The following is a 115,343-nucleotide window of genomic DNA, read 5'->3' as shown; positions in this document are numbered from 1 at the left end:
GGGTTGATTCACAGGGTAGAGAAGTTGCTGATCTTACAGCAGACGATTTCGTAGCTGGTATGCAGCACATGATGGACGCTATGGGTGGACTTGAGTACCTTGTACAGGGCGTTATCAAGGGCGCTGATGCTTATATCAACGGTGAGACAGCTGATTTCTCAACAGTTGGTGTTAAGGCGGTTGATGACTACACACTTGAGTACACACTTGAGCAGGACACACCTTACTTCATGTCAATGCTTAGCTACGGTGTATTTGCTCCTCTTTCAAGATCATACTATGAAGGACAGGGCGGACAGTTTGGTCAGGGAACAGGTTCAGGTAACTACGGAACTGATCAGGACCACATTGCATACTGCGGACCATTCATCATCACAAGCTTCACAGAGAAGAACTCAATCGTATTCAAGGCTAATCCTTCATACTGGAACAAGGATAACCAGAATATCAAGACTCTTACATATGTATATGAAGATGGTACAGATGTAACAAAGACATACAACGATACACTTGCTGGTACCGTTGACGGATGTGGTCTTAACACATCAACTATCGAGTCTGCAAAGGCTGATGGTAACTTCGACAAGTATAACTACACAACAGACACAGATGCTACATCATTCATGGGATTCCTTAACATCAACCGTAAGGGATTTGCAAACTTCAATGATGCATCTGTAGCTATTTCTGATAAGACTGTATTCGAGGCACAGAGAACAACAATCGCTATGCAGAATCAGGACTTCAGACTTGCAGTTGTTCAGTCACTTGACAGAGCAGCATACAATGCTCAGACACAGGGTGAGGATCTTAAGCTCAACTCACTTAGAAACTCATATGTTCCTGGAACATTTGTAACACTTCCAGAGGACGCTACTGTAGATATTAACGGAACAGCTACAACATTTGCAGCTGGTACATACTATGGTGAGATCGTTCAGGCTCAGGTTGACGCTGATGGCGTTAAGCTTAAGGTTTGGGATGCTGATAAGCTTTCATCTGATGGTTTCGATGGATGGTACAACCCAACAGCAGCAAAAGAGAGTCTTGCTAAGGCAGCTGAGCAGCTTGCTAAGCAGGGTGTAGAAGTTACAGCTGAGAATCCTATCCAGATCGATCTTCCATACTTCGCTGGAAGTGAGACATACACAAACAGAGCAAACGCATTCAAGCAGTCTCTTGAGGCAGCTCTTGACAAGCAGGTTGTTATCAACCTTGTAGCTTGCGAGTCATCTGATGACTGGTACTATGCAGCTTACTATCCAGATTATGGATATGAGTTTAACTGCGATCTTTGCGATGTTTCTGGATGGGGCCCTGACTATGGTGATCCTCAGACATACCTCGATACAATGCTTCCAGACTATGCTGGATACATGGTTAAGAGTTTAGGTATCTTCTAATTTAAGGCTTTACATTAGTAAAGATTTATGGTAGATTATATATCTACGTGATAATGAGAGATATCTTAGATTTCTACTTCAAGGAGAGAGTGGGAACTACTTCCCACTTTCTCCATATTTATGTAAATTTGATAGCTTGCATTATATCGTAAAAAAATATTCCAAATAAGGAAAAAGTTATGGGTAAGTATGTATTAAGAAGACTATTTCATGGATTAATTTCTGCTTTCGTTGTTGTAGCAATTGTAATGATCATGATTTACACATTGCTGGATAAGCAGCTTATTTTTGCTGCAGATAATGTTTACAAAAACTATGGAAACAACGAGAAAGTTGCCTACCAGTACCGTAAATGGGAAGAGTATGGCTATCTCGATTATTTGACATATACAGATTATCTTTCTCTTTTAGTAGAAAAAGGTGAAATTGACGAAGAGACTAAGACAAGCGTAGCATCTATCGGCAAGAAGCCTGAGAATGATAAGAAAGAGACAGCAGAGTACGTTGAGAAATTCAATGAATATTGTGCTGCTAATAATTATACAGTAGTAAGACTTAATGCGATCATGGTTTCACCCAAGAAGTATGCTAACGGTGGAGCTCAGCAGCTTTTCGCTTACAAGGCACTTCCAATAACACATAGATTAGTTTCTTATGTTACAGGTCTTATCAAGGTTGATAACATTCACTATGTAGAGAAGAACACTGGTGATGTTCTTGAGAACCCAGGTATCACATTTACACTTCATGATCCTATATACGGTGGAGAGAAGTTTGCTCCAGCTATTATAGGTAATGGTACTAAACATAAGTATTTATTATATTTTGATGGTAAGTTCCCATTCATCCATCAGAACCTTGTAACACTTAATCTTGGTCAGTCTTATGCAGTTAACCAGGGTGTTGATGTATTTGAGACTATGACTAAGCCTCAGGGATCTTATGTAATGACAACAACAACATTCCCTACAGGTCTTACAGAGGAATCAGCTGATGATCTTCATTCAGCAGTTTATGTATCTGGATCAATGCTTGCTAATAAGGTTAATTCAGACAGATTTACAGATGACTATACTAGCGTGACAACTGTTAAGGCTGGTAAGTCCAAGATGGGTTACTCATTCTCAATTGGTATCATTTCAGTACTTCTTATGTATCTGATCGGTATTCCTCTTGGAATTTTGATGTCAAGACATAAAGATAAGTTTGTAGATAAGCTTGGTACAGCATACATCATGTTTATCACAGCGGTTCCTTCACTGGCTTATATCTTCCTGTTCAAAGCCATTGGTGGTAAGCTTGGCTTCCCTACAACATTTGATATTGAATCTACTAGCAAGATGATTTATGTGCTTCCTATCGTTTCACTTGCACTTAGACCTATTGCTGATACTATGAAGTGGCTCCGTAGATACATGATCGATCAGATGAATTCAGACTATGTTAAGTTTGCTAGATCTGGTGGTCTTACAGAGAGCGAGATATTTAGAAAGCATATCCTTAAGAATGCTTCAATCCCGATTGTACATGGTATTCCAGCAGGTGTTCTTGGAGCATTGGTTGGTGCTATCATAACAGAGCGTGTATACGTAGTTCCTGGTGCTGGTAACCTTCTTACAATTGCTATTAACCAGTACGACAACGGTGTAATCGTTGGTGTAGTTCTTTTCTACGCAATACTTTCTGTTGTAAGTATTATTGCCGGTGACGTTCTTATTTCACTTGTTGATCCTAGAATCAACTACTCAGGTAAGGCAAGATAAGGTTTGAATAGATATCATTTATAATTGATTGGAGAGTGTATTTAAAATGGAAAACAAGGATTCTCTTTTTACAGTAGAGGGAATGACAGACGAGGAATTATTTGCTCGTGTTGATCATAACAGTCTCGATTCTGAGAAGATTACTGCTCCCAGATATTCATACTGGCGTTCAGTATTTCGCGTATTCTTTAAGAAGAAGATTAATTTAGTATTCCTTGGCATACTTGCTTTTGTAATACTGTTTGCTTATATTTATCCAACAGTAGTTGAGTATGACAAGTTTGGTAACCTTATGGATTCTACAGCCAAGCATCTTAAGCCTATGGCTGCCATGAAGAAGTTTGGTTACAACATCCACTGGATTCTGGGTGCTGGAGCAGCTGGTCAGTCAACATTTGACGCTATCTGGAATGGCTCCAGAATTTCAATTTCACTTGCATTTATCTGTGCTGCTATCAACATGACCATCGGTGTTTTGGTAGGTGCGATTTGGGGATTCTCCAAGAAAATAGATATGTTCATGATGGAGGTTTACAACATTGTTGGTAACGTTCCTTCAATCCTTCTTATCTCTGTTCTTGTGCTTATCCTTTCACCTAGCTTCTGGTCAATGGTATTTGCACTTACAATTACAGGTTGGCTCTTTATTGCTTACTTCATCAGAACACAGGTTATCATCATCAGAGATAGAGAGTACAATTTGGCCAGCAGATGTCTTGGAACACCAATTACAAGAATTGCAACCAAGAACATCCTGCCATTTATGACATCAGTTATTGTTACATTACTTGCTGTTGAGATTCCATCATATATCTCATACGAGGTATTCCTTGCTTATATCGGTATGGGTATGTCAGATATGTCTCTTGGTAGACTTATTTATGAAGCTGAGAGTGCGATGGTTACTCCAGGTTGGCAGTTTGAGTTCTGGAGCCCTGTAGTAATTGCTTCAATCATTACAGTTGCACTTTATGTAACAGGACAGAATTTGGGTGATGCATCAGACCCTAGAACACATATGTAAGGAATGGCAGAAATGGAAGATAAGAAAGTATTATTATCAGTTAAAGATTTGGAAGTTAAATTCCGCGTTAGAGGTCGTATACTGACTGCTATTCGTGGTATTTCACTTGACATTTATGAAAATGAATCAATCGCCATCGTTGGTGAGTCTGGTTCAGGTAAGTCAGTTTTCACCAAGACTTTTGCAGGTATGCTTGAGACAAACGGCTTTATCAGCAAGGGTGACATTATCTTCAACGATGAAGAGTTATCTAATACTATTGTTACTCTCAATGCTGCTGGTAAGAGAGAGCTTGCTAAGATCATTGACAAGCTTAATACATATTCAAGTCTTGAGTTCGGAGCAGATACTTACAAGAAGATTCTTGATCTTGAATCTGAGAAGAGATCTAAAGAAACTCTTACTGATGAACAGGATGAAGAGTTTACCAAGAAGATAAATGATCTCAAGTTCAAGAAGACTGAGGAGTTCAACCTCAAACAGACCTTCGATACCAAGAAGGAAAAGGATAAGATCAAGGCTTCAGAGAATAAGATTAAGGCTTTTGAGGAAGAAATTGCCAAGATTCAGAAGGAAAGAAATGATCTGATTCAGAAGCACAAAGAGGAAGTTTCTTCTGATGCTACATATCTCAATGAATATGAGAAGAAGCTCGCTGCTCTTAAAGCTCAGTATAAGCTTGATATTTCCAAGCCTATTACTAAGGAGCAGATGGATAGAAACTCAGTACTCGGTAAGGAAATCTACCTTTCTGTAGGAAGATTCAAATATACAACAAGAAGAAAATATGTTACTCGTATTCTCAATGATTTCAAAAAAGCTCTTAAGCTTGGCGAAAACATTGCAGATGAGGAAACAAAGATCAAGATCTTTGATAACGTTATGTACTGCAAGCTTGTAGATGAAGCAGAGACTAAGCTTTCTGGTAAGATTTTCATCAATCTTGCAAGAGTAACAGATCCAAGTGACTGGGGACAGACACGTGGTAAGAAGAGAGCTACAGTATTCCAGGATCCTATGACATCTCTTAACCCAATTATTACAATTGGTAAGCAGATTTCATCAATCATCATGAAGCATCAGAATGTTTCTGAGGTTGAGGCTAGAGCTAGAGCAATCGAGATCATGAAGAAGGTTGGTATTCCTAATGCTGAGAAGCGTTATGATGACTACCCATTCCAGTATTCAGGTGGTATGAGACAGCGTATCGTTATCGCTATTGCACTTTCATGTCAGCCTAAGATTCTTATCTGTGATGAGCCTACAACAGCCCTTGACGTTACAATTCAGGCTCAGATCCTTCAGCTTCTTAAGGATCTTCAGAAGGAATATAACTACACAATCGTATTCATCACACATGACCTTGGTGTAGTTGCTAATATCGCAGACAGAGTTGCAGTTCTTTACGGCGGACAGATCGTAGAGCTTGGTACAGTAGAGGATGTATTCTATGATTCAAGACACCCATATACATGGGCTCTTCTTTCATCACTTCCTCAGCTTGCACAGAGAGATACAGAGCTGTACTCAATTACAGGAACACCACCATCACTTTACAACAAGATTACAGGTGATGCGTTTGCTCCTCGTAACCCATATTGCCTTAAGATTGATACAATTGAGGAACCACCTATGTTCAAGGTGAGCGATACTCATTATGCTAAGACTTGGCTTCTCGATCCAAGGGCACCTAAGATTGAAAAGCCGGAAATTATCCGGAATATTCATGAGAAGTTTTTGAAGATTTACGATATTACGGAGGTTTCAGAAAATGCCTAATAATCAGTTCCCTGAGCATGGACCAATAGATCCAGAAACAGGCAAAGAAGTTCTCCTTTCTGTTAAGAATATTGATATTACATTTGGAAAGGGAGAGAACGCTTTCAAAGCTGTTAAGGATGCAAGCTTTGATATTTATAAGGGCGAGACATTCTCACTTGTTGGTGAGTCTGGTTCAGGTAAGACAACTATCGGTCGTGCTGTAATCAGAGTTAACCCTTGTTCTGCTGGTGAGATCCAGTATAAAGGCGTTAAGATTTCTGGTAATATTTCCAAGTCTCTTGATAGAGAAGTTATCAGAAACATTCAGATGGTATTCCAGGATCCTGCTGCATCTCTTAACGAGAGAGCAACAGTAGACTATATCATTTCAGAGGGTCTGTACAACTTCCATCTCTTTGAGAACGAAGCTGACAGAGTACAAAAGGTTGAGAAGATGATCGAAGAAGTTGGTCTTCTTCCTGAGCACCTTACACGTTACCCTCACGAGTTCTCTGGTGGTCAGAGACAGCGTATCGGTCTTGCGAGAGCTATGGTTATGGAACCAGAACTTGTAGTAGCTGATGAGCCTATTTCAGCTCTTGATGTATCAATCAGAGCTCAGGTTCTGAATCTTCTCAAGAAGTTCCAGAAGGAGAGAGGCGTATCATATCTCTTCATTGCACATGACCTTTCAATCGTAAGATTTATTTCAGATCGTATCGGCGTTATCTACAAGGGTAATATCGTTGAGATTGCTGATACAGAGGAATTGTTCCAGTTCCCTCTTCATCCATATACCAAGTCTCTTATTTCTGCGGTTCCTATCCCAGATCCAAGGCTTGAGAAGAACAAGGTTCTCTTTACTTATGATCCAACTGTTCATGATTACTCAGAGGATAAGCCTGAGCTCGTAGATATTGGACATAACCACCTTGTATATGGTAACAAGAAGGAAATCGAAGAGTACAAGAAGCTTCGTGAAGAGAATAAGCCAATTCAGGCTGTTAAGATTGATCCTGAAGAGGCTAAGAAGCAGATGGCTAAGAATACAGAGTTCATGGGAGCTGAAGAGGTTGACAGCAGTGAGATCCTCAGCACTCCTATTCATGACACTGGTAGTCTGTGGCTTTCTATCCTGTCATTCTTCCTTCCAGTACTCGGAATTGTTGCTGCATTTATCTTCAGAAAGATGAACTACATCAGAAACTATAAGAGATGTAAGAAGGGTGCAATCATTGGATTCATCGTTCTCGCTGTAATTATATTGTTGTTCTTGTTCTTCTTGTTGTTGGCAACACTTTAATATCTGAATTCTATATGAATTATTTAGGCCGATGTCAAAGGCGCATTTAATGGGGCTTTATTGACATTGGCCTTAATTTTGAGCTATATTATGTTATGTAGAATTGCTAAGAAAACGAGTGTTATAATGCAATTCTAATAATTTGATTAGGAGATAAATTAATATGGTTTGCAGTATGACTGGCTTTGGTAGATGCGAAGTCACCGAGGGACAGCGTAAGTACACTGTCGAGCTTAAATCTGTTAACAACAGATATTTGGATTTAGGCCTTAAGATGCCTAAAAAATTCAATGCTTTTGAAGCTGCTATTCGTTCTGAACTTAAGAACTACATGAAGCGTGGTAAGGTAGACGTTTTCATTAGTTATGAAGATTTTTCTGAATCAGATTCCAGGGTTAAATATAATAAGGCAATTGCGGAGGAGTATTTCAAGTATTTAAATGAAATGGCTTCTGATTTTGGCTTGGATAATGATATCAGGATTTCAGTTCTTTCTAAATTCCCAGAGGTATTTACTATGGAAGAGGAAGAGCTTGATGAAGAGGAAGTTTGGAGCGGTCTTCAGAAGGCAATTAACGGTGCTGGCAAGCAGTTCATGGAGTCCAGAGCAAAGGAAGGAGAATTTCTTTGCAAGGATTTAACAGAAAAGCTTGACGGAATGCTTGAAAATGTGGAATATATTACAGAGCGTTCTCCAGAAATCATCCAGGAATACAAGACCAAACTTCGCGAGAAGATTGCTGATCTTCTTGAGGATAAACAGGTTGATGAGAATCGTCTTGCAATGGAAGTTACTATTTATGCAGATAAGGTTTGCGTAGATGAGGAACTTACAAGACTTCGTAGTCATATTAAGGCTACTAAGGAGACTCTTTTAAATGGCGATGATAAGGATGGAATTGGCCGTAAGCTTGATTTCCTTGCACAGGAAATGAACAGAGAGGCTAATACAATTCTTTCCAAGTCTACAGACCTTAAGATATCAGATAGAGGAATCGCTCTTAAGACTGATATTGAGAAGGTTAGGGAGCAGATACAGAACATTGAGTAAACTAATCCATATAGGTTTTGGCAATATAGTTAACGCAGATAAGATTATCAGCATTGTCAGCCCTGATGCGGCCCCTGTTAAGAGAATGGTCCAAAAGGCCAAGGAAGATGGCACTAGTGTAGATGCTACACAGGGACGTAAGACCAAGGCTGTTATTGTCATGGAAAATGGTATGGTTGTTTTATCAGCTCTTTTGCCAGAAACTATCAGCGCCAGAACACAAATAGAGAATGAGAGTATTATAGATGAATCGTAAGGGTATTATTATTGTTGTTTCAGGGTTTTCAGGTGCAGGTAAGGGCACCATTATGAAGGCTCTTATTTCCAAGTATGATCAGTATGCACTTTCTATTTCAGCTACTACAAGAGATCCAAGACCAGGTGAAGAAAACGGAAGAGAGTATTTCTTTGTAAGCAATGAGGAATTTGAGAAGCTTATTGCTGAGAATGGCCTTATAGAGCATGCTGGATATGTTAACCATTATTATGGTACACCTAGAAAGTTTGTAGAAGATAAACTTAATGCAGGAATTGATGTTATACTAGAAATAGAGATTCAGGGTGCACTTCAGATCAAGGAGCAGTATCCAGATGCAGTTCTTTTGTTTGTAATGCCTCCATCAGCAGAGGTTCTCGAGCAGAGACTTCGCGGTAGAGGAACAGAATCAGACGAAGTTATCAGGCAGCGCCTTAAGAGAGCCAATGAAGAGGCTGTTGGAATTGAGAACTATGATTATATTGTAATTAATGATAAACTAGAGGATGCTGTCGAAAGAGTCCATGGTATAATCACAGCAGCACATGGCACTCCAGACAGAAATAAAGAGTTTATCGCTGAGGTAAGAGAGCAGCTTAGCAGGCTCTGATAATAGGTTAGTTATACACTTGATTTAATCCAAGTTGTTTTATACTATATTTCACATTGAATGTTTTATGCGTAAGACGCAGGAAAGGATTTTATATGATACACCCATCTTATGTTGATCTTATGAAGGTTGTTAACAAGGGAGTTGAAGAGGGCGAGGAGCCAGTAATCAGCTCAAGATATTCAGTAGTTATGGCTACTGCTAAGAGAGCTAGACAGATTATTGCTGGTGATGAGCCAATGGTTAAGGTTAAGGATAAGCAGAAGCCTCTTTCAATCGCTGTTGACGAGATGAACCAGGAGACTCTTCGCATTCTCACAGATGAAGAGAAGGAAGAAATGCAGACTGAGGCTACAGAGAACGAGTAATATATGAAGATTTTATTTGTGTCACTTGGTTGTGACAAGAATAGAGTTGATACTGAGGTTATGCTGGGAATGCTGGCTAGCCACGGGCACAACTTTACTGATGATGAACTAGAAGCAGAAGCAGCAGTTGTTAACACCTGCTGCTTTATCAATGATGCCAAGGAAGAGAGCATTAATACTATTTTGGAATTAGCTGAGCGGAGAAAATCCGGTCAGCTTAAAGCGCTTATTGTAACAGGTTGTCTTGCACAGCGCTATAAAGAAGAAATTCAGACTGAGATTCCTGAGGTGGATGAGATTCTTGGCGTTTCTTCAACTGATAAGATCATTGAAGCAATTGATGAGACAGTTAAGCGGAATAAGCTCTGTACACACAAGAATTATTTCGACGACATCAATAGAAAGCCTATTGGAGGCCAAAAAAGAGTTATTACAACAGGAGGCCTTTACAATTACCTAAAAATTGCAGAAGGATGTGATAAGTGCTGTACCTATTGTATTATTCCTAAGGTTAGAGGCTCTTATAGAAGTGTTCCTATGGAACAGCTCCTTGCAGATGCAAGAAATCTTGCTGATGCTGGTGTAACTGAGCTGTTACTTGTTGCTCAGGAGACAACATTATATGGAACAGACCTCTATGGAGAAAAGAAGCTTCCAGAGCTATTACATAAGCTTTGTGAGATAGAAGGTTTTAAGTGGATCAGAGTTCTCTACTGTTATCCTGAGGAGATTACTGAGGAACTTATTCAGACAATCAAGTCTGAGCCCAAGATATGTCACTACCTGGATATTCCTATTCAGTCTGGTTCTGACAGGATACTTAAGAGAATGGGCAGACGCACCAACAATGCTGAGATCAGAGCTCTTGTAGAACATCTAAGATCAGAAATTCCAGATATCTGTATCAGAACAACTCTGATCAGTGGTTTCCCTGGGGAGACAGCTGCTGACCACAACGAGACCTATAAGCTTGTAGAAGATCTCAGATTTGACAGACTTGGTGTATTTACTTATTCACAGGAAGAGGATACTCCTGCAGCTACAATGCCTGATCAGGTTACTGAGAGGGTCAAGAATACAAGACGTAACAAACTTATGCGTCTTCAGCAGGAAATAGCTTTTGAGAATGCCGAAGATATGATTGGCAAGACTGTGGAGGCTGTAATCGAGGGTAGAATTACAGATACTGACGACGAGGATGGACTTTCCTATGTTGCCAGAACCTATAAGGATGCTCCGGATATTGATGGGTATGTATTTGTCACTGGTGTTAAGCGCGAGCTTATGACTGGTGATTATATAAAAGTATTGATAACAGGATCTAATGAATATGATCTGATTGGGGAGGAAACAACATGAATTTACCTAACAAGCTGACCGTTTTAAGAGTAATTTTGATTCCTTTTTTTGTAGCATTTTTGCTGCTTAGTCCTGGAAATGACACTTTTAAGTGGATCGCACTTGCAATCTTTATTGTTGCCAGTCTGACTGATATGTTGGATGGAAAGATTGCCAGAAAATATAATCTTATTACGGATTTTGGTAAGTTTATGGATCCTTTGGCTGATAAGCTCCTTGTGTGCAGTGCTATGATATGCCTTATAGAGCTTGACCGTATTCCTTCATGGATTGTGGTTATTATCATTGCCAGAGAGTTTGTGATCAGTGGCTTCAGACTTATAGCTGCTGATAATGGAAGAGTTATTGCTGCCAGCTATTGGGGCAAGTTCAAGACAACCTTCCAGATGATCATGGTTATTCTGATGATCGCAGATCTGCCTATTGATGCAGTTCAGCTCCTGACTCAGATTATCATGTGGGTTGCACTAGCGTTAACAATAATTTCGCTCGTAGATTACCTTGTTAAGAACAAGGACGTTATGAGCGGTGAGATGTGAGCGATATAAGGAATGAGTAAACACAGTTTTATGCTTGCATAAAAAACTGTGTTTATGAAATGACTGAACGGACATGAGAAAAAAAGACAGGCGAATGAAGAGAGCCTGTTGATTTTCGAATGGACGTAGCATGTCGAGAACGAAGTGGAGACATGCGTAATATCGCTGTAAGTAGTAAAAAAGATAGAAAGAAATATATGAGTAAAGATTTAGAAAAAGAAATTATTAAGGAAAACGAGGTTGCTGAAGAGAAGGTTCGCTACGACGAATCAGGACTTGATGAGAGAATAATAAGAGCTGTTACAGAGATGGGATTTGAATACATGTCACCTATCCAGAAGGCAGCTATTCCTGTAATGATACAGGGTAAGGATATAATAGGACAGGCGCAGACAGGAACAGGTAAGACTGCAGCTTTTGGTATTCCACTTCTTCAGCAGGTGGATCCAACTAATAAGCATCTGCAGGCAGTTGTTCTGTGCCCTACAAGAGAGCTTGCTATGCAGGCTGCAGATGATATTAGAGATTTTGCCAAGTTCATGTTTGGAATCAAGGTTCTTGCTGTATATGGCGGACAGGATATTTCCAGACAGATCAAGGCTCTTTCAAATGGTGTTCAGATCGTGGTTGGTACTCCTGGACGAGTAATGGATCACATGCGCAGACACACCATGAAGATGAAAGATGTTAAGGTCCTTGTTCTCGATGAAGCTGATGAGATGCTTGATATGGGCTTTAGAGAGGATATTGAGACTATTCTTCAGGGGATGCCAGAGGAGAGACAGACAGCTCTTTTCTCAGCTACAATGCCTGATGCCATCCTCAAGATTACCAAGACATACCAGAAGCCTGACGCTGAGTACATCAAAATGACTCCCAAGGAGATCACTGTAGCAGCTATTGAGCAGGCTTATTATAGAGTTCCACAGAAAATGAAGGAAGAAGTCCTCGTGAGACTTATGGACTACTATAGCCCAGCAAGATCACTTATCTTCTGTAACACCAAGAGAATGGTAGACCAGCTGGCAGAGAGCCTTAAGGGCAAGGGATATCTTGCTGATGGCCTTCACGGAGACCTTTCTCAGAATCAGAGAGATACAGTAATGAATCTCTTTAGAAGCGGCAGGATCAATATTCTTATCGCTACTGATGTTGCAGCGAGAGGTATTGATGTAAGTGGTGTAGAAGCTGTATTTAACTTCGATATTCCTGAAGATATTGAGTACTACGTTCATAGAATCGGACGTACAGGAAGAGCCGGCAGAAGTGGTAAGAGCTTTACCCTTGTTGGTGGCAGGGAGATGTACAAGCTCAGAGAAATCGAGAAGGTATGTCACACCAAGATTGAGGAAAGACACGTTCCTAAGGCAAAAGAGATCACAAGAGTTAAGTCACAGAAGGTATTTGCCGAGGTTATCGATATTATCGAAAATGGCGATATCACTTCTGTTCTTGAGTTTGTTAACCAGAAGGTTGAAGAGGGCGAGTACACTGCGGAGCAGCTTGCAGCCGGCTTCATGAAGCTCAAGATGGGCGCAGACCTCGAGGACCTTGTACTCTTCGAAAAGAGCGACAGAAACCGCAGAGACTTTAAGACTCGCGGTGAGAGAGGACGTGGCGACAGAGATAGAAGTGACAGAGGCCGCGGTGATAGAAAACGTGGCGATAGAAATCGCGACGACAGAAGAAACAAAGACGGTCGTAGCAAAGATGGCAGACGTTCTGATAAGGACGGTCGCAAATCTTACGACAAGGACAATAGACGTTCTTCTAGCCGCAGAGATAATAAGGACGGTGAAGCTTTCCCTAAGCCAAAGAGAAAGAATAAGCCACTTAATGATAACGATGGCTTCACAAAGAGCACAGGTCTTGATGAGAGCCTGATCGCAAGCATCAAGGCTGATAGAGATAAGTCTTCTAATAAGTCAAGCGATTCATCCAAGGCTGGTTCTGATACCAAGAAGTATGAGAGAAAGCCAAAGAAAAATGGCGACGGATTCGAAAATGTAGGACGTATCAATATTAAAGGGGAAGGTTCTACAAAGTCATGGTATATGGAGGATACTCCAAGGAAAAAGAAGGCTGACAAGCCAGATACTGATACTATGAATGTTTCCAAGTCTGACAAGAAGGCTATAAAAGCTGAGAATAAAAAGAGAAGCCTTGATTACCTTGCTGATGTTAGCAGCCTTGTAATGGAGAGCTTTGGTAAGCGTAAGAAATAATTAAGTAATCTGGATACGGGGGATAATATGACTGATTTAAAAGGTGGTAGAGCAAGATTAAACAGACTTAGAGCCAAAACCTTTAATATGGTCAGTACAGGGGTTATTGATGAGCCCTTAAACCGTTTCTATGATGTGCTGAGCATTGTAGCTCTTGCACTTAATCTTTTTGCGGCATTTGCTATTACATTTGATTATATGGAGGAGCACTATAAAGGGCTCCTCCTTGCTATTGAAGCAATTACTACATTCTTTTTTGCAATTGACTATTGTCTTAGGGTATTTACAGCTAATGAGCTGTATCCCAAGTTATCGGAATCCAAATCTATAGTTAAATATGTTTTGTCTTTTACCGGAATAGTTGACCTGCTTTCATTCCTGCCATATTATCTGCCGATATTCTTTCCTGCAGGCTATGCAGTGTTCAGAATGTTCAGAGTGGCCAGGATACTTAGGCTCTTTAGAATTAATTCCTATTATGATCAGCTAAATGTTATTACAGAGGTCCTTTCCAGCAAGAAGCAGCAGCTGATGGCGTCGGTGTTTATTATTCTGATACTTATGATGGGCTCCAGCCTATGTATGTATAGTGTAGAGCATGATGCTCAGCCAGATGTTTTCCAAAATGCATTTTCTGGTGTATGGTGGTCTGTTTCAACTCTTTTGACAGTTGGATACGGCGATATTTATCCCAAAACGGTAATGGGTAAGATATTAGGAATAATCATAAGCTTTTTAGGTGTTGGTATGGTTGCTATTCCAACTGGTATCATAAGCGCCGGATTCGTTGAACAGTACCAGAAACTGAAGACTGTCGGTGACTATACTGAAGAGGAAAATATCCATTTCATCAGAATCAGGCTTTCTGACAAGGATAGCTGGACAGGCAAGAAGATAATTGACCTTCAGATTCCCAAGGATATCATGATCGTAGCTATTCAGAGAAAGAAAGACACCATTATTCCAAGGGGTCAGACTGTTCTTGAGAGTGGCGATATCATTGTAATGTGCGCTGAAAAGATAAAAGAGATTCAGCCTATTGACCTTAAAGAGATAACGATAAATGATGGACATTCCTGGAACGGCGTAGCTATCAAGGATATCGATATTTCCAGACAGAGCTATATCTTTATGATCAGGCGTAAAGGAAAGGCCATTATCCCTAGAGGAAACCTTGTTATAAAATCTGGTGATGTTGTTCTTTTATACGAGAAACATAACAAGAATCAGTTGGCATAATATTATGCAAGTAGCAGTTATAAGCTTTTTATTTGGAGTGTAATAGAAAATGTTTGATATAGAAACTAAGAAAAAAGTACTTCAGGATACAGATTTATTTGTTCTTGATATGGATGGGACCTTCTATCTGGATAACGATATCCTGGATGGAGCATTGGACTTCCTTGATGCTGTAAAAAAAGCTGACAAGGACTATTTGTTTTTTACCAATAATTCATCCACGTCACCAGCTCTTTATATTGAGAAATTAGCCAGAATGAACTGCCATATCACAAGGGACCAGATCATGACTTCAGGGGATGTTATGATAAGGTATTTAAAGAGCAATTATCCTGGTAAGAGTGTGTATCTGCTTGGTACTCAGCCTTTGATCGATGATTTCAGAGATGGTGGTATTAACCTCTTTGAACCGGAAGTGCTTGTGACAGAGGGCTTTGTTCCTGCTGATACTACTAATATTCCAGATATCGTTGTTATCGGCTTTGATAAGACTCTTACCTATGAGAAACTTACAAATGCCTGCACATACATTAGAAATGGAGCGCTTTTTCTTGCAACACACCTTGACATCAATTGTCCTGTTAAGGGAGGCTTTATTCCTGACTGTGGTATGATGTGCGCAGCTATAACTCTTTCTACAGGCAAAGAGCCTAAATATGTTGGTAAACCATTTGCTGAGACTGTAGATATGGTTGTTGATAAAACTGGATATTCCAAAGAGAGAATAACCTTTGTTGGAGACAGACTCTATACCGATGTTGCTACAGGTGTTAAAAATGGCGCCAAGGGAGTACTGGTTCTGACTGGAGAAGCTGGAGTAGATGATATTCCTAAGTCGGATGTTAAGCCGGATGCTGTATATGAAGGCATTGGTGAAATGGGCAGACTTCTTGCAGATTAATACATATGTTAATATGTGATACAAATCTTGAAAAACTTACACAATCATAGCTATTCCATAGACGAAAGATAGATAAATTCACTATAATTATATCAGTCGTTAATCGATGAAATTAGCATTTGATCTTAATCGGAGGGTTGATATGAAAATCGCACTTATCAATGAGAACAGCCAGGCTGCCAAGAATGAGATGATCTATGGAGCACTCAAGAAGGTTGCTGACAAGCATGGCTTTGAAGTATTTAACTATGGAATGTATTCTGGTGAGGACAAGGCACAGCTTACTTATGTACAGAATGGTATTCTTGCATGCGTGCTCCTTAACTCAGGCGCTGTAGATTATGTTATTACAGGTTGCGGAACAGGTGAGGGCGCTATGCTTGCATGCAACAGCTTCCCTGGAGTTATCTGCGGACATGTAACAGATCCACTTGATGCTTACACATTTGCTCAGATCAATGATGGTAATGCAATCTCTATGAATTTTGCTCTTAAGTCAGGATGGGGCGCTGAGCTCAATCTTGAGTACACATTCGAGAAACTTTTCTCTGAGGAGTCAGGACAGGGCTATCCAAGAGAGAGAGCAGTGCCTGAGCAGCGTAACAAGAAGATTCTTGATGAAGTTAAGAAGGTAACCTACAACACAGATGTTGTTGATATTCTTAACAAGCTCGACAGAGAACTCGTTAAGGGAGCTCTTTCAGGAGAACATTTCCTTGAGTATTTCGATGCTAATGCCAAGGATGAGAGAATCAAAGCAGCTGTACACGAGATTCTTGCATAAGTCAGACCTATTAGGAGCAGCCTTTTCTGTAAAAAGAAGAGGCTGCTTTTTTAATCTAGAATTAAGAAAAATTTTATGATATAATACGCGATAGTGTTGAAATGGGGTACTAGGGTTTTGATACTTTTTGTTTGAGGATTTATAAGGAGTTAGAACGTTGCAGACGGCTATGGGTTATAGAGGAAAGGATAATTCTCTTAATACAATTAAAAGAAAAAATAAGCGCAATATCAGACGCAAACGCGCTAATAGAATAGATTTTAGAAAACTTGCAATAATAGGTATAGCTACAGTTGTTGCTGTTGTATGTGGATATGCAGTATACAGCCATTTACCTTTTGTTAAGGTTAATAAGGCTATTGCAGCAGGCAATAAATATTCACAGAAGGCTGAATATGATGCAGCGATCAGTTCCTATTCAGAAGCTATCGAGATTGATTCAGGATCTGTAGCAGCTTATTCTAACATGGCAAGTGCATACCTTAGCATTGACGATTCAGAATCAGCCAAAAAGGTTTTGTATGATGGCTGGCAGAACACAGAGAGCCAGGCTCTTTTATCTAATTACCTTACAGTTATCATGAATGATGCTGTTAATACAATCAATAAGGGAGAGGGCAACATTGATACAATCCTTAGCGTTGTTAATGTACTTGAGCAGGATGCGACTAACACAGACGCTGTAGAGCTTTTAAATGCGGCTTATGACAGATGCTTTAGTGTTTATGCAGATGATGTAAATGCACTGTTTAGAAATACAGATCCTGAAGGTTGCAACTATAGCAAATATTCTGATATGCTCGTAAGACTTACTTCTGTATATGAAGCTAATCCATCTGAGGAACTTAAGGCACTTCTTCTTAAGTACGCAGTTCCTGCATCTGATTCTTTTACTATGAATTATGAGGATGCTATAGCTTATGAGACAGTACTTGCTAATATTGAGAACAGCGTTGGATCAAGTAATGAAATCTCATCTATGAGAGCCTGCATTTCTGATGCACAGAATGTTCAGGGAGTATTTGCCGGGATTTTTGCTCAGCTTGATGTTGGTAATGTTGATGAACTTAGAGATTTTGTGGTTTCTGAGGAATATGTTAATCTCAGGAATATCTTCCTTAACAACGAAGAAACTCCTCAGGAGAACACAACTTATGTAGCTATCAGCAGAGAAGCTATTATTCTTAACAGAAACGATGGACAGTTTAGCTATAGATTCCTTGATTTTGAAGAGAATCCAGAGACTGCTGGTGTTATCACACTTTGGGCTAATTATTTTGAGGATGACGGTGTTCAGAGAAATTCAATCTCTTACGAGCCGGGTGCTATTGATGGTAATCTATATCCTCATACCAAATATACTGTAACTTATCTTAAGAGTTACACTAATTCAGGCAGCAATACCAAGGTTGCCAAGATGAATTACAGATTATCTACTGCAATAACTGATGAGAATGGCAAGACAACTGAGACTATAGTAGGTGACTGGGGCGGAACTGATGAGTATGAGATGGATATTAAGACCATCGAGTCCAGAATCCGTGCATAATAGGAAATATATAGTATAATTAACTAGTACATCTGATAGTGTGTCAGGTGTACTAGTTTTTTATTTGGAGAAGAAATGGTAAATAAAGTATCAGAACCAAAGTGCATAATAATATCAGCTGGTAAGTTCACACCGCTTGATATCAAGAAAAATGAGGACGACTTCGTTATTGCCTGCGATGCAGGATTTATGTATGCTCAGCAGCTTGGAATTTTGCCAGATCTTATAGTTGGAGATTTTGACTCAGCAGCCGAAGCTGATCCTGCAGTACTTAGAGGAATCAGAGAAATAGCTGAGCATGATCCAGACAGGATTGTTAAGCTGGATGTGAGAAAAGATGATACGGATACAATTAAGGCAGTTAAGATTGGTTTATCCAAGGGGTATCAGAAGTTTTATCTATACGGAGCCCTTGGAGGCAGGAGATTTGATCATTCTTTTGCTAATATTCAGACACTTACATTCATTAAGCATAACGGCGGAAGAGGATATATCTTTGACCAGGACAGAATGATCATGATAGCCGAGAATGAAACTATCAGGTTCAACAGGGGAAATACCGGATATTTATCTGTTTTTTCCCTTACTGAGATGTCCAGGGGTGTTACATTAAAGGGACTTATGTATACCCTTGAAGATGGAGAGCTGACAAGTGATTTTCCTCTTGGAGTCAGCAATGAATTCATTATCGATGAAGAGGCGGAAGTTACTGTCACAGATGGAACTCTTTTGATTATTACTGAGTTTGTGTGAGACATATGATAACAGATACAAATAGATGACAGGAGGTTAGATGTAATGATCTGTTTCCTTGCACGTTTTTTTATCAAAGATTATGAACAGGTTAAGAGGCCAAGGGTAAGGCAGGGCTATGGACTGCTTAGTGGAATTGTTGGCATAGGTCTTAATATTTTCTTATTTCTTACCAAGTTTATGGCGGGCCTTATAAGTGGCTCTATATCTATATTTGGTGATGCGTTTAATAACTTGTCAGATGCTGCATCATCAATCGTTACACTGATTGGATTTAAGCTTGCAGGGGAGGAGGCTGATGAACAGCATCCCTTTGGACATGGCAGACTTGAATACATCGCAGGTCTCATTGTTTCTCTTTTTATCATACTTACAGGCTGTGAGGTTGTCAGAACCTCAGTAAATAAAATAATCAAGCCAGAACAGACTGAGTTTAATCTCACTGTAGCTGTTATTCTGATAGTTTCCATTATCATCAAGCTTCTTATGTTCCAGGGGAACCTTCAGGCTGCCAAAAAGATTGAAAGTAAGACCTTAAGGTCTGTTGCAATGGACAGTATTTCTGATGTATTCACTACATCTGTGGTGCTTGCATCCAGTATCTTTGCTTACAAAACAGGAATTATAGTAGATGGATTTTTTGGCGTATTCGTTGGATTTTTTATCATTAAAACAGGCTATGAGGCAGCCAAGGACACTATAAATCCACTTCTTGGAGAACCACCCAGCAAGGAATTTATTCAGGACGTTAAAAATAAAGTAATGGCTCATGAGGGAATTCTTGGAGTTCATGACATTCTCGTGCACAACTATGGACCTAGCAGAATTATCATGTCTCTTCACGTTGAAGTTCCTGGTGATCAGAATATTGTGACGGTTCATGATTTGATCGATGATATTGAGAAAGAAATTACGCAACAATATCACTGCACGGTTGTTATACATATGGATCCAGTTATTTCAGGAGACATAGAAACTGAGTATTTAAAGAGTAAGGTCAGATTGTTTCTTAGCCAGCTCGGGCCTGAACTTACATTTCATGATTTCAGACTGGTGCATCATGATAGCGGAGAAAAGAGAGTTTCTTTTGATGTTCAGGTGCCATATAAATACGATTTAAAAGATGATTTGATCATCGATTATCTTACAGAGCATCTTAAAGGCGTTGTGCCTGATCTGACCCTTGATATTGATGTTGATAAGACATTGGATGAAGAAGAATGAGAGATGGGGATTTATCATTCTTTAGATATGAATAATTTCATGGTGGAGGAAAGTTATGTTGGTGGTAAAAAAGCTTAAGGAGAGCTATGAGGGCGCGATCAAGGAACACCTTATCTCTGTGCTGTTATTCTTTTTGTCGATGGTATGCTGGTCCGTTACTGTAGGTGATCAGCTTTACAAAAACCATGTTCAGCTGGATGAAGTCTTTACAATTGGAACGGAGCTTCTGGCAGGCTTAGCGGTTGGAGTCCTTTTGTGCGAAGCTATTCATAACTATAAAAAGCAGGAATGCGAAGGCTATGTTGTAACAAGCGCTAAGAGCGTACTGATCAATGCTTTGATCATGGCTGTCTCTGTAGCCACTACAGTTTCGTGCATTGTTATGACTGAGTTTTTATGCGACGATTATAAATACAAAGATATATGGGATGCTTTCGAAGAAATATCCCGAAATCTTATTATCTGTTATGTAGTGACATATCTTGGACTTACAATTTTCTTTTTTTACAAAAGAAGCAAAGAAAATACTGAAGTCTATGTGGCCAAGGCGTTTTGCGGTCTTATGAAAGCGGAACTTGTTTATGGCATAATTGCTCTTGGCGTTGTTCTCATTATTGCTGTATTTAATACGCTTATCTACGATACTTACAAGCTCGATCTGATGGAGAGAATAGAGATTATTCTACTGGGACTGGTGGAATATCCATGTATTCTCATTGGGCTTAGTAAGACAGAGGCACAGATAACCAAGTTTGGAAAAGCTGTTTTGAGTTATGTATTTACAGCTCTTTTGGCTATTGCCTTTGTAATTATCTACATCTATATTTTCAAGATCATTGCTACTATGAAACTCCCGTCTAATGAGGTTTTCTCGATACTGACATGGCTCTTTGCGTTTGGAGTATTCATATGGACAATGGCTCAGGGAGCTTGCGATGAGAATTTGCAAAAGCTTTTTAAGGCATTTCCATTTTTCTTTTTGCCATTTATAGTACTTCAGTTCTTGTGCCTTTACATAAGAATAGATAACTATGGATTTACGCAGAGTAGATATCTTGGAGTGGTGCTTATTTTATTTGAAGTTGTGTACTTTGGTTTATATTCCAACAGGATCATCAACAATAAAGATATTATGGCAGGAGTAATCTTTATTCTGATTGCGGCTTCTGTTTTAATTCTTTTCTTCCCCGGTACGAATATGTACAGCGTGGTTACAAGATCACAGAAAAAGAGCATAGAGAAGGTACTTGCTCTTGGCAGGGATTCATCTTCACAGGATCTTGCGAAGGCTTATATAGCTTATGATGCTATTGTTGATGAGGGCGGAATTGCTGGAGCCAGATACATAAAGAATAATTTATCAGATGACCTTATTGATAGAATGAAAAAAGCTTCAGGAAATGCCAATAAAGATACTCATAAGGATGTGTATTTACGGAGAAGTATTGATCATTTGGATGTATATGGTTACACAGATGTCTACTATGTGGATATTAGCTTTGAGGGAAATGAGCTTCAGACGATGGCTGATATACATGCTTTTCCGATTTATCCCTTGTCAGAAGATGTGGACCTTGGAACTGCCAATATAGCAAGTCTGTTGACGACTCTGGCTGTTAATGACGAAAGCGGCGCAGATAGTGCTAATCAGGATATTTTATCCCAAAAGATCGCAATAACCGGAGGCGGTGTTCTTTATATAACTGAGATTCATTTTGGTTATGATTCAGAAGTTCAGGATTCTTATAAATATATAAGGATTGAAGGATATGTTTTAAAGTGATAATTGTAATATTAAGTTTTTGTTAATTACTTGTCAGAGTGGCCACTATTGAGCTATACTATGCAAGGATGAATAATCATCTGCATTTCAATATTGTTGACTGTGCTAAGAGCTTATTCTTGGCATGTAGAATGGAGGATATATAAATGAGAGGTTCTAAACCTACAGTTCTTTTGATCCTTGATGGATACGGACTTAATGAAAACCCAGAGGGAAATGCAATTGCAATGGCTAAGACTCCTGTAATGGATGGTCTTATGAAGGATTATCCTTTTGTTAAGGGATATGCATCAGGTCTTGCAGTAGGTCTTCCTGATGGACAGATGGGTAACTCAGAGGTTGGTCACATGAATATGGGTGCTGGCCGTATCGTATATCAGGAGCTTACCAGAATTACCAAGTCAATCGAGGATGGTGATTTCTTTACAAATGAGGGCCTTATGGCTGCTATTAACAACTGTAAGGAGAAAGGTTCAGCTCTTCATTTATATGGCCTTGTATCAGATGGTGGTGTACACAGCCACATTACACATATTTATGGTCTTTTAGAGCTTGCCAAGAAGAACGGCCTTGATAAGGTATTCGTTCACTGCTTCCTTGATGGTAGAGATACTCCACCAGAGAGCGGAATTGATTTCGTACAGCAGCTTGAAGATAAGATGAAAGAGCTCGGCGTTGGTGCTGTAGCTTCTATTTCTGGACGTTACTATGCTATGGATAGAGATAACAACTATGACCGTGTAGAGATCGCTTACAATGCTCTTACAAAGGGTGAGGGCAACAAGGCTGATTCAGCTCACGAGTGCATGGTTAACTCATACAAGGATGGCAAGACAGACGAATTCGTTATCCCTACAGTTATCATGAAGAATGGTGCTCCTGTAGCTACTATCAAGGATGGCGATTCAGTTATTTTCTATAACTTCCGTCCTGACAGAGCAAGAGAGATCACACATTGCTTCTGTGATGATGAGTTTGATAAGTTTAACAGAGGTAAGAGACCAGAGGTTACTTACGTTTGCTTTACAGATTACGATCCACTTATTCCTAACAAGGAAGTTGCATTCAAGAAGGTTCTTCTCAACAACACATTTGGTGAGTGGCTTGCAGCTAAGGGAATGAAGCAGGCTCGTATCGCTGAGACAGAGAAGTATGCTCATGTAACATTCTTCTTTAACGGTGGCGTTGAACAGCCTAACGAGGGTGAGGACAGAGTACTTGTTAACAGCCCTAAGGATGTAGCAACATACGACCTCAAGCCTCAGATGAGCGCTCCAGAGGTATGTGAGAAGATCGTTAACGCAATCAACTCTCAGGAGTACGATGTTGTTATCGCTAACTTCGCTAATCCAGACATGGTTGGACATACAGGTGTTATTCCTGCAGCTGTTCAGGCTATCGAGGTTGTTGATGAGTGCGTTGGCAAGGTAGTAGATGCTGTTAAGGCTCAGAACGGAACAATGTTCATCTGCGCTGACCACGGTAACGCTGATATGATGATCGATTATGAGACAGGAGAGCCATGGACAGCTCATACAACAAATCCTGTTCCATTTATCCTTGTTAACTATGATCCAGCTTATACACTTAAAGAGGGCGGATGTCTTGCAGACATCATTCCTACACTTATCGAGTGTATGGGTGAAGAGCAGCCAGCTGAGATGACTGGTAAGTCTCTTCTTATCAAGAAATAATGTTGGATTAAGCTAAGCCAATCAAAAGAGTTGATAATTGACGATACTACGCAAATGTGGTAGAGTATTATTTGCTTGTAATTTATAAAAAATATGAGCTTAATGCGATTTATTGACTTCGGGAGGTTATTTTAAGTGAGCGTTTTAAGTTATGTTGTTGGTGTAATTTTTATGCTGGTTTGTGCCGCTTTAGTAGTTCTTGTACTTGCTCAGGAAGGCAAGAATCAGGGACTTGGAGCAATTCAGGGAACAGTTGAGAATACATATTGGGGCAAGAACAAGGGTCGTTCAAGAGAAGGCGTACTTAAGAAGGTAACAATCATTCTTTCTGTATTATTCGTTGTTATTGCAATTGTTCTTAATATGAACATTCTTTAATTTGTTTATTTGAATTTATTAGGTTTTTGAGGCACTCCATTGTGAGTGCCTTTCTTTTTATTAAATGGTTTGAGTATTGATTATTTTTTAGCGAGGTATTATGATTAAAGGTAAAAGTCTCAAGAGAATGAATGAGAGCTTTTTAGGCAAAAAGAATAAAGAAATGGTAGTAGGAACCTTTATTGCTAATGCAAGGGGCTTTGGTTTTGTGGAAGTCGAGGGAAGAGATGAAGATATCTTTATTCCTGAGGAATATGTTCACGGAGCTTTTCATTCTGATACAGTCGAGGTTGAACTGTTACCTGAATCTACTGGTAAAAGACAGGAAGGTCGTGTCAGGAATGTTCTCGTCAGAGGAATGGATGAGGTAGTTGGAACTTATCAGGGTGAGAAGAATTTTGGCTTTGTTATTCCTGATAATGGCAGAATCCAGAGTGATATCTTTATTCCTATTGAGCATCATGGCAAGGCTGTTACTGGAGATAAGGTAGTAGTCAAGATCACAGACTATGGCAATGCTCTTGAACGCAAGAAGCCAGAAGGCAAGGTTAAAGAGGTTATTGGCAATATCAATGATCCCGGAGTAGATATTATGTCTATTGTAAAGGGCTATGATATTCCAAGTGAATTCCCTGAAAAGGTAATCAACCAGGCTAACAGGTGTCCTGACCAGATAAGTGAAGCAGATATGTTTGGCAGAACAGATCTTAGGGATGTTCAGATGGTTACTATTGATGGCGAGGATGCCAAGGATCTTGATGATGCAGTAAGTCTTTCTATTGATGAGAAGGGATTATATCATCTTGGTGTTCACATTGCAGATGTAACCAACTATGTTCAGGAGAATTCAGCACTTGATAGAGAAGCTCATAAACGAGGAACCAGTGTATATCTGGTAGACAGAGTTATACCTATGCTTCCTCACAGACTTTCCAACGGAATCTGTTCACTCAACCACGGGGAGGATAGGCTTGCACTTAGCTGTCTTATGACAATTGATAAGAGCGGCGTAATTGTTGACCATGATATTGTCGAGTCAGTAATTAACGTCAATGAGCGTATGTCTTATACGTCAGTAGCCAAGATTCTTGAGGATGAGGATCCTGAGGAAATAGAGAAGTATGAAGAGCTTGTCCCTATGTTCAAGGATATGGCACAGCTTTCAGCTCTTTTACGCAAGAAAAGAGAAGATAAGGGTGCAATAGACTTTGATTTCCCTGAGACCAAGATTATACTTGACCCAGCTGGTAATCCTATAGAGATTCTTCCTCGCCAGAGGAACACTGCAACCAAGCTTATTGAGGACTTTATGCTGGCAGCTAATGAGACAGTGGCTGAGCACTTTTATTATCTTCAGAGTCCTTTTGTATATCGTATTCATGAACAGCCTGATCCTGAGAAGATCAGCACACTATCTGCTTTTGTTTCTAACTTTGGCCATCACATCAAGTCAAGGAAGGATGTTGGTGTTAAGCCAAAAGAATTACAGAAGCTACTTAAGCAGATTGAGGGTAGCAAGGAAGAAGCAGTTATCTGCAGAATGACACTTCGCAGTATGATGCAGGCCAAGTACAGTACAGAATGTACAGGGCACTTTGGACTTGCTTTTGACTATTACTGTCACTTTACTTCTCCTATCAGAAGATATCCTGACCTTCAGATCCACAGGATTATCAAGGATCACCTGAGGGGCAGAATGAATGCGGAGAAGGCTTCTCACTACGAGGAAATTCTTGATGAAGTAGCCAAGCACTCTTCAGAAACAGAGAGACGTGCTGAAGAAGCAGAGAGAGAAACAGATAAGCTCAAAAAGGCTCAGTACATGGAGCAGCACATTGGAGAGAGATTTGAAGGAATCGTATCAGGCGTTACAGCCTGGGGACTCTTCGTTGAACTTGATAATTCCTGTGAGGGAATGATCAGAGCGGCTTCTATGAACGACGACTTCTATGTTTATGATGAAGATCATATGAAGCTAGTGGGCGAGAGTACTCATAAAGAATATGTTCTTGGACAGAAAGTAATGATCAAGGTTCTGGGAGCTGACAGGATCACAAGAACAATCGATTTCAGAATTGTAGATGAGAATGATTATGACGAAGATTATGAGTATGGCTATGATCCAGATGATTTTGTAGTTTATTCAGATGCAAGAAAAGTTGCAGAGAATAGAGCTAACAAAGTCAGAAAGATTATAGAAAGAGCTGAAAAAGAGCCTGAAAGAAAATCAGAAGAAAAGCTTACTGAATACAAGGGCAAGAAGATTGATCTAAAGAAGATCGATATTGACCCAAGAACTGGCGAACCCAAGCCTAAAAAGAAAAAATCTGACCGTAAGGTGTACAAGGTTCATAAGTACAAGAAGTCAGCTACAAGTAAGGCGGCCAGAAGCGCTCAGGGTAAGAAAAAGAAGCGCAAATAATAAATGAATTCGACCTGAATATAAAAATATATTACAGACATAAGGAAGTACATAAGAAATGGCAGAAGATAAGGCAAGAAAATTAGTAGCAAATAATAAAAAGGCATACCATGACTATTTCATTGAAGAGAAATATGAAGCAGGTATTGAGCTTTTTGGAACAGAAGTTAAATCAATCAGACAGGGTAAGTGTAGCATTAAAGAGGCCTGGATCAGTATTGATAAGGGTGAAGCTTTTATCATGGGAATGAATGTTAGTCCATATGAGAAAGGCAATATTTTTAACAAAGATCCTCTTAGAGTTAAAAAGCTCCTTCTACACAAGGCTGAGATCAGAAAGCTTGAACAGCAGAAGATGGTTCAGGGTTATACACTTGTTCCGCTTGAAGTATATTTCAAGAATGGTAAGGTTAAAGTTGAAGTAGGTCTTGCAAGAGGTAAAAAGCTTTATGACAAGCGTGCTGATATGGCTAAAAAGGATCAGCAGAGAGAAGCTCTTAGAGACTATAAAATAAGCCTTAGATAAAACTTAAAAGATTATTAAATCGAGTTTTAAACAAAGAAAAAAGCCTTCATGGACATTATAATAATAAGTGTATATGTGTTCATTATAGCGATAACTATATCACTTTTATTATTGTCTTATGGAGGCTTTAATTATGGCAAAGGAAAAGAAACAAAAGAGCACAGGTTCGGGAACAGTAGGTTTTAAAGACAGTATAAAAACAAAACTTATATCACTGATGATACTTGTTGCAGCGGTCCCTCTTATTATTGCGATTGTTGTTAATTATATTACGTCGACTAATAAAGCACTTGAGAATGCTCAGGATTCTTTGGAATGGCAGGCTTGGTATATTGAAGATATTTTTTTGAGAACTTTTGACACAAATATGAATATGTGCAGAAGTATTGCTGATAATCCTACTATTATCCAGTTTGTTCTCGGAGAAGCAGGAATTCCTTATGATGCAGTACAGTCTACACTTCTTGAATGTGATGCTGTTTTAGGTGATGGTGAAAATACATCAATTACAGATGCAACAGGTATGCAGATTGCACGAGGAACAGGCGATTTTATTGATGTATCTGATAAAGAGTATTTCCAGAAGGCTATAGCTGGATCTATATATATTTCAAATATTACCATTAGTAAGAAGAATGGTAGAAGAATGGTTACTTTCGCGTGCCCTATAAAAAACGGAGATCAGGTTATTGGTATAGTTCATAGAAATTATGATCTTGGAAATATTCATACTCAGCTTGCTGCTGAATCTGATAATGCATTTATTATAGATAGAAACGGCGATGTTATGGCACATTCCAAGTATGAAATTGGTGATGGGGCACATGAAGAGATGAGTTTTGCTGATCACGAATTTTTTACTTCAGGAAAAGAAGAAGGCTTTTATCTGGACAATGTTGAAGGATCTGCGGAATATGTTGCATATGTAAAGGAAACACAGTCAAATTTCGTAGTTGTTGCTGCTAAAACACAAGCTGAGGTTATGGGATCTGCAAGAAAATCAGCTATGATAAATGTTGTTATTGGCCTTGTCCTTCTTGCTGTTGCCGTAGTTATTTCTATAATTCTTGCCAGAAGCTTTACAGATCCAATATTAGCGATTAATGAATCGTTTTCTGCACTTTCCGATGGACGATTTGCTAAAGTTGATAAGTATGATAAACGAAAAGATGAGCTGGGACTTATGTCCAAGGCTACAAACAGTGTAATAGATAAACTATCAGACATAGTTGGAAATATAAAAGCTTCTGCTACGCAGGTTGGAACTTCTTCCGAGGAACTGTCTGATATGGCTAACCAGATTTCTCAGACGGCGGAAGATGTATCTAATGCAGTTCAGGAGATTGCATCAGGCGCTACTCAGCAGGCAGATGAAATTCAGAGTGCTTCAGAAAATGTAGGAAGAATTGGAGATGCGGTAGCTAATGTGCAGAATTCTACTGATGACCTTTCGGGCATTGCTCAGAAGATGAAAGAAGCATCTGAGATATCCAGTAGTTCACTTGCTTCTCTCCAGGATTCAAGTGCTGAGATGACTGCCAAGATTGACGATATTTCCAGGACAATTGGCGCTACGCAGGATGCTGTCAATAATATCAGCGAAAAAGTTGAAGGCATTACTTCAATTGCTACGCAGACTAACCTGTTGTCACTTAATGCTAGTATCGAGGCAGCAAGAGCTGGAGAGGCTGGTAAGGGCTTTGCAGTTGTTGCTGAAGAAATTGGTAAGCTTGCAGAAGATTCCAAGGCAATGGCAGATGACATCAAGAAAGAGATGGAATCTCTTCTTGAACAGAGTAAAGCAGCTGTTCAGGCTGCTGAGGATGTTAAGCAGGGTAACAATGATCAGCAGATCGCACTTGGCGAAACACTTGATGCTGTTAACGGAATGCTTACAGATATCAGCAGTACTGTTGGAGGAGTTCAGCTTATCTCCGAAGGTGCTGAGAACTGTGATTCTTCCAAGAATGCCGTTGTAGATACAATGAGCGCACTTTCTGCTATTTCAGAAGAAAATGCTGCTTCCTCAGAGGAAACTGGTGCTTCTATGCAGGAGCTTTCAGCTACTGTTACAACACTTGCCGGATCGGCTAACTCTCTTAAGGATATTGCAGAAAAGCTTAATGAGGATATGAAGTTCTTTAAGGATTAATTGAATTTAGCTTGTGATATGATGAGCTGCATCTTTTGGTGAGGCAGCTCATCATTTTTGTCCAAAGAATGGACCAGGGGGACCAGGGGGACGGGGTTAGTGGTCCATTATTTTGTGATTTTAAACTGCCAGGTTATTGTTTTTTGTAAAAGCCTGCGATATACTAAGTGAGCAGCTTTAAGCTGAAGTAACAATTTAATATGGGTTAGTAAAGGTTTCGACAGGGATTTTGAAGCTGGAGAAGCTATCCGTAGGACGGTGCGTTAAACCTCAAATTAAAATTAAACGCTAACGATAATTTAGCATTCGCTGCCTAAGTGCAGCCCGTCAGCCTAAGTGCACCTACACATTTAGTAACTGGCGTCAAAATTTGTAGGAAACGACATGGCTTAAGCTTTGCGGTCATGGTCGTATCATGAAGCTACCAATTAGTCTTGGTTGTCAATTTCCGGGGCTATGAGGGAACAGGGATGCAGAATCCCGGAATAATTGACTATGATAGTAGAAGGACAGGGGATGAATTTTTGGACGCGGGTTCGACTCCCGCCTAATCCACTCGGGGGACATATGAGCGTCAGTAAGAAGAGAATTGTAGTTAAGGTTGGTACATCAACAATTACAAATGAGTCAGGAAATATAGATATCAGGGCGATTGACCATCTCTGCAGAGCTATTGCTGGTGTTGAGAATCTTGGATATGATCTGGTGCTTGTTTCTTCAGGTGCTATTGCTGTAGGCGCCAACAAGATGAGACTTGCTCAGAAGCCTCAGGAGATCAAGCTCAAGCAGGCTGCAGCTGCTGTAGGTCAGACTGAGCTCATGCATCTCTATGACAAGCTCTTTGGCGAGTATAACAGGATGGTAGGTCAGATTCTTCTCGATAATGAGGATATTGCTGATCCTGTCAGAAGCCAGAACCTCAAGAATACTTTCGATGCTCTTTTAGAGAATCATATTATTCCTATTGTTAACGAAAACGACTCTGTCAGCCACGCTGAGATTGAGTCTGAGAAGAAGCTCTTTTCCGATAACGATATGTTATCCGCACTTGTGGCTGTGTTCTGCAATGCAAGTAAGCTCATTATCTTTTCTGATATCGAAGGCTTATATGATGGCAATCCTAAGACTGATCCTGATGCCAAGCTTATCAGCAGGGTAGAGGATATAACAGATGAGCTTAAGTCTGTTGCATCAGGTTCTGGTTCTAACAGAGGAACTGGAGGAATGATCACCAAACTTGAGGCTGCAGAACTTGCAACTTCTCATGGTATTGATGTTCTCATAACTAACGGTAAGAATCCGGAGAGACTTTACGATATCATCGACAAGAAAAAGGTTGGAACCTTATTTGTAGCAAGAGAAAATAAGTAAATAAAAAACACAGATAAACTCATTTGAAGAGTATATCTGTGTTATTTTTTGCTCTTTTATCAAATATGAGAAATCAAGGGTTCTCGTGGAACTTGTCATAAATCTCAGTAAGATATGTCTTAACGATCTGGATGTTAGCCATCTTGCGAAGATCAGCGTTGCCCATAAGTACAGCAATCTCATCTGCGAGAAGAAGCATATCATAAATCTTGAGCTTGAATTCTTCTCTTGTGAGCTCATCGATGTTGATCTCCATAAGTGGAGCACCGAGCTTGAGAGTTACGTTCTCATCAGCAATACCTGTGAGCATAAGACGTGTCTCAGGATCAAAACCTACATAGAGAATGAGTTTTTCTTTCTCGTGCTTCTTGAGTGTAGTAGGAGTCTGGTGTGACTGCTCCATCCATACGAAGAGATCAGATTCATCTGGGTTCATGAGGAACTTGGTAAGCTCTTCTTTGTGCTTCTCAACATACTGCATATATTTGCTGGCATTAGGGCCTGTGTAAGCAAGCTCAACCTTAACACCATTATCTGACTTAACAAGTCTGCACTTCTCTGCAACTTCCCTGATCTTGAGAGAAGATTCTGTATTGCCAACAACTTTTAAGCTGCCAGTTTCTAATTCCTGTTTGAATTCCATTATTTTCTCCTTTTTATGCGAAACCTAAAATCCGTAGTTAGTATAGCACAAAGACTCTAAAAATGGTATACTTATTAGAGTTTTGCAATCTGTATTAAATAGTTTTGGTGGGTAAAAAATGGCAACAGCTAATAAGAGGGGAAATACTAATAGAAAGTCTACCAGGGGTAATGGGAGGAGCAATTCCAGCGCCAGAAGTCCCAAGAGAAGACCTGTACAGGAAGAGGAGATAGATTATTCTCTTAAGAGTGAGATTGTTGTAATTGCGGCGATTGCGCTGGCAATCTTTCTTTTCTTGTGCAATTTTGGAATCTGTGGCAGCTTTGGCAGCGCTGTAAGTGGAGTTCAGTTTGGACTCTTTGGCTTTACTGCTTATATTGCGCCTATAGTGGCCGCTGTATCTGTACTTATCGGTATAGCTAATTTTGGTTCTAATGCTTCCGTTCGGAAGATTATTTCAGGTATAGTTTTGTTTTTGATAATCGGCATGCTTGCTGAGCTTATCACTGGAAGACCTCAGGGTGCTGAGGCTTATGATCTTGTGACTATTTACAAGGAAGCCAGCATGGGCCACAACGGCGGCGGATTCTTTGCTGGTTCACTGGCTTATTTGTGTTATAAATATTTATCCCTTGTTGGAACAGCTCTTTTGCTTCTGGTATTGGGAATTGCCAGCCTTGTAGTCTTTACACAGCATTCTTTTGTTGGTGGACTTAAAAAGGGCGGCAAAAAGCTCATTGAGAAGACCAGACAGGAGACAGAGAACTATAGAGACTACGCTGAGAAGCGCCGTGAGAAGATGGAAGAGAGAAGAGCCAGAATCGAGGAAGAAAAGAGACTGGCTATTGAGCAGAAAGAGGATGAGAAAATCCTTCGCATGGAGAAAAAAGTCAGCGGAGTCATGCTTGATACTTCTCTTGATAAGGCTGAGGAAGAAGATGAAGCACCAGTTGTACGTTCAGAGCTTGATCCTTCCAATAGCAAAAACGTATTTATTCCAGAGGATGAGATCCGAGATGATATTCACGAGATCATTCTCAATAAGGGCATAGAAACAGATATCGAACCTGATGGACAGCATGTACTCAGAACAGGCCCAGTCATTCATGGAATGGGCTATGATGATGTGGATGAAGACGAGGATGATGATATTACAGACGAATATAATGATGTTCACGAGGTATCCTCAGGCGGCAATATAATCCCTATCAGTAGTCATGCCATGCCTAATCCGGTTAATGCTGATATGGATAACAGTTCAGAGCCTACTCCATCAAAAGGCAGCAAGCTTGTAGCCAGAGCAGGATCTTACGAATTTGAAGATGATATCCTGCCAGATGTGCCTATCCACGCTGAGAATATTGGTAATGGTATGAACGGCGATTATGTGATCCATGCTCAGGATCATTTATCAAGAAGCGCCGGTGCAGAATCCAGGATCAATAATGCAGCTCCTTCAAGCGTATCTTCTGTAGGACCTGGACCGCATACCACAAGTCCTGGAATGGAAAAAGAAATAGAGGCCCACAAAAAGGCTATTCCTAAGGCCTATAAATTTCCTCCAATAAATCTTTTGGAGAAAGGAAGCAGAAATAAAAACGCTGACTCAGCAAGAACTCTTAAAGAGACAGCACTTAAGCTTCAGGAAATACTTAAGACCTTTGGTGTTAACGTAACAGTAACAGATATCAGCCAGGGCCCTGCGGTTACCAGATTTGAGCTTCAGCCGGAAGCAGGCGTACGAGTTAATAAGATCGTTAACCTTGCAGATGATATCAAGATGAATCTTGCAGCCAAGGATATTCGTATAGAAGCGCCTATCCCTGGTAAAGCTGCCGTTGGTATCGAGGTTCCTAATAAAGAGAATCAGGCTGTTGCACTTAGAGACCTTTTTGAGTCCTCTGAGTACAAGGAATTTGAGAGTAAGCTTGCTTTTGCTGTAGGTAAGGACATTGCAGGTAAGACAGTAGTAACTGATATTGCCAAGATGCCACACCTTCTTATTGCCGGTGCTACAGGTTCAGGTAAGTCAGTATGTATTAATACAATCATCATGAGCCTTATTTACAAGGCCAAGCCTGAGGAGGTTCAGATGATCATGATAGACCCTAAGATCGTTGAGCTTAGCGTCTACAACGGAATTCCACATCTGATGATTCCTGTTGTTACAGATCCCAAGAAGGCTGCAGCTGCGCTCAATTGGGCAGTTGCTGAGATGACCAACAGATACAAGAAGTTTGCCGATAAGGGAGTTCGTGATCTCAAGGGCTATAATAAGCTTGCCAAGGATAGTGATGATCCTGAAATGCAGGTACTTCCACAGATTGTTGTTATCGTAGATGAGCTTGCAGATCTTATGATGGTTTCTGCTAACGAAGTAGAGGATGCAATCTGCAGACTTACTCAGCTTGCTCGTGCTGCGGGTATTCATCTTATTATTGCTACCCAGAGACCTTCTGTTGATGTCATCACAGGTCTTATTAAGGCCAATATGCCAAGTAGAGTTGCATTTGCTGTATCAAGTGGTGTTGACTCCAGAACAATTTTGGATATTAATGGTGCTGAGAAGCTTCTCGGTAAAGGAGATATGTTATTCTATCCTCAGGGTTATACCAAGCCAGCCAGAGTTCAGGGAGCTTTCGTATCAGACAAGGAAGTACAGGCAGTTACAGATTTCCTTAGGGGACAGAACATTGAATCATCCTACGGTGAGGATGTGGAGAGCCAGATCAATAGCATGCAGAGCATGGGCTCAGGTGGAAGTGCTGGTTTTGGCGGTGGCTCTGATTCGGACAGAGACGAGTTCTTTGTTCAGGCAGGAAATATCATCATAGAAAAAGAGAAGGCATCCATCGGTATGCTACAGCGTGCCTTCAAGATTGGCTTTAACAGAGCAGCCAGAATTATGGATCAGCTCTGCGAGGCTGGAGTTGTAGGTGATGAGGAAGGCACTAAGCCTAGAAAGGTTCTCATGACCAAATCACAGTTTGAGGAATATCTTAACTCACAGGCTGGATAATATTTTTGCTATATGATTCCCAAGGGGATTTTATAGATATAAGTAACAGGGAAAGAGTTTTATGCGTTATTCGCAGAAAGGGAGATTTCATGGCTGTAAAGAGTGATATCGAAATTGCACAGGAAGCTACACTGCTTCACATCAGGGACGTTGCTGCTAAACTGGGAATCGAAGAGGACGACCTTGAATACTACGGAAAATATAAGGCTAAACTTTCAGAGGATTATATTAAAAAGGTTCAGTCAGGCAAGCGCGGTAAGCTTGTCCTTGTAACTGCCATTAACCCTACTCCTGCAGGAGAAGGTAAGACAACTACAAGCGTAGGTCTTGGTGATGCACTTAACAGACTTGGCCACAAGACAGTTATCGCTCTTAGAGAGCCTTCACTTGGCCCTTGCTTTGGTATTAAGGGCGGAGCAGCTGGCGGCGGATATGCTCAGGTTGTTCCTATGGAGGATATTAACCTTCATTTCACAGGTGATTTCCATGCGATCACATCAGCCAACAACCTTCTGGCTGCAATAATTGATAATCATATTCAGCAGGGTAATGAACTTGGCATAGATACCAGACAGATCATTTGGAAAAGAGCTGTAGATATGAACGACAGAGCTCTTAGAAATATAGTTGTTGGCCTTGGCGCCAAGGCAGATGGTGTTCCAAGAGAGGATCACTTTGTAATCACAGTTGCTTCTGAGATCATGGCAATCCTTTGCCTTGCAGATGATATGGACGATCTCAAGAAGAGACTTTCAAGAATCATTGTTGCTTATACTAGAGATGGTGAGCCTGTAACTGCAGGTCAGCTCAATGCTGTAGGTGCTATGGCAGCTCTTTTGAAGGATGCCATCAAGCCTAACCTTGTACAGACTCTTGAGCATAACCCGGTTATCATTCATGGCGGACCATTTGCTAATATCGCTCATGGCTGTAATTCAGTAAGAGCTACCAAGACAGCTCTTGGCTTATCGGATATCACTGTAACAGAGGCTGGTTTCGGCGCTGACCTTGGAGCTGAGAAGTTCCTTGATATCAAATGCAGAATGGCTGGACTTAAGCCTGATGCTGTAGTTCTTGTTGCTACAATCAGAGCTCTTAAGTACAACGGTGGTGTTGATAAGAAGAACCTTGGAGAAGAGAACCTCGATGCTCTTAAGAAGGGTATTGTTAACCTTGAGAAGCACATTGAGAACATTCAGAAATATGGCGTGCCTGTAGTAGTTACACTTAACTCATTCCTTACAGATACACAAGCAGAGACAGAATTCGTCAGACAGTTCTGCGAAGAGAGAGACTGCAGATTTGCTCTTTCAGAAGTTTGGGCAAAAGGCGGCGAAGGTGGTGAGGCTCTTGCAAAAGAGGTTATCAATACTCTCGAGAATAAGCCAAGCAACTTTGCTCCTATCTATTCAGATGACCTTAGCCTTATGGATAAGATCACAACAGTTGCCAAGGAGATCTATGGCGCTGATGGCGTACAGTTCTCAGGTCCTGCAGCAAGACAGCTTGCTAAGATCGAGGAGATGGGCTTTGGTAAGCTTCCTGTATGTATGGCTAAGACACAGTATTCACTGTCAGATGATCCTAATCTTCTTGGTAGACCTAAGGATTACATGATCCAGGTTCGTGAAGTTTATGTATCTGCTGGAGCTGGTTTTGTAGTAGCCCTTACTGGTGCTATCGTAACTATGCCTGGACTTCCTAAACATCCAGCTGCTTATGACATTGATGTTAATGAGGATGGCAAGATCACGGGACTTTTCTAAGTGATTTAGATTAAACATATATTTACATGGAGGAATTTTATGAGCGCCCAGATTATTGATGGTAAGGCTATATCCGCTCAGATCAAGGATGAGCTAAAAGCTAAGACAGCAGCTCTTTTAGAAAAAGGAGTTAAGGTAACTCTTGCAGTTGTTCTTGTAGGAGAAGATCCTGCATCTCAAGTTTATGTCAGAAACAAGAAAAGAGCCTGCGAATATATTGGCTATAATTCATTATCCTACGAGCTTCCTGAGGATACTTCTGAAGAAGAACTCCTTAAGCTTATTGATGAATTAAATGGTAGAGAAGATGTCGATGGTATTCTTGTACAGATGCCTCTGCCTAAGCATATAAACGAGAAAAAAGTTATCGATGCTATTAGCCCTGACAAGGACGTTGATGGCTTCCATCCTATGAATGTTGGTGCTCTTTGCATTGGCGAGGAAGGCTTTGTATCCTGTACACCTGCAGGTGTTATCCAGCTTCTTAAAAGAGGTTGTGATGGCAAGATAGATATTGCAGGTAAAGAGTGTGTTATTGTTGGCAGATCCAATATTGTTGGCAAGCCAATGGCGCTTCTGATGCTCAGGGAAAATGCTACTGTAACAGTTGCTCATTCCAAGACAAAAGATCTTGCTGAAGTATGCAAGAGAGCAGACATTCTTATTGCAGCAGTTGGTAAGGCTGGTGTGATCACTAAGGACTATGTCAAGGAGGGCGCTGTTGTCATTGATGTTGGAATCAACAGAAATGCTGATGGCAAGCTTTGCGGAGATGTTGCATATGATGAGGTTAGTGAGATTGCTGGCGCCATTACACCTGTTCCCGGTGGTGTAGGCCCTATGACAATTGCTATGCTCATGAATAACTGCTATGAAGCAGCTGTAAGAAAACTTAAGTAAGCTATATGAGGAGAATTAAGGCTGAATGAAATGCCCTAATTGTGGTTTCGAAATTCCGGAAGGACATATGTACTGTGACCATTGTGGCACAGAGATAAACTTCGTTCCGGAATTCGAACCGGAAGTAGAGAACGAAATAAATGAGACTCTTTCTTCTGTTGCAGACGAGCTCAATAAAGAAGAGCGTATGAGAGAAGAAAGACTTCGTAAACGCAGGGAGTTTTTGGAGATGTTACATCAAAGGCGCCTTGTGTTTCTTGCTGCTTTCGGAACAGTTTTGGTTATTCTTTTAGCAGTAACTCTATTTACTTTGTTTAGTGATAAATCATCTTACTATTACATTAGAAGAGCTGATAAGGCCAGAAGCTCAGGTAATACCAATAAAGCTATTGAATATCTGATAGAAGGCAATACTAATCTTCCTGAAAACACAGATCTGATATATAGGTTATCTGATTATTACCTGGAAATGGGCGATTCCGACAAGGCAGTGGAAGCGCTCAGGAAAATTACCGATTCAGGTCTTTTTACAGATGATAAGGTTATTGCAGCTTATGAGAGCATGATATCTATTTATGAGCAGGAACAGGCTTACGACAAGATTTCAGAGCTTTTATCCGGAACAGATGATTCACTTGCGCAGGAGCTTAGGAATAAATATATTCCTAAAGCGCCGCAGATGGGCATGGCTGGCGGAGAGTACGATGATATTGTTGTTGTAGCTCTTTTGCCACAGTCTCAGAATGAGGGTGATATCACATACTACACAGTTAATGATGGAGATCCCAATGAATCAAGTATTCTCTATGAAAATGAGATAGTTCTTGATGAAGAGGGCGAGTATCTGATCAAGGCTGCTACCTTTAACAGATATGGTATTTCCAGTGCTGTTACAGAAGAAAAGTACGTGATAAATAAAGGCATACCATCACCTCCTGAGATCATGGAACCAAGTGGCGACTACGCTCAGAATACTATGATAGTTGCTGTTGCTGATGCCGGATGTACTATTTTTTATACTACTGATGGTTCGGATCCAACTATAGATTCCAAGCAGTATATTTCACCTATTACAATGCCTGTTGGAACCTCTCATTACAAGTTTGTGGCTATAAACGAGGAAGGCATGACGAGTGAGATAGTCGAAAGGGATTATCACCTTGTATTTACAAGGCTTATTTCCAAGGAACAGGCTGTTAATAGTCTTGTGTCCACTCTTGTAAGACTGGATATCCTTTTGGATAACACAGGTAAGGTCAGAGGCATAGAGGGACATAACGAATATATTTACAATTCAGAGATAGAAATTGAAGGCGCCGGCGAATATTACGTTGTTGTAGAGAACCATGTTTCCAATGATGGCGTTTCTAATCCGACAGGTCTTTTGTATGCTGTTAATACCCATGATGGTTCTGTTAACAGATTGGGCTATGATTCCAGTGGCAAGTACACGCTTATCAAGATATCAAACAGATAAAAACGGCGTACTAATTACTTTAACGATTTAAAGAAATAAAGATTGAAATATTAGGCGCATTCATATATTATTGTTTCATTGAGGTCAATTTAAATTACTATATTTTGTTGGTAGGAGGACAGTTATGTTCAAGATTTTGGAAGCAAATGAGCTGGCTACGAACATATTTCAGATGATAGTAGAAGCTCCACGAGTAGCGCAGGCGTGTTTACCCGGACAGTTTCTTATTATCCGTGTAGACGAGGAGGGCGAGAGAATCCCTCTTACTATTTGCGATTACGACAGAGAAAAGGGAACTGTTGAAATCGTAGTTCAGGCTATTGGTGCTGAGACATTTAAGCTTGGTAAGCTTAAGGCTGGTGATAGTCTTGCTGATGTTGTAGGACCTCTTGGTAAGCCTTCAGATCTCTGCGAGGAGAGCATTGACGAGCTTAAGAAAAAGAAAATCGTATTTATTGCAGGTGGTGTAGGAACTGCTCCTGTATATCCACAGGCTAAGTGGCTCAAGGAACAGGGCGTAGACTGCGACGTTATTATCGGTGCTAAGACCAAGGATCTCGTTATCCTTGAGGATAGATTCAAAAAAGTATGTAACCTTCACATCACAACAGATGATGGTTCTTATGGCAGAAGTGGTATGGTTACCAAGGCTCTTCAGGACCTTTGGGATGAAGGTAACAAGTATGATCACTGCGTAGCAATCGGACCAATGATCATGATGAAATTTGTATGCAAACTTACACAGGAACTTGGAATTCCTACTATTGTCAGCATGAACCCTATTATGGTTGACGGTACTGGAATGTGCGGTGCTTGTCGTCTTACAGTAGGCGGAGAAGTTAAATTTGCCTGCGTAGATGGTCCAGAGTTTGACGGACATAAGGTAGACTTTGATCAGGCTATGAACAGAATGAAGCTGTACAAAACTGAAGAAGGAAGACTTATGCTCAAGGCTCAGGAAGGTGATACTCACCACGGCGGCTGCGGCAACTGCAACTAATAGCATAATATAGAATAGTAAGGAGAATTCAGATGGATGGATTTGTAAGAGTTCCTGTTCGTGAGCAGGATGCCAAGGTTCGTGCTACAAATTTCCAGGAAGTATGCCTTGGATATAATAAAGAAGAAGCTGAAAGCGAGGCACAGCGCTGCCTCAACTGTAAGAACCCTAAATGCGTTCAGGGTTGTCCTGTATCAATTGATATTCCTGCATTTATCCAGCAGGTTAAGGAAGGCGATGTAGAGGGCGCTTACCAGACAATTAGTAAGTCAAGTGCACTTCCAGCTGTATGCGGACGTGTATGTCCTCAGGAGAGCCAGTGTGAAGGTCAGTGCGTAAGAGGAATCAAGGGCGATGCTGTTTCAATCGGTAAGCTTGAGAGATACGTTGCTGATACAGCAAGAGAGCTCGGAATCAAGCCAGAAGGCGCTAAAGAGAAGAAAGGCAAGAAGGTAGCTATCATCGGATCAGGCCCTTCAGGACTTACATGTGCTGGAGACCTTGCTAAGATGGGCTATGATGTAACAATTTTCGAGGCTCTTCATGAGGCAGGTGGAGTTCTTGTTTATGGTATTCCTGAGTTCCGTCTTCCTAAGGATGCTGTAGTTAAGAAGGAAATCGAGAACGTTAAGTCACTTGGCGTTAAGCTTGAGACAGACGTTGTTATCGGTAAGTCAGTTACAATAGATGAGCTTATGGAAAAAGAGGGCTTTGAGGCAGTATTTATTGGCTCAGGTGCCGGACTTCCAAGATTCATGAACATTCCTGGTGAGCAGGCAATGGGGGTATTCTCAGCTAACGAGTTCCTTACAAGAAGCAATCTTATGAAGGCTTTTGATGAGAATTCAAGAACACCTATCATGAGACCTAAGAAGTGCGTTGTAGTTGGTGGTGGTAACGTTGCTATGGACGCTGCCAGAACAGCTCTTCGTCTTGGCTCAGAAGTTCACGTTGTATATCGTCGTGGTGAGGAAGAGCTTCCTGCACGTAAGGAAGAAGTTGGACATGCTAAGGAAGAGGGAATCATCTTTGATCTTCTCACAAACCCTGTTGAGATCCATGCTGATGAGAACGGCTGGGTAACAGGTATCACATGTATCAGAATGGAGCTTGGTGAGCCTGATGAGTCAGGAAGAAGAAGCCCTGTAGAGGTTCCTGGTTCTGAGTTTGAGATTGAGTGTGATGCAGTAATCATGTCCCTTGGAACATCACCTAACCCACTTATTTCTTCTACAACAGATGGACTTGAAGTTAACCGCAGAAAGTGTATCGTTGCTCAGGAAGAAAACGGACAGACATCTAAGCCTGGCGTATTTGCTGGTGGAGATGCTGTTACAGGCGCTGCAACAGTTATCCTTGCTATGGGTGCTGGTAAGGCAGCTGCTAAGGGTATTGATGAGTACCTCTCCAACAAATAATCAGACAGTTTAAACACTTTTTATTATGATAAGATGTCTAGAAATAGGCATCTTATTTTTGTGTGTGAATAAAAGTGCGTATATAAACGTAAATACGACATACATAAAATCTTAAGAAATTTCGACGGTAAATCTTAAGAATTCTCATGTAGTATGAGAAATAGAGGAATAAATATGATACAATAAAAAATGTTTGGAGAGTGGAAATGGACAGAGAAGAAAAAATTAAAATTGCTATTACTGCAGGGATTGCAGGACTTATACTATTGATACTGATATTGTTCCTTGCATTATCAGGAACAGGCTCTAAGGATGATGAGCAGAAATTAAATGACAATATAGCTGAATATGCATCTAACCTTGCAGAAGGCACAGAGGCATCAAGTATAGCATCTACAGATGTAAGCGTAGACGATGCAGCAACTGAGAGTACATCATTTGTGCCTTATTCAGAATATGTTAATTCCAAGAAGGGAACAGTTTCAGGTAACAGCTTCTATGAGACAAAGGGGGCAGTACTTAAGGATGTATACAAGACTCTTAAGTATGACAGGGATGCTCAGCTTCAGGAGATGTTTACATACTTTGAAGCCGGTAATGAGGATGCTGTAAGAGATCTTGCACATCTCGAGAGATTTGAAGCGATGTCTTTTTCACTAGATGGAACCAAGGATTTCTATTATCACGGTGAAGTTAATGGAAATGGACAGCCTGATGGAATAGGGCTTGCAGTATATGCTAATGATCAGTATTACTACGGACATTGGAAGGATGGAGTCAGATCAGGAGACGGCAAGTGGATATCTTTTTATCCTTCATACAGTGAGTATGTAGTTAAAGAGCATATGTATTTCGGAGAGTGGCTTGACGACATGCCCAACGGACGTGGACAGGAGCACTATGACTATAATCAGGAATACATGAACAGTGCTGATCTTTATCTTCAGAATGCTATTGGATACTTCGCTAACGGCTATTATAACGGCGAGATGTACATTATTACTGTAGATAATAACTATGATACCAAGGAATGGCTTGGAACCTGCGATATGGGTAACTGGGTACAGGTTCTTAATACTTCTGAGGATTCCAAGGGCAGAATCGCTACACTTAGCGAGAGAGAAAACATTGATAATCATATCTGGATGGTTAAAAACAAGGCTGTTGATAACGGTGTTTCTGGAATTATTACAGGTGGTACTATAGCTAAATGAGTACAATAAGTATTATTTGCGTAGGCAAGATCAAGGAAAAATATTGGAATGATGCTATAGCAGAGTATTCCAAAAGATTGTCCAGGTATTGTAAAATAAATATCATAGAGGTACCGGACGAGAAAACTCCTGATAATGCGCCACCAGCCATTGAAGAGCAGATCAAGAAAAAAGAAGGCGACAGGATTCTGCAGAATATCGACCCTTCAGCCTATGTCTGTGCTCTTGCTATTGGTGGTAAGAAATATTCATCAGAAGGTTTTGCTGAGTTTATTGCGGATAAGGGAGTATCTGGTGTGAGCCACATACAGTTTATTATAGGTGGATCCCTTGGAATACACGAATCAGTGCTTAAACAGGCAAACAGTCAGATCAGTTTTTCAGATATGACTTTTCCGCACCAGATGATGCGCGTGATTCTGCTGGAGCAGATTTACAGGGGATATCGTATCAATCGTGGTGAACCTTATCATAAATAATTGGGGAATGTTGGATGAGTGAGATTACAGAGTTATCATTAGCTCTTACAGCTGATGATGAGAGGAATATATTTGGGGGCAATGACAGCTATATTCGCAAGATTGAGAAGAGCCTCCACGTGGAGATCATTGATAGAAATGGTGAGCTACATATAATTGGTGACAAGGAGGGAGCAGCTAAAGCTTCCAGTATCATAAGAGAACTGGTTCAGCTCTCCAGACGTGGCACCAGCATAGAGGAGCAGAGCGTAGATTACGCCATTTCTCTTAAGGAAGATTCAGTCAAAACAAAAGAAAGTCAAAATGATAACGTGCTTGTAGATATAGACAGGGACGTTATTTGTCATACCATTTCTGGTAAGCCTATCAAACCCAAGACTCTAGGACAAAAGAAATACATTGATGCTATCAGAAATAAGATGATTGTATTTGGTCTGGGACCAGCAGGAACTGGTAAGACGTATCTTGCTATGGCCATGGCTATAACAGCTTTTCAGAGAGAAGAAGTCAGCAGGATCATTCTGACAAGACCAGCTATAGAGGCTGGTGAGAAGCTTGGCTTTTTGCCAGGTGACCTTCAGAGCAAGGTTGATCCTTATCTTAGACCGTTGTACGATGCTCTGTACCAGATTATGGGCACAGAGAACTTTATCAAGAACATGGAAAAGGGCCTTATAGAGGTTGCTCCTCTTGCGTACATGAGAGGTAGAACACTAGATAATGCATTTATTATTCTGGATGAGGCTCAGAATACAACTCCTGCACAGATGAAAATGTTCCTTACCAGAATTGGTTTTGGTTCCAAGGTTATCATCACTGGTGATGCTACTCAGAAGGACCTTTCTCCAGATGTGAAGTCTGGACTTGACGTGGCAGAAAGTGTCCTCAAGGGAATAGATGATATAGCCTTCTGCACACTGACAAGTAGTGACGTAGTAAGACATCCACTTGTTCAGAAGATTGTTAAGGCCTACGAGGATTATGAGAAGAAGGCTGCTAACAAGCAGAAAAAGAAATCAATTCAGAAATTGGAGAGAAAACCTAGAGATGGAAAGTGAGAACAAAATTAGTTTAAAGCTTAGACTTTGCTATGGCGGAATGTTCTTGCTCACAGGACTGTGTGTTTTTGCGTTTTCTTTTCTGACAGGGAAGAGTTACGAAGCCATTTTGAGAAACACCATAGTTTCTCTTATCATTACCGGTACAGTTTTGTTTATGTTAATGGACGCCATCAGCAGAGGCGAAGAGGGCTTTTCATATGACAATTACAAACACAAGGACAGATTTATAGTTGTTTATTCCAGCTTCCTTTTGCTGGCTTGTCTTTTCGGTCTTGTGCCTAATCAGTTCTGGCCATATATGTCAATGTTTGTGATTCTGGGGCTTTTTTCCAACATGGAGATTGGGCTTGTTTCCGGAGTAGGGCTTGTAACTATTTCTGTTATGCTGGAAGAAAATGGTCACTTTGGCGAGCTGTTCATGTATGTGCTTGCTGGAACCGTTGCACTTTCTATGTTCAGAGACCTTAAAGAGAATACTTCAATAGGAATCCCTGTTGCCATTTCTCTTATGATGCAGGCAGTTCTTTTGATAGCGTTTAACGTTTTGTTCCAGAACAGAACCTTATCATTTAATATTCTGATCCTGCCTATTCTGAACCTGATGCTGAATCTTATCATATTGCTGATTTTCCTGAATATATTTGGTGTTTATATCATCAGGAAGTCCAATGATATGTATATGGATATCAATGATACAGAGTATCCACTTCTTGTTGAACTTAAGAATTACAACAAGGATGATTATTTCAAAGCTATTCACACAGCGTATCTTGCCGAGAGAATAGCCAATGGCCTTGGTTTTAATGCCAGAGCCATCAAGAACTGTTCCTACTATCACAGAATAGGAATATTACAGGGCAAGAAGGACTGGGAAAGTGTTAAGCCTATTTATGAGGAACATCATTTCCCTGATGAGGCAATATCTCTTTTGCACGAGTATATTGATCCCTCCTCATCTCCAGTCAGATCCAAGGAAGCTCTTACTATAAATGTTACAGAGACAGTTATTGCTTCTATCATGTACCTTATCAAGCAGAACAAGGATGCCAAGATTGATTATGACCAGCTTATTGATAAAGTATTTGAGAAAAAAGAGGCTGACGGCGAGCTTAAGAACTGTGATGTTACATTCAGAGAATATGAACAGATGAAGAAAATACTCAAAAAGGAGAAGCTCTATTATGATTTTTTGCGTTGAAAATGAAGTTGACGCACGCTTTGACTTTGATATTGAAGAACTCGGACGAACAGTTGCACAGGCAGTTCTCGACGAGGAGAAATGCCCTTATGAGGTTGAGATTTGCCTCACAATTACAGATGATGAGGGCATCAGAGAGATTAACAATGAATTCAGACAGATAGATAATCCTACAGACGTTTTATCTTTTCCTAACGTCAGCTATGAGGAGCCAGGAGATTTTTCTGTGATAGATGGGGAGCAGAAAATTGATCTCCTTAATCCTGACACAGGGAATATCAGCTTTGGCGATATTGTCATCAACGAGAACAGGGTTAGATCACAGGCTCTTGAATACGGACATTCAGAGAAAAGAGAATTTGCATTCCTTGTAGCTCACAGTATGCTTCATTTATGTGGCTATGATCACATGGAAGCAGAGGAAGCTGCTGTTATGGAAGGCAAGCAGAACGAAATTTTGACATCACTTGGTATTACCAGAGATTAGTTTTAGCTAGGGGAGCGTTGTATGAAGAGCTACACTGAGGAGAAGAGGATCAGACCTGACATTTTGACGTCAGCTGTTTACTGGTCTATCTGCATTATGATGTTTTTTAACATAATATCAGTGCGTATATTTGGGGATAAGGGAGCTGGCTTTTGTTCAGTTCCTAATACTCTTTTCTTTTTGTTATATATATCTTTTGTTCTGGCTGCGCAGAAATCAGTTTATGTTATGGTGAGACTTCGTGCCAGAAGATCTCAGTTTATTAATGCTGAGACCAATATGAAGAGATCGATGAGAATGTTTTCTCTGGCTGGAATTGTTATTGCAGCAATTCTGGGCCTTGGAAGCTTTAGCATAGCTAAAAATGTTCTCGGATCAGGTAAAGTTTATTTCCAGCTGATAATAGTGGCTGTGAGCCTTGTGCTGTTATGTCCACAGGGAGTTTTAAGAGGCTACCTTCAAGGACTTGGCTACACCAAGCCAATAGTAATTTCTGACCTGCTTATTTCGATAGCTTCATTTATTTCAGGTGGGATTATTTCAGGTCTTATGTACAACTATGGTAAGAAGGTTAATGATCTTTTCCATGGTGATGAGTACAGCGCTATTTATGGCGCATCAGGCATGATGATTGGACTTCTTATTGGTTCGCTGATAGGTCTTTTTCAGATACTTATCAGTTATTCCATTCGCAAGAAGGAGATAGCTGGCATCGTTAAAAATGGTGCACCAAGATATCTTGATAATAAGAATGATGTTTACACAAGCATCAGACCTATAATATATCTGTATGCATCCGCGCTTTTGATGCTGCTTGTAGACAATATAGTTTATAATCTGCTTCAGATAAAGGCGGATAATACAGTAGATATGATCGCCAGGTATGGAGCATATAGCGGACGAGTTGTTTCTTTTGTGATATTTATTTCTTTCCTTTGCTGCATTCCTTTCATTAAGTCCTGGAACAGGGTTATGGCAAGGGTTGAGAGAGATGAGATAGAGGGCGCAAGAGACAGACTTAAGAAGCTTTTGCATTTTACTTACCTGCTTCTGATTCCTGTATTTACAGCAGTTTTTGTGGTTGCTGACAGTATTCAGATTGCTATTTATGGGAAGAGCACAAGTGAAGTAAGTGGTATTTTCAGACTGGCTTCTATTATGATACTTTTGCTGGCACTTGGCGTACTGGTATCATGGCTTCTTAATCACATGGGTAAGAGCCTGCTGCTGACTATTAATTTGACAATATCATGGGCTGTTCATATAGGTCTTTTGATATTACTATCTATTGTCATGGGTAATAAGATTGAATCAATCGTTTTGGCACAGATTGTTTCATTCCTGATATATGATGTTTCATGCATGTTCATGATACTCAAGATGTTAAAGCTAAGAGCCAACATGCTGATGAATATTGGTATTCCGCTTCTTGCATCTGGCGTATCAGGTCTTGTACTACTTGCTTTGGACAGGATTTTCGTCAATCTGATCGGTGAGGTGCTGACTCTTGTAATTAGTCTTATAGTATTTGTAATAGTTTATTTGGTATTGATGGTTGTGCTTAAGGGAATCAGAACCCATGAGCTTGAGCTGGTTCCACTTGGAAGATTCTTTACTTCTTTTTCTTCCAAGGTTCAGCATGACAAGTTTTATGAGGAATAATTTTGAGTAAGAAAATAATAATTGCTGGCGGCGGAGCGGCTGGTATGTGCGCTGCTATTTACGCTGCCAGAAATGGTGCAGATGTCACCATAATTGAGAAGAATTCACAGCTTGGTAAAAAGCTCTCCATGACAGGAAATGGACGATGCAATTTATCAAATCTTGATATGAACGAGAAGATGTACAACCTTTCTGCAGAGAAGAGAATGAAGGAATGGTTGTCTGTTTATGGCGTTCTTGATGTTATCAATTTCTTCAAATCCCTTGGTATCGTAATAAAAAGTGAAGAGAGATACCTTTACCCTGTGTCAGGCCAGGCTAGTACGGTTGTGTCTGCATTTGAGAGCGAGATCAAAAGGCTCGGGGTTAAGGTTATTTATGGCGAGCAGGTTAAGTCTGTTAAGGTTCATGAGATGGAACCTGATAATAAGGCGCTTGATGCCAAGCAGATTGAAGCTGTTCTTACTCGTGGTGCCAAGATAGACCCTAATCGTGAAAAATATACTGTTGTAACTAATATGAATTCCTATGAGGCTGACAAAGTTATCCTGGCTACAGGATCTCTTAGTGGTGCCAAGAGTACAATGTCTACTGGCGACGGCTATTATATCTGCAAGCAGTTGGGAATGACTATTAAAGATACTCATCCGGCTCTTGTTGGCTTTAAATGTGATGAGTCAGAAACTATGCCGACAAATGGTGTCAGATGTACAGCAGAGATTTCATTTATGCTGGGGGTAGAAGCTCTTGCAACAGAATTTGGTGAACTTCAGTTTACCAAGGATGGTATTTCTGGAATCCCTGTAATGCAGGCTAGTGGCAAGATTGTTAAGTTCCTTGAAGAAGGTAAGCCTATCTATGTTTCAATCAACTTCTTTCCAGACTACGATGATGATGACTTCCTGGCTCTTGAGAAAGAGATGCTAAGACTTCGCGACGACAGAAGCCTTAAGGACTTCCTGAATGGCTTTTATAACAGTAATATCAATGATATGGTCATTGCCCGCATGAAGATGGGGGCTTCCATGAAGATGAAGAATATTTCTGAGAGCATGGTTCTGAGTATTTTTGACAGTTACAGGAATTATAAGATCAAGCTTTCAGAGAGCTATGGATATCAACAGGCTCAGGTTACTTCTGGTGGTGTTAGCCTTGGAGATATCAAGGATGATATGACAGTTAATGGCCACAATGGAATCTTCGTAATTGGCGAGCTTCTTGATGTTGACGGTAGGTGCGGCGGCTACAATCTGCAGTGGGCTTTCACAAGCGGAAGTATTGCTGGAACTGTGGCATCACTGTGATGGCTTCTGCTGCTGCGCAGCATGTCACAATGCAAAGGAAGTGACAGAGAATGTATCTCGACTTTCACGGGGCGAAGTTATACTGTGAAATGCAGTTACTGGATTATGTTGATACCTCATTTAAGCTGCAATTAACATAGTAGCTATAAATTATCTTATAATGCCGATATTATATGTTCTTTGGGATAGCTGGAAAATTGGAAAGTATATAAGAAGTATGAGATTTTATATTTTATATGTTTTTAGAGAAAGAAAAATAGAATCAAATGCTTATAAAAGTATTTGATATAGTGTAAATTATAGCTTTTTTAGATATTTTATAAGTTGAAGATACATATAAAAAGCCTCGAAAGAGATTGAATTATAGCTTTTAAGAGAATAAGAAGGCTTTAAAAACATATAAAATAGCTTGATATAGATAAAGTTATAGCTTGGGCAACAGAATTAGTTTAAAAAGGAATAGATTATGGTACGGATAAATCAGATTAAATTACAGCATGATGGAAAGGACTATAGATCAGAAGAACTTAGGAAAATCCTTTCCAAGAAGGTCTGTAAGAGTCTTAGGATAGATGAAGAGAATATAGAGAAATTCGAGATTATCAGGCATTCGATTGACGCTAGGAAGAAGCCTGATATTTTTCATATATATATGGTGGATGTGGCTCTTAAGGGGTGCGATGAATATTCTGTTGTTAAGAAGAGTAGAGATAAGAATATAAGTATCGTTGAAGATAAGAAATATAGTTTTGATGAACAGGTAAAACTCAGGAGAAAATCTTTAGAAGAAAATAATGTAACAACTGATGCAGAATGCAATCTTTCAAATACAACAGATGGAAATTGTAGTGATGGTAATGATGCCTGTGAAAAGAGCAGTAGTAACAAGGTGGTTATTGTCGGCGCAGGACCTGCGGGACTTTTCTGTGGATATATGCTGGCCATGAATGGTTATAAGCCAATTATCCTTGAAAGAGGCGCTGATGTTGATGAGAGAACAAGGATAGTTGAGCACTTCTGGAAGACTGGCGAGCTTAATACTGCAACAAATGTACAGTTTGGAGAAGGCGGAGCTGGAACGTTTTCTGATGGTAAGCTCAATACCATGGTTAAAGACAAGGATGGCAGAGGAAGAGAAGCACTCAGAATCTTTGCCTTGAATGGTGCTAACGAGGATATCATGTACGAAGCTAAGCCTCATATTGGTACTGATATCTTAAGAAACGTTGTAAGAAATATGAGAGAGAAGATTATTTCTTGTGGCGGAGAGGTTCATTTCAACAGCCAGGTGATTGATATAGAGACTAGCGGAAACAAGGTCGCAGGAGTTAAATATGTTACACTTTCTAATGATAATAGCTCTGAGTGTGATGTAAAACTCATAGAATGTGATACAGTAGTTCTTGCTATTGGTCACAGTGCAAGAGACACCTTCTATATGTTAAAAGAAAGAGCTGTTGACATGGCACCTAAACCATTTGCAGTAGGCTTTAGAGTAGAGCATCCACAGGGACTTATTAATCTGTCTCAGTATGGGGCGGAGAATCCTAAGGGACTTCCACCTGCACCATACAAGCTGACAGCTACAACCGATGCAGGAAGAGGCGTGTATTCCTTCTGTATGTGCCCAGGTGGATATGTAGTTAATGCATCTTCAGAAGAAGGGATGCTGGCTGTTAACGGTATGAGCTATAGTAAGCGTGATGGCAAGAATGCCAATTCTGCTATCATCATAACTGTAGATCCCAAGGATTTTGGTGGAGACGACGTTTTGTCAGGCGTAGAGTTCCAGAGGCGCCTTGAGAAAAAAGCTTATGAACTTGGACAGGGCAAGATTCCAGTAGAATACTATGGGGATTTCAAGAATTCTGTAAAGACTAATAAGAGCCAAAAGGATAATATCAATGGAATAAAGTCTTTATCAGACAATGAACCTAATAGTATAATGACTGAAATAGGCCCAAAGAAGGGTGACAATACACCTAATATGTGCGGTGACTATGTATTTGCTGATGTTCACACAATACTCACTGATGATCTGAATGAAGCCTTTGTAGAAGGTATGGAGAAATTCGGAAGAACCATTAAGGGCTATAACTGTGATGGTGCTCTTGTATCAGGCGTTGAGTCACGAACATCTTCTCCAGTTCGTATCAATAGAGATGATAGCTGCCAGTCCGTTAATGTAAAGGGACTTTATCCTTGTGGTGAGGGTGCTGGCTACGCCGGTGGTATCATGTCTGCTGCCATGGATGGAATGAAGGTTGCTGAGTACGTAGTAGCATGCAATTTGAAGTAAATAATAACGATTGAAGAATGATCAGTATAAGAATTGAGAAGCTATGAACTATAATGTGAACATGAACGGCATTGATGTGGATGCCTTCTATAATGACAACACTGTAAAAGAGATATTCTTTCCACTGCTTGAGCGAGTAACTAAGCTTCAAAAGGAAAAGGGAAGAAGAATCCTTGTATATATAGCAGCACCTCCAGGAGCTGGAAAGAGCACGTTATGTAGTTTTCTTCAAAAGCTATCTGAAGATAATGAGTGTTTTGCTGATGCTCAGGCTATTGGCATGGATGGCTTCCACAGACGTCAGGACTATCTTACCAGTCATACGACTATTCGTGACGGCAAAGAAATCAAAATGGTTGAGATCAAAGGTGCTCCTGTAACCTTCGATCTTAAGCTTTTTACCCAGAAGATTAAAGAGGTTTTGTCAAAAGAAAAAGTTGGCTGGCCTGTATATGACAGGATGCTTCATAACCCTGTAGATGATGCTGTAACTGTAACAAAAGATATAGTTTTCCTTGAAGGCAATTATCTTTTACTTAATGAGGATGGTTGGCGAGATCTGCGAGAATATGCTGATCTGACTATATTTGTAAGCGCAGATGAAAACATGCTTAGAAAGCGTCTTATAGAGCGTAAGGCTGCAAGCGGAAACAGCGTAGAAACTGCAACAAGCTTTGTCGACTATAGTGATATTCCTAATGTAAGACTGTGTCTAACTAATTCTCAAAAGGCTGACATTACTCTGATTTTGGATGAACAGGGTGACTATCATTCAGATAAGACAACTCTTAGAATGCTTACTGTAGCAAAAAGAGATAAGCTATCTGCAGAAGAACGCATCGAAAAGAGCTCTAAGATATTTGAAAGGCTTGTAGATATGCCTGAATATAAAGAAGCAGGTAACATCCTTGTTTACGCTTCTATGGGTAGTGAAGTTATTACAGATGACATTATTTTAGATGCTCTTTCTGAAGGTAAGAAGGTCTTTTGTCCTAAGGTTATATCCAGAAAGACAAGGGATATGAAATTTGTTCAGATCACTAGGATAGAAGATCTGGAAGAAGGGTTTCAGGGTATAAGAGAACCGGTTATTACAGATGATTCTGTTATATATAACAATGATCAGGAAGAGAGCACTCTTGTGATAATGCCTGGAACTGTATTTGACAGAAAACGCAACAGAATAGGCTATAATGGCGGCTTCTATGATACTTTTCTTTCAAATAATAAAGGACTTAGCACGATAGCACTTTCTTATGACGTTCAGATATTTGAATGCGAGATTATCACAGAAGCTCACGATATTAAGCCAGACAAGATAATTACTGAGTCAGAGATAATGTAATATGAATTTTTATAATGGGATATTCAAAATTTACAAAAACAATTTTGAATATTCCATTTTTTTATATAGGGGTCCTTTTTATAATGAGTACTGTAAACAAGTGATGAGTTTCCAAAAGTCGCACTCATCATTCACTTAACTCATTTTGAGAAGGGAAGGGTATTTATTTATGAAAAAGAGAATTCTTAGTACTCTTGTTTGTCTGACTGTTGCAGCAACAACTATCATTGGCTGTGGTTCACAGGCTCCAGCTACTACAGATACACCTGCTACAGAGACCAAGACAGAAGCTACAGAAACAAAGACAGAAGAGAAGGCAGCTGAGACTACATAAGCTTCAGGCGATAAGGTAACACTTTCAATCTACACACAGTATGCAGATGATGACACAAAGGTTCCTTATGACTACGCTGTAGAGCAGCTTGCAGAGGCTTATCCAAATGTTGAGCTTAACCTCATCGTTCAGGCTCAGGATGATGGACAGACACTTAAGACTCTTGCAGCTACAGGTCAGCTCCCTGACATTTATCAGGCTAGTACAGATATTATCAATACATTCCGTGAGTCCAACCAGATCATGGTACTCAACGATGTAGCACAGTCAACAGGATTCCTTGATAAGCTCTATGATGCAAACAAGGATCTTGCATATGCAGAGGATGGCAACATCTATGCATTCCCATTCTCAGGTCAGGAGTATGTTCTTTGGTACTACAACAAGGCACTCTTTGCTGAGAACAACCTCGAGATTCCTGAGACATACGACGATCTTCTTAACTGCATCGAAGTATTCAAGTCTAAGGGAATCACACCACTTGCACTCTTTGGTCAGGAAGGCTGGAACACAGCTGCTGCATATGACGTAATCGCTACAAGATATGCAGAGGGTGGTATCAAGGCTCTTGATGAGGGCAAGGCTAGCATCACAGACGAAGGCTATGTAAACGCTGCCAAGAAGATGGAAGAGCTTGTTGCTGCAGGCCTCTATCAGGAAGATGCTACAACAACTAACTATGACCAGGCTTCTGAGAAGTTCCTTTCAGGTCAGGCTGCTATGTTCATCAACGGTCAGTGGTACATCGAAGATGCTACAAAGACTCTTGGTGAGGACGTTGACTGGATGTTCTACCCAGCACAGGATGCTGCTGCATACGAAGCTGGTAAGGCTGTATTCTCAGGTGGCGGATCATCTTCAGGATTTGCTGTAAACCCAGATTCAGCTAACGCTGAGCTTGCTGCAGAAGTTGCTGAGTTTATCACAGAGAAGTACTGCGAAGCTAAGGTTATGTACAGACACAATCCACTTGTTGCTATCGACACAGGTAAAGAGCCAGACTCTGAGTATCCTGCAATGATGAAGAAGCTTTCAGATACACTTCCTTCAATCACAGCAACAACAAAGTTCACATGGGGACTTACAAACTCAACATTTAACGATGCAATTCAGTCAGAGTCACAGGGCCTTGTTTCAGGACAGTTCTCAGCTGACGAGTTCATCCAGGATATCGAAGATACAATGGAATAATTCCAAAGGGGCATTAGTTTTTTAGAGAAGGTTTAAAGATATTGTGCGGGGTATGGCAGATCAGGGGTTATATCTGCCGACTCCGCACTATACATGTGAACATAAATAATGTTCATGATATTTGCTACAGAATCACACATTTTAATTTTGGGAGATAAACCATGAAAAAATACATGGGTAACAAACTGGCGATCTTGTTATTCATTTTGCCAGCACTTGCAATCTTTATAACTTTTGATTTTATTCCGATCATCCAGGTATTTGCTTATAGCTTTACAGACTGGAATGGTCTTACAATGCCGAATTTTACAGGTCTTAAGAACTATGTTGACCTGTTCACTGATAGAGTGTTTTATACATCAAACAGAAACCAGTTCATTTTTGCCATTGTGATCACAGTTTATCAGATGCTCTTTGCAACTATATTTGCTATCACAATCTCTGATAAGAAGATGAAGGGAAGAAAGTTCCTCAGAGTAGCATACTTCATTCCTGTAATTCTTTCTGTAACAGTTGTATGTCAGCTTTGGAGCGCTATCCTTAGTGGAGAGGGACTTCTTAACAAGCTGTTCGAGGTTGCTGGCTCAGATTTCAAGCAGAACTGGCTTGGAGACAGATACAAGGCTATCTATGTAATTGCTTTTGCTAATGCATGGCAGTGGATGGGATATCAGTTCGCACTTATCGTAGCTGGTATCAAGTCAATTCCTGCTGACTACTACGAGGCAGCCAGAATCGATGGATGTTCCAATGTTAAGGCTCACATGAAGATCACAATTCCTCTTCTTGCTGAGACTTACAAGTTCTGTCTTATCATTTCACTTACAGGTGGTATCAAGGCCTTCACTGAGATGAACATTTTGACAGGCGGTGGTCCTAACAAGTCAACCTTTACTCTTACATACATGATGTACAATGCTGCATTTAAGAAGAGTAACTATGGCTACGGACTTTCTGCAGCATCAATCATGGTTATTGAATGTATGCTTGTTATGCTGGTGATCAACTTTATCTTCAGAGATAAGGACCAGAAGAAGGAAGAAGAAAAAGCAAGGAGGAAACGCAATGCATAAGGATAGTAATAACAAAGCACTGCATTACGTATTTGTAGCATTTTGCTGGATCTATGCAGCGTTTTCACTTTATCAACTTATCTGGATGCTGTTTTATTCATTTAAGACTAATCAGGAAATCTTTGTAACGAACCCCTTTGGTTTCCCTTGGCCACTTCACTATGAGAACTACATTACAGCATGGACTAAATACGATGTTCCGCTGTATTTCCTCAACAGTTTACTTGTTTCAATTGGAACTGTTGCTATAACAATCTTTTCTGCGCTTTTATTCTCTTATGCAACCAGCAGAATGGTATGGAAGCTCAAGACCTTTACAAGATTGTTTCTTGGACTTGGAATGTTCATTCCTGTTCAGGCTATTATGATCCCTGTTGTTAAGGTTGTTCAGAAGTTTAACCTCATGGGAACAAGATGGTCTCTGATCTTACCTTATATTGCAATCAACCTTGCATTTGCATGTATGGTTTACTACGGATTCTTTAAGGGAATCCCAATGGAGCTTGAAGAAGCTGCCTGCATGGATGGAGCTACTATCTATCAGACCTTCTTTATGATCATTGAGCCACTTGTAAGACCAGCTACAGTAACACTTATCATTTACATCTTCCTCAATGCATGGAATGAGTTCATTCTTGCAAACGTAGTAGTAGGAAGTATCCCAGAGCTTAAGACACTTCCTCTTGGAGTATTATTCTTCCAGGGCGAGTTCACAACAGACTGGGGCGGAATGGGAGCAACAATGGTAATTGCTTCATTCCCAGCTATCATTGTTTATTCAATATTCTCAGAACAGGTTGAGAGCGCCATGACTATCGGCGGAGCTGTTAAGGGCTGATATATAGAATTAGACCCCTTAAGTAATCTTTTAGAATTACTTAAGGGGAATTTCTATGTACAAACATGATGGAAACGTTTATGGTATACTCATAAAGCAAAAGATATATTGAAATACGGAGACATATAATATGGCAGTTAAACTTACATCATCAATGAAAAAAAGAATCGGCATGTCGCTTTTTGGAGTTATTACCTGTGCAATAAGCGTTGGAATATTCAAGATAGCAGCACTTGGGGTGGATCCATTCCAGTCCTTTATGGCGGGCCTTGATGCACTTGTTCCAATCCAGTTTGGAACTTTATATGTGATAACAAATGCTGTGATGCTTTTATTTGCTCTTGTTTTTGACAGGCACTATATCGGAATAGCTACATTTATCAATTTATTCCTTCTTGGCTACATAACACAGTTTACTTATGAATTCCTTCAGACTGTGATCGTTGAGCCATCCATGATCGTTCGTGTTATGTGCCTTGTCGTTGGAGTAGTCATTCTATGCTTTGGCTCAGCTTTTTATATGACTGCTGACCTTGGCGTATCTACCTATGACGCGGTAGCACTTATTATCGTTAACACATGGAAAAAAGGTAAGTTCCAGTATGTGAGGATTATCACTGATCTTGTATGTATTGCTATAGGAACAGCTCTTTTCCTGATATCAGGCGGTACAATCATGCAGATTCCTACAATTGTTGGTGTGGGAACTATAATAACAGCGTTTTTCATGGGACCACTTATTGAGTTTTTTAATGTTCATATTACAAGACCTTTTCTTAACAAAGGTGATAACAAGTAATAGGACCTGATATGGCTAATACAGATTTTAATAATATGACCTTGAAGGATATGGAGGAGTATACTCCGGGCGGGAAGCGCTTTGTCAGAGGTAGAGCCCGCAACATATCCATCAAGTATAAAATGGCATCAATAACTATGTTGGTAGCACTGATTCCAATGGTGGTACTGACTGTTTTGATGCTTATTTTTTATAACAGAGCCATTATGCAAAGAGCTGACAAGCAGATAGAAGAGAATATCAGGATCATGTCGGATAGAATATCTTCGGTTCTGCAAAACGGCGAGCTGTGCTCTAATAACCTGACTATTGAGTTTGGCAATTACTATAATGACAAGACTATGAAGCAGGTCACAAGGGATAACAAGATAATAAGCCAGTTGTCACAGTCACTTCTCATCTACAACGGTATCTCATCTATAGTTTTCATCGACTATAGCGGAAGATTCTATTCATCAGATCCATCTTTTTCAGAGGATAAGGCGCATATCAAGTTTTCGGAATATGTATATGACCTTAAGTATGCTGGTGGCAAGACTGTAATGATGGATCCAGCCCAGAATCCTTTTGATAAAAAGGGAAAAGAGATAATTACTCTTGGCAAGCATGTCATCAATATAGTTACAGGAACTCATTTGGGATATCTTTTTGTAAACATGGATAAGGATTATCTCATAGAGTCATCCCAAAGCGAGATAAGCTATTACTTCCTCTATGATTCATGGGGAAATATACTGTCAGAAACTAATATTAAAGATCCTATTTATGAGGATCATGATTTTATAGAGGGACTCTTGCAATCAGGGGAAAAGCTGATCAAATACCAGAACGAGACCTATCTTTTAGCAAGGGATGCTATTGAGGAATATGATTTTACTGTAATTGGTATTACTAACCTCAATAAGTTCAATGTTACAGGTAAAGACCTTAAGTTTATCCTTCTGACAACTAGCTCTTTTACCATAGTTCTGCTACTCATTTCTGTATGGTTTTCTGCAAACTTTGTAACCAAGCCTCTTAAGGTGCTCCATGACGGGGCAGAGCAGATTGCAGAAGGCGATATGAGCGTAAGATTCAGGTTCAAGACCAAGGATGAGATAGGTAGGCTTGGAAGAATCTTCAACTATATGACTCAGCGCAATATGGAGCTTCTCAAACAGGTTGACGATGAGGCCAAAAAGAAAAGGGAATACGAGCTTGCCCTTATTCAGGAGCAGGTTAAGCCTCATTTCCTATACAACACGCTGGATATTATCATCATGCTGATCGAGATGAACCGTAGTAAAGAGGCAGCAAGAGTAACACATAAGCTTGCCAGCTATTACAAGAATTCTCTATCTGGCAGCGAGGAAATCGTAACCATCGAAAGAGAAATTCAGATAATAAGGGACTATCTTGATCTTCAGACAATGCGCTACGGCGATAAGTTTAGCTATGAGATCGATGTGGATGCCAAGGCCTTTAATTCACAGATCCCTAAGATGACTTTGCAGCCCCTTGTAGAAAATGCGATTTATCATGGCATTAAGAATAAATCCAGCTGGGGTAAGATCACTGTTACTGGCAGAATTGTAGATAGCTATGTTGAGCTTCGCGTTATAGATGACGGAATCGGAATGAAGGTAGATGAGCTAAGAAAACTCAACGACCTTCTGAACAAGGAAGATATTTTTGACAGCGATGAAAAGAAAATGGCTAAGGAAGCGGAGATTACCGACCATGACTCTACAAAAGGTGGTAGCCATTTTGGATTATATAGCGTAGCAAAGAGAATCAAGCTCTATTTTGGCAGGGAATACGGCGCCAGAATCGAGAGTACAGAGAATGTTGGCACAACTGTAATTGTTAAAGTGCCATATTCAGAATAACATCGTATAAAGTATTATGACGCATTTTTGAATCTCAAAATTGCGCCAAAGGAGAACCTAAAGTGATACGAATAATGATCGTAGACGATATGCCTATTTTCCTTGAATACCTAAGGGGCTGTATCGATTGGAATTCATATGGATTTGAAATATGCTGTGAAGCTCATGATGGAAAAGAGGCACTGGAGAAGCTGGATGAATACTATCCTGACGTTGTTTTAACTGACATTACAATGCCATATCTTAATGGCCTGGAACTGGCAGAGAAGATTACAAGGGATTACCCTGATATTTCCGTGATACTCATAACTGGTAATAACGAGTTTGAGTATGCCAGAAAAGCTGTTAAGCTTGGTGTCTGCGATTATATCGTCAAGCCCTTTGAAAAAGAGGAACTCATCCTTAGCCTACTTAAGCTCCAGGATAATATTGATAAGGCCCTTGAGAGTACAGACAGCAAAAAAGAGGAATATTATGAGGAACTTAGAGCCCTTATCTATGCTGGAATAAGCGATGACGAGGCAGTCCGCAGCCTTGAGCAGAAGCTCTTTGGACGGGAAAATGATGACGGCGGATATCTTCTGGCGCTATTTAGATTTGATGCCAGTGCTCTGGCTGATAAAGAGGCTGATTCAAGAGAGCAGCTTATGAACTGGGAGAGTCTCATAGCCAAGATGCTTGCAGATAAGCTGGAAATCGCCGGTAAGTTCAAAATATTCCACGACTTTGAGAACAATATCGTGGTACTAATGCATTTTGAATCTTCTGCCGATATTAATCTTTATAAGGGATATGAGTTCACAGATATCATTCAGATTGTTAAGAATCAGCTGGGAATTGGAAGCGCCATAGCTCTTTCTCAGGCGGATACAATGAATGATGTGAAAAAAGCATACGAAAAAGCTCTGGTAATGCTAGGCGAAAAGGGCTACGGACAGCTTTGGGATCTTCGAAATATCAGTGAGAGCGTTTCTTCACCGTCGCTTGATGCAATTATAAGGCTCAATAAAGATATTGAGACACTTCAGGAAGATGATGCAGAAAAAGTCCTTAACAGTCTGTGGGAAAAGCTTCACATGGATAAGGCTGAAGCAGGCAAGGTATCTATATCTGATATGAATCTTCTGACCAGCGCCATCAGTATTTTGATGACGAATATTATCAGTAACGGTTTTTCTATTGATAAGATCTACGGAGATGGCTTCATGCCGGAGAAATTCATGGCTGATGCGACTTCTGCACAGGAGATGAAGGACAGGGTTATCTTTTTATACAAAAAGAGAATTGAGTTCGAGAAGGTTAAGAAAACCTCCAAGACTCACGATGTTGCCAGTGCTGCCAAGGAATATATCATCCAGAACTATTCTGACAGCAACCTGTCTATTTCTGATATCTCAGAGAGCCTTTGCGTGAACCAGACATATCTTCGCAAGATGTTTAAGAGCGAAATGGATATGACCCTTACTGAGTACATCACACAGTATCGTATGCAGGAGGCTAAGCGTCTTCTTACTACAACTGATGAAAAGCTCTCAGCAATAGCTGAGAAAGTTGGCTTTAATGATGTGAGTTATTTTTCAAATGTATTCAAGAAGTTTTATGGCATATCACCGAGGAGTATGAGTAAAGAGCAAAACTAATCTTTTGACTCTTGCACGGAGGTAAGAGATATGGTGATGACTAATACTGATTTCCAGAAGTATTTAAATGACCAGCTTCAGGAGCAGAAGGATCTGTATGTACCTGTCGATTGCAACTGGTATGATAAGTTCCTTGTTCAGAAAGTTAAGTGCACAAATATTCATCCTAATCCTGATGATGAATTCTGCTTCCCTAATGTAGGCCCCAGCTATAGGATAATCGGGGAATATGAGAAGAAGTTCAGGGATGATATGCATAAAGGTGGAGCTCCACTTATGGAACCACTTATTGTTCTAAAGGCGCACCCGAGAGGATATATTCTGCAAAATGGTCATCACAGATGGGCGGCAGCTCTTAAGCTTGGTGTCAAAAAGGTTCCAGTTCAGGTAGTAAACATGATGCTTCCTGATGATATCAAGAGAGTGATCGAGGAATCTACCAATGTAAGAAGAGTTACTCTTGACCTTGATGAGGTCGTATTCAGAGATAAAGATGATGAAAATATAGAGAAGATACCAAGTCTTTTCATGTCCAAGAATAAGAAACGAATAAGACTCGGTATTCCAGCTCTTTTCAGATATCTCAGAGCACATGATTATGACATCTGGGTATATTCAAGGGATTATTATTCTACTGATGATGTAGCCAAATTGTTTAAAAAGTATTATGTAAGTGTTGATGGTATCATTACTGGAACTGGCAATAAATTTGCTAATCAGGAATCAGAGAAATTGCAGAATATCAAGAACATGGTAGCAGATAAGTATAAGACTACGATACACATAGATAACGATATGCTCCTTGTAACCAGAGGAAAGGGCGGCGAGTTTGAGGAACATGAGCTTGATGCTGATGATGAGAAGTGGTCAAAAGATATAATTGAGTTCATTTCCAAGCTTGATGACAAGGAAGTTGATTCTAAATCTTAAAAAAGGTCAATTGATTAGTGGGGACTTGTGCGCTTATAATTTAAGGAAAATAGTTTGTTACGGGATTTTACTTGATTTAAGCGTGGGAGAATGTGTATGGAACTTTTAGAGATTTGTCAGAGGGCAAAAAAGGTTAAGTACGAGGCACAGATACTTAGTACTGAGGTCAAGAATAAGGCCTTGCTTCATGTTGCAGATGCACTTGTTCAAAGGGCTGATTTTATTCTGGAAGCCAATCAGAAGGACTATGATAATGGTGTGTCCAATGGCATGCATCAGGGCATGCTGGACAGACTTAAGCTTGATAATAAGCGTATCGAGGCTATGGCTGAGGGGCTTAGAGAAGTTGTAGAACTAGAAGATCCTATCGGGACAGAAATAGAGCATTTTACAAGGCCAAATGGTCTTGAGATATCCAAGGTCAGAGTTCCATTTGGTGTTATCGGTATTATCTACGAATCAAGGCCAAATGTTACAGCTGATGCATTCAGCCTTACCTTCAAATCGGGTAATGCTGTAATTTTAAAGGGTGGAAGCGATGCTATAAACAGTAATATCGCTATAACCAAGGTTATCAGGGATGCGCTCACAGAAGAAAGCATTAACCCTGATGTCATCCAGCTCATAGAGGATACAGACAGGAGCGTAACTACTTCATTTATGAAGATGAAGGAATATGTTGACGTTCTGATTCCACGCGGAAGTGCTGGCCTTATCAGAGCTGTCGTTGAGAATTCTACAATTCCGGTTATCGAAACTGGTACTGGAAATTGTCATATTTATGTCGATAAAGATGCAGATTTAGAGAAAGCAATCCCAATCATCATCAATGCCAAGACACAGCGTATTGGCGTGTGTAATGCTGCAGAATCACTTGTTGTACACAAGGATATCAAGGACAGATTCCTGCCCTTATTTGATGCTGTCATGAAGGAGCACAAGGTAGAGGTAAGGGCTGATGAAAAGGCTAAAGAAATCCTTACTGACTCCAAGTCTGCAACAGAAGAGGATTTTGGAAAAGAGTATCTTGATTACATCATTTCTGTTAAGACTGTTAATGATATATCTGAAGCTATAGAGCATATCAACAGATATAATACAGGTCATTCTGAATCCATTATCACAGAGAATAAAGAGGCTGCAGAGAAATTCCTCAATGAAGTAGACGCAGCATGTGTATATGTAAATGCTTCAACAAGATTTACAGATGGTTTTGAATTTGGCTTTGGAGCAGAGATTGGAATCAGCACACAAAAGCTTCACGCAAGAGGCCCTATGGGACTTAGAGAGCTTACATCCTACAAGTACAGAATAGTTGGAAATGGTCAGATTCGAGGATAATTACGACATATTTATATGGATAAATCCGCTCAAAAATAGTAATATATGATATGGCGGCATTATTGATGCCAATAATATTGTATAAACGGGGATTTTGGGGTTATGGCAATTACAACTATTGAGGAACTTAGAGAGGCATGCGAGAGAATTATCGCTGTTTCAAGAGAACTTCATGAGGCGGGGCTTTTAGTTCGTACCTGGGGGAATATAAGTCAGAGGGTAGACGACAAATCTTTTTTGATCACACCAAGCGGAATTAAATATGAGGATCTGACACCTGACATGATAGTCAAGGTGAATATTAACGACCTTTCCTACGAGGGAGATGTTCTTCCTTCCAGCGAGAAGGCTGTTCATGCAGCTTGCTATAAAGAACGTCCGGATGTGGGCTTTATTGTTCATACACATCAGGTATATGCTTCATGCGCTGGAACACTTGGAATCAAGAAGATATTATCCTATTTTGATGATACAGATATGGTTATTCCAGTTGCGCCTTATGCGCTTCCTGGAACAGATAAGCTTGCGCAGAACGTGGCAATGGCAGTCAGGAAGTTCCCTGATGTTAATGGCTTTATCATGGCTAATCATGGAACAGTGTGCCTGGGAGAAAATTCCGAAGAGGCTGTTTTTGAGGCCAAGAGAATGGAAGTTGCCTGCCATAATTTCTTGTCTGATGTATGTAAGACAGATATGAAGCACGGAGTAGAGGAAGGCTATAACAGCCATCTTGAAAATGGCGAGATCGTTTATGACAAGCCTGATACACCAATAAGAGTTCGTCATATACATGAAAAGATATATAAGAAGCGCCCTGATGTTAAATACATCGTTCATAACAAGTCAGAAGCTGTTGTGACAGTATCCAGGAGAGCCAGCCATATGAGACCACTTCTTGATGATTTTGCTCAGCTTATTGGCTATAGTGTTAAGGTGCCCAGTAACGAGCATGGCAGAGATGGTCAGAGCTACCACAATATCAAGAAAAATGTTAATGCAGTCTTTGCTCTTAATGATGGCGCTTACTGTGTAGGTTCAACTCTTGATGATGCAATGGCTGTTGCAATCGTTCTTGATAAGGGCTGCATAGCATATATTTCTGTTATGCGTAATGGAGAAGGACATTATCTTTCATTCTGGGAGAGTTACAAGATGAATAGGCATTACAGGAAGTCCTATTCCAAACTTGCGGATATAAAAGGTAATTGATTAATGTTTAAAAAAACACAGATAGTTTTAATAACTGTAATTGTTGCCCTGCTGGTAATTATTCCAGTAGGGTTTTTAATTGTTAATAGTGGGGAAGAGGAGTTTGAGCAGGCGGATATAGAGCAGAGCTCGATCTTTGAATCTGTTTCCAATCTGGAAGCTCTGAACCTGGGACTTATAGATGGTGAGGAGCTAAGAGAAGAAAACGGAATAGATAGCAGCTCTTCTGGAACTAGCGAAAGTCTGGTGGCAGAAGATATTACAGTAGCTATTTCACTTAGATCTATTCAGGACGACCTCAAGATCAAGCTTTCTAACAGTGCCACAGATAAGCTTATTTCCAGTGTTAATTTTACGGTTACAGTTAAGAGTAAAAACAAGACAGTAGATTATTCAGATACGGATATGGATGGAATTATATATATTCCATATGTTGAACCTGGGGATTATACAGTTTTTTTATCTGACATAACAGTAGATAATAAGACCTATCATTCTGATAAATCTCAGACAATTACTGTATCTGATCATATTGAATACGCCAAAGTCGACATTAAGGATGAGATCAAGGATGAATCCCAGATCAATGTAGCAGAGGAAGATACTAAGGTACAGGAAGTGGATCAGACTACTGATATCAGCGCTTCTCAGCCGCAGGAAGATGCGTCTACTGCTGCAACGCCAGAGCTTCAGGAGGATGATCTTTCAGAAGAAGCTGAGGATATATTGGCTCAGATAGAGGCAGAAACAGCTGAGAGCGAAAAGGCCAAAAATGAGCCGACAAAAGAGGCATACACCGGCGCAAGCTCAGGAACTATACAGGCACCAGCTATTGCTACAGATCCTCAGTACGTGGCTGCGCACAGCGGTGTTAAGGGAATCGATGTATCCAAACACAATGGCACTATAGACTGGAATGCGGTTAAAAACGATGGCATCAATTTTGCCATCATCAGATGTGGCTACAGAGGCTCCAGCTCAGGCGCTCTCGTAATTGATCCTCTTTATTACAGCAATATGTCAGGTGCTCAGAGTGCAGGAATCAATACAGGAGTATATTTCTTCACTCAGGCTGTCAACGAAGCAGAAGCTGTCGAAGAAGCCTCTATGGTACTCGAACTCCTAAGTGGCTACTCACTTCAGATGCCTGTTTATCTTGATGTAGAAGCCAGCCACGGCCGTGGTGACCAGATTTCCTGCGATGAAAGAACCGCTATCTGTCACGCCTTTCTTGCCACCATCCGAAACGCCGGCTACACCGCAGGCATCTACTCCAACAAAAAGTGGTTCGAAGAAGGACGTCTTAATACAGCATCCTTCACTGACTATAAAATCTGGCTTGCACAATACGTTGACATTCCTACCTACACAGCTACACGTTACGACATGTGGCAGTATACCTCAAAAGGACACGTTGCTGGCGTTTCAGGGAATGTAGACATGAACGTAATCAAATAAAAGGAGTCGCTATGCGGCTCCTTTTGCTTTAATAATCGGCGGATTTTACTTCCATCCATGCATCGTTATATAATCTGTCTGCTTCGTATCCTAAGTACTTGTAAGACTCAGTAGGGAAGCTATCAAGGTCTGGGAAGGCAACTTTCGAGTTCTTGATGTCTTCATCCTCGATGTTCTCTTTAGCCACGTCATTAGGAGTGGAGTAGGTGATGTATTCGAAGTTCTTGAGTGCTATATCACCTCTACACATGAAATCAATCCATTTCTCGGCATTTTCTACATTCTTGGATTCTTTGGTTATTACCCATGAATCAATCCATACATTGGTGCCTTCCTTAGGTACTACGTATACAAGATCAGGATTTTCTCTGGCTGTATAGATAGCTTCACCGGAGTAGATTACTCCAAGTGCAGCTTCTCCGCCGATCATCTTATCACGCACCTGATCTACTACGTAGGCCTGAACAAGAGGCTTCTGGGTGATGAGATCAGCTGTTGCAACTGCAATTTCATCCGGGTTAGTAGAATTCAATGAGTAACCATTTTTTAGAAGTGCTACCATCATGGCATCTCTAACTGAATCCTGCATGAGAATCTGGCCGTTATACTTGGGATTCCAAAGGATATCCCAGCTATCTACTACATCATCAACCAGTGTCTGGTTGTAGAGGATTCCAACAGTTCCCCAGCAGTAAGGTACTGAGTACTTGTTCTCAGGATCGAAGTCTTTGGACTGTTCAAAGTACTGCTCACCAATGTTAGCTGAATTAGGTATGTTGGCAAAATTAAGCTCTTTTAACATATCATGCTCGATGAGCTTCTGGATCATGTAATCGGAAGGGCATACAACATCGTAAGCGGAATTATCCTGAGCCAGCTTGGCATACATGATCTCGTTGGTCTCAAACATGTCATAGACAACATCTATTCCATATTCTTCCTCGAATTCATCAATTACTTCTTCATCGATATATTCGCCCCAGTTATAAACATATAGCTTACCGTTTGGGTATTTGGATAAGTCGCTGCCGCCACAGCCTGTCAGCATTGGAATTACCATTGCAGCTGTAAGAAGGCAGGAAACAATACGTCTTTTCATCTTATTTCTCCTTAGTCTTTGCCTGAGGTGCTCTGTAAACAATCATGAGAAGAACCAGAACTACTACGAATATCAGAGCAGAGAGGGCATAGATTTCAGGCTGAATGCCTCTTTTTACTTCGTTATAAATGAGTGTTGATAAAGTCTCAAAGCCTGAACCCTTGGTGAAATAAGTAATGATAAAGTCATCAAGAGACATGGTAAAGGCCATAAGTGCACCTGATACGATACCTGGGACTATATCAGGAAGGATTGTCTTGAAGAATGCGTATGGTCTTGATGCTCCAAGATCAAGGGCTGCTTCATAGACGTAGAAATTGATATTCTTGACCCTTGGCATAACACTCAGCATTACAAATGGGATGTTGAATGTAATATGGGCAAGAAGGATTGTTGTAAAGCCTGTACTGATATGAAGGAACCTGAACAGCAGCATAAGTGAGATACCAGTTACGATATCTGCGTTGATCATAGGAATGTTAGTAATACCCATGATGATGGAACGAAGCTTACTGGATAAGCCGATCATAGCGATACAGGTGAAGGTTCCAATTATTGTTGAAAAGATAGTGGCAAGTACTGCTATTGATAGTGTGTTAAAAAGGGCACTGGCAACAGCTTCATCTGACAAAAGATTGATGTACCACTTAAGTGTAAAGCCGCCCCATTTAGCTCTTGATTTGCTGGAGTTAAAGCTCAGCACAATAAGAGTAAGGATAGGAGCGTACATAAAAATCAGGATAATGGCAAGATAAATACGTTCTAAAACTTTTCTCATTTTAGTTGTTACCTCCATTATCTGATAGATTCTCAATGATCATATTGAGTATGATGAAAATCATGAGCACTATTGAAAGACCACTTCCAAGATGCCAGTCATAGAGCTGTGTGAATTCCTGCTCGATGATATTACCAATGAGAAGAATCTTGGAGCCTCCAAGCATTGTAGAAATCGCAAAGGTTGTAAGTGCAGGAATAAATACCATTGTGATACCACTAAGGATACCAGGCATGGACAGTGGAAGAGTTATGCGAAGGAAAGTCTGAACAGTTCCAGCGCCGAGGTCTCTTGCTGCGTTAATAACATTTTCATCAATTCTGTTAAGGGCATTATAAATTGGCAAAATCATAAATGGCAGGAAGTTATACACCATACCAAGAACGATCGCACCATTGGTGTTGATGATATTAAGCGTTGGAAGATGCAGGAATTCAAGGATTGTGTTGATAACACCTTTTCCTTCCAGCAAGGTCATCCATGTAAGTGTCCTCAAAAGGAAGTTCATCCACATGGGAAGGATAAAAAGAGTGACGATATACGCATTCTTTTTAAGCTTCATGGAAGCAAGAATCATTCCAAGAGGGTATGACAATAAAAAGCATACCAGAGTACTGATGATCGCAAGGACAATGGATCTCTTAAGAGCCTTGATATATCCGGGCTTCATGATAGTTGCTATGTTATCAAAGGTGAAGCCACCATCAGCGCTGGTTAAACCATAGTAAAAGACCATACAAAGTGGCACTACTATAAAGATTATTGCCCAGGCTATATATGGAGAAGCCATAAGGCCTGCGCTACGCTTAGATTTAAACAGTTTCACTGATTGCCTCCTCGTCCTCAGAAGCAGGAACATTCATGATCTGAATATTAAATGGATCTATCTTGATGCCAACATTGCTTCCAACTTCTGAAAGCTTAGTTGAATGAACGAGCCATTCATAGCCGTTTGCTTCTACATCCATCTCATAGTGAACACCCTTGAAGGTAAGGCCTGTTACAACACCGTTGATAGTACCGGCATCAGGAGCAACAAGCTCAACGTCTTCAGGTCTTATAACAACGTCAACAGGCTTGTTCTCACCAAAGCCCTTATCTACGCAGGCAAATTTAGCACCGAGTATTTCTACAAGCTCATCCCTGATCATGGTTGATCTGATGATATTGCTGTCGCCGATAAAGTCAGCAACAAAAGCATTTTCAGGCTCGTTGTAGATCTTCTCTGGAGAGCCTTCCTGCTGGATATAGCCCTGGTTCATGACTACGATATGGTCAGACATTGTAAGAGCTTCTTCCTGATCGTGTGTAACATAAATGAAGGTGATACCAAGCTCATCCTTGAGTCTTTTAAGCTCATACTGCATGTCCTGACGCATCTTAAGGTCAAGAGCTCCAAGAGGTTCATCCAAAAGAAGAACCTTGGGCTCATTAACAATAGCTCTTGCAATGGCGATTCGCTGCTGCTGACCACCTGATAAGGAATCAGGCATACGATTCTCAAAGCCCTCAAGGTTTACAAGCTTAAGAGCATATTTGATCTTGTCCTTGATATAGCTGTCAGACTTATTCTTGATCTTAAGGCCAAAAGCTATATTCTCGGCGATAGTCATATGTGTAAAAAGAGCATATTTTTGGAATACTGTATTGAGCTGTCTCTTGTTAGGGGCAAGATTAGTAATATCCTGTCCATCAAAAATAACACGGCCCTGATCAGGTTTCTCAAAACCGCCTATAATTCTAAGAGTAGTAGTTTTACCACAACCACTTGGTCCTAAAAGGGTAACAAAAGAATTCTCGTAAATTGACAAACTAAGGTCATCCAGTATCAGCTGACCGTCGTAAGACTTGGAAATGTGCTCAAGAGTAATCAGATCTTTGCTCATTATGTGTAGTTCTCCTACTTATATTTATATTTATTCAATCTACTTTATTGTAATAAAGAATAATGCAGAGTCAAATACTTTTTATATTTAAAGTTTTATATTGGTGTGATAAAATGTGAAATATATAGGATTTGTTACTAGGAGGAAGGCAACGATGGCTGCAAAAGACAAGTATGTTGCATATGTGTCCAGTTATACTTCAGGACTTGGCACTAAATACGGTATTAGAATTTATGATGTAGATCTTAAAAATGGTAGACTCACTGAGAAACAGAAGGTTGAGATTACCAATTCTTCTTATATAGGAATTTCCCATGACAATAAGACTCTGTATTCAATTACAGATGCAGGTGTTGAGTCATATCACATTCTTCCCGATGGAAGCCTTGAGTTTTTGAACGAAGCTTCTATCAATGGTATGAGAGGCTGTTATGTCAATGAGGATCAGGAGGATAATTTCCTTGTGACAGCTGGATATCATGATGGTAAGGTTACAATCCTTCGTCTTAATAAGGATGGTAGTATTGGTGAGATCACTGATGAGAGATATCACAAGGGCCTTGGAACAGCAGCTGGACGTAACCATGTACCTCATGTACAGTGCATCAAGGTATCCAAGGATAACAAGTATCTTCTTGCTGCTGACCTTGGTATGGACAGAGTTAATGTTTATAAGCTTGATCATGAGACAGGTAAGATCAAGGAAGTTGACGTTATCCACTGCGATCAGGAGTCTTCACCAAGACACATGCAGTTTTCTAAGGATGGTAGATTCCTCTATGTATGCCTTGAACAGAAGTGTGGCATAGAAGTTTATGAGTACGTAGACAATGACGGTGATCCAGAGTTCAACAAGATCCAGTCAGTTAATAATTCAGAGGAATCAGATTCAATTGGTGTTGCAAGCTCAGCTCTGACTTTCTCGGAGGATTACAATTACCTTGTTAGCTCAACAGCTGGTGAGAACAATGTTCTTGTATTCAAGGTAGATAAGGAAACAGGTCTTTTAACAGAGAAGATATGTCTTCCTGTAGCAGGAGAGTATCCTAAGGATGCAGCTCTTTTCCCTGATAATAAGCACCTTGTATCACTTAATCACGAGTCAGATACTATGACATTCTTCACAGTTGATATGGATAAGGGCACAATGGTAATGAATGGACCTGAGATGCCTATTTCAAGACCTAACTGCATCGTATTCCATAAGCTTGAAGGCTGATAGATCGGATCAGAAGATGATGAGAATAATAAAAGATGTCTTTTTACTAAGTGTAAAGAGACATCTTTTTTTATATGCTTGCTTATATTATTTGTTGTTGTAAAAGTTTACGATGTTAGAAGCCTGTGCTGACATATTGGATATCATCAGATCCAAAATTGTGTGAGCACACATGGTCTCAACGACAACGACAGCTCTTGGAACTACCACAGGATCGTGACGGCCGTGGATGTTGATATCAATATTCTCGCCGGATTTATTTATAGTATGCTGAGTTCTGGCAATGCTGGGAGTTGGCTTAACATAAGCTCTTACAATGATATCTGTTCCGTCTGAGATTCCACCGAGGATTCCTCCGGAATGGTTGGTTTCTTTGGAAACAACGCCATCATTTATTATAAATGGGTCATTATTATCAGAGCCATGGTAGGTTGATACAAGGGTTCCATCGCCGATTTCTACAGCCTTTACAGCACCTATACTCATAACTGCCTTAGAAAGGCATGCGTCAAGCTTATCAAAAACAGGTTCGCCAACACCGGCTGGAACTCCCTTTATAACACATTCGATGATTCCACCAATTGAGTCTTCATTAGCTCGAGCCTGCTGAATTAGCTCCATAGCCTTTTTATCAGCATCTGAATCAGGCATTGCTGTTGGATTGGCTAGAATAGAAGCTTTATCGAATTTAGAATAATCAATCTCAACACTTCCGATTGCTCTTGTATAAGCAGTAACTTCAATTCCCATCTGGGACAGAAGCTTGGAACAAAGAGCACCGGCAGCTACTCGGCCTATTGTCTCTCGGCCAGATGAGCGTCCGCCGCCTCTATAATCCCTAAAGCCATATTTGGCATCAAAGCCATAATCAGCATGCCCAGGCCTATAATACTGAGCAATCTCGCTGTAGTCAGAGGATTTCTGAGAGGTATTTCTGACAATCATGGAAATAGGTGTTCCTGTGGTCCTACCTTCAAATACACCAGATAGAATCTCTACAAGATCATCTTCCTTACGTGGAGTAGTAGCAGGAGATGTTCCAGGTTTTCTCCTATCGAGGAATTTCTGGATGTCTTCTTCGTTTATTTCCATTCCGGCTGGGAAGCCATCTACGACAACTCCAAGTGCTTTGCCGTGAGATTCGCCCCATGTGGAAATCTGAATGTTCTTACCTGTGATGGATCCTGACATAAGCGGCCTCGTTTCTTTAAAAATCTAGTATTTATCAACTATTTTATCATATGTCTTTGAATAATAAACTATTCAATTTAAAATGGACCACAAACCCCGTCCCCTAGGACCAAAAAAATAAATGGTGAATTTTTTGTGAAAACGTTATATAATCAATTCTATAGTTCGATTTAGTGCACAGTATCTGAAATAAGAGGGGATTTCCGATATGAATGCCAGCAATTTACAAAAGAAGATCACCTATAAAGAGAAGACCATTACGAAAGTAGGGATGTTTAACAGGAAGCACAAACATCTTTCTTTTCTTGGGTTGATTTATGCTTTTTTGGCTATATTTACATATAATGTTGCGTTTTATTTCTACAGGAATGTCAAGAGATTTACCTGTCTGGCTTGTATTATCCTATTTTTTATTTCCAGTAGTAGCTTTTCATATCCAGCAATGTCACTTAATATCAGCTTTGACTCTGATATCAGTCACGAAGAAGCTGTATCTGATAGTGCTGTGATTATTTCTCAGGAAGAGATAGCGGAATCTGACGCTGAGCTTGCCGAGCAGGTAGAGCTTGATTCAGAGGTCCTTATTGAATCCCAGGAAATTGTTAATCCAGATGTTACAGAGGCTGACCATCTTAATATGGACAATCAGCTTTCTCTTGATGACATTCTTGAGGCTGGTGAACTGACAGATGAGTCAGAGATCACAATAAGTGATGAAGAAGTTGCTCTTGGAACAGAAGGGCTTTCCGAGATTTCTTTTACTAAGGGAGATTGGAAGATTATGCTTGTCAACAAGCAGCATCCAATTCCTGAGGACTATGAATTCCCGCTTGGAACAATCAGTGGCAGCATGAGATGTGATGATAGAATCATCCAGCCACTTCTTGATATGATGAAGGCAGCCAGAAACGATGGTGTGAGCCTGATTATCTGTTCTCCTTACAGAGATATGGAGAGACAGACAATGCTGTTTACAAATAAGGTAAACAGATACATGGACGGCGGAATGTCCTACATGGATGCCTACAACCTGGCTTCTCAGGCAGTTACTGTTCCTGGTTCTTCTGAGCATCAGGTTGGTCTTGCTATCGATATTATTACAGATGGTTATTCAAGCCTTGATGAAGGCTTTGGTAATACTGCTGCCGGTAAGTGGCTTGCAGAAAACAGCTACAGATACGGATTTGTACTAAGATATCCAGCTGGTAAAGAAGAGATTACCAGCATAGAGTTCGAGCCCTGGCACTTTAGATATGTTGGAGTTGACGCAGCAACGATTATGGCTCAAAATGGTATGTGCTTGGAAGAGTTCTGGAGCAATTACGTTGAGTAAATGCCCGTCTTCCTGTGATATTATTTAAATCCAGAGGTTATTTTTATCTATGTACAAAATTCTTAAAAAAGATGGTAGTGCCAAAAGAGCTAAGTTCACAACTGTTCATGGCGTTGTTCAGACACCAGTATTTATGAACGTTGCAACTGTAGCAGCTATAAAGGGCGGAGTATCTACAGAAGACCTTGAGGGCATTGGAACTCAGGTCGTTCTTTCTAATACATATCATTTGCATTTGAGACCAGGTGATGACGTAGTCTATCGTATGGGTGGATTGCATAAGTTTATGTCATGCAACAAGCCTATTCTGACAGATTCCGGCGGATTCCAGGTCTTTTCTCTTGCCAAAACCAGACGAATCAAAGAAGAAGGTGTATATTTCCATTCTCATATTGATGGACACAAGCTGTTCATGGGACCCGAGGAGAGTATGCGTATCCAGTCTCATTTAGGTTCTACAATCGCCATGGCATTTGATGAGTGTCCTTCAGCCAAGGCTGAGCATGAATATGTACAGATGTCTGTAGACAGAACAACAAGATGGCTTGAGAGATGTAAAAGAGAAATGGACAGGCTCAATGGCCTTGAATATACGGTCAACCATGATCAGATGCTCTTTGGAATCAATCAGGGTGCGATATTTGATGATATCAGAATAGAGCATGCCAAGAGAATCAGCGATATGGATCTTGATGGCTATGCTGTTGGCGGACTTGCTGTAGGTGAGTCACATGAGGAGATGTACCACGTGCTTGAGACTGTAGTACCTTACCTTCCTGGTGAGAAGCCAACATACCTGATGGGAGTAGGAACACCAGCCAATATTCTGGAAGCTGTTGAAAGAGGCGTTGACTTCTTTGACTGTGTATATCCTAGTAGAAATGGCCGCCACGGTCATCTCTATACCAATAGAGGTCACATTAATCTTATGAATGCCAGATATGAGCTTGATGATACTCCTATTGAGGAAGGTTGTCAGTGCCCAGCCTGCAGACGTTACTCCAAGGCTTATATCAGACATCTTCTTAAGTCAGGAGAAATGCTGGGACTAAGACTTTGCGTACTTCATAATCTCTATTTCTATAACCATATGATGGAAGAAATCAGAGATGCTATTGATGCTGGAAGATTCCAGGAGTACAAGAAGAACAAGCTCTATGGAATGCAGGAGTTTGACAGCGTTAATAATAAAGAATATGCCAATATTGATAAGAACTGGAGAAAAGGATAATCTACTTGAATTTTCTACAGCTATTTAGTAATATGGTTTGGTATATTATATTTTTGTTTGGAGGATGTTATGGGTTTACTTTTGACTTCAGAAGCAGCTGCTTCTTCAGTTAACACATTGTTTATCATTGCTATTTACGTTGTTTTATTCGGATTCTTATATTTCATTATGATCCGTCCTCAGAGGAAAGAGCAGAAGCAGAAGGCTCAGACACTTGCTTCACTCGCTGTAGGAGATAGCGTTAGAACTACTGGTGGTTTCGTAGGTGTTATTCTTGATATCACAGATGACATGGTTATCGTTGAGTTTGGTAACAACAAGAACTGCCGTATTCCTATGTACAAGGAAGCTATTGTAGAGGTTGAGAAGCCTGAGGATGCAATCGTTACAAATTCAGAATCTACAGATTCTAAGAAGAAGTAATTAGATTTGTATGCGAATTAAAGCCTGGTTGGTTTGCTCCAATCAGGTTTTTTTGAAAAAATGTCACTGTTACACTTTAAATTTATGACGTGGCAAAATTTTAGGAGGAGAAAAAGTTATGAAGATGAATGTAACCTGCATTCCAGGGGATGGAATCGGGCCAGAGATTGTCACAGAAGCCAAGAAGGTTCTTGATAAAGTATGTGAAGTATTTGGACACGAGATTGTTTACAAAGACATTTTGATGGGTGGATGTTCTATTGATGCCTGTGGAGAGCCTCTTACAGATCAGGCTATAGCAGATGCTAAATCCGCAGATGCAGTTCTTATGGGATCTATTGGTGGTAACACATCTACATCACCATGGTACAAGCTTCCTCCTAATCTTCGTCCTGAAGCTGGACTACTTAAGCTTCGTAAATCACTTAATCTTTTTGCTAATTTACGTCCGGCATATCTTTATCCTGAGCTTAAGGATGCATGTCCTCTAAAAGAGGCTACTGGTGACAAGGGCTTTGATATGCTCATTATGAGAGAACTTACTGGCGGTCTTTATTTTGGAGACAGACAGACTGTAGAGGTTGATGGAGAGCTGGTTGCAACTGATACACTTGTCTACAAGGAAAGTGAGATCAGAAGAATCGCCATCAAGGCTTTTGAGGTGGCCAGAAAGCGCAGAAAGAGTGTTATTAGTGTAGACAAGGCTAATGTGCTTGATTCCTCCAGACTTTGGAGAAAGGTTGTAGAAGAGGTTGCCGAGGATTATCCAGATGTAACACTTGAGCATATGCTGGTTGATAACTGTGCTATGCAGCTTGTTAAAGATCCATCTCAGTTTGATGTAGTGCTTACTGAGAATATGTTCGGTGATATTTTGTCTGATGAAGCCAGCATGATCACAGGCTCAATCGGAATGCTTCCAAGTGCATCACTCAACGATACTAGCTTTGGCCTGTATGAGCCAAGCCACGGAAGTGCTCCTGATATTGCTGGTCAGAACATTGCTAATCCTATAGCAACTATTCTTTCAGCTGCCATGATGCTCAGATATTCCTTTAATCTTGATAAGGAAGCTGATTCAATAGAAAGAGCAGTTAAAGAAATACTTAAAGATGGCTATCGCAGTATAGACTTGATGCCTAAGGGACAGGAAGATAAGTTTACCAAGACTTCCTGTAACCAGATGGGAGATTTAATTGCAGGAAGAATTACTAATTGCTAAAACTGAAAAGAAAGTATATGAGTTACTTCCACATGATCCTGAGACAATGGCTGCAACGCTGTTTGTTATTGGAATGGCTGCCTATTATATGTGGAGAATGTTTGTTATAACTCCGCAGCATGAGGAACTTGAGAGCTTTTTTCTTTTCATAAATAACGGGCCTTTATATTCAGCAATTAATTGGCCGTCGCCTAACAACCATGTAGGCTATTCAGTTTTATCAGCTTTTTTGAACTATTTTGGTAATAACTACATTGGTCTTAGAGGTGTTTCATATATCTGTGCAATCAGTAATCTGATAATGGTGTATAGGATTTGTAACAGGTATTTTACTCATGCAATGCCTTTGGGAGCGATGGTTTTATATGCTTCAATGCAGGTTGTAAGTGATTTTGCTGTGCAGGGAAGAGGCTATACATTGGCTACGTTTTGCTTTTTGCTTTCTTTTTACTGTGTTACAGAAATATGTAAATCCGGAGAATCCAAAAAGCTATATACAGTTACCTTTGTGATCAGCATTGTCTATGGTGTGTATACGACTCCCAGCAGTATTTACTGGGCTATACCTCTTTGCCTTACGGCGCTTGTATATCTTTTTATAAATGGCTTCAGAATCAGGAAGCTATATGCAAGTGATGCCGAGAACATTTATCTTAGGAAGCTTAACAGTTTTATAGCTTCCATTGGAGTCAGTATATTTGCCTGCCTCGTATTATATACAGTTATCTGGCTTATGGTCGGAGCAAGAGAGCTGGTAATGACAGAAGGTTCGCAGTTCTTTGGAGATGCGGATATGACGGTCCTTATCAGGAACCCTGTGCAGGCTCTTGGGACTGGTATTCAGTACATGGCCGATCAACGCAGAATAAGCGTTGGCGACGTTGATCTTTTCAGAGATATGTTCCTTATGTGGCTGGTGGATCTGTTAAACTATATGATACCTGGAATGTGGCTTATACTACTTGGCTTTATCATAAGTGGCCTTGCTATTATGATCACTGAGTGCGTGAGACACTTTGAATATAGCAGAACAGTCCTTAACCTTATGGCTATTATCAACATAGGATACATTGTATTGGTTCTTATCAGCACACATAATCTGCCTTCACTTCGCGGATTTGGCTATGGCTCTTTTATCATGACAATATGTGTATGCTCAACATTTGAGAAGCTAACAAATGTTACTGTCAGGATTTATAACAAATATTTTGTATCAGATGGCAAACAGGCAGTTACACATAATGAGAACGAATATGTCAAAGGTACAGGCAAATGGTATGACGGAATAGGCGTGTATTTACCTGTTGTTCTCATAATGCTGTGCTTTATTTTGAGACTTGGAGATAAGGCATATACTTCCCAGGCAGATACTAGAGAAAACGATATTCTGAATGCGATGTACATAGCTGATATAGCATACAGGAAAAATCCTTGTGTACTTGATATAGATCAGGATTATCTTTTGAATTTTGCTTTTGGAATAGATTGTGATAAAACAGATGTAGCCGGATGCGATGTAGTTATTCTCGATAGGAATATGATGGATCCGGAATATAGTGGAGAGTATTTATCAAGGTTTTATCAGGTGTATGAGACGATTAACTGGGAATATCTCGATACTATGCACATTCAATATGAAAATGATTCAATAATTTTATATACAAAGTAAAGGAGAGAAGTAAAATGGCTATGAATAGTGACAGAGTAATGGAAGGCCTTCAGCAGGCTCCACACAGAAGTTTGTTTAATGCTCTTGGATTTACCGAAGAGGAGAGAAGAAAACCTCTTATTGGTATTGTTAGTTCATATAATGAAATCGTTCCAGGACATATGAATCTTGATAAGATCACAGAAGCTGTTAAGCTTGCTGTTGCTGAGGCTGGTGGTATGCCAGTAGTTGTTCCAGCTATTGCTGTATGCGATGGTATTGCTATGGGACACATTGGAATGAAGTATTCACTTGTAACAAGAGACCTTATTGCTGACAGTACTGAGTGTCTCGCCAAGGCTCATGCTTTTGATGGTATGGTATGTATCCCTAACTGTGATAAGAATGTTCCTGGCCTTCTTATGGCTGCTGCAAGAGTTAATATCCCTACTGTATTCGTATCCGGCGGCCCTATGATGGCTGGTAGAGTAGATGGTCATAAGACTTCACTTTCATCTATGTTTGAGGCTGTTGGTAGCGTATCAGCAGGCAAGATGACTAACGAGAAGCTCTGCGAATATGAAGAGAAGGCTTGTCCTACCTGTGGCTCATGTTCAGGTATGTACACAGCTAACTCTATGAACTGCCTTACAGAGGCTATTGGTATGGGACTTCCTGGAAACGGAACAATCCCAGCTGTTTATTCTGCACGTATCAGACTTGCTAAGCATGCTGGTTACGCTGTAATGAATCTTATTGAGAAGAATATCAGACCTAAGGATATCATGACCAAGGATGCATTCATGAATGCTATGGCTATGGATATGGCACTTGGCTGCTCAACAAACACAATGCTTCATCTTCCAGCTATCGCGCATGAAGCTGGTGTTGAACTTGATATGGAAATTGCTAACGAAGTATCAGCTAAGACTCCTAACCTGTGTCACCTTGCACCTGCTGGCCCAACATACATGGAAGACCTCAACGAGGCTGGTGGTGTTCTTGCTGTTATGAGCGAACTTGTTAAGAAGAACCTCATCAACACAGATGTGATCACAGCTACTGGTAAGACTGTAAAAGAAAACCTTGAGGGCGTACGTAACCTTAATCCAGAGGTTATCAGACCTATCGAGAATCCATACATGCAGTCAGGCGGTATTGCAGTCCTTAAGGGCAACATAGCTCCTGATACAGGTATTGTTAAAAAGTCAGCTGTTGCTCCTGAGATGATGACGCATGAAGGACCTGCAAGAGTATTCGACTGTGAAGAGGATGCTATTTCTGCAATTCTTGGTGGCAAGATTGTTGCTGGAGACGTTGTTGTTATCAGATATGAAGGCCCTAAGGGCGGCCCTGGTATGAGAGAGATGCTCAATCCTACATCAGCTATTGCCGGAATGGGACTTGGCTCAACTGTTGCTCTTATCACAGATGGTAGATTCTCAGGTGCAAGCCGTGGTGCTTCCATCGGACATGTATCTCCCGAAGCTGCTGTAGGTGGACCTATTGCACTTATCGAAGAGGGTGATATCATCAGTATTGATATTCCTAACAACTCTCTTAATGTTAAGGTTTCTGATGAAGAGCTCGCCAAGAGAAGAGAGAAATGGCAGCCTAGAGAGCCTAAGGTTAATACAGGATATCTTGCTCGCTACAGAGAGCTTGTAACAAGTGGTAACCGTGGAGCTATCCTTGAAATAAAATAAGTAAAAGAGGAGTATGAAAAGATGCAGTTAACTGGTGCTCAGATCGTATTGGAATGTTTGAAAGAACAGGGTGTGGATACAATTTTTGGATATCCTGGCGGAACAATCCTTAACATTTACGATGAATTATATAAACAGGGTGATGATTTTTTGCATGTTCTTACAAGCCATGAGCAGGGTGCAGCCCACGCTGCTGATGGTTATGCAAGATCTACAGGTAAGGTTGGCGTATGCTTTGCTACCAGTGGCCCTGGTTCAACAAATCTTGTAACAGGTATTGCTACAGCTTATATGGATTCAGTTCCTATGGTTGCTATTACCTGTAATGTAAATCTTCCTCTACTTGGTAAGGATTCTTTCCAGGAGGTTGATATTGCAGGTATTACTATGCCTATTACCAAGCATGGATATATCGTCAAGGATGTAAAAGAACTTGCTGATACAATTCGCAAAGCTTTCAAGATTGCCAGAACAGGCAGACCAGGTCCTGTACTTGTGGATATTACCAAGGATGTTACTGCCAAGACCTGTGATTTTAGACCTGTAGTTATTGCAGATGAAGAACCAGAGAAGACCTTTAAATCCGACGATATCAATGCAGCTATCAAGATGATCAAGGCTTCCAAGAGACCATACATCTATGTTGGCGGTGGCGCTGTTATTTCAGGTGCTTCCAAGGAGTTAAAAAAGTTTGCGGAACTCATTCAGGCTCCCGTATGCGACACACTTATGGGTAAGGGCGCGTTTGATGGTACTCATAAGCTCTATACAGGCATGATTGGTATGCATGGAACCAAGACTTCTAACTTTGGAGTTAGTGAGTGCGACCTTTTAATTACACTAGGTGCCAGATTCTCAGACAGAGTTACCGGTAATGCCAAGACCTTTGCTTCTAAGGCCAAGATACTGCAGATAGACGTGGATGCAGCTGAGATCAACAAGAACATTCGCGTTAATTATGCTGTTGTTGGCGACCTCAAGCTTGTTTTGAGTGCTCTTAACAGCAAACTTGAACAGATGGATCACAGCGAATGGCTTGCTAAGATTGATGATTACAAGAAGAAATTCCCTCTTTTCTATGATGAGGGTAAACTTACCTGCCCATATATCATTGAAGAACTTGATAAACTCACAAAAGATGATGCCATTATCACTACAGATGTTGGACAGCATCAGATGTGGGCTGCACAGTATTATAAATATAAGAATCCTCGAACATTCCTGACAAGTGGCGGACTTGGAACAATGGGCTATGGTCTCGGAGCCTGCATTGGTGCCAAGGTTGGCAATCCTGACAAGCAGGTTATCAATATCGCTGGTGATGGCTGCTTTAGAATGAATATGAATGAGCTGGCTACTGCATCCAGATACAATCTGCCTATTATTGAGATCGTTATCAATAATAGCGTTCTTGGTATGGTTAGGCAGTGGCAGACACTTTTTTACGAGAAACACTATTCACAGACCATTTTTTCTGATAAAGTTGATTACTGCAAGGTCGCTGAGGGGCTTGGTTGCGAGGCTATTCGTGTTACCAAGAAGAGCGAGGTCGCTCCAGCGTTAAAAAAAGCACTTAAATCTGACAAACCTGTGCTTATTGATTGTATAATAGAGGAGGACGATAAAGTATTCCCTATGGTTCCTGCGGGAGCTTCTATTAGCGATGCTTTTGATGAGAAAGATTTATCTGCAAAGTCCAAGTGATCTTGTAATAAAAAAGTATTGTTTTGAGGAGAAAAATGAAAAAAAGAGGCCTGATAGCAGCGCTTATATGCGCATGCGTTTTGGTTGTGTGTGGTTCGCTCTATGTATTCCTAAGTTTATGGTATGAGGGCGTCTTTCCAGCGTTTATCTGGATTGACGATATTTATTGTACCGGTAAGACTGTAGAAGAAGTTGATGCTGAGCTTATTAAAAAGTATCCATATGATGGTATCAGGGTAATTGATATAAATGGCGAGGAACTGTTTATATCAGGCGACGATATCAAGATGGTTTACACCTTTGAGCCTTCACTTAATACCATCATGACATGTAGAGGAGGCTTTAAATGGTGGCAGACTCTTTACAGGAAGAAGAATCTTGCTAGTGAGATAATGCCACATGTTTCTTTTGATGAAACAGAGCTCTTATACAGACTTCTGGAATGGGATGCACTGACATCTTATGATGAACTTTATGCTCGGCTTGTTAAAGGGGATAACGGCTACAAGATTGAATCAAATTACAGTTACCTGCCTATAATGGATAACATCTATTACAACATTAAGGATGCAATCTATAGGTTTGAACCGGAATTTGATCTGACTCAAAGATACAAAATCGAGACAAGTGGTGTTGATGAGTATACTAATGAGAACTACACGGATATTTCTGAACAGCTTATTTACGACCACGAGGATATTGCCACAGAATTTGCTAAGATCGATGCACTTCAGTCACGAGATATTTCTTTTACCCTGTTTGATGAGAAAATTGTCGTTGATGCAGGCGATATTAGTGATTTCATACTAGCAAACGGAGAACTTGAAGATGCTCTCTTAGAGGAGAAGGATAAGAATAATCCTGGTTCTGGCTTATTTATTATAGGTGGTCAGGAAAAAGAGATCTCTGAAGAAGACAGCTTTTATGATAATCAGGGACTTATTGAGGATGAGAATGGTAATCTCATAATCTCTGAGAGCAGAATCTATGAATATGCCATGAATCTTGCTGATCAGTATACAACTGGCTGGTGCATGGACAGGTACAGAAAGGGAATCACTGATCAGGTACTTATCAGCAGTGGCAAAAAGGGCGATGGCTCGCTCATAGATGGCAAGGCTCTGTATGATAGTATCTGTAATGCTTTCCTAGACGGAGAAGATGAAAAGAATTCTGACAAGGATTCGGGAAACGATATTTTTATAAAGGGAACCAAAGAATATAATGCTAGAGAGATGCTGGGTGACACTTACATCGAAGTTGATATGAACAAGCAGCATCTGTACTACTATGTAGACGGCGCTCTTAATATGGATATGCCTGTTGTTACAGGCAATGTTAACAGAGGAAGAGCTACTCCTACAGGTATCTTTGATATCTACAACAAACGATATCACACCTACCTTCGAGGCGTTGATTACGTGTCCTATGTTAATTATTGGCTCGGAGTTAATAAGGGAGTAGGTATTCATGATGCTAACTGGCGCAGTGAATTTGGTGATGAAATTTACAAAACTGACGGCTCCCATGGATGTATAAATTGCCCTGAAGATAAGGTTTCTGTTCTCTGGGAAGTTGCAGAGGTTGGAACTCCGGTTATTTTGCATTATTGATGATGAATTGTACAATTGGTCGCTGGACCAGAGAACGGTTTATCTATTATATTTTTGAATTGTTAGAACACATCAGTGCTTGCGCGCTGGTGTGTTTTTTGCTTTGGCCCATTTTTAAATTGAATTGCATCAATTCTATTCATTTTGCTATTATCGATGCTCGTTTATGGTGTTTCTGCTTATCGTTTTCATCAAAAATCAATGGTTCTATCATTATAGATGCACTCAATACTTGAATCTACTGGAAATCTGCATCTATTATGGCTATATGGTTCAATTAGATGCAATATGTAATGGCTTAATAATCGGACTTGTGGAAATTGCACTTTGTGGAATAGTCTGCGGAGTATTTACAGGTGGTCCGGTAATTCTTTTTGGAATTCTTGGAATGAAAGAGGCACAAAATATGAGATTTGATGCAGCCAAAAAGAAATATCTAATTGCAAAAATTGCAGCGATCATCGGCGGATTTCTTTGGGTAATGTACATGATTGGATTGCTGGTTTTGTGCTATATTATCAATCATTAAATACGTACGTAAGCGGCTTGAATTAAGCTGTCAGGAAGAATTTTACATATAGTGCTAAACGAATATGGCATCGGATAATTCATATTTACAAAGTGAATTATCTGGTGCTTTATATTACAAAAAAATAATTCAATAACATTAATTATTGAATAACGATATTGACAAAAAATATTTTGAAAGTAAAATGATTTTTAAGGATTGTTTTATCGATTTAAACCGACAAAGTATTTTATCACTAATTCGATAAAAATGAATAAAAACATAAGGAATGATTAGGAGGAGCAACGAAATGTCACGAGTTTACAATTTTTCAGCAGGCCCAGCGGTTCTGCCAGAGGAAGTACTTAAGCAGGCAGCTGCAGAGATGCTTGATTATGATGGATGCGGAATGTCTATCAATGAGATGAGCCATAGATCAAAGACCTTCGACAAGGTTATTCAGACTGCAGAGCAGGACATCAGAGATCTTATGAATATCCCTGATAACTACAAGGTTCTTTTTTTACAGGGTGGCGCAAGCCAGCAGTTTGCAGCAGTTCCTCTTAACCTTATGAAGAATAAAAAGGCTGGATATATCATTACTGGTCAGTGGGCTAAGAAGGCATATCAGGAAGCTCAGAAGTATGGTGAGGCTGTAGAGCTTGCATCAAGTGCTGATAAGACTTTCTCATATATTCCTGATTGTTCAGATCTTGATATTCCTGATGATCTTGATTATGTATACATCTGCGAGAACAATACAATCTATGGAACAAAGTTCAAGACACTTCCTAACACAAAGGGACATATTCTTGTATCAGACGTTTCATCCTGCTTCTTGTCAGAGCCTGTAGATGTAACCAAGTACGGGGTTATCTACGGCGGTGTACAGAAGAACGTAGGACCTGCTGGTCTTGTTATCAGCATTATCAGAGAAGACCTCATTACAGATGATGTTCCTACATACACACCTACAATGCTCAAGTGGAAGACACAGGCAGACAATGGTTCTTTATACAACACACCTAACTGCTGGAGCATCTACATGTGCGGCCTTGTATTCAAGTGGCTTAAGGCTCAGGGTGGTCTTGAGGAGATGAAGAAGAGAAACGAAGCTAAGGCCAAGATTCTTTATGACTATCTTGATCAGAGCAAGATGTTCAAGGGAACAGTTAGACCTGAGGATCGTTCACTTATGAATGTTCCTTTCGTAACAGATAGCGAAGAACTCAATGCTAAGTTTATTGCTGAAGCTACTAAGGCAGGCTTTGTAAGCCTTAAGGGACATAGAACTGTTGGCGGAATGAGAGCTAGTATCTACAACGCAATGCCTCAGGAAGGCGTTCAGAAGCTAGTTGATTTCATGAATGAATTTGAAAAGAATAACTGATCGGATACAAGGAGGAAACCTAAAGTGTACAAGTATAAGTGTATGAACCCTATTGCCAAGATTGGTCTTAATAATTTCACTGATCAGTACGAGGCTGTTGATAATGTAGATGATGCTGATGGCATTCTCGTTAGAAGTGCCAACATGCTTGAAATGGAATTTTCTGATAACCTTCTTGCTATCGCAAGAGCTGGCGCTGGTGTTAATAATATTCCTACAGATGATTGTGCCAAGAAGGGTATCGTTGTTTTCAACACACCAGGTGCTAATGCCAACGGCGTAAAAGAGATGGTTCTTGCAGCTATGCTTATCGCAAGCCGTGATATCATCGGTGGAACTGAGTGGGTTAAGGCTAATGCTGGTGATCCTGACATTGCCAAGCTTACAGAGAAGAGCAAAAAGAAATTTGCTGGAACTGAAATCTTTGGTAAAAAGCTCGGTATCATTGGACTGGGAGCTATCGGCGTAAGAGTTGCTAACGCTGCTCGTCAGCTGGGTATGGAAGTTTATGGCTATGATCCATATCTTTCAATTGACGCAGCATGGAGACTTTCTTCAGATGTTAAGCACGTTACAAATGTAGATGATATCTATTCAAAGTGCGATATCATTACAATTCATGTTCCTGCTCTTGATTCTACAAAGGGAATGATCAACGAGGCTGCTATTGCTAAGATGAAAAAGGGCGTAATCCTCATTAACCTTGCTAGAGATATTCTCTGCAATGAAGTTGATGTTCTTGCAGGAATCAATTCAGGTAAGATCCGCAAGTATGTAACAGATTTCCCAAATCCTACAATTGCTGGTCACGATGGATGTATCGTAATTCCTCATCTTGGAGCTTCTACAGAGGAATCTGAGGATAACTGCGCTGTTAAGGCCGTTCTTGAGCTCAAGGATTATCTTGAGAATGGTAACATCAACAACTCAGTTAACCTTCCTAACTGTGATATGGGCGTATGTGCTGGCCCAAGACTTGCTATAATTCACAAGAATGTAGCTAATATGATCAGTCAGTTCACTTCCTTCCTTGGAAATGCTGGATACAACATCAAGGACATGAGCAATAAGTCACGTGGTGACTATGCTTATACACTTATCGATCTTGAGGATGAGATTGAGGATGCTATCGTTAGCAAAATCGAGAAGATCGATGATGTTATCAGAGTAAGAATCGTTCGCAAGGACGTATAAAACTCCCTATATATGCTATAATAATCGGGTGGGAATCGCGGTTCCTGCCCGATATTATTATATTTATGACTACATGAGTATTGTTGGAGGATGAATTATGGCAGATATCAAGCCTTTTAAGGCGTATAGACCTGCTTCAGGACTTGAAGAAAAAATAGCTTCGCTTCCTTATGATGTTTTTAACAGACAGGAGGCTTATGAGAAGGTTCAGAGAAAACCTGATTCTTTTCTTGCTATAGACAGACCTGAGACGCAGTTTGCACCTGATCAGGATATGTATGCGCAGGAAGTATACGATAAAGCTAAGGAAATGCTTTGGGGGAAGATTTCCGATGGCTCTTTTATCCAGGATGAAACTCCTTGCTACTATATATATGAGCAGACAATGAATGGCCGCACTCAGACTGGTATTGTGGCCTGTGCTTCAATTGATGATTATCTCAATAATGTCATCAAGAAGCATGAGAATACAAGAGAAGAAAAAGAGCAGGACAGAATAAATCATGTCTATACCTGTGAAGCCCAGACTGGACCTATTTTCCTGTGCTATAGGAAGAACAAGCTGATCGCCGACCTTGTTGATAAGGTAAAAGAGATGGATGAACCTGTATATGAATTCGTCTCTGAGGATGGAGTTCGCAACCGAATCTTCGTTATTTCTGACCTTGAAGAGACAGAAACAATCTGCAGAGTATTTACTACTATAGATTCAATCTATATTGCTGATGGTCACCACAGATGTGCATCAGCAGTTAAGGTTGGCCTTAGGAAAAGAGAAGAACTAAAGGGCCAGATCAAGGGAAAACTTCAGTCTGATTACTTTTTGTCTGTTCTTTTCCCTGATGATGAGCTTATGATCATGGACTACAACAGAGTGGTTAAGGATTTGAACGGCTTATCAGCAAATGACTTTATGGCTAAGCTTTCAGAGATGTTTGAGGTAAAAGAGTCTGATGCTCAGGTTAAGCCTTCTCAGAAAGGGGAGTATGGCCTTTTCCTTGAGGATAAATGGTACAGGTTAAATGCCAAAGACAGCATTAAGAATTCTGATCCTGTTGAGGGGCTTGACGTATCTGTGCTTCAGAACAATGTACTTGGCCCGGTCCTTGGTATAGGGGATCCGAGAACAGACAAGAGAATTGACTTTGTGGGCGGAATCAGAGGCCTTGATGAACTGGAAAAGAGATGCCATACAGACTGCAAATTAGCGTTTTCTCTTTATCCTACATCAATAGCAGAACTCTTTGATGTGGCAGACGCCGGACTTCTCATGCCTCCTAAGTCTACATGGTTTGAACCTAAGCTACTTAGTGGGTTATTTATTCATACAATTAATGATAAAATTAGATAAGTTCTGAAAATTATTCATTTTGGAGGGGAATGCAGTGACTAGTAAACTGTATAAAATGATGAATTGGCCTGAGATTGAGGAGATTATCTATTCTGATGGTGATAATCCTCACAGAATTCTCGGTGCACATAAAGTAGGAAACAGTTATCTGGTTCAGGCTTTTTATCCTGATGCAGATACTGTTAAAGTGAGGGTGGAGCAGACTGGCAAGGAATATGAGATGGAACTGACTGATGAGGCAGGTTTTTTTGCTGCTATTATTCCTTACGTCGATAAGCTCAAATATCAGTACATCATCAAGGATGCTGAAGGTAAAGAACATACTGTAGATGATCCTTATGCTTTTGGACCTCTCATGGACAGAGAGGATTTCATAAAATTTGGAAGTGGCATTCACTACCATATTTATGAGAAGCTTGGCGCTCATCCTATGGTCAGAAACGGTGTCGCTGGAACTGAGTTTGCTGTATGGGCTCCAACAGCAGCAAGAGTTAGTGTTATTGGTGATTTCAATAACTGGGATGGCAGAACCTGTCAGATGCACAGGCTTGATCCTATCGGTATTTTTGAGATATTTGTTCCTGGTGCCAAGGAAAATGATGGCTACCAGTTCGAGATTAAGACAAGAAGCGGTCTTGTATATAAGAGACCTGATCCGTTTGCTTTTGAATCCAAGGGCGAAAATGGTGTTATTTCTGTAGTTAGAAGCCTCAAGCAGATCAGATGGACTGACGAGAAGTGGCTTGCTAACCGCAGAAAATTTGACCTTGATGAGGATCCGTTATCAATCTGCGAGATTTCTCTTGAGGCATTTGCTGACAGACACGATGAGAAGAGTAGCATGAAGGATATTACTGCTGATATCCTTGAGTATGTCAAGAATCATGGCTTTAATACAATTGAGCTTATGCCTGTAATGAAGCATCTTCCAGGTCATTTTTATCATATTATGGATTTCTTTGCCCTTGATAATTCAAGCGGAAGTACAAACGAATTCATGACCTTTGTTAATACAATGCATAATGCTGGTGTGAGAGTTATTCTCGACTGGGTTCCTACATTCTTCCCTAAGTCCTCCTGTGGTCTTAGCGATTTTGATGGTAGAGCATTGTTTGAATATGAAGATCCAAGAATTGGCGTACATCCCAAGTCTGGTGATATGATCTTTGACTACGGCAGAAAGGAAGTAACAAACTTCCTTATTTCCAACGCGCTTTATTGGATTGAGAACTTCCATATCGATGGCCTTAGAACTTCTGATATTTCAAGGATTCTGTACCTTGACTACGACAGGAAGCCAGGAGAGTGGATGCCTAATATCTACGGAGGTAATGAGAATCTTGAAGCTCTCGAGTTCCTCAAGCAGTTTAACACTATAGTTCACAAGAACAATCCAGGTGTTATTACTATTACAAAGGAAACAGCCTGCTGGCCTCAGCTTACAGACAGTGTTGACGAGGGCGGTCTTGGCTTTGACTTTAAGTGGAATAATGGGTGGACCAGAGATTTCTTGTCTTATATGCAGAATGATCCTCTTTTCAGAGCTGGTCACCACGATGAGCTTACCTTCAGCCTTATTTACAGCTATACAGAGAGATTTGTGCTGGCATTTACACATGAAGATGTAGAAAAAGGTCTTGAAGGCCTGTATTATCTGATGCCTGGTGATTCATCCCAGAAGATGGCAAATTTAAGACTGGCATTGTCATTTATGATGGTTCATCCTGGACGTAAACATCTGTATATGTCTCCGGATGCTCTTACAATAGATCAGTCAGTATTTGTTGAGAATCTGTTAAAGAAGCTCAACGAGCTTTACTTTGATCATGATGCGCTTCACGAGCTTGATGGCTCAGACAGCGGCTTTGAGTGGATCAACAATATGGCTTCTGACCAGTGCATGCTTTCTTTTGTCAGAAAGAGTACTAATGACAGAGAGACTTTACTTGTAGTTGCTAATATGGCGGGTGTTGAGAGAGAATACGAGATTGGTGTACCTGTAGACGGCAGATATACTGAGATATTTAACAGTGATAGTCTTAACTATGGCGGAAGTGGACTTCTTAACGAAGGACGCATAGAATCCAAGAGAAATGATATAGACGGCAGAAACTATAGCATCTCTATCAAGATTGCACCAGTTTCTCTCGCTATCTTTAGCTTTACTCCATATACAGAGCAGGAAAAGAAAATCCGTGCTATCAAGGAGGAAGAGGAGCTCAGGAAAGAAAAAGAGCGTCAGGAAGCCTTAGAAGCTCTTAAACAGAAGCAAAGCCTTGAAGAACAGAAGCTCCTTGAACAGCTCAAGCTCAAATATGAAAAAGAACTTGCTGAGCAGGAAAAGGCTATCGAAGAAAAATACGAAAAGATCGAGGAAGAGAGAATCTTTAGTATTGTGACTGACGAAGCTGTAAAGGGCCTTAGTGCCGGCAAGAAGGCTTCTACTGCCAAGAAGACTACTAAGACTACAAATGCGAAGAAGACTACTGCTAAAACTGGCAGTAAGAGCGCAGCTAAGTCTACAGTTAAGAAAACAACAAATAAATCTGATAAGAAGTGATATTTAGCCCTCCTCAGGTATTGCAGCCTGTAGGAGGGCTGTTGTATAATATGGTTTGTGTTTTGTCACAAGCTGGAATGGCGCAGTTGGTAGCGCAACTGATTCGTAATCAGTAGGTCGAGGGTTCGAGTCCCTTTTCCAGCTTTTTTATTTTGTGATATAATGTAATTTGAATTAATATTTCATAAAACAAATTACTCTGGTTTCATGTGGTGTGAAGCGGAGTAATAATATAGAGAGGACGAGAAATGAAAGATTTAAAAGATTACGTAAGAACAATACCTGATTTCCCAGAGAAAGGAATCATGTTCAGAGACATTACCTCTGTACTTCAGGATCCAGACGGATTCCATCTTGCTATCGAGAAGATGCAGGACATGGTTAAGGATCTTGACTTTGATGTAGTTCTCGGAGCAGAGTCAAGAGGATTTATCTTCAGTGCTCCTATTGCTTTCAACAGAGGCAAGGCACTTGTTCCAGTACGTAAAAAAGGTAAGCTTCCATGCGAGACAATCGAGGTTGAGTATGACCTTGAGTATGGCAAGGCTGTTTTAGAGCTTCACAAGGATGCTATCAAGCCAGGACAGAAGGTTCTTCTTGTAGATGACCTTATGGCTACAGGTGGTACAATTGAAGCTATGATCAAACTTGTTGAGAAGCTTGGCGGAGAAGTTGCTGGTGTTGCAGTTCTCATGGAGCTCAAGGGACTTAACGGCAGAGAGAGAATTAAGAATTACAGACTTGATGCAGCTATTAGTTACGAAGGGAAGTAATTAGATGCCCCAGAATTTCGACGATGGAAAAATTGAAGCCATTGAAGAGTTTCAGACACCTGATTCCCTGTATGAAGGACTGATCAAGAGAGTTAGGAAATATCATCCCTCGGATGATATTTCCCTTATTGAGAAGGCATACAATCAGGCGGCAGAAGCCCATCATGGACAGCTACGCAAATCTGGTGAGCCATATATCATTCACCCGCTTTGTGTTGCAATAATCCTTGCTGATTTGGAAATGGACAAAGAGACCATAGCAGCAGGGCTTCTTCATGATGTCGTTGAAGATACTATATGTACCAAGGAAGAAATAGAAGAGAGCTTTGGAGCTGACGTAGCGCTTCTTGTAGATGGTGTTACCAAATTGACAGCTTTGCAGCTCTCTACAGATAATACCAATAAGACGCAGGAACAGATTGATATGCAGGCGCAGAATCTGCGTAAGATGTTCCTTGCTATGGCCAAGGATATCAGAGTTATTCTGATCAAATTGGCAGATAGACTGCATAATATGAGAACTCTTGGACATATGCCTCCTGAGAAACAGCAGAGGATTGCCCAGGAAACTCTTGATATCTATTCACCTATTGCAGGTAGATTAGGTATCAGCAGGATTAAGGTTGAACTTGATGACCTTTCTTTGAAATATCTCAAGCCTGATGTCTACTACGATCTTGTAGATAAGGTTTCCATCAGAAAAAGTGAAAGAGAAAAATACGTCGAGGACATTTGCGAGAATGTTCGCAGTGCTATCAAGGCTGCTGGTATAGAAGGCGAAGTAAACGGAAGAGTTAAGCATTTCTTTAGTATTTATAAGAAAATGCGTAACCAGAATAAGACTCTTGACCAGATATATGATCTGTTTGCTATCAGAATCATTGTTGGAACAGTCAAGGATTGTTACGCGGCTCTTGGTGTAATTCATGAGCTCTATAAGCCTATTCCAGGTAGATTTAAAGATTACATCGCTATGCCCAAGCCTAATATGTATCAGTCTCTTCATACGACTCTGATCGGCCAGACTGGTCAGCCATTTGAAATTCAGATCAGAACTTATGATATGCATAAGGCTGCTGAATACGGTATCGCTGCCCACTGGAAATATAAGGAAGCATCGGATGGCAAGAAGGCAGAGAACGGTGAGGAAGAGAAGCTCATTTGGCTTCGTCAGATTCTTGAATGGCAACAGGACATGTCAGATAACCAGGAATTCATGAACCTCCTTAAGAGCGATCTGAACCTGTTTTCTGATGATGTTTACTGCTTTACTCCTACTGGAGAAGTTAAGAACCTTCCAGCAGGCTCCACACCTATAGATTTTGCCTATAGTGTACACAGCGCTGTTGGTAACAAGATGATTGGCGCCAAGGTTAATGGCAAGCTTGTTCCTATTGATTACAAGATTCAGAATGGTGACAGAATTGAAATTGTTACAAGCCAGAATTCAAGAGGACCAAGTAGAGACTGGCTTTCAATTGCCAAGGCTACTTCTACCAAGAACAAGATCAACCAGTGGTTCAGACATGAATTAAAAGAAGAAAACATAGCAAGAGGACGTGAACAGCTAATAGAGTACTGTAAGAGTAAGGGAATAGATCTTTTTGCTATATCCAAACCTGAGTTTCAGGATATTATCACCAGGAAATATGGCTTCCATGATTGGGAGGCTGTGCTTGCTGCAGTTGGTCATGGCGGACTTCGTGAAGGGCAGATCATCAACAAGATGCTGGAGCTTGGTGATAAGGAACATAAACGTAATATTACCGATGAAGAGGTTTTGGCTGCTGTAGCTGAGTCCAATGTGACTCCTCAGATTTCCAGCTCTGATAATGCCATTATTGTTAAGGGCGTTCATGATGTAGCTGTTCGTTTCTCTAAGTGCTGTAACCCAGTACCAGGCGACGATATCTGTGGTTTCGTAACACGCGGAAGAGGCGTATCTATCCATCGTAAGGACTGCGTCAATGTTATCAAGATGCAGGAAGAGGATAGAACAAGACTCATAGAAGCCAAGTGGCAGTCAGATACTTCAGGACCAGGCGGCAAATATGCTGCTACCATCAAGATCTTTGCTAATAACAGAAGCGGACTTCTTGCAGATATTTCCAGAACATTGTCTGAGAAGGATATCGATATCATCTCTATGAATACCAGAACCAGCAAGCAGGGTCTTGCTACTATGGAGACTTCTTTCCAGGTATCATCAAGAGATCAGCTTCGTGAGATAGTTGATAAGATCAGACAAATTGATAGTGTTATTGATATAGAGAGAACTACAGGGTAATAGCTGTAGTTTTTCTTTTACTTAAGATAACTTTATGATCAGAAAGGTGAGGACAATATGGGGACAAAAAATATTCAGGTTGCATGTATGACACTTGGAATGGTTGGCACTAACTGTTTCTTTGTATTTGATGAGGGAAATGCTGACGCAGATGGTAAGAAACACGGAGTTTTATTTGATCCAGCTGATCAGGGCGGTAGAATATACGAGACTTTGACTTCTAAGGGATTTGTTATTGATCTGATTCTTTTAACTCACGGACATTTTGACCATATTGGCGGTGCTGAGGAGCTTAGAAACCTTACCGGAGCCAAGCTTGGCTGTCATGAAAAAGAGCAGGCTATGTGCAAGGATGCGTACCTTAATCTTTCCAATGATTATGGAATGCACCTGAAGGTTACACCGGATATCACCTATAAGGATGGAGATATCATCGAGGTGGCAGGTCTTTCCTTCAAGGTGTTATTTACACCGGGACATACTTCTGGTGGTTGCTGCTATTACTGCGAAGAGGGCAAGTTTGTTATTGCAGGTGATACTCTTTTTGAAGAATCTGTAGGCAGAACTGATTTCCCTACAAGCTCAACAAGTGAGCTCCTTCGCTCAATCAATGATAAGCTCTTTACACTTCCAGACGATACGCTGGTTTATCCGGGGCACGGTGAGACTACCACTATAGAGCACGAAAAGGAATATAATCCATTCGTACTTGGGTGGTAGGACGGTGAGCCTTTAGGGATATGATAGGAGGCAAAATATGCACATAGAAGCTCAGTAGTGCTAGGCACGGCGCAAAGCCATAAGCACACATCGATGCGTGCAATGGCACTTTCGATGTGCATGTCTTTGCTCTGTAGCACTAATTCGCTTCTATGTGCATATTTTTTGCCTCTGTAGTATAATTCCATGAAGGCTCACCTGGTTACGAACAATAAAATATTAGTATAAAAGAACAGAAATATAGAATTATAGGTTTAAGGAAAACGATATGATAAGGATTCTTTTGAATGTAGATAAATACCAATATGATATTCACTCTTTATTTAAAGCATTTTATGGGAATGAGGATGTGAAGGTTGTAATTATCGATAAGTGTGGAAATGATGATATTTCTAGAAATGAAGATGATGGTGAAGAGTTTTTTGCCAAAGTAGATATATTGACCAGAGAAAAAAGTGATGAATGCATTCAAGGAATAGTTGTAGTTTCTATCCAGGAAGTTAACAAGGAAATGAAATATGTTGATTTTCTTGATGTTACTAAGAACGACAATGCTTCTACCAGTGGAGAAGATCATACAGTTGATACAAGCAAGAACGCTGTTAAGAAAGCTATTTATTTAGCCTTGCGAGAGGTTACTGGTCGTGATCTCCCTTGGGGAAATCTTACAGGAATCAGGCCTACTCGCATTGCTATGAATCTCATAGATAATGGTAAGAGCGATGAAGAAATCTTTGAATATATGAAGAATACTTATTTTGTCAGCGATGAGAAAATAAGGCTCAGCATCTCAATTGCCAGAAGAGAGAAGGAAATCCTTAAGGATATCGACTACGAGAATGGATACAGCCTTTACATAGGAATTCCTTTCTGTCCTACAACATGTCTGTATTGCTCATTTACTTCTTATCCTATAGGCGCTTATAGCAAAGTGGTTGATGATTATATTTCATGCCTTGAAAAAGAGATCGACTATGTTGCAGAGAATTTTGCTGATAAGACTCTTGATACTATTTATATAGGTGGCGGAACTCCTACAACTTTAGAACCACATCAGCTCGAAAGACTAATCGGCTATGTTCAGAAAAAACTTGATACATCTCATGTTAAGGAGTTTACAGTAGAGTCAGGAAGACCAGATTCCATAACGAGAGAGAAGCTGTCCACCATGAAGAAGATGGGAGTTAACAGAATATCTGTTAATCCTCAGACTATGAGAGATGAGACTCTTAAGTTAATTGGCAGAAGACATACTGTAGCGCAGCTCATTGACTCCTTCCACATGGCAAGGGAAGAAGGCTTTGATAATATCAATATGGATATTATCCTTGGTCTTCCTGGAGAAACTGCAGAAGATGTCAGATATACAATTGATGAGATCAAAAAGCTTGATCCTGATGATCTGACAGTTCATTCTCTTGCAATCAAGAGAGGATCTAAGCTTGCTGAGGTTCTCCATGAAAAAGAACTAAAGGGAGAACTCAAAGTACCAATCCTTGAATCCATTAATAATACTGAAGAGATGATGGATATTGCAGCTAAGGGCGCTGCAGATCTGGGACTTGAACCATATTACCTGTATAGACAGAAGAATATCAGCGGAAACTTTGAAAATACTGGCTATGCGAGAAAAAATAAAGCAGGAATTTATAATATTTTAATCAATGAAGAGGTACAGTCTATAGTTGCACTTGGGGCAGGTACAGTAACCAAGCGTGTTTACGGCAACGGAAGGATTGAACGCTGCGATAATGTTAAGGATATCAAGCTCTACATGGAAAATATTCATGAAATGATAGACAGAAAAAATATCCTATTCAAATAGTGTGTTTATGGTACTTTTGAACAAAAAAATCGTTTAAGAAAACTAACATATTAACATTAGATTGATAATTGTTTGATAATTGTTCAAAAAAATATAAAAAAGATTAAATAATCGGAAACCAATTCTAAAATATTCAGTACCCCATATTGTATACTTGGGATGCGGTAATATTGTATTTGATTGTGCAACATGCTATACTATTGTCAAAAATATGACGATATTGCTGAAAAATAGGAACTGCAATATCACAAGGAGGTTTATATGCTATTCCAACTTTATAGCGACCATGCTGCTATGCAGTTACTTGGTTGGGTAATGGTATTCTGCGGACTTATCCTCATGAATGAGATTGGCCGTAGAACAAAGGTAGGTGGAATGATCGTATTCGTAGTTATTCCATGTATCCTTACTGTATATTTCATTTTGGCACATCTTGGAATGTTTGGAGGAGCTCAGAATCCTACAGTTGCATTCATGGATGGCTGGTTCCACTATTTCAAACTCTATGCTGCCGATATCGGCTGCGTTGGTTTCATGATGATCAAGTACAAATGGGGCATCGGCAAAGAGAAATGGTTTGCATGGTTCCCATGGTTCATCGTTGCAGCTAACATTATGATTGCTAACGTTTCTGATATGGAGTCAGCTCTTGCAGCTTTCTCAATCACAGGCAACCTTTCAGGTGCTTGGTGGGCTTCTAACGAAGGCGTATTCATCTATGGTGGATGGTGGAACGTTGTTAACGCACTTGCTGGTATGATCAATATCTTCTGTATGACAGGTTGCGTACACCTTTATTCATCCAAGGACAAGAACCACGCAGATATGCTTTGGCCTGATATGACTGTTTGGTTCATCATCGCTTATGATGTATGGAACTTTGAGTACACATATCTTAACCTTCCTACACACTCATGGTATTGCGGTGTTGCACTTCTTCTTGCTCCTACATTTGCTAATGCATTCTGGAACAAGGGTGCTTGGATTCAGAACCGTGCTAACACACTTGCTATCTGGTGTATGTTTGCTCAGGTTGTACCTGGATTCCAGCTTAGCTCTAAGTTTGCAGCAGCTCTTCCTTCAGTTTATGGCGGAGCTACAGAGAATGGTATTACAACAATGGACCTTTACGAGAAGGCAATTGCACTTTATAATGCTGGTAATGGTAAGACAGCTCAGGCTGGTCAGATCATCGAGAGCATGGGTATCACAGCTAACCCTACATCACAGGGTGTTGTTGCAATCCTTTCAATTGCAATCAACGTAATCTGCATTGCAGAGATCATTAAGAGATCTTGCAAGCTCGGCAAGAACCCATATGCTAACGAAGTATTTGGCGATACCAAAGATTTCAAACTTGCTATGGAGCGTGCGGAGTAATTATGGATAATGTTAGAGTCATTGAAGTAAAGAGAAGTATTTTTGAGAGTAACGATCAGGATGCTGATAAGCTCAGAGGCGAGCTTAGACAGTCCAAGACATTTCTTTTGAACCTTATGTCTTCACCTGGATCAGGTAAGACAACAACGCTCAAGAGAACAATCGAAACTCTTAAGGATAAGTACAGAATTGGTGTTATGGAAGCTGATATTGATTCAGATGTAGACGCCAAGGCTATTGCAGAATTAGGTGTTAAGTCTATTCAGCTTCACACTGGTGGAATGTGCCATCTCGATGCTGATATGACCAGACAGGGAATCAAAGAGCTTGATGTTTCTGATGTTGATTTTGCTATTTTAGAGAACGTTGGAAACCTTGTTTGTCCTGCAGAATTTGATACAGGAAGTACCAAGAATGCTATGATACTTTCTGTTCCAGAGGGACATGATAAGCCTCTTAAGTACCCGCTTATGTTTTCCATTTGCGATGTTGTTCTCATCAACAAGATGGATGTAGCTCCTTATTTCGATTTTGATCTTGAGAAATGTAAGGAATACATTCTCATGCGTAATCCTAAGGCTAAGATAATTCCTATCTGTGCTAAGACAGGTGAGGGAATCGAGGCTTGGGCAGCATGGCTTTCAGAGCAGATTGATGAAGCAATTAAGTAATTGGCTATAAATCTGATTAAATGCCAGGCGATAAACAAGGGGAAGTTTATCTTTATCCTTGCTATATCGCCTGGCTTTTTATTTCATTGAAAATCATTTCTATGAAATTATCATTTGTTAAGTAGTGTTTAGTTTATTTGAAATAGGATTGTTATATGCACGAATTAGGCGTTGTTTTTCATATAATTGATGACCTTACTGAGGTCGGCAAAGAGAACGATATAGAAAAGATTCATTCAGTTACACTTCAGCTTGGCGAGGTATCAGGAGTTGTTCCTGAACTTCTGACAGATGCATGGAAATGGGCGGCTGCCAAGACTGAGCTTATGAATGGTGCTGAACTTATTATAGAGACGCTTCCTGCAGTTACTTACTGCGAGGACTGCAAGACTGAATATGAAACAGTTAAACATGGCAAGATTTGTCCTAATTGTGGCAGTGAACACACATATCTCTTAAAGGGGAATGAGTTCATGATAAAAGAGATATCGGCCACATAAATATGACGATTTGAAAGGCAAGGGTAGAGAGATGGATAAAAATAATTTCGATATGAATGATCTGATGACTCCTTATTCATTGGATCCTAATCGTAACAGAGAAGATCCTCGTGCAGGCATTATTCCTGACACTGTGGATATGAATGCACCTTTCCGTGAGCCACTGGCTAAGTTTTCTAAGGCTGTAACGGATAGAAAAGAGATCAAACTTGGTCTTGAGAAGATCACTAAAGAGAGTCCTGAATATTGGGGCCTTTATAATCTGATCACTGATGAGCAGTGTGAGATAGCTCTTAAGCTTGAAAAACGTAAGCCTAAGACTTTCGAGCAGATTGCTGCTCTTTGTCCTGAATATACAAAAGAAGAGCTTCAGAAGCAGCTCGATGAAATGTCATATAACGGCGTTATCGAGTGGAACTATGAGAATTCTCAGCATGAGAAGCAGTATGTACTTCCTATGTACGTTCCTGGTTCAGCTGAGTTTGGTAATATGAACCACAAGGTTCTTGAGGAGCATCCAGAGGCTGGTGCTTTCTTTGAGAGAATGAGCCGTATTCCTCTTGAGGGACTTACACACATGGTTCCTATGGGCGGCGCTGGTGTTGGTATGCATGTAATCCCTGTTGAGAAGGCAATTGAGATGCAGGGTGAGGCTATCAACCTTGAAAAGATTTCATACTGGCTTGATTACTATGAAGGCAAGTATGCAGCATCTCCATGTTCATGTAGAAGATCCAGAAAGACATTTGAGCAGGGCTGTGCTGATGATCCAGAGGGCTGGTGTATCGCTATCGGTGATATGGCTGACTATGTTGTTGAGACTCAGAAGGATGGACACTATATCACTAAGGAAGAGGCTCTTGAGATCTTCAAGAAGGCTGAAGATAATGGATTCGTTCATCAGATCACTAACATTGACGGACAGAACAAGATCTTTGCTATCTGTAACTGTAATGTAAATGTATGTTATGCTCTTCGCACTTCACAGCTGTTCAACACACCTAACATGTCTCGTTCAGCTTATGTAGCACATGTTAGCAAAGAAAAGTGCGTAGCTTGTGGACGATGCGTAGAGGTTTGTCCTGCTGGTGCAGCTACACTTGGTCAGAAGCTTTGCAAGAAGGATGGCAGCGAGGTTGTTTATCCTAAGATGCCTCTTCCTACAGAGCAGAAGTGGTCACGTGAGATGTGGACAGAGGATTATAGAGACATCAACCGTATCAACACTCACAAGACTGGTACAGCTCCTTGTAAGACAGCTTGTCCTGCACACTTGCCTGTACAGGGATATATCAAGATGGCTTCACAGGGTAGATATGATGAAGCTCTTGCGCTTATCAAGAAGTACAATCCACTTCCAGCTGTTTGTGGACATGTATGTAACAGACGTTGTGAGGATGCTTGTACAAGAGGAACAATCGATCAGGCGCTTGCTATCGATGAGATCAAGAAGTTTGTTGCTATGAGAGACCTCAAGGCAGAGACAAGATATGTGCCTAATAAGGTTATTCCTAAGCTTGATGGCGGCTTTGATGAGAAGGTAGCTATCATTGGTGCAGGTCCTGCAGGTATTTCCTGTGCTTACTATCTTGCACTTAAGGGATACAAGCCTACATTGTTCGAGAAGAACAAGAAGCCAGGCGGAATGGTTACTTATGGTATTCCTTCATTCGTTATGGAAAAAGATATTATCGAGGCTGAGGTTGATGTACTCAGAGACCTCGGTGTTGATATTCGCCTCGGTGTTGAGGTTGGTAAGGATATCACTCTTAAAGAGCTCAGAGAACAGGGTTACAAGGCATTCTATATCGCTATTGGATGTCAGGGTGGCCGTGGAGTAAATGTTCCTGGTGAGGACGCTGAAGGCGTTATCAAGGGTGTTGATATTCTTCATGATGTTATTGATGATGAGAGCTACAAGCTCATAGGCGATACAGTAGTTATCGGTGGTGGTAACGTTGCTATCGACGTTAGCCGTACAGCTATCCGTTGTGGATCACCTAAGATCACACAGGTTTCTCTTGAGACACGTGATATTATGCCAGCTCTTCCTGAAGAGATCGAGCTTGCTGAATCTGAAGGCATTGAGTTCAGAGGCGGCTGGGGACCTAAGGAAATCCTTACAGAGAATGGTAAGGTTAAGGGTATCGTATTCAAGAAGTGTACTCAGGTTAAGAATGCAGAAGGTCGCTTCGACCCTCAGTATGATGAGAATGAGACCATGGAGATTGCATGTTCTAACGTAATTCTTTCTGTTGGACAGGCAACTGTATGGGGAGACCTTCTCAAGGATGAGGCAGTTGAGTTCAGAGGACCAGCTCCTGTAGCTGATAAGGTTACATTCCAGACTACAGTTAAGGATATCTTCGTTGGTGGAGATATGTTCTATGGACCTAGATTTGCTATCGATGCTATCGCTTGTGGTAAGGAAGGTGCTGAATCTATCCACAGATTTGTACAGCCTCACTCATCACTTACAATCGGTCGTGATCCTAACTTCTTTATCGAACTTGATAAGGATGATATCCAGATCAAGGATTATGATCACGTTGGACGTCAGGTACCAGCTGATACAAAGAGCAAGGATGGCAAGCTTACATTCCGTGATACTAAGCAGGTATTCACAGAAGAGCAGGTTAAGAAGGAATCTTCACGTTGTCTTGGATGCGGAGCTTCAATCATCGATCCTAACAAGTGCGTAGGTTGCGGACTTTGCACAACACGCTGCGAATTTGATGCTATAAAGCTTACAAGAGATAACCCAGATGCTTCTACTATGAGAACAGCAGAAGAAAAACTTAAATATATTCTTCCTAATGGACTCAAGCAGGCTGTTGCAAGACCATTTGTTAAGAAAACACCTAAAGATACAGCATGGCTTGATGAAGAATAATCGTTCAAAATAATAAATTCTATTGTATAAGATTAAGTCAAGTGTTCAAATGGGCACTTGACTTAATCTTTAAAAATGTATATTAATAAGAAATGTAAATTTTTTTCACATTTTTATTATGAAGGGGCTTTTTAAATTCGAAATGGCAACTAAGACAACTAATACCAAGAAAAATTCACTTCTTATTGTTGAGTCACCTACCAAGGTTAAAGCTATCAAGAAGTTTTTAGGCACTGGCTACGACGTAGCTGCCAGTAACGGACATGTAAGAGATCTTCCCAAGAGTCAGATGGGTGTAGATGTTGAGCATGACTTTGAACCTAAATATATTACTATAAGGGGAAAAGGCGATGTACTTGCTGATCTTCGTAAGAAGGTCAAAAAGGCAGATCACGTATACCTCGCAACTGACCCTGACCGCGAGGGTGAGGCTATTTCATGGCACCTTATCGCGGCACTTAAACTGAATGAGGCTGATGCCAAGATTCAGAGAGTAACATTTAATGAGATTACCAAGAACGCTGTTAAAGAGGCTATGAAGCATCCCAGGGATATCGATATGAACCTCGTAGATGCTCAGCAGGCCAGACGTGTTCTTGACAGAATGGTTGGATATTCTATTTCGCCACTTCTCTGGTCCAAGATCAAAAGAGGTCTCAGTGCCGGACGAGTACAGTCTGTAGCACTCAGGATCATTGCAGACAGAGAAGAAGAGATTGAATCTTTCATCCCTTCAGAATATTGGACACTTGATGTTAATCTTGCTGCAGAAGGCGAGAAGAAGCCACTTGTAGCTCATTACTACGGTGAAGGTAATGACAAGAAAGAAATCAAGTCCAAGGAAGAACTCGACAAGATCTGTGCTTCACTTAAGGGAGCCAAGTATGTAGTTAGCGATGTCAAGAAGGGCGAGAGAACCAAGAAGGCACCACTTCCATTTACTACATCAACACTTCAGCAGGAAGCTTCCAAGGCGCTTAACTTCTCAACACAGAAGACAATGCGTGTTGCACAGCAGCTTTATGAAGGAATTGAGCTTGGCAAACAGGGAACTGTTGGTCTTATAACATACCTTCGTACAGACTCAACAAGAGTATCAGATGAAGCTGTTGCTTCAGCTAATGCTTATATTTCAGCTAATTTTGGCGACAAGTATTTATCAGAGGGCGCTACAGTCAAGAAGAGCGATGCCAAGATTCAGGACGCTCACGAGGCTATCAGACCTACTTATATCGAGAATACACCAGTTGTTGTTAAGGAATATCTTTCAAGAGATCAGTTCAGACTCTATCAGCTGATCTGGCGCAGATTCATGGCAAGCCGTATGGCTCCAGCCAAGTATGAGACAACATCTGTTAAGATTGATGCAGGAGTTCATAGATTTACAGTTGCAGCATCCAAGACTGTATTCGACGGTTTCCTCAACGTTTACACAGATGAGGATGATCAGATTGAGAAGAATGTTCTCATGAAGAATCTGGATACTACAACCAAGCTCAAGTTCGACAGCTTTGACAGTGCTCAGCACTTTACACAGCCTGCACCACATTATACAGAGGCTTCACTGGTTCATGACCTTGAGGCTCTTGGAATTGGCAGACCTAGTACGTATGCACCTACTATTTCTACAATTCTTGCAAGACATTATATTACCAAGGAAAACAAGGCAATCTTCATCACAGAGCTGGGACAAGCTGTTAACAAGATGATGAATGATGCTTTCCCACAGATTGTAGATGTAAACTTTACATCTAACATGGAAGCTCTTCTCGACGGAATCGCAGAGGGCGACGTTAAGTGGAAGACAGTTGTAGAGAATTTCTATCCAGATCTTAATGAAGCTGTTGTTGCAGCAGAAAAAGAGATGGAGATGATTCAGGTTCAGGATGAAGTTACTGATGAAATCTGTCCGAACTGTGGCAGAAACATGGTAATCAAGTATGGTCCACACGGTAAGTTCCTTGCATGCCCTGGATTCCCAGAGTGTAAGAACACTATGCCATATTTTGAGAAGATTGGTGTTGAGTGTCCCAAGTGTGGCAAAGATCTCGTTCTTAAGAGAACTAGAAAAGGTCGTATATACTATGGTTGCATAGGCAATCCTGAGTGCGACTTTATGTCATGGGCAAGACCTGTTAAAGAGAAATGTCCTAAGTGCGGTAAATTCATGGTTGCCAAGAGCAACAAGCTTGCCTGCAGCGACCAGGAATGCGGATTTTCATGCAACAAGGATGAATTGAAAAAAGAATAAACATGAGTTTTCTGAAAATTTAAGTATATTTTAATAATTGTAGGCGCTTTATTGTTTGAAGCGCCTATTTTTTTATGCTATGATACAAATAGCGTAGTAATGTTATATTCGTAATAACGATAATAATATTGCTTGTGGGGAAATAATCTAAAAAGGAGAACTCTGATGAGTAGTGTACAACTACTGGATAAAACCCGTAAGATAGGTAAACTGTTACATAATAGCAATTCTGGAAAGGTTGTTTTCAACGACATTTGTAGAGTGTTATGCGACATTTTAGCTTCTAACATGTTCGTGATCAGTAAAAAGGGTAAAGTCCTGGGTATTGGTGAGAGTGCTAATGTAGCATCTCTTAGTGACCTGCTTGTTGACAATGTGGGATCTTTTATCGACCCAATGCTTAATGAGAGACTACTTACAATTCTTTCTACAAAAGAGAATGTGAATCTTGAGACTCTTGGATTTGAGGGTATTGATAGTGCCAAATTCCAAGCTATTATCACTCCTATAGAAATTGCAGGCGAAAGACTTGGAACGTTATTTATCTACAAGACAGATGCTCCATACGATATTGATGACATTATCCTGTGTGAGTATGGTACAACAGTTGTAGGCCTTGAGATGCTGAGAGCTGTTAATGAAGAAAATGCAGAAGAGAGTAGAAAGCTCGCAGTTGTTAAATCTGCAATCGGCACACTTTCATTTTCCGAGATGCAGGCAATAATTCATATCTTTGATGAACTTGATGGTATGGAAGGCGTACTTGTAGCCAGCAAGATCGCTGACAGAGTTGGAATCACAAGGAGCGTTATTGTTAATGCCCTTCGTAAATTTGAAAGTGCTGGTGTCATCGAATCCAGATCTTCAGGAATGAAGGGAACATACATTAAAGTTACAAACGATGTGGTATTCAATGAGATAAAGAAGCTCAAAGCCGAGATTTGATCCTAAGATAAAATCAGGTTTTGACCGATAATAAACACAGAAACGTCATACATTTGATTTTAAGTTTATAGCGAATGGATGGATGTAGATGAAGGGATTTATCAAAATGGTAAACCCCTTCTTTTTTATTTTATACATCTTGTAGTTTTTGGCGATGGTAGACACAATATAAAGTATATTTTTCTTGTATTTTGGTAAAAAAAATCATATTATTAATATAATAACATTATTGTGTCTATATTCCGCATATTTTGGAGGTGGCCATGATCAATAGTAATGCTTTTGATTACATCAATGTGCTTGATAAAGCCGCAGATGCTTCCTGGCTTCGAAATGAGGTTATAGCTAATAATATAGCCAATGTTGATACTCCTGGTTATAAGAGACAAGACCTTAATTTTGAGGATGAACTTGAAAGAGCACTGGGCAATTCAAGATATGTTTCCATGGACGCCAAGGTGGCGGGACTTAAGGAACACGAACTTAGACCCAGAGTAATAAATGATTACTCTAACTTCTCTTACAGACTAGATAAGAACAACGTGGATATTGATACAGAGAATGTTACTCTTGCAGCCAACCAGATCAAGTACCAGGGACTTATGGAAGGGCTGAGTTCAGAATTCAAGAATCTTCAGGCAGCTTGTAAGTCATCCTGATAAATAAATTTATCAGGATTCGGGGCAATATTCCAATTTGCTTCGCAAAGATTGCCCCTTACTCCTGAATCATGTTCTTACGAAGTTTGCAGCTAGTGCAAACTTCTGTTGGAAAGGAGAGGGTTATGAACATTTTTGATTCTTTTAATATCAATTCATCTGGTATGACAGCGCAGCGATTCAGAATGGATATCATTTCAGAGAATATCGCTAATGCTAATACTACCAGAACGAAAGATGGTGACACACCATATACCAGAAAGGTTGTGAGATTTGCAGAAAAAGGTACACAGACGCCTTTTTCAAGAATATTAAATGAGAGACTGGATCACTATTCAGGCCGTGGAGTTAAAGTAGTTCAGGTTCAGGATGATACCTGGACGCAATACAACGTGGTTTATGATCCGTCACATCCAGATGCTGACGCCAATGGTTATGTAACATATCCTAATGTCAACACGGTTACTGAGATGACTAACCTTATTGATGCCAGCAGATCATATGAAGCTAATGCAACAGCATTTAATGCCAGCAAGAATATAGCAACAAGAGGACTTGAACTTGGTCAGGGCTGACCGTAAACCTTGATTAGTTTGTTTTGTACATTTATGGAGGGGATAAATGGCATCTCTTGATATTTCTCAACTTAGAAATGTTTCTTCTGACGTTATTAGAAATGCGGAGCACCTTAACAGCAAGGTATACAATGTTTTAGGCCCGCAGGACGACAATAACTCTTTTGCCAACATATTTGGAAGAGCAATGGAGAACATAAACACGACAAATGCATATTTGTCAGATGCTGAAAATGAGGAGATTAAGTGGGCTCTTGGTCAGACTAACAACACTCATGATCTTTCCATTGCGCTTCAAAAAGCACAGACAGCTCTGCAATATACTATAGCGGTGAGGGACCGCGCACTTTCTGCATATAGAGAGATTACTCAGATGCAGATCTAAATTTTTTTAGTTATATTATTTTTTCATGAGGGGAGGGAGAAATATGGCTGAAAGATTAAGAGCCTTGTGGCAAAAAGTTCTCGATTGGTGGAACCAGTTCACAGCCAAGCAGAAGACTTTGATAGTCGGCGCTGGTACTGTTGTGCTACTCACCATTATTATTCTGGTTACAGTGCTTAACCAGCCTCAATATGTTCTATTGGCTCAAGCCACTTCTACCAAAGAAGCATCCGAGATTAAGGAGCTTCTTGATTCCAATACAATCAATTATAAAATGTCTGATGACGGCATGGAGTTTAAGGTCCTCAAAAAGGACCAGGCGAACGCCAGCCTTCTTCTTGGTGCAAATGATATCCAATCATATGCATACAGTATAAATAATGTTACAGATGGAAACTTTTCTACCACTGAATCTGACAAGCAAAAAAAGTATGTCAAATACCTGGAAAGCCAACTAGAACATGATATGCTGGTCAAATTTGACGCAATAGAAACTGCCAATGTAACACTTCATATTCCGGATAATGATGGAACTCTCATAGGAAACAAAGACGAAGCATCAGCCTGGATCCTTCTTGAAATAAATGATCCTAATAGTTTCGGAGAAGAAAACGCTACTTTTGTAGCTAAGGCTGTAGCAGCAGCTCTTGGTAAAAAATCTACCAACGACATTGTTATTCTGGACTATAGCGGAAATCTTCTGTTCTCAGGAAGTGAAGAAACAACAGATGCTGGAATTGCCAGCAATCAGCTTAATCTTAAGACCAAGGCGGAGCAGATCGTTAAAAACGAAGTTAAAAAGGTTTTACTTGGAACAAAACTCTATGATGATATTCAGGTAGCAAGTAACCTTGTGCTTGATTTTTCTAAAGAGGAAAAGACAAACCACACATATACACCTGCAGAAGATCAGACACAGGGTGTTCTGTCTCACGAGTCTATATACAACGCAGAAAATGTTAACGGCGTAAGTGGTATTCCTGGAACTGATACAAATGAGGATGATGAAACTACTTATGTTACTCAGGATAATACCAATTCAAGTTCTACTATTACTGAGGAAACAAGGGATTATCTTCCAAACGAGGAGATAACAACAAGCACAAATATTCCTGGTGCCATCAAGTATGACGAATCTTCAATTTCTGTAACAGCAATCAACTATGTTGTTATGAAGGAAGAGAACTATGATAAGGCTGCGAATGGGGATGTTGACTGGAATGATTACAAGATAGCCAACACGGAGCCTGTGAATCTTGATGTACCAGAGGAAATGATAAATGTCGTTGCCAAGGCTACAGGTATAGCAGCAAGCAACGTTGCTATGGCTGCATATACACAGTACGTATTCATTGACAAGACAGGAGCTAATATCACAGTTACTGATATTCTCCAGATTGTTACTATTCTCATTATCCTTGGCCTTCTTGCATTTATCGTTATCAGAAGTATGTGGACATCCAAGAAGACTGAAGAGGAGCCAGTCCCAGAAGAGCTTTCTGTTGAACAGCTCCTTGAGTCCACACCAGAGGAGACTCTTGAAGATATCGAAATGGATACAGGTTCTGAGACCAAGAGGCTTATTGAGAAATTCGTTGATGAAAATCCAGAGGCTGCAGCTACGCTGCTTCGTAACTGGTTAAACGAAGACTATGGCATGTGAGCGATATAAGGACTGAGTAAATTCAATGTTGTGCTTGCACAAAACATTGAATTTATGAAAGGACTGAACGGACATGAGGAATACAGAAATACGAACGTAGAGAGTATTTCGAATTCCGAATGCCCGTAGGATTGCGAGAGTACGAAGTACGGAGCAATCCGTATATCGCGGGTGAGCGATACGGAGCAATCCGTATATCGCGGAATAAATATATTAAATGGGGAGTATAAAATATGGATGCTGATTTCAGTGGTGGCAATTCCTTAATTGCCGATTTCACCGGCACTCAAAAAGCGGCGATCCTACTTATTGCGTTAGGACCGGAGAAATCCTCCGCCATATTCAAACATCTGAAAGAAGAGGAAATCGAGGAGCTTACTCTTGAAATTGCTAACACCAGAAGTGTTACATCTCAGATTAAAGAGGCAGTACTCGAAGAGTTTTATGGCGTCTGCCTTGCTCAGCAGTACATTGCTGAAGGTGGTATCAGCTATGCTAAGGAACTTCTTGAGAAAGCTCTTGGTGAAGACAAGGCTCTTGATGTTATCAGTAAGCTTACTGCTTCACTTCAGGTTAAGCCTTTCGAATTTATTCGTAAGACTGAGCCTTCACAGATTCTTACCTTCATACAGGATGAGCATCCTCAGACTATAGCTCTTATTTTGTCTTATATGTCACCCGCACAGAGTGCGCTTATTCTGTCGGCTATTCCACCTGACAGACAGGCGGATGTTGCCAAGCGTATCGCTGCCATGGACAGAACAAGTCCTGACACGATCAAAGAGGTAGAAAAAGTGTTGGAATCCAAGCTATCATCTCTTGTAAACCAGGATTATACAATCGTTGGTGGCGTAGATGCGGTTGTAGAGATTTTGAATACAGTAGACCGTGCTACAGAGAAACATATCATGGAGACTCTGGAAATCGAAGAGCCAGAGCTTGCCGACGAGATCAGAAAGAAGATGTTCGTATTCGAAGACGTACTTCTTCTGGACGACAGATCTATTCAGAGAGTGCTGCGTGAAGTTGAGAACAGTGACCTCGGTCTTGCTCTTAAAGGTGCAACTGAGAACGTACAGACAGCTATCTTTAACAACCTGTCTAAGCGTCTTGCAGCTATGATCAAGGAAGATATGGACTTCATGGGACCTGTTCGTATGAAGGACGTTGAAGAAGCTCAGCAGAAGATTGTTAACGTAATCCGTAAGCTTGAGGATGCTGGTGAAATTGTAATCTCCAGAGGTGGAGGTGATGAGCTAGTTGTCTAATCTATTTAAAGCTGGCTTTATTAGCTTTGACGATACTGAGAAATTCGTCATTGATAGTAACGACCTTGCAAATCAGAAAATTGAGGCTTTTCAGGAGCAGGAACTTAAGCGTCAGCGTGCAATGATGGCTGATGAGGAAGGCTATGCTCCTGAGGGCGATAATGTAGATTTTGTTCCAGGTATCGACATGGAACAACTGTCTCAGCTAACAGAGGATCAAGGTATGATGGAACCATTTCCTGATCCTCAATTTGATAGGGAAGCAATGCAGGCTGAGATGGACTTTAAACTCCAGCAGGCTCAGGAACAGGCTGACATGATAATTCAGAATGCTCAGGAGCAGGCTAATTCCATTATTGCGCAGGCACAGGAGGAAGGTCACAGACAGGGCTATGAGGCTGGGTATCAGGAGGGAGCTCAGGCTGCGGAAGCTCTTAAGGCAGATATCGAACAACAAAGAAACGACCTTGAAGCTGAATACCAGCAGATAGTAGATGGCCTTGAGCCAGAGATGGTAGATGTTCTCACACAGATTTATGAGCATGTTTTTGGCGTTGAGCTTAGAGAAGATAAGGGAATCATTCTTCATCTTCTTAAGTCTACTTTATCCAGAATTGAATCGGGTAATGACCTGATAGTACATGTATCCTCTGATGATTATGATGATGTGATAGAGGAAAAAGAGGCGCTTGAAGCCTGTATAACTTCTCCTAACACAACAATGGAGATTATTGAGGATCCTCTTTTAAAAGAAAATGAGTGCATGATAGAGTCTGACAGCGGCGTATTTGACTGTAGTCTTGGAGTTGAATTATCAGAGCTGTCTAGAAAGCTCAAATTATTATCTTTTGACAGAGTAAAACGATGATATTTACTTATTAAACAGGAGCGAAAATGCTGACATCCCAAGTAGATTTTTCCAAATACAAAAAGATGCAGAATGCTCCATTTTATCGAATGAGTGGTAAAGTGGTGAATGTAATCGGGCTTACCATCGAGTCTGCAGGACCAGATGCTAAGCTTGGTGACATATGCCTTATTTATCCCAAGAAAAAAGACAGCGACCCCTTATCTGAGGGAAAAGGCAGACCTGCCATGGCTGAGGTTGTCGGCTTTAAGGATAATCATGTTCAGCTGATGCCTTATGAGAATACCAGTGGTATAGGAAATGGCAGTATCGTGGAAAATACTGATTCGCCTCTACGTGTTAACGTTGGTGAAGGACTCCTTGGTCAAACGCTTGACGGCCTTGGACGAATCGACGGAACAAGCTTTGGTAAAGGCGTTATGCTTGAAGATGGTATCGCCTACTCAGTTGAGAATCAGCCGCCGGATCCCATGACAAGAGACCCAATCTCGGATGTTCTTTCCCTTGGAGTTAAGGCTGTTGACGGTCTTCTTACAGTTGGTAAGGGGCAGCGTATTGGTATATTTGCAGGATCTGGTGTTGGTAAGAGTACTCTTCTTGGTATGTTTGCTAGAAACACTCAGGCTGATATAAATGTTATTGCTCTTATTGGAGAGCGAGGTAGGGAGGTTAGAGAATTCATAGAACGAGACCTTGGAGAAGAAGGTATGAAGAGGTCAATTGTTGTATGTGCTACTTCTGATAAGCCTGCTCTTGAGAGACTAAAGGCAGCCAAGACTGCAACCTCTATAGCTGAGTATTTCCGTGATAAAGGTAAAGATGTTCTTCTTATGATGGACTCTCTTACCAGATTTTCAATGGCTCAGAGAGAGATTGGTCTTGCAAGTGGCGAGCCACCAGTATCCAGAGGCTATCCGCCAAGCGTGTACGCTGAGATGCCCAAGCTTCTTGAGCGTGCTGGCAGATCCAGAAAAGGTTCTATTACAGGTCTTTATACTGTTCTTGTCGATGGTGATGACATGAATGAGCCTATCACAGATACAGCACGTGGTATTCTTGATGGACATATAGTCCTCAATCGTAAGCTTGCACAAAAGAACCACTATCCGGCTATAGATGTTCTGGCCAGCATCTCCAGATGTATGTCTGCGATAGCTGATTCGGAGCACAAAAAAGCTGCTGGTAAGCTAAAAACTGTTCTTGCGACCTATAACGATGCTGAGGATCTTATCAATATCGGAGCATACAGAAGCGGAGCCAACAAAAACATTGACTATGCTATTTCTAAGATAGAGAGAGTTAATGCATTCCTTATGCAGGAGACAGACGAGAAATTTAGCTTTGAAGAAATTCGGCAGACACTGATTGATATGTTTAAAGATTAAAGAGTTGTATGGCGAGATTTATTTACAGGATGCAGAGCGTCCTAAATATCAAACAAAAGACAGAAGGCCAGATTAAAATGGAGTTTGCTGCTGCCCAGGCTGAGCTCAATAAGCAGATGGATATATTCGATGAATATGTTCGAAGAAAAGAAGCTTATCTGGTTGAGGCAGAAGAACTTAGAAATGCAGAGTCGCTTAAGCTGCAGGACATATTGGATAACCAGTATGCTACAGCACAGATGGATGTTATGATCGCTTCTCAGGCCAAGGTGGTAGCTCAGCATGAAGAAATTGTTGAAAAAGTCAGAATCAGACTTACCAAGGCTATTCAGGAGCGTAAGATGCAGGAAACGCTTAGAGAGCGCGCCTACGCCGAATGGATAGAGGAAGAGAAGCAGGAAGAGGCAAAAGAGAACGACCAGCGCACGAGTTTTACATATACACAAAGACAGCGCGAAGAATAAAATCGTGAGGGGAATTAAATGGCTGATCAGTTTGAAGATCCAAAAGCCGCCAAAGCCAAACTTAAAGCGGATAAAAAAGAATATCAGAAACAGTTAAAGGCCCAGAAAAAAGAAGCTAAGGAAAAGGCTCAGGAATTTGCTGACAGAACTGCGGAAATCAACGGAGATAATGCCGGAGGTTTTGCAACCATAGTCATTACCTTTCTTATCATCCTAATCTGGCTTGCTATTATGGCACTTCTTATTAAGCTTGATGTAGGTGGATTTGGCTCAGATATCCTTGCTCCTATTATTGGTGATATTCCGGGACTTAACCTTATTCTTCCTGATGGAGCAACCAAGCAGGAGGAGATTCCTACAGATGTAAGCTCTGCTGAGAGTTCAGGTAGTTCTTTAAACAGTCTTGATGAAGCTAATGCGTATATCAAGAGACTTGAGCTGGCACTGCAGACAGAGATGACTCAGAACAGTAGCTATGCTGCGACAATAGATAAGCTTGAAGCAGAAGTAGCAAGACTAGAGCCCTTTGAGAAACAGCAAAAAGAGTTCTATGAGGAAAGAGCAAGCTTTTATGCCAGCGTTGTATATGGAGATTATGCTCCGGATGCTGCTGCCTATGCTTCATACTATTCAATGATCGATCCTGATACTGCTGCAAGATTATATCAGGAGGTTGTTCAGGGAGAACTTGATGATGCAGCTATTAAGGCTTTCGCTACTACCTATTCTGGAATGAAGGCCAAGCAGGCGGCACAGATATTTGATGAGATGATCAATGAAAATCAGATTCAGCTGGTTGCCAGGATTCTTGCTCAGATGACTATTGAGAATCGAGGCGATATTCTGGCACAAATGGAAAAACCAAATGCAGCTAAGCTTACTCAGCTTCTTGAACCATCTGCACTAGAAAAAGAATCAACTCAGGTTACAGGAGAAAAGAAATAATAAATTTTTATAAACATTTAAAAACTTCACCCATCAGGGTGAAGTTTTTTTGTGCTTTGCCGATATACAAGTTGAGAATCTATGCACCTTGAATAAATTTACGAAGGAGGTACTTGATGGGCAGTACTACTAATGGAGTAGGCGCTATAGCGTCTATCACAATGAGTACTGCAGCGACAACTGTTTCGTATTCAAAAGTAGAATTTACTAAGAGCAGTGGCAAGGCTCAGGCAGGCTTTGATGGAATACTTAATAAAGTTTCAGATCAAATGATGCAGAGCAGAGTAGTCGATGTGAGAAAAAATGCAGGATCAAAGGTTGATCCCAAGCAGGCACATCCTACAGACAACAAAAACCTGAAAGATCAGAATAACCAGAATGATAACAAGATAAAAGACGTTGATAATACTAAGACAGATGCAACAATGGAAGAAAACACAGTAAACGTCAAGGATACAAGCACTGATCAGGTTCAGGAAAATGAAGTAAATACTACAGAGGCAAAAGAAACAGGAAGCACGGAAGCTAATGAAAAGCTGCAGGATGCTATAGAAGAAAGCGGCAAGGAAATCATTTCTGATATAGCAAAGGCACTTGATATATCTGATGAAGAAATACTTAACGCAATGCAACTGCTGGGAATGACATTTGCAGATCTTTTAAATCCTCAGAATATTGCACAGCTGGTAACAGATATAGGCAATCCGGATAAAGCGCTTGATCTGATAACTGATTCAGATCTAAATACATTTATGCAGGACCTCTATGAGGGTGCAGACAGTATGAAGAGCGAACTTATGAATGAGTTTGACTTATCCGAGGAAGAGTTTACACAGGTAGTAACAGATACACAGGAAGATTTCGGAGAACATGTGCAGAAAGCACAGGAAAAAACTCCTGAAATCATCGTAAATGATGCTACCAAGGAACTTAATAAGGAATTGGCTGCATCACAGTCTAAGGACTCCGAGCCTATAATCAAATTCGAAGAGACCATTTCTGAAACAGAAGCAGAAACTGAGTTTAAACCAGTAGAGACAGCATCCCAGGCATCTAAGAACAACAGTGGCGAAAGCCATAGCGACTTAACTGGTAATAATCAGGCACCTAATCTTTTTAACCAGCTACTTAACAATATTACAGAGAATATAGATGTTGCTCCTACGGCTCCTACGCAGTATGCGGACAGAGCTCAGATGGAGAACATAATTAGACAGATTGCTGATCGCATTTCTATTACAGCAGGAGCTGAGGAGCACAGCATTGAGATGCAACTGCATCCGGCTAGTCTTGGAAACGTAAATATTCTTCTTACAAGCAGTAAGGAAGGCATCGTAGCCAAGTTCACAGCTCAGAATGAAATTGTAAAAGAAGCAGTTGAGAGCCAGATGATGACTCTTCAGCAGAAGTTCAGCGAACAGGGCATTAAAGTTACATCAATCGAAGTTACAACTGCAAGCCACGCATTTGAACAAAATCTTCAGCAGGGAAGCGATAACAATAACGCATTCAACGAACAGCAGGCCAAGAAAGGCAGATCCCTTAGGAGAATAAATCTTGCTAGTCTGGATGATCTTGATGAAGAAGATGAAATGTCAGATGCAGACAGGATAGCTGCACAGATGATGGCAGCAAACGGAAATACGGTTGACTACAGTGCCTGAGATTTTTGAAAGAATTATTTGATGAGATTTTTGATTGCTGCTATGGGGTAAAACTCATAGCAGCAAGGAAAGGTAAGAAATATGTCAGATATAAATCAGGTTAGTGCAGTTATTAAAAATGGTGAAGTTCAGAACATGCAGAAGGAAGATTCAACCAAAACTGCCAGTACAGGATATGACAAAGATTCCTTCCTCAAGATTCTAGTTGCTCAGATGAAATATCAGGATCCTATGGAGCCTACATCTAATACGGAATATATCAATCAGTACGCTACCTTCACTCAGGTTGAACAGCTCAACAACATGGCTAATTCAATGGCTCTTTCAAGAGCATCTGAGATGGTAGGTAAGACTGTAAGAGTATCTCAGTACAATCCAGATAATGGTAAGACAACTGAGACTATCGGTGTTGTTGACTTTGTATCCTACAGTGGAAACAAGGCATACCTTAACATCGATGGAACAAGCTACAATGTTGACGATGTATCTGAAGTATTTGATACAGATTACACAGATGCTAAAGCAGTTGTTAAGGACTTCCAGGAAGCAATCGATAAGTTGCCAAGTAGCGTAGACTTCGTAACTGAGCAGGATCACGGTCTCACAATCGACACTATGTATGAGTTCTACATGACTAAGATGGATAAGAAGGCCAGAAACATGATGGATCCTAACTATATTACAGCTCTTCAGCAGTATGTACATCGTATTGATGATATCCGCGGAGATGACCACAGAACATTTAAGATTGATGAGACATCATCCTCATCAACAACTGATAAGACAGATTAACAAATTGGAAAAAAGATACTGATAGAAAAGTTTTGATGATTTTATAATCCGGAGACAAAAATATGACAATTGATGAACTTAGATTTTCTTCAATAGGTCAGGTCCAGGATCAGTACTTAAACAAGGTACCAAAAACTGGCAATGCGAAACCTCTGCCTCAGGGCGAAGGTTCTTTTGCTCAGGTACTAAATAAAATCCAGGAACAAGCCGATAATAATTATGTAGCAAGAGATGATCTGAAATTCTCTAAACATGCTGCAAACAGGCTACATGACAGAAGCATAGAGCTGACACAGGATCAGATGCTTAGATTAAATCAAGGTGCAAAAGAGGCGTCTGAAAAAGGTATAAAAGATTCTCTCATTTTAGTTGATCAGCTTGCTTTTATCGTCAATGTTCCTAACAACACAGTTGTAACTGCAATGGATCAGACCGAAACAAAAAATAATGTATTTACTAATATCGACGGTGCAGTGATTGCATGATTGGACCTCTCAAGGAAATCTTTAATCCCCGACCGACAGAAGGGATTATCCGCAATATCACGCATCCGTCCAAAATTAAAGCTATATGTGGATCAGAGCTCTTTCTATAGGACTCTTGTTTTACTGTAACTTGATTTAAAATTTTGGAGGACTTTGCCTTATGATGAGATCATTATATTCTGGTGTAGCAGGTCTTAAGACCCACCAGACCAAGATGGACGTTATCGGTAACAATATTGCCAACGTTAACACAACATCTTTCAAATCACAGTCTATTACATTTTCAGACCTTATGTACCAGACAACTCAGACAGCATCTGGCGCCACAGAGACTAAGGGTGGTGTAAATGCTCGTCAGATCGGTCTTGGTGCTAAGTCAGGCGCCATCAACACAGCTATTACTTCTCAGGGCGCAACTCAGACAACAAACAACCCATTCGATATCATGATCACTGGTGAAGCGTTCTTTATCGTTAATAACGGTAATGAGAACCTTTACACAAGAGATGGTTCCTTCTACGTAGATGGTGCTGGTAACCTTGCAATGCAGTCAAACGGTTATTTTGTACAGGGCTGGGTTGCTCAGGAAGATAAGGATACTGATGAAATCACAATCAATAAGAACGCCGGCCTTTCAGCTCTTCAGATCATGAGCGCAGACAACAACACATATTCACCAGCATCTACAACAGCTGGTCTTTTCAGCGGAAATATCGACGATAACGACACAAATATCCTTTCAGACGATGGTAAAACAATTACCATGGAGTTCTATGATAATAAGGGATACTTATATACAGGAAAATTCGTACTTAAGGATACCGAAACTGACCACCTTTTTGCACTTACACTTACTGACATCATCGATTCTTCAGGAAACTCTATTGGTCAGGATCTTTTGAGCCACATTACACTTGGTAATGTTGATAGTGATGCAAATACAACAGCATTCCCTGCAAAAGATGGATACACATTCCAGACTGATGCAACAGGAACAGTATTTTCAATCAATGCTCCTGGCGGAGATGTTAAGTATGGTGACGTCCCTAACAGCGCAGATGGCAAGAATACACTTGGGGATCTTATGAGCACAAGCTCCAAGAAGTATAAGGGACTCCTCAATGCGGTATATGGCGTAACAGAGGACGAAGAAAAGACATACGGTTCTAGCGCTACATATCTCATCGACACAACGTCAGCCAAGGATTCAGAGGACTACGGAAAGATTACAATCAAATACAGTAAGAATGATATTCCTGATGAAGAAAACAGCATTGATGGTTCATATGCTACAGCAAAATTTAAATTCATTACAAATACAACAAACAGTTACTATTTTGTAAATGGTACAACCAAGGAAGCATATCTGGTTCCTTCTCCAAGTAGCGGTGACGTATCCAAGCTTACTAAGGATTATCTTAAAACTGTATTTGGTATTCCTTCAGCATCATCCAGTTTTAATTTTGATACTGATAAAGATCTTTACACCTATTCATAT

Annotated in this window: 92 protein-coding genes, 1 tRNA gene, 1 other RNA gene and 1 pseudogene (2 of these 95 cut by a window edge); 90 read left to right on the top strand and 5 right to left on the bottom strand. The window is 40.5% G+C overall.

Going from position 1 to position 115,343, the window contains the following annotated elements; genetic code table 11:
- The 26 genes from IJI01_RS05195 to proB all read left to right on the top strand — a co-directional run.
- Window positions 1–1,403: the 3' portion of an ABC transporter substrate-binding protein gene (locus IJI01_RS05195; protein ID WP_292186792.1), read on the top strand. The gene continues 862 nt to the left of window position 1, outside the view; the window shows 1,403 of its 2,265 coding nt (coding positions 863–2,265); its start codon lies off the left edge, out of view; the stop codon is at window positions 1,401–1,403.
- Window positions 1,404–1,582: 179 nt separating this feature from the next.
- Window positions 1,583–3,166: an ABC transporter permease gene (locus IJI01_RS05190; RefSeq protein WP_292186788.1), complete on the top strand. Its 1,584-nt coding sequence runs from the start codon at window positions 1,583–1,585 to the stop codon at window positions 3,164–3,166.
- A gap of 46 nt (window positions 3,167–3,212) precedes the next feature.
- Window positions 3,213–4,190 carry an ABC transporter permease gene (locus IJI01_RS05185; RefSeq protein ID WP_292186785.1) on the top strand — a complete coding sequence of 326 codons (978 nt, stop codon included), beginning with the start codon at window positions 3,213–3,215 and terminating at the stop codon, window positions 4,188–4,190.
- A 12-nt stretch (window positions 4,191–4,202) separates the two neighbouring features.
- Window positions 4,203–5,969, top strand: coding sequence for an oligopeptide/dipeptide ABC transporter ATP-binding protein (locus IJI01_RS14835; RefSeq protein ID WP_330623070.1), 1,767 nt, complete (start codon window positions 4,203–4,205; stop codon window positions 5,967–5,969).
- Window positions 5,962–7,254, top strand: a complete 1,293-nt coding sequence (locus IJI01_RS05170; RefSeq protein ID WP_292186783.1) for an ATP-binding cassette domain-containing protein — start codon at window positions 5,962–5,964, stop codon at window positions 7,252–7,254. The genes IJI01_RS14835 and IJI01_RS05170 overlap by 8 nt, the downstream gene beginning before the upstream one ends.
- Before the next feature lie 163 nt (window positions 7,255–7,417).
- Window positions 7,418–8,305 carry a YicC/YloC family endoribonuclease gene (locus tag IJI01_RS05165; RefSeq protein WP_292186781.1) on the top strand — a complete coding sequence of 296 codons (888 nt, stop codon included), beginning with the start codon at window positions 7,418–7,420 and terminating at the stop codon, window positions 8,303–8,305.
- Window positions 8,298–8,561, top strand: a complete 264-nt coding sequence (locus IJI01_RS05160) for a DUF370 domain-containing protein (RefSeq protein WP_292186779.1) — start codon at window positions 8,298–8,300, stop codon at window positions 8,559–8,561. Before IJI01_RS05165 ends, IJI01_RS05160 begins: the two co-directional genes overlap by 8 nt.
- Window positions 8,551–9,171: a guanylate kinase gene (gene gmk, locus IJI01_RS05155; protein ID WP_292186776.1), complete on the top strand. Its 621-nt coding sequence runs from the start codon at window positions 8,551–8,553 to the stop codon at window positions 9,169–9,171. Before IJI01_RS05160 ends, gmk begins: the two co-directional genes overlap by 11 nt.
- Window positions 9,172–9,266: 95 nt before the next feature.
- A complete protein-coding gene (gene rpoZ, locus IJI01_RS05150) occupies window positions 9,267–9,539 on the top strand; it encodes a DNA-directed RNA polymerase subunit omega (RefSeq protein WP_292186774.1) in 273 nt (90 codons plus the stop codon).
- 3 nt (window positions 9,540–9,542) lie between these two features.
- Complete coding sequence (rimO, locus tag IJI01_RS05145; protein WP_292186772.1) at window positions 9,543–10,898, top strand: 30S ribosomal protein S12 methylthiotransferase RimO; 1,356 nt, start codon at window positions 9,543–9,545, stop codon at window positions 10,896–10,898.
- Complete coding sequence (pgsA, locus tag IJI01_RS05140; RefSeq protein WP_292186769.1) at window positions 10,895–11,437, top strand: CDP-diacylglycerol--glycerol-3-phosphate 3-phosphatidyltransferase; 543 nt, start codon at window positions 10,895–10,897, stop codon at window positions 11,435–11,437. Before rimO ends, pgsA begins: the two co-directional genes overlap by 4 nt.
- A gap of 197 nt (window positions 11,438–11,634) precedes the next feature.
- Window positions 11,635–13,662 (top strand): DEAD/DEAH box helicase, encoded by a 2,028-nt coding sequence (locus IJI01_RS05135; protein ID WP_292186767.1) that lies wholly within the window; start codon window positions 11,635–11,637, stop codon window positions 13,660–13,662.
- A 27-nt stretch (window positions 13,663–13,689) separates the two neighbouring features.
- Window positions 13,690–14,901, top strand: coding sequence for an ion transporter (locus tag IJI01_RS05130; protein WP_292186765.1), 1,212 nt, complete (start codon window positions 13,690–13,692; stop codon window positions 14,899–14,901).
- Between the two features lie 49 nt (window positions 14,902–14,950).
- Window positions 14,951–15,802 (top strand): HAD-IIA family hydrolase, encoded by an 852-nt coding sequence (locus IJI01_RS05125; protein WP_292186762.1) that lies wholly within the window; start codon window positions 14,951–14,953, stop codon window positions 15,800–15,802.
- A 142-nt stretch (window positions 15,803–15,944) separates the two neighbouring features.
- A complete protein-coding gene (locus IJI01_RS05120) occupies window positions 15,945–16,586 on the top strand; it encodes an RpiB/LacA/LacB family sugar-phosphate isomerase (protein ID WP_292186759.1) in 642 nt (213 codons plus the stop codon).
- Between the two features lie 157 nt (window positions 16,587–16,743).
- The gene (locus IJI01_RS05115) at window positions 16,744–18,135 is read left to right on the top strand and encodes a tetratricopeptide repeat protein (protein WP_292186756.1); all 1,392 of its coding nucleotides are present in this window, start codon (window positions 16,744–16,746) and stop codon (window positions 18,133–18,135) included.
- Window positions 18,136–18,210: 75 nt separating this feature from the next.
- Window positions 18,211–18,888: a thiamine diphosphokinase gene (locus tag IJI01_RS05110; RefSeq protein ID WP_292186753.1), complete on the top strand. Its 678-nt coding sequence runs from the start codon at window positions 18,211–18,213 to the stop codon at window positions 18,886–18,888.
- Window positions 18,889–18,933: 45 nt separating this feature from the next.
- Entirely contained in the window at window positions 18,934–20,112 is a 1,179-nt protein-coding gene (locus tag IJI01_RS05105) for a cation diffusion facilitator family transporter (protein ID WP_292186750.1), read from the top strand.
- A 55-nt stretch (window positions 20,113–20,167) separates the two neighbouring features.
- Entirely contained in the window at window positions 20,168–21,895 is a 1,728-nt protein-coding gene (locus tag IJI01_RS05100; RefSeq protein ID WP_292186748.1) for a DUF4153 domain-containing protein, read from the top strand.
- 146 nt (window positions 21,896–22,041) lie between these two features.
- On the top strand, window positions 22,042–23,589 hold the full coding sequence (gpmI, locus tag IJI01_RS05095; RefSeq protein ID WP_292186746.1) for a 2,3-bisphosphoglycerate-independent phosphoglycerate mutase: 1,548 nt from the start codon (window positions 22,042–22,044) through the stop codon (window positions 23,587–23,589).
- Between the two features lie 135 nt (window positions 23,590–23,724).
- A complete protein-coding gene (secG, locus tag IJI01_RS05090; RefSeq protein ID WP_292186743.1) occupies window positions 23,725–23,967 on the top strand; it encodes a preprotein translocase subunit SecG in 243 nt (80 codons plus the stop codon).
- 100 nt (window positions 23,968–24,067) lie between these two features.
- On the top strand, window positions 24,068–26,389 hold the full coding sequence (rnr, locus tag IJI01_RS05085) for a ribonuclease R (protein ID WP_292186740.1): 2,322 nt from the start codon (window positions 24,068–24,070) through the stop codon (window positions 26,387–26,389).
- 58 nt (window positions 26,390–26,447) lie between these two features.
- The gene (gene smpB, locus IJI01_RS05080; protein ID WP_292186737.1) at window positions 26,448–26,915 is read left to right on the top strand and encodes an SsrA-binding protein SmpB; all 468 of its coding nucleotides are present in this window, start codon (window positions 26,448–26,450) and stop codon (window positions 26,913–26,915) included.
- A gap of 133 nt (window positions 26,916–27,048) precedes the next feature.
- Complete coding sequence (locus IJI01_RS05075) at window positions 27,049–29,067, top strand: methyl-accepting chemotaxis protein (RefSeq protein ID WP_292186734.1); 2,019 nt, start codon at window positions 27,049–27,051, stop codon at window positions 29,065–29,067.
- Window positions 29,068–29,269: 202 nt separating this feature from the next.
- Window positions 29,270–29,625: a transfer-messenger RNA gene (ssrA, locus tag IJI01_RS05070) on the top strand.
- Between the two features lie 9 nt (window positions 29,626–29,634).
- On the top strand, window positions 29,635–30,438 hold the full coding sequence (gene proB / locus IJI01_RS05065; RefSeq protein ID WP_292186731.1) for a glutamate 5-kinase: 804 nt from the start codon (window positions 29,635–29,637) through the stop codon (window positions 30,436–30,438).
- Window positions 30,439–30,511: 73 nt separating this feature from the next.
- On the opposite strand, the gene IJI01_RS05060 is transcribed toward proB, so the two are convergent.
- Entirely contained in the window at window positions 30,512–31,081 is a 570-nt protein-coding gene (locus tag IJI01_RS05060; RefSeq protein ID WP_292186727.1) for a hypothetical protein, read from the bottom strand.
- Between the two features lie 118 nt (window positions 31,082–31,199).
- On the opposite strand from IJI01_RS05060, the gene IJI01_RS05055 reads away from it, so the two are divergent.
- From IJI01_RS05055 to IJI01_RS04930, 26 genes are all read left to right on the top strand, one after another.
- The gene (locus tag IJI01_RS05055) at window positions 31,200–34,100 is read left to right on the top strand and encodes an FtsK/SpoIIIE family DNA translocase (protein ID WP_292186724.1); all 2,901 of its coding nucleotides are present in this window, start codon (window positions 31,200–31,202) and stop codon (window positions 34,098–34,100) included.
- An 89-nt stretch (window positions 34,101–34,189) separates the two neighbouring features.
- Window positions 34,190–35,866 carry a formate--tetrahydrofolate ligase gene (locus IJI01_RS05050; RefSeq protein ID WP_292186722.1) on the top strand — a complete coding sequence of 559 codons (1,677 nt, stop codon included), beginning with the start codon at window positions 34,190–34,192 and terminating at the stop codon, window positions 35,864–35,866.
- Window positions 35,867–35,905: 39 nt separating this feature from the next.
- Window positions 35,906–36,766, top strand: a complete 861-nt coding sequence (gene folD / locus IJI01_RS05045; RefSeq protein WP_292186719.1) for a bifunctional methylenetetrahydrofolate dehydrogenase/methenyltetrahydrofolate cyclohydrolase FolD — start codon at window positions 35,906–35,908, stop codon at window positions 36,764–36,766.
- Between the two features lie 25 nt (window positions 36,767–36,791).
- Window positions 36,792–38,243: a chitobiase/beta-hexosaminidase C-terminal domain-containing protein gene (locus IJI01_RS05040; RefSeq protein ID WP_292186716.1), complete on the top strand. Its 1,452-nt coding sequence runs from the start codon at window positions 36,792–36,794 to the stop codon at window positions 38,241–38,243.
- Window positions 38,244–38,367: 124 nt separating this feature from the next.
- The gene (locus IJI01_RS05035; RefSeq protein WP_292186714.1) at window positions 38,368–39,243 is read left to right on the top strand and encodes a sulfide/dihydroorotate dehydrogenase-like FAD/NAD-binding protein; all 876 of its coding nucleotides are present in this window, start codon (window positions 38,368–38,370) and stop codon (window positions 39,241–39,243) included.
- Between the two features lie 32 nt (window positions 39,244–39,275).
- Entirely contained in the window at window positions 39,276–40,661 is a 1,386-nt protein-coding gene (gene gltA, locus IJI01_RS05030) for an NADPH-dependent glutamate synthase (RefSeq protein WP_292186711.1), read from the top strand.
- A 206-nt stretch (window positions 40,662–40,867) separates the two neighbouring features.
- Window positions 40,868–41,875: a hypothetical protein gene (locus tag IJI01_RS05025; RefSeq protein ID WP_292186708.1), complete on the top strand. Its 1,008-nt coding sequence runs from the start codon at window positions 40,868–40,870 to the stop codon at window positions 41,873–41,875.
- Window positions 41,872–42,354: a 23S rRNA (pseudouridine(1915)-N(3))-methyltransferase RlmH gene (gene rlmH / locus IJI01_RS05020; RefSeq protein ID WP_292186705.1), complete on the top strand. Its 483-nt coding sequence runs from the start codon at window positions 41,872–41,874 to the stop codon at window positions 42,352–42,354. Before IJI01_RS05025 ends, rlmH begins: the two co-directional genes overlap by 4 nt.
- 14 nt (window positions 42,355–42,368) lie before the next feature.
- Window positions 42,369–43,412 (top strand): PhoH family protein, encoded by a 1,044-nt coding sequence (locus IJI01_RS05015; protein ID WP_292186703.1) that lies wholly within the window; start codon window positions 42,369–42,371, stop codon window positions 43,410–43,412.
- Window positions 43,402–44,613, top strand: coding sequence for a hypothetical protein (locus IJI01_RS05010; RefSeq protein WP_292186700.1), 1,212 nt, complete (start codon window positions 43,402–43,404; stop codon window positions 44,611–44,613). The genes IJI01_RS05015 and IJI01_RS05010 overlap by 11 nt, the downstream gene beginning before the upstream one ends.
- Window positions 44,597–45,100, top strand: coding sequence for an rRNA maturation RNase YbeY (ybeY, locus tag IJI01_RS05005; protein ID WP_292186698.1), 504 nt, complete (start codon window positions 44,597–44,599; stop codon window positions 45,098–45,100). Before IJI01_RS05010 ends, ybeY begins: the two co-directional genes overlap by 17 nt.
- A gap of 21 nt (window positions 45,101–45,121) precedes the next feature.
- Window positions 45,122–46,762, top strand: a complete 1,641-nt coding sequence (locus tag IJI01_RS05000; RefSeq protein WP_292186695.1) for a polysaccharide biosynthesis C-terminal domain-containing protein — start codon at window positions 45,122–45,124, stop codon at window positions 46,760–46,762.
- A gap of 2 nt (window positions 46,763–46,764) precedes the next feature.
- A complete protein-coding gene (locus IJI01_RS04995) occupies window positions 46,765–48,066 on the top strand; it encodes an aminoacetone oxidase family FAD-binding enzyme (RefSeq protein ID WP_292186693.1) in 1,302 nt (433 codons plus the stop codon).
- 466 nt (window positions 48,067–48,532) lie between these two features.
- Window positions 48,533–50,365: an NAD(P)/FAD-dependent oxidoreductase gene (locus tag IJI01_RS04990; RefSeq protein ID WP_292186690.1), complete on the top strand. Its 1,833-nt coding sequence runs from the start codon at window positions 48,533–48,535 to the stop codon at window positions 50,363–50,365.
- Between the two features lie 43 nt (window positions 50,366–50,408).
- Window positions 50,409–51,710: a nucleoside/nucleotide kinase family protein gene (locus IJI01_RS04985; protein ID WP_292186686.1), complete on the top strand. Its 1,302-nt coding sequence runs from the start codon at window positions 50,409–50,411 to the stop codon at window positions 51,708–51,710.
- A 169-nt stretch (window positions 51,711–51,879) separates the two neighbouring features.
- The gene (locus tag IJI01_RS04980; RefSeq protein WP_292186683.1) at window positions 51,880–52,044 is read left to right on the top strand and encodes a hypothetical protein; all 165 of its coding nucleotides are present in this window, start codon (window positions 51,880–51,882) and stop codon (window positions 52,042–52,044) included.
- Window positions 52,045–52,071: 27 nt separating this feature from the next.
- Window positions 52,072–53,235, top strand: coding sequence for an ABC transporter substrate-binding protein (locus IJI01_RS04975; RefSeq protein ID WP_292186941.1), 1,164 nt, complete (start codon window positions 52,072–52,074; stop codon window positions 53,233–53,235).
- Window positions 53,236–53,396: 161 nt separating this feature from the next.
- A complete protein-coding gene (locus tag IJI01_RS04970) occupies window positions 53,397–54,308 on the top strand; it encodes a carbohydrate ABC transporter permease (protein ID WP_292186680.1) in 912 nt (303 codons plus the stop codon).
- The gene (locus IJI01_RS04965; RefSeq protein WP_292186674.1) at window positions 54,301–55,146 is read left to right on the top strand and encodes a carbohydrate ABC transporter permease; all 846 of its coding nucleotides are present in this window, start codon (window positions 54,301–54,303) and stop codon (window positions 55,144–55,146) included. Before IJI01_RS04970 ends, IJI01_RS04965 begins: the two co-directional genes overlap by 8 nt.
- Before the next feature lie 130 nt (window positions 55,147–55,276).
- Window positions 55,277–55,945, top strand: coding sequence for a YczE/YyaS/YitT family protein (locus IJI01_RS04960; protein WP_292186671.1), 669 nt, complete (start codon window positions 55,277–55,279; stop codon window positions 55,943–55,945).
- Between the two features lie 11 nt (window positions 55,946–55,956).
- On the top strand, window positions 55,957–57,813 hold the full coding sequence (locus IJI01_RS04955; RefSeq protein WP_292186668.1) for a cache domain-containing sensor histidine kinase: 1,857 nt from the start codon (window positions 55,957–55,959) through the stop codon (window positions 57,811–57,813).
- A gap of 62 nt (window positions 57,814–57,875) precedes the next feature.
- A complete protein-coding gene (locus IJI01_RS04950) occupies window positions 57,876–59,453 on the top strand; it encodes a response regulator transcription factor (RefSeq protein WP_292186665.1) in 1,578 nt (525 codons plus the stop codon).
- Between the two features lie 30 nt (window positions 59,454–59,483).
- Window positions 59,484–60,383 carry a ParB/RepB/Spo0J family partition protein gene (locus tag IJI01_RS04945; RefSeq protein WP_292186662.1) on the top strand — a complete coding sequence of 300 codons (900 nt, stop codon included), beginning with the start codon at window positions 59,484–59,486 and terminating at the stop codon, window positions 60,381–60,383.
- A gap of 96 nt (window positions 60,384–60,479) precedes the next feature.
- Window positions 60,480–61,724, top strand: a complete 1,245-nt coding sequence (locus tag IJI01_RS04940; RefSeq protein ID WP_292186660.1) for a glutamate-5-semialdehyde dehydrogenase — start codon at window positions 60,480–60,482, stop codon at window positions 61,722–61,724.
- 102 nt (window positions 61,725–61,826) lie between these two features.
- Window positions 61,827–62,933 (top strand): class II aldolase/adducin family protein, encoded by a 1,107-nt coding sequence (locus IJI01_RS04935; protein ID WP_292186657.1) that lies wholly within the window; start codon window positions 61,827–61,829, stop codon window positions 62,931–62,933.
- 3 nt (window positions 62,934–62,936) lie between these two features.
- Window positions 62,937–64,391, top strand: a complete 1,455-nt coding sequence (locus IJI01_RS04930; RefSeq protein ID WP_292186655.1) for a glycoside hydrolase family 25 protein — start codon at window positions 62,937–62,939, stop codon at window positions 64,389–64,391.
- A gap of 28 nt (window positions 64,392–64,419) precedes the next feature.
- Here IJI01_RS04930 and IJI01_RS14885 read toward each other — a convergent pair.
- The 3 genes and pseudogenes from IJI01_RS14885 to IJI01_RS04915 form a co-directional block, all read right to left on the bottom strand.
- A pseudogene (locus tag IJI01_RS14885) lies at window positions 64,420–66,268 on the bottom strand (extracellular solute-binding protein).
- A 1-nt stretch (window position 66,269) separates the two neighbouring features.
- Entirely contained in the window at window positions 66,270–67,127 is an 858-nt protein-coding gene (locus tag IJI01_RS04920) for an ABC transporter permease (protein ID WP_442861679.1), read from the bottom strand.
- Complete coding sequence (locus IJI01_RS04915) at window positions 67,081–68,154, bottom strand: ABC transporter ATP-binding protein (protein ID WP_292186653.1); 1,074 nt, start codon at window positions 68,152–68,154, stop codon at window positions 67,081–67,083. The genes IJI01_RS04920 and IJI01_RS04915 overlap by 47 nt, the downstream gene beginning before the upstream one ends.
- A gap of 154 nt (window positions 68,155–68,308) precedes the next feature.
- On the opposite strand from IJI01_RS04915, the gene IJI01_RS04910 reads away from it, so the two are divergent.
- Window positions 68,309–69,373 (top strand): lactonase family protein, encoded by a 1,065-nt coding sequence (locus IJI01_RS04910; protein WP_292186650.1) that lies wholly within the window; start codon window positions 68,309–68,311, stop codon window positions 69,371–69,373.
- Between the two features lie 87 nt (window positions 69,374–69,460).
- Here IJI01_RS04910 and aroC read toward each other — a convergent pair whose 3' ends face one another.
- The gene (aroC, locus tag IJI01_RS04905; RefSeq protein ID WP_292186647.1) at window positions 69,461–70,564 is read right to left on the bottom strand and encodes a chorismate synthase; all 1,104 of its coding nucleotides are present in this window, start codon (window positions 70,562–70,564) and stop codon (window positions 69,461–69,463) included.
- Between the two features lie 208 nt (window positions 70,565–70,772).
- Here aroC and IJI01_RS04900 point away from each other — a divergent pair, with 208 nt between their 5' ends.
- The 37 genes from IJI01_RS04900 to IJI01_RS04720 all read left to right on the top strand — a co-directional run.
- The gene (locus IJI01_RS04900) at window positions 70,773–71,897 is read left to right on the top strand and encodes a M15 family metallopeptidase (RefSeq protein WP_292186645.1); all 1,125 of its coding nucleotides are present in this window, start codon (window positions 70,773–70,775) and stop codon (window positions 71,895–71,897) included.
- A gap of 49 nt (window positions 71,898–71,946) precedes the next feature.
- Window positions 71,947–73,128: a tRNA guanosine(34) transglycosylase Tgt gene (gene tgt / locus IJI01_RS04895; protein WP_292186642.1), complete on the top strand. Its 1,182-nt coding sequence runs from the start codon at window positions 71,947–71,949 to the stop codon at window positions 73,126–73,128.
- 69 nt (window positions 73,129–73,197) lie between these two features.
- Window positions 73,198–73,551, top strand: a complete 354-nt coding sequence (gene yajC, locus IJI01_RS04890) for a preprotein translocase subunit YajC (protein WP_292186639.1) — start codon at window positions 73,198–73,200, stop codon at window positions 73,549–73,551.
- A gap of 118 nt (window positions 73,552–73,669) precedes the next feature.
- Window positions 73,670–74,773, top strand: a complete 1,104-nt coding sequence (gene leuB / locus IJI01_RS04885) for a 3-isopropylmalate dehydrogenase (RefSeq protein ID WP_292186637.1) — start codon at window positions 73,670–73,672, stop codon at window positions 74,771–74,773.
- Window positions 74,748–76,442: a glycosyltransferase family 39 protein gene (locus tag IJI01_RS04880; protein WP_292186635.1), complete on the top strand. Its 1,695-nt coding sequence runs from the start codon at window positions 74,748–74,750 to the stop codon at window positions 76,440–76,442. The genes leuB and IJI01_RS04880 overlap by 26 nt, the downstream gene beginning before the upstream one ends.
- 20 nt (window positions 76,443–76,462) lie before the next feature.
- Window positions 76,463–78,127, top strand: coding sequence for a dihydroxy-acid dehydratase (gene ilvD, locus IJI01_RS04875; protein ID WP_292186935.1), 1,665 nt, complete (start codon window positions 76,463–76,465; stop codon window positions 78,125–78,127).
- 21 nt (window positions 78,128–78,148) lie between these two features.
- Entirely contained in the window at window positions 78,149–79,831 is a 1,683-nt protein-coding gene (gene ilvB / locus IJI01_RS04870) for a biosynthetic-type acetolactate synthase large subunit (protein ID WP_292186630.1), read from the top strand.
- Window positions 79,832–79,866: 35 nt separating this feature from the next.
- Window positions 79,867–81,444, top strand: coding sequence for a L,D-transpeptidase (locus IJI01_RS04865; RefSeq protein WP_292186628.1), 1,578 nt, complete (start codon window positions 79,867–79,869; stop codon window positions 81,442–81,444).
- A gap of 232 nt (window positions 81,445–81,676) precedes the next feature.
- Complete coding sequence (locus tag IJI01_RS04860; RefSeq protein ID WP_292186626.1) at window positions 81,677–81,973, top strand: hypothetical protein; 297 nt, start codon at window positions 81,677–81,679, stop codon at window positions 81,971–81,973.
- A gap of 289 nt (window positions 81,974–82,262) precedes the next feature.
- Window positions 82,263–83,342, top strand: coding sequence for a 3-phosphoserine/phosphohydroxythreonine transaminase (serC, locus tag IJI01_RS04855; protein WP_292186623.1), 1,080 nt, complete (start codon window positions 82,263–82,265; stop codon window positions 83,340–83,342).
- A gap of 24 nt (window positions 83,343–83,366) precedes the next feature.
- A complete protein-coding gene (locus IJI01_RS04850) occupies window positions 83,367–84,536 on the top strand; it encodes a phosphoglycerate dehydrogenase (protein WP_292186620.1) in 1,170 nt (389 codons plus the stop codon).
- A 97-nt stretch (window positions 84,537–84,633) separates the two neighbouring features.
- Window positions 84,634–85,887: a DUF1015 domain-containing protein gene (locus tag IJI01_RS04845; protein WP_292186617.1), complete on the top strand. Its 1,254-nt coding sequence runs from the start codon at window positions 84,634–84,636 to the stop codon at window positions 85,885–85,887.
- A 34-nt stretch (window positions 85,888–85,921) separates the two neighbouring features.
- The gene (gene glgB / locus IJI01_RS04840) at window positions 85,922–88,447 is read left to right on the top strand and encodes a 1,4-alpha-glucan branching protein GlgB (RefSeq protein ID WP_292186614.1); all 2,526 of its coding nucleotides are present in this window, start codon (window positions 85,922–85,924) and stop codon (window positions 88,445–88,447) included.
- Between the two features lie 71 nt (window positions 88,448–88,518).
- A tRNA-Thr gene (locus tag IJI01_RS04835) sits at window positions 88,519–88,591 on the top strand.
- Between the two features lie 104 nt (window positions 88,592–88,695).
- Window positions 88,696–89,220, top strand: coding sequence for an adenine phosphoribosyltransferase (locus tag IJI01_RS04830; protein ID WP_292186611.1), 525 nt, complete (start codon window positions 88,696–88,698; stop codon window positions 89,218–89,220).
- A gap of 4 nt (window positions 89,221–89,224) precedes the next feature.
- Window positions 89,225–91,507 carry a RelA/SpoT family protein gene (locus tag IJI01_RS04825; protein WP_292186608.1) on the top strand — a complete coding sequence of 761 codons (2,283 nt, stop codon included), beginning with the start codon at window positions 89,225–89,227 and terminating at the stop codon, window positions 91,505–91,507.
- Window positions 91,508–91,564: 57 nt separating this feature from the next.
- Window positions 91,565–92,227: an MBL fold metallo-hydrolase gene (locus IJI01_RS04820; RefSeq protein WP_292186605.1), complete on the top strand. Its 663-nt coding sequence runs from the start codon at window positions 91,565–91,567 to the stop codon at window positions 92,225–92,227.
- A 268-nt stretch (window positions 92,228–92,495) separates the two neighbouring features.
- Entirely contained in the window at window positions 92,496–94,052 is a 1,557-nt protein-coding gene (hemZ, locus tag IJI01_RS04815; RefSeq protein WP_292186602.1) for a coproporphyrinogen dehydrogenase HemZ, read from the top strand.
- 261 nt (window positions 94,053–94,313) lie between these two features.
- A complete protein-coding gene (locus IJI01_RS04810; RefSeq protein ID WP_292186599.1) occupies window positions 94,314–95,432 on the top strand; it encodes a DUF5692 family protein in 1,119 nt (372 codons plus the stop codon).
- Window positions 95,433–95,434: 2 nt separating this feature from the next.
- Complete coding sequence (hypB, locus tag IJI01_RS04805) at window positions 95,435–96,103, top strand: hydrogenase nickel incorporation protein HypB (RefSeq protein WP_292186596.1); 669 nt, start codon at window positions 95,435–95,437, stop codon at window positions 96,101–96,103.
- A gap of 155 nt (window positions 96,104–96,258) precedes the next feature.
- Window positions 96,259–96,603: a hydrogenase maturation nickel metallochaperone HypA gene (locus IJI01_RS04800; RefSeq protein WP_292186593.1), complete on the top strand. Its 345-nt coding sequence runs from the start codon at window positions 96,259–96,261 to the stop codon at window positions 96,601–96,603.
- Between the two features lie 139 nt (window positions 96,604–96,742).
- Entirely contained in the window at window positions 96,743–99,496 is a 2,754-nt protein-coding gene (locus IJI01_RS04795) for an FAD-dependent oxidoreductase (protein ID WP_292186932.1), read from the top strand.
- A 142-nt stretch (window positions 99,497–99,638) separates the two neighbouring features.
- Window positions 99,639–101,747, top strand: a complete 2,109-nt coding sequence (gene topA / locus IJI01_RS04790; protein ID WP_292186591.1) for a type I DNA topoisomerase — start codon at window positions 99,639–99,641, stop codon at window positions 101,745–101,747.
- A gap of 165 nt (window positions 101,748–101,912) precedes the next feature.
- Window positions 101,913–102,692, top strand: a complete 780-nt coding sequence (codY, locus tag IJI01_RS04785) for a GTP-sensing pleiotropic transcriptional regulator CodY (RefSeq protein WP_292186588.1) — start codon at window positions 101,913–101,915, stop codon at window positions 102,690–102,692.
- A gap of 263 nt (window positions 102,693–102,955) precedes the next feature.
- The gene (flgB, locus tag IJI01_RS04780) at window positions 102,956–103,351 is read left to right on the top strand and encodes a flagellar basal body rod protein FlgB (protein WP_292186584.1); all 396 of its coding nucleotides are present in this window, start codon (window positions 102,956–102,958) and stop codon (window positions 103,349–103,351) included.
- 125 nt (window positions 103,352–103,476) lie between these two features.
- On the top strand, window positions 103,477–103,926 hold the full coding sequence (flgC, locus tag IJI01_RS04775; RefSeq protein WP_292186581.1) for a flagellar basal body rod protein FlgC: 450 nt from the start codon (window positions 103,477–103,479) through the stop codon (window positions 103,924–103,926).
- 46 nt (window positions 103,927–103,972) lie between these two features.
- Complete coding sequence (gene fliE / locus IJI01_RS04770) at window positions 103,973–104,311, top strand: flagellar hook-basal body complex protein FliE (RefSeq protein ID WP_292186578.1); 339 nt, start codon at window positions 103,973–103,975, stop codon at window positions 104,309–104,311.
- A gap of 43 nt (window positions 104,312–104,354) precedes the next feature.
- A complete protein-coding gene (locus IJI01_RS04765; RefSeq protein ID WP_292186575.1) occupies window positions 104,355–105,974 on the top strand; it encodes a flagellar M-ring protein FliF C-terminal domain-containing protein in 1,620 nt (539 codons plus the stop codon).
- A gap of 233 nt (window positions 105,975–106,207) precedes the next feature.
- Entirely contained in the window at window positions 106,208–107,242 is a 1,035-nt protein-coding gene (fliG, locus tag IJI01_RS04760; protein WP_292186572.1) for a flagellar motor switch protein FliG, read from the top strand.
- Entirely contained in the window at window positions 107,235–108,110 is an 876-nt protein-coding gene (locus IJI01_RS04755) for a FliH/SctL family protein (protein ID WP_292186569.1), read from the top strand. Before fliG ends, IJI01_RS04755 begins: the two co-directional genes overlap by 8 nt.
- 26 nt (window positions 108,111–108,136) lie before the next feature.
- On the top strand, window positions 108,137–109,495 hold the full coding sequence (fliI, locus tag IJI01_RS04750) for a flagellar protein export ATPase FliI (protein ID WP_292186566.1): 1,359 nt from the start codon (window positions 108,137–108,139) through the stop codon (window positions 109,493–109,495).
- An 8-nt stretch (window positions 109,496–109,503) separates the two neighbouring features.
- On the top strand, window positions 109,504–109,959 hold the full coding sequence (locus tag IJI01_RS04745) for a flagellar export protein FliJ (protein WP_292186563.1): 456 nt from the start codon (window positions 109,504–109,506) through the stop codon (window positions 109,957–109,959).
- An 18-nt stretch (window positions 109,960–109,977) separates the two neighbouring features.
- A complete protein-coding gene (locus IJI01_RS04740; protein ID WP_292186562.1) occupies window positions 109,978–110,904 on the top strand; it encodes a hypothetical protein in 927 nt (308 codons plus the stop codon).
- Between the two features lie 116 nt (window positions 110,905–111,020).
- The gene (locus IJI01_RS04735; RefSeq protein ID WP_292186561.1) at window positions 111,021–112,568 is read left to right on the top strand and encodes a flagellar hook-length control protein FliK; all 1,548 of its coding nucleotides are present in this window, start codon (window positions 111,021–111,023) and stop codon (window positions 112,566–112,568) included.
- 81 nt (window positions 112,569–112,649) lie between these two features.
- A complete protein-coding gene (locus IJI01_RS04730) occupies window positions 112,650–113,360 on the top strand; it encodes a flagellar hook assembly protein FlgD (protein ID WP_292186560.1) in 711 nt (236 codons plus the stop codon).
- 62 nt (window positions 113,361–113,422) lie between these two features.
- Entirely contained in the window at window positions 113,423–113,845 is a 423-nt protein-coding gene (locus IJI01_RS04725; protein WP_292186559.1) for a TIGR02530 family flagellar biosynthesis protein, read from the top strand.
- A 160-nt stretch (window positions 113,846–114,005) separates the two neighbouring features.
- On the top strand, window positions 114,006–115,343 hold the 5' end (the start) of the coding sequence (locus tag IJI01_RS04720; protein ID WP_292186558.1) for a flagellar hook-basal body complex protein. 1,935 nt of this gene lie beyond the right edge of the window; the window shows 1,338 of its 3,273 coding nt (coding positions 1–1,338); it begins with the start codon at window positions 114,006–114,008; its stop codon lies off the right edge, out of view.

The sequence above is a fragment of the Butyrivibrio sp. genome (genome assembly GCF_017433805.1).
In the GTDB taxonomy this organism is placed as follows: Bacteria; Bacillota; Clostridia; order Lachnospirales; family Lachnospiraceae; genus Butyrivibrio.
The sequence above is the reverse complement of the archived record's forward strand: the minus strand, read 5'-3'. Positions and strand labels throughout refer to the sequence as shown.

What these genes read in the sequence shown, in the direction of transcription:
- IJI01_RS05190 (WP_292186788.1), top strand. Translation starts at nt 1,583, where the DNA reads ATGGGTAAGTATGTATTAAGAAGACTATTTCATGGATTAATTTCTGCT.
- IJI01_RS05185 (WP_292186785.1), top strand. Translation starts at nt 3,213, where the DNA reads ATGGAAAACAAGGATTCTCTTTTTACAGTAGAGGGAATGACAGACGAG.
- IJI01_RS14835 (WP_330623070.1), top strand. Translation starts at nt 4,203, where the DNA reads ATGGAAGATAAGAAAGTATTATTATCAGTTAAAGATTTGGAAGTTAAA.
- IJI01_RS05170 (WP_292186783.1), top strand. Translation starts at nt 5,962, where the DNA reads ATGCCTAATAATCAGTTCCCTGAGCATGGACCAATAGATCCAGAAACA.
- IJI01_RS05165 (WP_292186781.1), top strand. Translation starts at nt 7,418, where the DNA reads ATGGTTTGCAGTATGACTGGCTTTGGTAGATGCGAAGTCACCGAGGGA.
- gmk (WP_292186776.1), top strand. Translation starts at nt 8,551, where the DNA reads ATGAATCGTAAGGGTATTATTATTGTTGTTTCAGGGTTTTCAGGTGCA.
- rpoZ (WP_292186774.1), top strand. Translation starts at nt 9,267, where the DNA reads ATGATACACCCATCTTATGTTGATCTTATGAAGGTTGTTAACAAGGGA.
- rimO (WP_292186772.1), top strand. Translation starts at nt 9,543, where the DNA reads ATGAAGATTTTATTTGTGTCACTTGGTTGTGACAAGAATAGAGTTGAT.
- pgsA (WP_292186769.1), top strand. Translation starts at nt 10,895, where the DNA reads ATGAATTTACCTAACAAGCTGACCGTTTTAAGAGTAATTTTGATTCCT.
- IJI01_RS05135 (WP_292186767.1), top strand. Translation starts at nt 11,635, where the DNA reads ATGAGTAAAGATTTAGAAAAAGAAATTATTAAGGAAAACGAGGTTGCT.
- IJI01_RS05130 (WP_292186765.1), top strand. Translation starts at nt 13,690, where the DNA reads ATGACTGATTTAAAAGGTGGTAGAGCAAGATTAAACAGACTTAGAGCC.
- IJI01_RS05125 (WP_292186762.1), top strand. Translation starts at nt 14,951, where the DNA reads ATGTTTGATATAGAAACTAAGAAAAAAGTACTTCAGGATACAGATTTA.
- IJI01_RS05120 (WP_292186759.1), top strand. Translation starts at nt 15,945, where the DNA reads ATGAAAATCGCACTTATCAATGAGAACAGCCAGGCTGCCAAGAATGAG.
- IJI01_RS05110 (WP_292186753.1), top strand. Translation starts at nt 18,211, where the DNA reads ATGGTAAATAAAGTATCAGAACCAAAGTGCATAATAATATCAGCTGGT.
- IJI01_RS05105 (WP_292186750.1), top strand. Translation starts at nt 18,934, where the DNA reads ATGATCTGTTTCCTTGCACGTTTTTTTATCAAAGATTATGAACAGGTT.
- IJI01_RS05100 (WP_292186748.1), top strand. Translation starts at nt 20,168, where the DNA reads ATGTTGGTGGTAAAAAAGCTTAAGGAGAGCTATGAGGGCGCGATCAAG.
- gpmI (WP_292186746.1), top strand. Translation starts at nt 22,042, where the DNA reads ATGAGAGGTTCTAAACCTACAGTTCTTTTGATCCTTGATGGATACGGA.
- rnr (WP_292186740.1), top strand. Translation starts at nt 24,068, where the DNA reads ATGATTAAAGGTAAAAGTCTCAAGAGAATGAATGAGAGCTTTTTAGGC.
- smpB (WP_292186737.1), top strand. Translation starts at nt 26,448, where the DNA reads ATGGCAGAAGATAAGGCAAGAAAATTAGTAGCAAATAATAAAAAGGCA.
- IJI01_RS05075 (WP_292186734.1), top strand. Translation starts at nt 27,049, where the DNA reads ATGGCAAAGGAAAAGAAACAAAAGAGCACAGGTTCGGGAACAGTAGGT.
- proB (WP_292186731.1), top strand. Translation starts at nt 29,635, where the DNA reads ATGAGCGTCAGTAAGAAGAGAATTGTAGTTAAGGTTGGTACATCAACA.
- IJI01_RS05060 (WP_292186727.1), bottom strand. Translation starts at nt 31,081, where the DNA reads ATGGAATTCAAACAGGAATTAGAAACTGGCAGCTTAAAAGTTGTTGGC.
- IJI01_RS05055 (WP_292186724.1), top strand. Translation starts at nt 31,200, where the DNA reads ATGGCAACAGCTAATAAGAGGGGAAATACTAATAGAAAGTCTACCAGG.
- IJI01_RS05050 (WP_292186722.1), top strand. Translation starts at nt 34,190, where the DNA reads ATGGCTGTAAAGAGTGATATCGAAATTGCACAGGAAGCTACACTGCTT.
- folD (WP_292186719.1), top strand. Translation starts at nt 35,906, where the DNA reads ATGAGCGCCCAGATTATTGATGGTAAGGCTATATCCGCTCAGATCAAG.
- IJI01_RS05040 (WP_292186716.1), top strand. Translation starts at nt 36,792, where the DNA reads ATGAAATGCCCTAATTGTGGTTTCGAAATTCCGGAAGGACATATGTAC.
- IJI01_RS05035 (WP_292186714.1), top strand. Translation starts at nt 38,368, where the DNA reads ATGTTCAAGATTTTGGAAGCAAATGAGCTGGCTACGAACATATTTCAG.
- gltA (WP_292186711.1), top strand. Translation starts at nt 39,276, where the DNA reads ATGGATGGATTTGTAAGAGTTCCTGTTCGTGAGCAGGATGCCAAGGTT.
- IJI01_RS05025 (WP_292186708.1), top strand. Translation starts at nt 40,868, where the DNA reads ATGGACAGAGAAGAAAAAATTAAAATTGCTATTACTGCAGGGATTGCA.
- rlmH (WP_292186705.1), top strand. Translation starts at nt 41,872, where the DNA reads ATGAGTACAATAAGTATTATTTGCGTAGGCAAGATCAAGGAAAAATAT.
- IJI01_RS05015 (WP_292186703.1), top strand. Translation starts at nt 42,369, where the DNA reads ATGAGTGAGATTACAGAGTTATCATTAGCTCTTACAGCTGATGATGAG.
- IJI01_RS05010 (WP_292186700.1), top strand. Translation starts at nt 43,402, where the DNA reads ATGGAAAGTGAGAACAAAATTAGTTTAAAGCTTAGACTTTGCTATGGC.
- ybeY (WP_292186698.1), top strand. Translation starts at nt 44,597, where the DNA reads ATGATTTTTTGCGTTGAAAATGAAGTTGACGCACGCTTTGACTTTGAT.
- IJI01_RS05000 (WP_292186695.1), top strand. Translation starts at nt 45,122, where the DNA reads ATGAAGAGCTACACTGAGGAGAAGAGGATCAGACCTGACATTTTGACG.
- IJI01_RS04990 (WP_292186690.1), top strand. Translation starts at nt 48,533, where the DNA reads ATGGTACGGATAAATCAGATTAAATTACAGCATGATGGAAAGGACTAT.
- IJI01_RS04985 (WP_292186686.1), top strand. Translation starts at nt 50,409, where the DNA reads ATGAACTATAATGTGAACATGAACGGCATTGATGTGGATGCCTTCTAT.
- IJI01_RS04980 (WP_292186683.1), top strand. Translation starts at nt 51,880, where the DNA reads ATGAAAAAGAGAATTCTTAGTACTCTTGTTTGTCTGACTGTTGCAGCA.
- IJI01_RS04970 (WP_292186680.1), top strand. Translation starts at nt 53,397, where the DNA reads ATGAAAAAATACATGGGTAACAAACTGGCGATCTTGTTATTCATTTTG.
- IJI01_RS04965 (WP_292186674.1), top strand. Translation starts at nt 54,301, where the DNA reads ATGCATAAGGATAGTAATAACAAAGCACTGCATTACGTATTTGTAGCA.
- IJI01_RS04960 (WP_292186671.1), top strand. Translation starts at nt 55,277, where the DNA reads ATGGCAGTTAAACTTACATCATCAATGAAAAAAAGAATCGGCATGTCG.
- IJI01_RS04955 (WP_292186668.1), top strand. Translation starts at nt 55,957, where the DNA reads ATGGCTAATACAGATTTTAATAATATGACCTTGAAGGATATGGAGGAG.
- IJI01_RS04945 (WP_292186662.1), top strand. Translation starts at nt 59,484, where the DNA reads ATGGTGATGACTAATACTGATTTCCAGAAGTATTTAAATGACCAGCTT.
- IJI01_RS04940 (WP_292186660.1), top strand. Translation starts at nt 60,480, where the DNA reads ATGGAACTTTTAGAGATTTGTCAGAGGGCAAAAAAGGTTAAGTACGAG.
- IJI01_RS04935 (WP_292186657.1), top strand. Translation starts at nt 61,827, where the DNA reads ATGGCAATTACAACTATTGAGGAACTTAGAGAGGCATGCGAGAGAATT.
- IJI01_RS04930 (WP_292186655.1), top strand. Translation starts at nt 62,937, where the DNA reads ATGTTTAAAAAAACACAGATAGTTTTAATAACTGTAATTGTTGCCCTG.
- IJI01_RS04920 (WP_442861679.1), bottom strand. Translation starts at nt 67,127, where the DNA reads ATGTTCCTGCTTCTGAGGACGAGGAGGCAATCAGTGAAACTGTTTAAA.
- IJI01_RS04915 (WP_292186653.1), bottom strand. Translation starts at nt 68,154, where the DNA reads ATGAGCAAAGATCTGATTACTCTTGAGCACATTTCCAAGTCTTACGAC.
- IJI01_RS04910 (WP_292186650.1), top strand. Translation starts at nt 68,309, where the DNA reads ATGGCTGCAAAAGACAAGTATGTTGCATATGTGTCCAGTTATACTTCA.
- aroC (WP_292186647.1), bottom strand. Translation starts at nt 70,564, where the DNA reads ATGTCAGGATCCATCACAGGTAAGAACATTCAGATTTCCACATGGGGC.
- IJI01_RS04900 (WP_292186645.1), top strand. Translation starts at nt 70,773, where the DNA reads ATGAATGCCAGCAATTTACAAAAGAAGATCACCTATAAAGAGAAGACC.
- tgt (WP_292186642.1), top strand. Translation starts at nt 71,947, where the DNA reads ATGTACAAAATTCTTAAAAAAGATGGTAGTGCCAAAAGAGCTAAGTTC.
- yajC (WP_292186639.1), top strand. Translation starts at nt 73,198, where the DNA reads ATGGGTTTACTTTTGACTTCAGAAGCAGCTGCTTCTTCAGTTAACACA.
- leuB (WP_292186637.1), top strand. Translation starts at nt 73,670, where the DNA reads ATGAAGATGAATGTAACCTGCATTCCAGGGGATGGAATCGGGCCAGAG.
- ilvD (WP_292186935.1), top strand. Translation starts at nt 76,463, where the DNA reads ATGAATAGTGACAGAGTAATGGAAGGCCTTCAGCAGGCTCCACACAGA.
- ilvB (WP_292186630.1), top strand. Translation starts at nt 78,149, where the DNA reads ATGCAGTTAACTGGTGCTCAGATCGTATTGGAATGTTTGAAAGAACAG.
- IJI01_RS04865 (WP_292186628.1), top strand. Translation starts at nt 79,867, where the DNA reads ATGAAAAAAAGAGGCCTGATAGCAGCGCTTATATGCGCATGCGTTTTG.
- serC (WP_292186623.1), top strand. Translation starts at nt 82,263, where the DNA reads ATGTCACGAGTTTACAATTTTTCAGCAGGCCCAGCGGTTCTGCCAGAG.
- IJI01_RS04845 (WP_292186617.1), top strand. Translation starts at nt 84,634, where the DNA reads ATGGCAGATATCAAGCCTTTTAAGGCGTATAGACCTGCTTCAGGACTT.
- IJI01_RS04830 (WP_292186611.1), top strand. Translation starts at nt 88,696, where the DNA reads ATGAAAGATTTAAAAGATTACGTAAGAACAATACCTGATTTCCCAGAG.
- IJI01_RS04825 (WP_292186608.1), top strand. Translation starts at nt 89,225, where the DNA reads ATGCCCCAGAATTTCGACGATGGAAAAATTGAAGCCATTGAAGAGTTT.
- IJI01_RS04820 (WP_292186605.1), top strand. Translation starts at nt 91,565, where the DNA reads ATGGGGACAAAAAATATTCAGGTTGCATGTATGACACTTGGAATGGTT.
- hemZ (WP_292186602.1), top strand. Translation starts at nt 92,496, where the DNA reads ATGATAAGGATTCTTTTGAATGTAGATAAATACCAATATGATATTCAC.
- IJI01_RS04810 (WP_292186599.1), top strand. Translation starts at nt 94,314, where the DNA reads ATGCTATTCCAACTTTATAGCGACCATGCTGCTATGCAGTTACTTGGT.
- hypB (WP_292186596.1), top strand. Translation starts at nt 95,435, where the DNA reads ATGGATAATGTTAGAGTCATTGAAGTAAAGAGAAGTATTTTTGAGAGT.
- IJI01_RS04800 (WP_292186593.1), top strand. Translation starts at nt 96,259, where the DNA reads ATGCACGAATTAGGCGTTGTTTTTCATATAATTGATGACCTTACTGAG.
- IJI01_RS04795 (WP_292186932.1), top strand. Translation starts at nt 96,743, where the DNA reads ATGAATGCACCTTTCCGTGAGCCACTGGCTAAGTTTTCTAAGGCTGTA.
- topA (WP_292186591.1), top strand. Translation starts at nt 99,639, where the DNA reads ATGGCAACTAAGACAACTAATACCAAGAAAAATTCACTTCTTATTGTT.
- codY (WP_292186588.1), top strand. Translation starts at nt 101,913, where the DNA reads ATGAGTAGTGTACAACTACTGGATAAAACCCGTAAGATAGGTAAACTG.
- flgB (WP_292186584.1), top strand. Translation starts at nt 102,956, where the DNA reads ATGATCAATAGTAATGCTTTTGATTACATCAATGTGCTTGATAAAGCC.
- flgC (WP_292186581.1), top strand. Translation starts at nt 103,477, where the DNA reads ATGAACATTTTTGATTCTTTTAATATCAATTCATCTGGTATGACAGCG.
- fliE (WP_292186578.1), top strand. Translation starts at nt 103,973, where the DNA reads ATGGCATCTCTTGATATTTCTCAACTTAGAAATGTTTCTTCTGACGTT.
- IJI01_RS04765 (WP_292186575.1), top strand. Translation starts at nt 104,355, where the DNA reads ATGGCTGAAAGATTAAGAGCCTTGTGGCAAAAAGTTCTCGATTGGTGG.
- fliG (WP_292186572.1), top strand. Translation starts at nt 106,208, where the DNA reads ATGGATGCTGATTTCAGTGGTGGCAATTCCTTAATTGCCGATTTCACC.
- fliI (WP_292186566.1), top strand. Translation starts at nt 108,137, where the DNA reads ATGCTGACATCCCAAGTAGATTTTTCCAAATACAAAAAGATGCAGAAT.
- IJI01_RS04745 (WP_292186563.1), top strand. Translation starts at nt 109,504, where the DNA reads ATGGCGAGATTTATTTACAGGATGCAGAGCGTCCTAAATATCAAACAA.
- IJI01_RS04740 (WP_292186562.1), top strand. Translation starts at nt 109,978, where the DNA reads ATGGCTGATCAGTTTGAAGATCCAAAAGCCGCCAAAGCCAAACTTAAA.
- IJI01_RS04735 (WP_292186561.1), top strand. Translation starts at nt 111,021, where the DNA reads ATGGGCAGTACTACTAATGGAGTAGGCGCTATAGCGTCTATCACAATG.
- IJI01_RS04730 (WP_292186560.1), top strand. Translation starts at nt 112,650, where the DNA reads ATGTCAGATATAAATCAGGTTAGTGCAGTTATTAAAAATGGTGAAGTT.
- IJI01_RS04725 (WP_292186559.1), top strand. Translation starts at nt 113,423, where the DNA reads ATGACAATTGATGAACTTAGATTTTCTTCAATAGGTCAGGTCCAGGAT.